This is a genomic window from Thalassoroseus sp., from assembly GCF_984380535.1.
This window is the reverse complement of record NZ_CFHRBF010000018.1, coordinates 57,672-173,014: the sequence shown is the minus strand read 5'-3', so window position 1 is coordinate 173,014 and position 115,343 is coordinate 57,672. Positions and strand designations below refer to the sequence as shown.

93 protein-coding genes (2 of these 93 cut by a window edge) are annotated in these 115,343 nt (G+C 54.3%); 34 read left to right on the top strand and 59 right to left on the bottom strand.

The features are described from left to right. The 6 genes from AC5DDB_RS23395 to AC5DDB_RS23370 form a co-directional block, all read left to right on the top strand. Nucleotides 1-865, top strand: the 3' portion of a protein-coding gene (locus tag AC5DDB_RS23395) for a YifB family Mg chelatase-like AAA ATPase (RefSeq protein ID WP_491742180.1). Its footprint begins 761 nt before the window's first position; the window shows 865 of its 1,626 coding nt (coding positions 762-1,626); its start codon lies beyond the left edge, outside the window; it ends in the stop codon at nucleotides 863-865. 106 nt (nucleotides 866-971) lie between these two features. Then, complete coding sequence (locus AC5DDB_RS23390) at nucleotides 972-1,757, top strand: endonuclease/exonuclease/phosphatase family protein (protein WP_491742179.1); 786 nt, start codon at nucleotides 972-974, stop codon at nucleotides 1,755-1,757. Nucleotides 1,758-1,926: 169 nt separating this feature from the next. Next, entirely contained in the window at nucleotides 1,927-2,670 is a 744-nt protein-coding gene (locus AC5DDB_RS23385) for a 23S rRNA (guanosine(2251)-2'-O)-methyltransferase RlmB (protein WP_491742178.1), read from the top strand. A 77-nt stretch (nucleotides 2,671-2,747) separates the two neighbouring features. Further along, the gene (locus AC5DDB_RS23380) at nucleotides 2,748-4,058 is read left to right on the top strand and encodes an outer membrane protein assembly factor BamB family protein (RefSeq protein ID WP_491742177.1); all 1,311 of its coding nucleotides are present in this window, start codon (nucleotides 2,748-2,750) and stop codon (nucleotides 4,056-4,058) included. A gap of 68 nt (nucleotides 4,059-4,126) precedes the next feature. Next, nucleotides 4,127-4,432, top strand: a complete 306-nt coding sequence (locus AC5DDB_RS23375; protein ID WP_491742176.1) for a MazG nucleotide pyrophosphohydrolase domain-containing protein — start codon at nucleotides 4,127-4,129, stop codon at nucleotides 4,430-4,432. A gap of 166 nt (nucleotides 4,433-4,598) precedes the next feature. Continuing rightward, nucleotides 4,599-5,693, top strand: a complete 1,095-nt coding sequence (locus AC5DDB_RS23370; RefSeq protein ID WP_491742175.1) for an XdhC family protein — start codon at nucleotides 4,599-4,601, stop codon at nucleotides 5,691-5,693. A gap of 31 nt (nucleotides 5,694-5,724) precedes the next feature. On the opposite strand, the gene AC5DDB_RS23365 is transcribed toward AC5DDB_RS23370, so the two are convergent. Further along, a complete protein-coding gene (locus tag AC5DDB_RS23365; protein WP_491742174.1) occupies nucleotides 5,725-6,216 on the bottom strand; it encodes a hypothetical protein in 492 nt (163 codons plus the stop codon). Between the two features lie 89 nt (nucleotides 6,217-6,305). Between AC5DDB_RS23365 and AC5DDB_RS23360 the strand changes: the two genes are divergently transcribed. After that, on the top strand, nucleotides 6,306-6,803 hold the full coding sequence (locus tag AC5DDB_RS23360; protein ID WP_491742173.1) for a peptide chain release factor family protein: 498 nt from the start codon (nucleotides 6,306-6,308) through the stop codon (nucleotides 6,801-6,803). A gap of 9 nt (nucleotides 6,804-6,812) precedes the next feature. Here AC5DDB_RS23360 and AC5DDB_RS23355 read toward each other — a convergent pair whose 3' ends face one another. Both AC5DDB_RS23355 and dnaE read right to left on the bottom strand, forming a co-directional pair. Beyond that, the gene (locus tag AC5DDB_RS23355) at nucleotides 6,813-7,388 is read right to left on the bottom strand and encodes a hypothetical protein (RefSeq protein WP_491742172.1); all 576 of its coding nucleotides are present in this window, start codon (nucleotides 7,386-7,388) and stop codon (nucleotides 6,813-6,815) included. Nucleotides 7,389-7,422: 34 nt separating this feature from the next. Then, nucleotides 7,423-10,938 (bottom strand): DNA polymerase III subunit alpha, encoded by a 3,516-nt coding sequence (gene dnaE, locus AC5DDB_RS23350; RefSeq protein WP_491742171.1) that lies wholly within the window; start codon nucleotides 10,936-10,938, stop codon nucleotides 7,423-7,425. A gap of 262 nt (nucleotides 10,939-11,200) precedes the next feature. Here dnaE and AC5DDB_RS23345 point away from each other — a divergent pair, with 262 nt between their 5' ends. Continuing rightward, entirely contained in the window at nucleotides 11,201-11,434 is a 234-nt protein-coding gene (locus AC5DDB_RS23345) for a hypothetical protein (RefSeq protein ID WP_491742170.1), read from the top strand. Nucleotides 11,435-11,530: 96 nt separating this feature from the next. Here AC5DDB_RS23345 and AC5DDB_RS23340 read toward each other — a convergent pair whose 3' ends face one another. The 4 genes from AC5DDB_RS23340 to hemE are packed head-to-tail and all read right to left on the bottom strand — an operon-like array spanning nucleotide 11,531 to nucleotide 18,232. Continuing rightward, nucleotides 11,531-14,968, bottom strand: coding sequence for a PVC-type heme-binding CxxCH protein (locus AC5DDB_RS23340; RefSeq protein WP_491742169.1), 3,438 nt, complete (start codon nucleotides 14,966-14,968; stop codon nucleotides 11,531-11,533). Between the two features lie 58 nt (nucleotides 14,969-15,026). Then, entirely contained in the window at nucleotides 15,027-15,716 is a 690-nt protein-coding gene (locus AC5DDB_RS23335) for an HAD-IA family hydrolase (RefSeq protein ID WP_491742168.1), read from the bottom strand. Between the two features lie 8 nt (nucleotides 15,717-15,724). Continuing rightward, nucleotides 15,725-17,194: a protoporphyrinogen oxidase gene (hemG, locus tag AC5DDB_RS23330; protein WP_491742167.1), complete on the bottom strand. Its 1,470-nt coding sequence runs from the start codon at nucleotides 17,192-17,194 to the stop codon at nucleotides 15,725-15,727. Nucleotides 17,195-17,197: 3 nt separating this feature from the next. Beyond that, nucleotides 17,198-18,232 carry a uroporphyrinogen decarboxylase gene (hemE, locus tag AC5DDB_RS23325; protein WP_491742166.1) on the bottom strand — a complete coding sequence of 345 codons (1,035 nt, stop codon included), beginning with the start codon at nucleotides 18,230-18,232 and terminating at the stop codon, nucleotides 17,198-17,200. A gap of 264 nt (nucleotides 18,233-18,496) precedes the next feature. On the opposite strand from hemE, the gene AC5DDB_RS23320 reads away from it, so the two are divergent. Further along, a complete protein-coding gene (locus AC5DDB_RS23320; protein WP_491742165.1) occupies nucleotides 18,497-19,600 on the top strand; it encodes a glucose 1-dehydrogenase in 1,104 nt (367 codons plus the stop codon). A 3-nt stretch (nucleotides 19,601-19,603) separates the two neighbouring features. On the opposite strand, the gene AC5DDB_RS23315 is transcribed toward AC5DDB_RS23320, so the two are convergent. Both AC5DDB_RS23315 and AC5DDB_RS23310 read right to left on the bottom strand, forming a co-directional pair. Continuing rightward, nucleotides 19,604-20,857, bottom strand: a complete 1,254-nt coding sequence (locus AC5DDB_RS23315; protein ID WP_491742164.1) for an NAD(P)/FAD-dependent oxidoreductase — start codon at nucleotides 20,855-20,857, stop codon at nucleotides 19,604-19,606. Nucleotides 20,858-20,985: 128 nt separating this feature from the next. After that, entirely contained in the window at nucleotides 20,986-23,058 is a 2,073-nt protein-coding gene (locus AC5DDB_RS23310) for an alpha/beta hydrolase family protein (RefSeq protein WP_491742163.1), read from the bottom strand. A 192-nt stretch (nucleotides 23,059-23,250) separates the two neighbouring features. Between AC5DDB_RS23310 and AC5DDB_RS23305 the strand changes: the two genes are divergently transcribed. Further along, nucleotides 23,251-26,250, top strand: coding sequence for an AAA family ATPase (locus AC5DDB_RS23305; protein WP_491742162.1), 3,000 nt, complete (start codon nucleotides 23,251-23,253; stop codon nucleotides 26,248-26,250). On the opposite strand, the gene AC5DDB_RS23300 is transcribed toward AC5DDB_RS23305, so the two are convergent. Then, a complete protein-coding gene (locus AC5DDB_RS23300; protein ID WP_491742161.1) occupies nucleotides 26,247-27,167 on the bottom strand; it encodes a peptidylprolyl isomerase in 921 nt (306 codons plus the stop codon). The two genes, AC5DDB_RS23305 and AC5DDB_RS23300, sit on opposite strands and share 4 nt — an antisense overlap. A gap of 41 nt (nucleotides 27,168-27,208) precedes the next feature. Continuing rightward, on the bottom strand, nucleotides 27,209-28,279 hold the full coding sequence (locus AC5DDB_RS23295; protein ID WP_491742160.1) for a hypothetical protein: 1,071 nt from the start codon (nucleotides 28,277-28,279) through the stop codon (nucleotides 27,209-27,211). A gap of 188 nt (nucleotides 28,280-28,467) precedes the next feature. Here AC5DDB_RS23295 and AC5DDB_RS23290 point away from each other — a divergent pair, with 188 nt between their 5' ends. From AC5DDB_RS23290 to AC5DDB_RS23270, 5 genes are all read left to right on the top strand, one after another. Next, nucleotides 28,468-29,286, top strand: a complete 819-nt coding sequence (locus tag AC5DDB_RS23290) for an alpha/beta fold hydrolase (protein ID WP_491742159.1) — start codon at nucleotides 28,468-28,470, stop codon at nucleotides 29,284-29,286. Between the two features lie 26 nt (nucleotides 29,287-29,312). Beyond that, a complete protein-coding gene (locus AC5DDB_RS23285; protein WP_491742158.1) occupies nucleotides 29,313-29,684 on the top strand; it encodes a rhodanese-like domain-containing protein in 372 nt (123 codons plus the stop codon). A gap of 65 nt (nucleotides 29,685-29,749) precedes the next feature. Continuing rightward, nucleotides 29,750-30,478: a 3-keto-alpha-glucoside-1,2-lyase-like domain-containing protein gene (locus AC5DDB_RS23280; protein WP_491742157.1), complete on the top strand. Its 729-nt coding sequence runs from the start codon at nucleotides 29,750-29,752 to the stop codon at nucleotides 30,476-30,478. 181 nt (nucleotides 30,479-30,659) lie between these two features. Beyond that, nucleotides 30,660-31,553 (top strand): DUF72 domain-containing protein, encoded by an 894-nt coding sequence (locus AC5DDB_RS23275; protein ID WP_491742156.1) that lies wholly within the window; start codon nucleotides 30,660-30,662, stop codon nucleotides 31,551-31,553. A gap of 87 nt (nucleotides 31,554-31,640) precedes the next feature. Beyond that, on the top strand, nucleotides 31,641-32,894 hold the full coding sequence (locus AC5DDB_RS23270) for a YkgJ family cysteine cluster protein (RefSeq protein WP_491742155.1): 1,254 nt from the start codon (nucleotides 31,641-31,643) through the stop codon (nucleotides 32,892-32,894). 65 nt (nucleotides 32,895-32,959) lie between these two features. On the opposite strand, the gene AC5DDB_RS23265 is transcribed toward AC5DDB_RS23270, so the two are convergent. The 3 genes from AC5DDB_RS23265 to nadA form a co-directional block, all read right to left on the bottom strand. Continuing rightward, nucleotides 32,960-33,922, bottom strand: coding sequence for a hypothetical protein (locus tag AC5DDB_RS23265; protein WP_491742154.1), 963 nt, complete (start codon nucleotides 33,920-33,922; stop codon nucleotides 32,960-32,962). A 215-nt stretch (nucleotides 33,923-34,137) separates the two neighbouring features. Next, nucleotides 34,138-34,371 carry a hypothetical protein gene (locus AC5DDB_RS23260; RefSeq protein ID WP_491742153.1) on the bottom strand — a complete coding sequence of 78 codons (234 nt, stop codon included), beginning with the start codon at nucleotides 34,369-34,371 and terminating at the stop codon, nucleotides 34,138-34,140. A 19-nt stretch (nucleotides 34,372-34,390) separates the two neighbouring features. Continuing rightward, nucleotides 34,391-35,383 (bottom strand): quinolinate synthase NadA, encoded by a 993-nt coding sequence (nadA, locus tag AC5DDB_RS23255; protein ID WP_491742152.1) that lies wholly within the window; start codon nucleotides 35,381-35,383, stop codon nucleotides 34,391-34,393. 375 nt (nucleotides 35,384-35,758) lie between these two features. On the opposite strand from nadA, the gene AC5DDB_RS23250 reads away from it, so the two are divergent. Continuing rightward, nucleotides 35,759-36,760, top strand: a complete 1,002-nt coding sequence (locus AC5DDB_RS23250; RefSeq protein ID WP_491742151.1) for a DUF1559 domain-containing protein — start codon at nucleotides 35,759-35,761, stop codon at nucleotides 36,758-36,760. Next, complete coding sequence (locus tag AC5DDB_RS23245; protein WP_491742150.1) at nucleotides 36,757-37,191, top strand: hypothetical protein; 435 nt, start codon at nucleotides 36,757-36,759, stop codon at nucleotides 37,189-37,191. The genes AC5DDB_RS23250 and AC5DDB_RS23245 overlap by 4 nt, the downstream gene beginning before the upstream one ends. Before the next feature lie 154 nt (nucleotides 37,192-37,345). On the opposite strand, the gene AC5DDB_RS23240 is transcribed toward AC5DDB_RS23245, so the two are convergent. Together AC5DDB_RS23240 and AC5DDB_RS23235 are read right to left on the bottom strand one after the other, a co-directional pair. Beyond that, nucleotides 37,346-39,625 (bottom strand): S41 family peptidase, encoded by a 2,280-nt coding sequence (locus AC5DDB_RS23240; RefSeq protein ID WP_491742149.1) that lies wholly within the window; start codon nucleotides 39,623-39,625, stop codon nucleotides 37,346-37,348. Nucleotides 39,626-39,850: 225 nt separating this feature from the next. Continuing rightward, the gene (locus AC5DDB_RS23235) at nucleotides 39,851-40,102 is read right to left on the bottom strand and encodes a carbon storage regulator (protein WP_491742148.1); all 252 of its coding nucleotides are present in this window, start codon (nucleotides 40,100-40,102) and stop codon (nucleotides 39,851-39,853) included. 520 nt (nucleotides 40,103-40,622) lie between these two features. Here AC5DDB_RS23235 and AC5DDB_RS23230 point away from each other — a divergent pair. Continuing rightward, complete coding sequence (locus tag AC5DDB_RS23230; RefSeq protein WP_491742147.1) at nucleotides 40,623-41,153, top strand: hypothetical protein; 531 nt, start codon at nucleotides 40,623-40,625, stop codon at nucleotides 41,151-41,153. Between the two features lie 109 nt (nucleotides 41,154-41,262). On the opposite strand, the gene AC5DDB_RS23225 is transcribed toward AC5DDB_RS23230, so the two are convergent. The 5 genes from AC5DDB_RS23225 to AC5DDB_RS23205 form a co-directional block, all read right to left on the bottom strand. Beyond that, nucleotides 41,263-42,267: a sodium:calcium antiporter gene (locus AC5DDB_RS23225; protein ID WP_491742146.1), complete on the bottom strand. Its 1,005-nt coding sequence runs from the start codon at nucleotides 42,265-42,267 to the stop codon at nucleotides 41,263-41,265. Nucleotides 42,268-42,345: 78 nt separating this feature from the next. Continuing rightward, nucleotides 42,346-42,576, bottom strand: coding sequence for a hypothetical protein (locus AC5DDB_RS23220; RefSeq protein ID WP_491742145.1), 231 nt, complete (start codon nucleotides 42,574-42,576; stop codon nucleotides 42,346-42,348). A gap of 3 nt (nucleotides 42,577-42,579) precedes the next feature. Next, complete coding sequence (locus tag AC5DDB_RS23215; RefSeq protein WP_491742144.1) at nucleotides 42,580-43,587, bottom strand: FAD binding domain-containing protein; 1,008 nt, start codon at nucleotides 43,585-43,587, stop codon at nucleotides 42,580-42,582. 58 nt (nucleotides 43,588-43,645) lie between these two features. After that, complete coding sequence (locus tag AC5DDB_RS23210; RefSeq protein WP_491742143.1) at nucleotides 43,646-45,784, bottom strand: xanthine dehydrogenase family protein molybdopterin-binding subunit; 2,139 nt, start codon at nucleotides 45,782-45,784, stop codon at nucleotides 43,646-43,648. Next, entirely contained in the window at nucleotides 45,784-46,425 is a 642-nt protein-coding gene (locus AC5DDB_RS23205) for a (2Fe-2S)-binding protein (protein WP_491742142.1), read from the bottom strand. The genes AC5DDB_RS23210 and AC5DDB_RS23205 overlap by 1 nt, the downstream gene beginning before the upstream one ends. Before the next feature lie 331 nt (nucleotides 46,426-46,756). Here AC5DDB_RS23205 and AC5DDB_RS23200 point away from each other — a divergent pair, with 331 nt between their 5' ends. After that, nucleotides 46,757-47,563: a methyltransferase family protein gene (locus AC5DDB_RS23200; protein WP_491742141.1), complete on the top strand. Its 807-nt coding sequence runs from the start codon at nucleotides 46,757-46,759 to the stop codon at nucleotides 47,561-47,563. Between the two features lie 100 nt (nucleotides 47,564-47,663). On the opposite strand, the gene AC5DDB_RS23195 is transcribed toward AC5DDB_RS23200, so the two are convergent. Beyond that, nucleotides 47,664-47,921: a PLDc N-terminal domain-containing protein gene (locus AC5DDB_RS23195; RefSeq protein WP_491742140.1), complete on the bottom strand. Its 258-nt coding sequence runs from the start codon at nucleotides 47,919-47,921 to the stop codon at nucleotides 47,664-47,666. A 365-nt stretch (nucleotides 47,922-48,286) separates the two neighbouring features. Here AC5DDB_RS23195 and AC5DDB_RS23190 point away from each other — a divergent pair, with 365 nt between their 5' ends. Continuing rightward, nucleotides 48,287-49,462: an NAD(P)-dependent malic enzyme gene (locus AC5DDB_RS23190; RefSeq protein ID WP_491742139.1), complete on the top strand. Its 1,176-nt coding sequence runs from the start codon at nucleotides 48,287-48,289 to the stop codon at nucleotides 49,460-49,462. Nucleotides 49,463-49,465: 3 nt separating this feature from the next. Here the strand turns inward: AC5DDB_RS23190 and AC5DDB_RS23185 are convergent, their stop codons facing one another. Then, nucleotides 49,466-49,807, bottom strand: coding sequence for a translation initiation factor (locus AC5DDB_RS23185; RefSeq protein WP_491742138.1), 342 nt, complete (start codon nucleotides 49,805-49,807; stop codon nucleotides 49,466-49,468). A gap of 110 nt (nucleotides 49,808-49,917) precedes the next feature. Between AC5DDB_RS23185 and AC5DDB_RS23180 the strand changes: the two genes are divergently transcribed. Both AC5DDB_RS23180 and AC5DDB_RS23175 read left to right on the top strand, forming a co-directional pair. Continuing rightward, nucleotides 49,918-51,249, top strand: coding sequence for a formylmethanofuran dehydrogenase subunit B (locus tag AC5DDB_RS23180; protein WP_491742137.1), 1,332 nt, complete (start codon nucleotides 49,918-49,920; stop codon nucleotides 51,247-51,249). Nucleotides 51,250-51,300: 51 nt separating this feature from the next. Then, complete coding sequence (locus AC5DDB_RS23175) at nucleotides 51,301-52,086, top strand: ATP-grasp domain-containing protein (RefSeq protein WP_491742136.1); 786 nt, start codon at nucleotides 51,301-51,303, stop codon at nucleotides 52,084-52,086. Nucleotides 52,087-52,126: 40 nt separating this feature from the next. Here AC5DDB_RS23175 and AC5DDB_RS23170 read toward each other — a convergent pair whose 3' ends face one another. The 5 genes from AC5DDB_RS23170 to metX form a co-directional block, all read right to left on the bottom strand. Further along, on the bottom strand, nucleotides 52,127-54,370 hold the full coding sequence (locus AC5DDB_RS23170) for an ATP-binding protein (RefSeq protein ID WP_491742135.1): 2,244 nt from the start codon (nucleotides 54,368-54,370) through the stop codon (nucleotides 52,127-52,129). 262 nt (nucleotides 54,371-54,632) lie between these two features. Next, complete coding sequence (locus AC5DDB_RS23165; protein ID WP_491742134.1) at nucleotides 54,633-55,892, bottom strand: ABC transporter substrate-binding protein; 1,260 nt, start codon at nucleotides 55,890-55,892, stop codon at nucleotides 54,633-54,635. Between the two features lie 421 nt (nucleotides 55,893-56,313). Beyond that, on the bottom strand, nucleotides 56,314-57,465 hold the full coding sequence (hpnH, locus tag AC5DDB_RS23160) for an adenosyl-hopene transferase HpnH (protein WP_491742133.1): 1,152 nt from the start codon (nucleotides 57,463-57,465) through the stop codon (nucleotides 56,314-56,316). A 301-nt stretch (nucleotides 57,466-57,766) separates the two neighbouring features. Continuing rightward, nucleotides 57,767-58,393, bottom strand: coding sequence for a methionine biosynthesis protein MetW (metW, locus tag AC5DDB_RS23155; protein WP_491742132.1), 627 nt, complete (start codon nucleotides 58,391-58,393; stop codon nucleotides 57,767-57,769). 6 nt (nucleotides 58,394-58,399) lie between these two features. Continuing rightward, nucleotides 58,400-59,608, bottom strand: coding sequence for a homoserine O-acetyltransferase MetX (gene metX, locus AC5DDB_RS23150; protein ID WP_491742131.1), 1,209 nt, complete (start codon nucleotides 59,606-59,608; stop codon nucleotides 58,400-58,402). Nucleotides 59,609-59,729: 121 nt separating this feature from the next. On the opposite strand from metX, the gene AC5DDB_RS23145 reads away from it, so the two are divergent. After that, nucleotides 59,730-60,146: a hypothetical protein gene (locus AC5DDB_RS23145; protein WP_491742130.1), complete on the top strand. Its 417-nt coding sequence runs from the start codon at nucleotides 59,730-59,732 to the stop codon at nucleotides 60,144-60,146. On the opposite strand, the gene rlmN is transcribed toward AC5DDB_RS23145, so the two are convergent. The 3 genes from rlmN to AC5DDB_RS23130 are packed head-to-tail and all read right to left on the bottom strand — an operon-like array spanning nucleotide 60,143 to nucleotide 63,195. Further along, on the bottom strand, nucleotides 60,143-61,201 hold the full coding sequence (gene rlmN / locus AC5DDB_RS23140; protein ID WP_491742129.1) for a dual-specificity RNA methyltransferase RlmN: 1,059 nt from the start codon (nucleotides 61,199-61,201) through the stop codon (nucleotides 60,143-60,145). The two genes, AC5DDB_RS23145 and rlmN, sit on opposite strands and share 4 nt — an antisense overlap. Nucleotides 61,202-61,255: 54 nt before the next feature. Beyond that, nucleotides 61,256-62,176, bottom strand: coding sequence for a DUF1559 domain-containing protein (locus AC5DDB_RS23135; protein ID WP_491742128.1), 921 nt, complete (start codon nucleotides 62,174-62,176; stop codon nucleotides 61,256-61,258). Beyond that, complete coding sequence (locus AC5DDB_RS23130; RefSeq protein WP_491742127.1) at nucleotides 62,173-63,195, bottom strand: hypothetical protein; 1,023 nt, start codon at nucleotides 63,193-63,195, stop codon at nucleotides 62,173-62,175. The genes AC5DDB_RS23135 and AC5DDB_RS23130 overlap by 4 nt, the downstream gene beginning before the upstream one ends. 236 nt (nucleotides 63,196-63,431) lie before the next feature. Between AC5DDB_RS23130 and AC5DDB_RS23125 the strand changes: the two genes are divergently transcribed. Further along, nucleotides 63,432-65,258 (top strand): protein kinase domain-containing protein, encoded by a 1,827-nt coding sequence (locus AC5DDB_RS23125; RefSeq protein ID WP_491742126.1) that lies wholly within the window; start codon nucleotides 63,432-63,434, stop codon nucleotides 65,256-65,258. Nucleotides 65,259-65,367: 109 nt separating this feature from the next. Here the strand turns inward: AC5DDB_RS23125 and AC5DDB_RS23120 are convergent, their stop codons facing one another. The 14 genes from AC5DDB_RS23120 to AC5DDB_RS23055 all read right to left on the bottom strand — a co-directional run bounded on the left by AC5DDB_RS23120 (nucleotide 65,368) and on the right by AC5DDB_RS23055 (nucleotide 85,191). Further along, the gene (locus AC5DDB_RS23120) at nucleotides 65,368-66,201 is read right to left on the bottom strand and encodes a leucine-rich repeat domain-containing protein (RefSeq protein WP_491742125.1); all 834 of its coding nucleotides are present in this window, start codon (nucleotides 66,199-66,201) and stop codon (nucleotides 65,368-65,370) included. Nucleotides 66,202-66,266: 65 nt separating this feature from the next. After that, a complete protein-coding gene (locus tag AC5DDB_RS23115) occupies nucleotides 66,267-69,560 on the bottom strand; it encodes an ATP-binding protein (RefSeq protein WP_491742124.1) in 3,294 nt (1,097 codons plus the stop codon). A gap of 109 nt (nucleotides 69,561-69,669) precedes the next feature. After that, nucleotides 69,670-70,380 (bottom strand): tRNA (adenosine(37)-N6)-threonylcarbamoyltransferase complex dimerization subunit type 1 TsaB, encoded by a 711-nt coding sequence (gene tsaB, locus AC5DDB_RS23110; RefSeq protein ID WP_491742123.1) that lies wholly within the window; start codon nucleotides 70,378-70,380, stop codon nucleotides 69,670-69,672. 181 nt (nucleotides 70,381-70,561) lie between these two features. Next, a complete protein-coding gene (gene sixA / locus AC5DDB_RS23105) occupies nucleotides 70,562-71,059 on the bottom strand; it encodes a phosphohistidine phosphatase SixA (RefSeq protein ID WP_491742122.1) in 498 nt (165 codons plus the stop codon). A 20-nt stretch (nucleotides 71,060-71,079) separates the two neighbouring features. After that, entirely contained in the window at nucleotides 71,080-72,846 is a 1,767-nt protein-coding gene (locus tag AC5DDB_RS23100) for a putative Ig domain-containing protein (protein ID WP_491742121.1), read from the bottom strand. Nucleotides 72,847-72,916: 70 nt separating this feature from the next. Beyond that, on the bottom strand, nucleotides 72,917-74,371 hold the full coding sequence (locus AC5DDB_RS23095) for a hypothetical protein (RefSeq protein ID WP_491742120.1): 1,455 nt from the start codon (nucleotides 74,369-74,371) through the stop codon (nucleotides 72,917-72,919). A gap of 51 nt (nucleotides 74,372-74,422) precedes the next feature. Next, the gene (locus AC5DDB_RS23090) at nucleotides 74,423-76,096 is read right to left on the bottom strand and encodes a hypothetical protein (RefSeq protein WP_491742119.1); all 1,674 of its coding nucleotides are present in this window, start codon (nucleotides 76,094-76,096) and stop codon (nucleotides 74,423-74,425) included. Then, nucleotides 76,096-76,905 (bottom strand): prepilin-type N-terminal cleavage/methylation domain-containing protein, encoded by an 810-nt coding sequence (locus tag AC5DDB_RS23085; RefSeq protein WP_491742118.1) that lies wholly within the window; start codon nucleotides 76,903-76,905, stop codon nucleotides 76,096-76,098. The genes AC5DDB_RS23090 and AC5DDB_RS23085 overlap by 1 nt, the downstream gene beginning before the upstream one ends. 10 nt (nucleotides 76,906-76,915) lie before the next feature. After that, nucleotides 76,916-77,383, bottom strand: a complete 468-nt coding sequence (locus AC5DDB_RS23080) for a type IV pilus modification PilV family protein (protein WP_491742117.1) — start codon at nucleotides 77,381-77,383, stop codon at nucleotides 76,916-76,918. A 98-nt stretch (nucleotides 77,384-77,481) separates the two neighbouring features. Continuing rightward, nucleotides 77,482-78,108, bottom strand: coding sequence for a prepilin-type N-terminal cleavage/methylation domain-containing protein (locus AC5DDB_RS23075; protein WP_491742116.1), 627 nt, complete (start codon nucleotides 78,106-78,108; stop codon nucleotides 77,482-77,484). Nucleotides 78,109-78,116: 8 nt separating this feature from the next. Next, complete coding sequence (locus tag AC5DDB_RS23070; RefSeq protein ID WP_491742115.1) at nucleotides 78,117-78,554, bottom strand: type II secretion system protein GspG; 438 nt, start codon at nucleotides 78,552-78,554, stop codon at nucleotides 78,117-78,119. 182 nt (nucleotides 78,555-78,736) lie between these two features. After that, nucleotides 78,737-79,936, bottom strand: a complete 1,200-nt coding sequence (locus tag AC5DDB_RS23065; protein WP_491742114.1) for a type II secretion system F family protein — start codon at nucleotides 79,934-79,936, stop codon at nucleotides 78,737-78,739. A gap of 259 nt (nucleotides 79,937-80,195) precedes the next feature. Further along, nucleotides 80,196-81,881 (bottom strand): GspE/PulE family protein, encoded by a 1,686-nt coding sequence (locus AC5DDB_RS23060; protein ID WP_491742113.1) that lies wholly within the window; start codon nucleotides 81,879-81,881, stop codon nucleotides 80,196-80,198. Between the two features lie 112 nt (nucleotides 81,882-81,993). After that, entirely contained in the window at nucleotides 81,994-85,191 is a 3,198-nt protein-coding gene (locus AC5DDB_RS23055) for a secretin N-terminal domain-containing protein (RefSeq protein WP_491742112.1), read from the bottom strand. Nucleotides 85,192-85,574: 383 nt separating this feature from the next. On the opposite strand from AC5DDB_RS23055, the gene AC5DDB_RS23050 reads away from it, so the two are divergent. Next, nucleotides 85,575-86,636 carry an EF-hand domain-containing protein gene (locus tag AC5DDB_RS23050; protein ID WP_491742111.1) on the top strand — a complete coding sequence of 354 codons (1,062 nt, stop codon included), beginning with the start codon at nucleotides 85,575-85,577 and terminating at the stop codon, nucleotides 86,634-86,636. A 13-nt stretch (nucleotides 86,637-86,649) separates the two neighbouring features. Here AC5DDB_RS23050 and AC5DDB_RS23045 read toward each other — a convergent pair whose 3' ends face one another. From AC5DDB_RS23045 to AC5DDB_RS23030, 4 genes are all read right to left on the bottom strand, one after another. Continuing rightward, nucleotides 86,650-88,236 (bottom strand): hypothetical protein, encoded by a 1,587-nt coding sequence (locus AC5DDB_RS23045; RefSeq protein WP_491742110.1) that lies wholly within the window; start codon nucleotides 88,234-88,236, stop codon nucleotides 86,650-86,652. Next, nucleotides 88,218-89,597, bottom strand: coding sequence for an anaerobic sulfatase maturase (locus tag AC5DDB_RS23040; RefSeq protein ID WP_491742109.1), 1,380 nt, complete (start codon nucleotides 89,595-89,597; stop codon nucleotides 88,218-88,220). Before AC5DDB_RS23040 ends, AC5DDB_RS23045 begins: the two co-directional genes overlap by 19 nt. 60 nt (nucleotides 89,598-89,657) lie before the next feature. Continuing rightward, complete coding sequence (locus tag AC5DDB_RS23035) at nucleotides 89,658-90,086, bottom strand: ribose-5-phosphate isomerase (RefSeq protein ID WP_491742108.1); 429 nt, start codon at nucleotides 90,084-90,086, stop codon at nucleotides 89,658-89,660. A gap of 78 nt (nucleotides 90,087-90,164) precedes the next feature. Then, nucleotides 90,165-92,216: a HEAT repeat domain-containing protein gene (locus AC5DDB_RS23030; protein ID WP_491742107.1), complete on the bottom strand. Its 2,052-nt coding sequence runs from the start codon at nucleotides 92,214-92,216 to the stop codon at nucleotides 90,165-90,167. Between the two features lie 316 nt (nucleotides 92,217-92,532). Here AC5DDB_RS23030 and AC5DDB_RS23025 point away from each other — a divergent pair, with 316 nt between their 5' ends. From AC5DDB_RS23025 to serA, 5 genes are all read left to right on the top strand, one after another. Next, nucleotides 92,533-93,198 (top strand): hypothetical protein, encoded by a 666-nt coding sequence (locus tag AC5DDB_RS23025; protein WP_491742106.1) that lies wholly within the window; start codon nucleotides 92,533-92,535, stop codon nucleotides 93,196-93,198. Between the two features lie 57 nt (nucleotides 93,199-93,255). Then, complete coding sequence (locus AC5DDB_RS23020) at nucleotides 93,256-94,077, top strand: formylmethanofuran dehydrogenase subunit C (RefSeq protein WP_491742105.1); 822 nt, start codon at nucleotides 93,256-93,258, stop codon at nucleotides 94,075-94,077. A 129-nt stretch (nucleotides 94,078-94,206) separates the two neighbouring features. After that, entirely contained in the window at nucleotides 94,207-95,928 is a 1,722-nt protein-coding gene (locus AC5DDB_RS23015; RefSeq protein ID WP_491742104.1) for a fatty acid CoA ligase family protein, read from the top strand. After that, a complete protein-coding gene (locus tag AC5DDB_RS23010; RefSeq protein ID WP_491742103.1) occupies nucleotides 95,925-96,935 on the top strand; it encodes an NAD-dependent epimerase/dehydratase family protein in 1,011 nt (336 codons plus the stop codon). Before AC5DDB_RS23015 ends, AC5DDB_RS23010 begins: the two co-directional genes overlap by 4 nt. 121 nt (nucleotides 96,936-97,056) lie before the next feature. Continuing rightward, a complete protein-coding gene (serA, locus tag AC5DDB_RS23005) occupies nucleotides 97,057-98,709 on the top strand; it encodes a phosphoglycerate dehydrogenase (RefSeq protein WP_491742102.1) in 1,653 nt (550 codons plus the stop codon). Nucleotides 98,710-98,779: 70 nt separating this feature from the next. On the opposite strand, the gene AC5DDB_RS23000 is transcribed toward serA, so the two are convergent. The 4 genes from AC5DDB_RS23000 to AC5DDB_RS22985 form a co-directional block, all read right to left on the bottom strand. Beyond that, nucleotides 98,780-100,126 (bottom strand): hypothetical protein, encoded by a 1,347-nt coding sequence (locus AC5DDB_RS23000; RefSeq protein WP_491742101.1) that lies wholly within the window; start codon nucleotides 100,124-100,126, stop codon nucleotides 98,780-98,782. 188 nt (nucleotides 100,127-100,314) lie between these two features. After that, nucleotides 100,315-100,740: a hypothetical protein gene (locus AC5DDB_RS22995; RefSeq protein ID WP_491742100.1), complete on the bottom strand. Its 426-nt coding sequence runs from the start codon at nucleotides 100,738-100,740 to the stop codon at nucleotides 100,315-100,317. Between the two features lie 70 nt (nucleotides 100,741-100,810). Then, entirely contained in the window at nucleotides 100,811-101,746 is a 936-nt protein-coding gene (locus tag AC5DDB_RS22990) for a DUF1559 domain-containing protein (RefSeq protein ID WP_491742099.1), read from the bottom strand. A 462-nt stretch (nucleotides 101,747-102,208) separates the two neighbouring features. Then, nucleotides 102,209-103,975 (bottom strand): hypothetical protein, encoded by a 1,767-nt coding sequence (locus tag AC5DDB_RS22985; protein ID WP_491742098.1) that lies wholly within the window; start codon nucleotides 103,973-103,975, stop codon nucleotides 102,209-102,211. A gap of 89 nt (nucleotides 103,976-104,064) precedes the next feature. Here AC5DDB_RS22985 and recD2 point away from each other — a divergent pair, with 89 nt between their 5' ends. Further along, nucleotides 104,065-106,230 (top strand): SF1B family DNA helicase RecD2, encoded by a 2,166-nt coding sequence (gene recD2 / locus AC5DDB_RS22980; RefSeq protein WP_491742097.1) that lies wholly within the window; start codon nucleotides 104,065-104,067, stop codon nucleotides 106,228-106,230. A 90-nt stretch (nucleotides 106,231-106,320) separates the two neighbouring features. After that, complete coding sequence (locus tag AC5DDB_RS22975) at nucleotides 106,321-106,830, top strand: hypothetical protein (protein ID WP_491742096.1); 510 nt, start codon at nucleotides 106,321-106,323, stop codon at nucleotides 106,828-106,830. A 104-nt stretch (nucleotides 106,831-106,934) separates the two neighbouring features. Here the strand turns inward: AC5DDB_RS22975 and AC5DDB_RS22970 are convergent, their stop codons facing one another. The 3 genes from AC5DDB_RS22970 to AC5DDB_RS22960 all read right to left on the bottom strand — a co-directional run bounded on the left by AC5DDB_RS22970 (nucleotide 106,935) and on the right by AC5DDB_RS22960 (nucleotide 108,977). Beyond that, nucleotides 106,935-107,321 (bottom strand): hypothetical protein, encoded by a 387-nt coding sequence (locus tag AC5DDB_RS22970; protein WP_491742095.1) that lies wholly within the window; start codon nucleotides 107,319-107,321, stop codon nucleotides 106,935-106,937. 102 nt (nucleotides 107,322-107,423) lie between these two features. After that, nucleotides 107,424-107,801, bottom strand: coding sequence for a hypothetical protein (locus tag AC5DDB_RS22965; protein ID WP_491742094.1), 378 nt, complete (start codon nucleotides 107,799-107,801; stop codon nucleotides 107,424-107,426). 150 nt (nucleotides 107,802-107,951) lie between these two features. Beyond that, nucleotides 107,952-108,977, bottom strand: a complete 1,026-nt coding sequence (locus AC5DDB_RS22960; protein WP_491742093.1) for a type I restriction endonuclease — start codon at nucleotides 108,975-108,977, stop codon at nucleotides 107,952-107,954. Between the two features lie 177 nt (nucleotides 108,978-109,154). Here AC5DDB_RS22960 and xylA point away from each other — a divergent pair, with 177 nt between their 5' ends. After that, nucleotides 109,155-110,465, top strand: a complete 1,311-nt coding sequence (xylA, locus tag AC5DDB_RS22955) for a xylose isomerase (protein ID WP_491742092.1) — start codon at nucleotides 109,155-109,157, stop codon at nucleotides 110,463-110,465. Between the two features lie 6 nt (nucleotides 110,466-110,471). Here xylA and waaF read toward each other — a convergent pair whose 3' ends face one another. The 3 genes from waaF to AC5DDB_RS22940 form a co-directional block, all read right to left on the bottom strand. Then, nucleotides 110,472-111,560: a lipopolysaccharide heptosyltransferase II gene (waaF, locus tag AC5DDB_RS22950; protein ID WP_491742091.1), complete on the bottom strand. Its 1,089-nt coding sequence runs from the start codon at nucleotides 111,558-111,560 to the stop codon at nucleotides 110,472-110,474. A gap of 121 nt (nucleotides 111,561-111,681) precedes the next feature. After that, nucleotides 111,682-112,332 carry an alpha/beta fold hydrolase gene (locus tag AC5DDB_RS22945; RefSeq protein ID WP_491742090.1) on the bottom strand — a complete coding sequence of 217 codons (651 nt, stop codon included), beginning with the start codon at nucleotides 112,330-112,332 and terminating at the stop codon, nucleotides 111,682-111,684. A gap of 62 nt (nucleotides 112,333-112,394) precedes the next feature. Next, entirely contained in the window at nucleotides 112,395-113,597 is a 1,203-nt protein-coding gene (locus AC5DDB_RS22940; RefSeq protein WP_491742089.1) for an HD domain-containing phosphohydrolase, read from the bottom strand. 306 nt (nucleotides 113,598-113,903) lie between these two features. Between AC5DDB_RS22940 and ffh the strand changes: the two genes are divergently transcribed. After that, nucleotides 113,904-115,343: the 5' portion of a signal recognition particle protein gene (gene ffh / locus AC5DDB_RS22935; protein WP_491742088.1), read on the top strand. Its footprint extends 78 nt past the window's final position; the window shows 1,440 of its 1,518 coding nt (coding positions 1-1,440); its start codon is at nucleotides 113,904-113,906; its stop codon lies beyond the right edge, outside the window.

Sequence of the window (115,343 nt, the reverse complement as noted above, 5' to 3'; positions counted from 1 at the left end):
TGGTGAGGGAAAGTCACTGATTGCGAGTGCAATACCGGGCATTCTACCTCGACTGAGGGATCACGAGAAAGTTGAGCTTACCCGGATTTATTCTGCATGTGGTGAACTCGAGCATGATGCGTTGGCCGTCACTCGTCGATCAATGAGAACCATTCACCACACGGCTTCGAAAGTAGCACTCGTGGGAGGTGGTAGCAAAGTGCCGCAGCCAGGTGAAATCACGCTGGCACACCTAGGCGTACTCTTTCTCGACGAATTAGCTGAGTTTTCTAGACCCTCGCTTGAAGCCTTGCGTCAACCGATCGAACAAGGATGGATTACCATATCCCGTTCGGATGCGACCCTGAAATTTCCAAGTCAATTCACTCTCGTTGCGGCAATGAATCCTTGCCCTTGCGGATATTTTGGAACGGACCGGTGTGTTTGCCGTCCAACTGACGTAGAGAAGTACCAAAGCAAAATAAGCGGACCATTGCTAGATCGCATCGACTTACAAGTTGATATCAAACCCCTAACGACAGAAGAGCGTTTTGCAGAAACTGAGGAAGGAGTTTCCCCTCGACTTCGTCGAAAGGTCGAGCAGGCGAGGGATCGTCAAGCGAAACGATTTGACGGGACTGACATTCCCTTCAATGCTGCAATTCCAGGTGGTCACGTCCGAGAATACTGCAATTTTTCTGACGACGGTTTCGATGCTTTCAAGAACGCAATCGAGACGAATACACTATCGACAAGGTCAATGGATCGACTAGCAAAGGTAGGCCGGACAATCGCAGACTTGGAAGACTCTGATTTACTACTACCTCAACATATCAAAAAGGCTGCAAACTATGTGATTGGTGGTTCACTTCGATCACAATTCTAGACGTGACTTCGATAATCTTGTAGGTCAGGCCACATCGGACGTGATAATGGCCGTGGGCAGACAAGAATGTCCCCTAATTTTCGGACCGAATTTTCAAAGTCGAACCATGAAACGACTCACGGTTCTTGTTCTCGTAAGCATGTTCATCACTTCCGATGCTCATGCAGAAACCTTTCGCATCGCCACTTACAACCTCAATTGGGGCAATCAGCGTGGCGATCAAGTTCTGGATGCAATCGCCACCGCCAAGCCCGATGTGATCTGTTTTCAAGAAACGACTCCCCAGTCGGAAGGCTTTCTGCAAAGGCAATTGCGGGGAACCTATCCCTACTTTTATGCCTCGGGGCACCAAGGGCAATTCGCGGCCGAACGGTTGGCGTTTGCGTCTAAGACGGAACTGACGAATCTCAAATTCCATCCGCCGGTCGAGGGTTTGTTCGGTTTTTATTCGGCACGATTGCAGATCGCTGAGAGGGACGTGCATCTGGTGAATGTCCATCTCGATCCGTTTCGCGTCACTCGGAACATTGGGTTTCGCGACGCCATGGTGATGCTGTCAAAAACCGAAAAGACGCACGAACGCGAGATTGCCCGTATTCTCAAAACGATCGACCCCCGAAAGCCGACGATCGTCATTGGTGACTTCAACAGTCTCTCCAAATTCACCGCTCCGACGCAGCTTCGAGAACTTGGGATGATTGACGCATTTGCCGCCGTGCACGACGACGCGGACAACCATCCGACATGGACTTGGCCGACCCGACCGCTGCCTTTGACTTTGCGAATTGACTACATCTTTCATACCGACCACTTTCAGACAACCGCTGCAAAAATTGTTCGTCGCGAGGGTTCGGACCATTCACTGCTAGTTGCATCGCTGAAATTAAAGTGAGTCGCAGAGACCTCCAAAGTCCCACGGCTTGCCACATCGTCCGCATGAGGAAAACCGACCGCAAGTTGGATTCCGTCGATCGAAGCGGTTGTGTTTGAGTCGTTCGCGTTCTTAGAATCTCAAGGTTTTCCCTGTACTCGCGTGTCGTCCAAAACTGATTGGGACCAAGGTGGCTATCGAACTTCGCAACCCGCATAGTGTGATGTCGGCATTGGAACAGCGGCCGAACGCTGTGATGGAAATTCGTCTGCACTCTCGGCAGCCAGGGACCGCTTGGGAGGCTGTTGCAGAGGCGGCGTCCGCTGCTCGTGTTCCCGTTCGACGCGGGCAACGTCCCGAGCAAGCCGGCCGACGAAATCCGAAGGGCGACCAATCGGAGCGAATCGGCGCCGGCACCGCGACGGTCAAAGAACTTGATCCAATCGAACTAGACAATATGTTCGAAAACGGTGGCCAACGGGCGAACGGTCGAGGGATCTGGTTGGCCTTGGATCAAGTGCAAGACCCGCGAAATCTTGGTGCGATTTTTCGATCGGCGGCGTTCTTCGGGTTGGAAGGATTAATTTTCACCCGTCATAAGTCGGCTCCGCTGACGGGCGTCGCTTACGATGCCGCTTCGGGGGGAATCGAATATGTACCGTACGCCAACCCGCCAAGTCTGACGCGAACGTTGCAACTGGCCCGCGACAACGGCCTATGGATTCTGGGCGCATCGGAACACGCCGAGCAAGACGTTTCGGAGGTCGATCGCGAGCGTCCGTGGCTATTGATCGTGGGCAACGAGCAACAAGGCTTACGTCGTCTGACCAAGGAAAACTGCGACGAAATGTGTCGGCTTTCGCCTCGCGGCCCCGTGCAGTCGTTGAATGTTTCCGTCGCGACGGCGGTGTTGCTGGCCGGCCTCACGCGTTGATTGACGCGCGATAGCCCCTATGCCACACTGTGAAAACTGTCATACTGCCTTCCCCATATTCCGCCGAGGTGTAGCCGATGGTTTGTCACCGCCGACACGTAATTCCCGCACTCGCCGCGTTCGTTTTTGCACTGGTTATCGCGTCCCAAGCAACTGCCGAAAACTGGCCGTCATGGCGTGGACCATCACATAACGGGATCTCCGCCGAGACCAATCTTCCTGTCGAATTCAGCCCGGACAAGAACGTGGCTTGGAAACTTCCGTTACCGGGCCAAGCGGGAGCCACCCCATGCATTTGGGGCGAAAACATTTTCGTGACGTCCGTCGATGACAATGATTTCCTGCTGCTGTGCATCGGCACGGATGGCAAAGAGAAATGGCGGCGGATGATCGGCAATGGCAACCAAACCGTTCGTGGCGACGAAGGGAACTACGCATCACCGTCGCCTTCGACCGATGGCAAACATGTCTGGGTCATGTTCGGCCAAGGGGACTTGGCATGCTATGACTTCGAAGGCAACGAAGCGTGGGCCTTCAACCTCCAAGATCGCTACGGCAAATTCCGCATTCAGTTCGGCATGGCATCGACGCCGGTTCTCCACAAAGGTCGGCTGTACTTGCAACTGATCCACGGCGAAGGCCAACCGAACACGCAGGAAGCCCGTGTCGTCGCGCTCGATGCTGCAACCGGCGAGGAGATTTGGCAGACTGGTCGTGTGACAGGGGCATCGCAGGAAAACGAACATTCCTACGCATCGCCCACCCTCTACGATGACGGAAAAACCACGTACCTCGTCACACATGGCGGCGATTATGCCATCGCGTACAATTTGGAAGATGGCAAGGAACGTTGGCGGCTCGCTGGTTTGAATCCGCAAGACGATCCGAACCGTCGGTATCATCCCACGTTGCGATTTGTCGCGTCTCCAGTTGCCAACGAGGGCATGGTTGTTGTGCCGACTGCGAAGAATGGTCCCGTCGTCGCCATCAAGGGTTCCGCCAGCGGTTTGGTCGATGCGGACTCTGCCGACCATTTGTGGACACGACCGCAAAACACGCCAGACGTACCATCACCGCTCATCAAAGATGGCTTGGTCTATCTCTGTCGTGAGAATGGAAACTTGCTCGTGCTCAACGCCAAGACCGGCAAAGAAATTGAAGAAAACCGCACGACTCGCGATCGTCACCGAGCATCGCCCGTAGCCGCGGATGGCAAGATTTACCTCACCGCTCGTGGCGGAGTGATTACCGTTCTCAAAGAAGGTGCGAAGTTTGAGATACTCGCCCAGAATGATCTCGGTGAGGAAATCTCCGCATCGCCCGCCATCTCCAACGGCACGATTTACCTGCGGACCTTCAATTCCCTGTGGGCCATCCGTCAAAAGTAGGGCTACCCGCTAGATCGTGTGCCACGGCTCTGTGAATCGTGGCACACAACTCAACTTGTGAACAAGCTATGACAGAACCGATGACGTTGCGGCAGTTACAGGATCTCATCGAGACGATGTATTCCGCGAAGGATGTGGAACGTGGCACGGCGGGCACGTTCATGTGGTTGATGGAGGAAATCGGCGAACTTGCGGCGGCTCTCCGAGAGGGCACGCCCGAGGAATTGGCTCGGGAATTTGCCGATGTTCTGGCATGGTTGGCCACCATTGCCAATGTTGCCGATATCGATCTGACGAAAGCCGTGCAGGACAAGTACGGCGGCGGATGTCCCGGCTGCGGTGAAATGGTCTGCAACTGTAACGTCAAACCATAAGTACTGAGATCAATCAAAACCATTTGGTGCCATTGGCTTCGCCTGTGCAGCGGGTGCGGTCGTCGGCGACGAAAAACACTGGCATAGCCAATGGCATCGAACTGGAACTTTCAACTCGAATGCTTTCAATGACCTTCTTTGGGTCCAGGCAGATTTGGGATTGAAGATGGAAACGTTGCTACAGACGCTCGTTGATTCCGTTCGTGGGGGTTCCCCTTGCGCTTACACGGCTCTCGTGGAAACTCGGGGTTCAACGCCGCAAAAAGCGGGAGCCACTATGCTCGTGTTTCCCGACGGTTCGCAAACCGGAACACTTGGCGGCGGGTGCGTGGAAGCCGAGGTCAAACAACGTGCACTCCGGTTGCTCGATCATGGCGAGCGGGAAATTCTCACCTTCAATCTCGACAGCGATTACGGTTGGGACGACGGCCTGATTTGCGGCGGTCGCATGCGGATGCTCGTCGATCCCATTCGCCCTGGTGACGACCTAAGTTATTTCGATCGACAATTGGAACTTCTAAGGGACGGTCGAGGTTCGACGGAAGTGATCGTCTTTCAGACGGACTCCGCCGATGCGGCCGGTGATCGGTACTTGCTCGATGCAAATGGTGAGATTGTGGCCAGTCGCAGCATCAACGAGTTGCCGACGGAAGCGAAAGAAAATCTGCGGTCATTAGCCGACCGACCGCGACCGTACGTGGCGAAGGGCGTGTGCTATTTGCCTCGCTTGGATCGGTGTCGGCTGTTGATCGTCGGAGCAGGGCATGTCGGGCAGGAAGTCGCCAAGTTGGCGGCAGCGGCGGACTTCGATGTCTGGGTGGTCGACGACCGCGAACAATACTGTAATCCCGAACGCTTCCCACAAGCAAAGCGGTTGATCGTTGCAGACATCGACACCGCATTGTCGGGTTTGGATGTCGATCCCGACACCTATGCGATTATCGTCACCCGTGGCCACAACCACGACGAAGAAGCGTTGTACCATTTGGCGGAAACATCGGCTCGGTACGTGGGGCTGATTGGTTCCCATCGCAAGATCAAACTGATCTTCGAAGACCTGCTCGCCGAGAACATTTCCGCGGATGCACTCGAACGAGTTCATGCACCGTTAGGGTTGGATATTGGTTCGCAGACGGTGCCGGAAATTGCCGTTAGCATTGTGGCCGAACTCATCGCCCATCGAAACCTTGGCGGCATTCCCGAGAAATACCAACGGGCCAGCCTGCTGCATGAGATCAAAGGACGATCGCCGAAGTCGTAACACATCGTCCGCCCCTGGCTGCTCGACCGACTCACCGAATCACTTGGCAACCGGGCACTTTGTTCTGAAGTTCCTCGACCGCTTTCTTCGACACTTTCGTATTGTGCAGCGTGAGCTTTTCCAAGCTTGTCAGTGCCGCTAACTTTGTGAGCGCGGTATCGGTAATGTTGGTGGCCGACAGTTCGAGTTCCTTCAGATTTTCTATTTCCACCAAGGCATCGATTCCCGCATCGGTAATGGGCGCCCCGTGCAACCCGAGGAATTGAAGATCGCTGAGGACCGATAGGTTCTTCAAATCGTCGTCGGTGAGTTTTTGCCCATTGAGATTGATCCGCTGAATTTCGACAGCGCCTTCAGGAAGGTCCGTGAGCGATTTGATCTCTAGTGATTTCCCCGCAACCGTGACGCTTCCGCCATGTGCGACAACCCACCCGATCACCGCCGCTGATTGGGATGACGACGAACCGCATCCGGACAACACCCCCAGCGATAGCAAAGCAACCACGACTCCTACAGATTTCATTGACTGCACTTTCCGGTTTCGAGAGTTTGGCCGATCGAACACAATAAAGTACCGTACCCAACCACACGCGGCAAACCGGAACTTGATTTATGTGGCGACATCCTGCGGAAATTCCACTCGACCGATTGCAATCGGAATGTGAAGTCAAACGTCTCCGACGTGGCGGTCCTGGCGGACAACATCGTAACAAAGTCGAGACAGCGATCGTGTTGCATCACCGACCCACCGGCATTTCGGCCGAAGCGAACGAACGCCGTTCGCAAGGTGAAAACCTGCAGATCGCGTTGTTTCGTCTTCGTATCGCATTTGCACTTCAAGTTCGCAAGGACTGGATGGAACCAAGCCAGTTATGGACGTCGCGGGTCCGCTCGCAGAAGATCCAAGTTCGCAGTTCGCACGATGATTTCCCGGCATTACTCGCGGAAGTTCTCGATGCACTTGAGAGCGGCGAGTGGAACGTGGCGGATGTGGCGAACTCGATGGGGACGACAACCTCACAACTTGTGAAGTTCCTGAAACTTGAACCGGTGGCCCTTGCTCAGTTGAACGAACATCGGCAAGCCAAGGGACTCAAGGCATTGAAGTAATATTGGCAACTACGTTTTCTTTTTGTCCTTCAAACGCTTCCAAACTTTGTTTGTTTTCTTGCGTTTATCGTCGAAGAAGATCGCCTGATCCTTGGTGACCTTGATAATTTTCTGATCGCGAACGGTCCCTTTGATCTTTGTGACTAAATCAAAAGCGGCTTTCGGCTGACCGCGAATCGAGGTGAACACACACCGTCCATCTTTGACTTTCCACGTGATGTCGATCAGCAGTTCGTCATCCACGAGAAGTGAGTAAACCGTGGAAAACTCCACGTACATCGTGCCTTTGCCTTCAGGTTTCAGCGTGAGCGTGATCTTGCCATAGGACTCCGAACTTTGCCAACGCCCAATGAGGGCTTTGATATATTCCTCATCGGACGTTTTCTGCTTGGATCCAGACAGCGGATTGCTTGCGGATTGCAATTGCACCGCGGTCTCTGAAGGCGAATCGTCTTGGCCCACACCACTCAAAAGCACGCCGCCGACAGTCAGCGGAATCACCACGAGCAAGGCGATCGTCCAACGGAACCCACGAGAATGTTCGGAGGCTGCGAGTTTTGTTTCTGGCGTCCTGATCTCGTTCATGAATCCCGTCTCCTGCAAGAATCCACTGCGTTGGCTATCGTCCAACACCTTGGCTTTGTCCCGCCTTGCGAATTGGTTGGGCGTGGAACTTGAAGTGCATTTCGCCGATAGCCTCCACAAGTTCATTCTTCAATTCCGTCGTGCAACCGACCCGAAACGAATCCGGCGTTTGCAACACATAGCGGATTTTTTGACCAGGGTTGGTCTCGTCGGGCATCTCGGCCAATAATACCACTTCCGATGTGCCGGGATGTCGGCTAATCACGTCCCGCACGCGAATCATATCCTGTTCGTCGTGCAAACCATGTTGAAATTTGACCGCTAACTTGTCGGTAAAGGTTCGCTCGACTTCTTCCATTGTCAGCATCTGGTCGACGATGACGTTCGGCTCTCGACTGCGTTGATCCACACGGCCTTTGACGAAACGAATGGCATCGGGTTCGACGAGGTGCCCCATGCGGGCAAACTCCTCCGGCCACATGATACACCGGACGACACCGCCGGCGTCTTCGAAATCGAAATTCACATACCGTTGATTCCCGTTGCGGCTGGGCTTTTTCGTTTGCGCCTTCTTAATTGCTGAGACCATGCCCGCCAACAGCACTTCTGCTTTCTCGGGCAGATCTTTCAGTTCGGCGGCGGTGTGGGTGGCGAAGCGACTGAGTTGCTCCGCGTGTTCGGTGAGTGGGTGTGACGTGAGATAAAAGCCCAGAACTTCGCGTTCGTACGCAAGTTTCTGACTGTTCGTCCAATCGGCCGCCTCGGGCAAATGGACTTCGGTTTCCTCAGGTTCCTCGTCATCGCCCCCGAACAAACTCTTCTGGCCACGGGCTTTGTCGCGTTGCTTCGCCGACGCCGCTTGCACCGCCCGATCGACCGCCTGCATGTGTTGCTCACGGTTCGGTCCGAAACTGTCGAGCGCACCGGCTTTGATCAAGATTTCCAAGGCCGACTTGGTCAGTGCTTTTGGATCGACACGTTCCGTGAGATCGTAGATATTGAGGAACGGTCCGTTCGCCTCGCGTTCGGCGACCAACTGTTGCACCGCTGCTTCGCCCACACCTTTGATCGCCCCGAGACCGAATCCGATCTTTCCATCGACGACAGCAAACTCGACATCCGACGTGTTCACGTCTGGCGCGAGCACCTCGATCTTCATCCGGCGACAATCATCGGTTTGCTCGGCGATCCGGGTGGAGTCTTCCATCCCGCACGACAAGAGTGCCGCCATGAATTCCGTCGGGTAGTGAGCTTTCAAGTACGCCGTTTGATATGCAACCGCCCCGTAGGCCGTACTGTGCGATTTGTTGAACCCGTAACCAGCGAACTTCTCGATGAGTTCAAACAACTCGATAGCAGTTGCTTCGGGGATGCCGTTGTCGCGGGCACCTTGAACGTACTGCTCGCGGAAGTCGGCGATGATTTTCAGCTTCTTCTTGCTGATCGCCTTAATACAGCGGTACGACGCAGGCAGTTCGATGTTCCCCACGCGGTTGAGAATCCGCATGACTTGCTCTTGGTAGACCATCACGCCGTTGGTCTCGGCGAGCACTTCGTCCACGACGGGGTGAATCTTCCGCGGTTCTTGCCGACCGTGCTTGACGTTCACGTACTCCATGACCATCCCGCCTTCGAGCGGACCGGGACGGTACAACGCACTGGTGGCGATAATGTCTTCGAAGCGGTCGGGCCGCATCTTCGTCAGCAAGTCCCGCATCCCGCCGGACTCCAACTGAAAGATACCTTTCGTCTCACCACGTTGGAGCAGAGCGAAAGTCTTCGGGTCGTCCAACGGCAGTTTGAGTGGATCGATTTTGATTCCCTGATACCGCTCCACGTTTTTGACGGCTTTGTCGAGAATCGTCAGGTTCCGCAGCCCGAGGAAGTCCATCTTGAGCAGCCCGGCCATTTCCACGGTCGGACCGTCCCACTGCGTGATGATGTCTTCTTTGCCGGTGATGCGTTGCAGCGGAATGAAGTTCGAAATCGGTTCATCGGCGACCACCACACCGGCTGCGTGCGTCCCGGCACTTCTTGCCAAACCCTCCAGCCGATACGCAATGTCGATGAGTTCCTTGACCTGCGGATCGCTGTTATATGCGTCCTGCAAGTCTTGCGACTCTTCGACGGCGGTCTTCAGCTTGATGTTCAGCGTATCAGGAACCATCTTGGCGATTTCATTGACCCGAGGCAGCGGCACCCCGAGCGCTCGCCCTACGTCCCGCACCACCATCTTCGCCTTGAGTGTGCCGAACGTGCCGATTTGGGCAACGTTGTTGATGCCGTACTTCTCTTTGGTGTAGTCGATCACGAGTTGCCGACGATCACGACAGAAGTCGATATCGATATCCGGCGGTTCGCTCCGGGAGGGATCGAGAAACCGCTCGAACAGCAAGTCGTACTTGAGCGGGCAGACGTGCGAAAAACCGAGGACATACGCCACGATCGCCCCACACGCCGAACCCCGCGCCTGACAAGGGATACCTTGTTCGACGGCAAAGCGGGCAAAATCCCATACAATCAGGAAATAACTCGAATACCCCATCTGGTCGATGACGCCAAGTTCGTAGTCCAACCGTTCACGATGGGCGTCGGTAATGCCATCTTCACCGTACCGCCAGACCATTCCTTCTTCGCAGAGTTCACGGAGATAATCTTTGTCGGTCTTTTGCTCTGGTGGGCGGAACACCGGGTAGTGTTTCTCGCTGAGATCCAGCTGCAAGTCGATCCGGTCGGCAATTTCCTGTGACCGACCAACGGCGTCCTCCAACCCTGCAAATGCCTGATACATTTGCTCGGGCGAGCGGACGAAGAATTGATCGTTGTCCATCCGCATCCGTTTGGCATCGCTGCGGACGGCTCGCGTGTTGACGCACAATAGAATATCGTGAGCTTTGGCATCATCCTGGCAGAGGTAGTGCGAATCGTTCGTCGCGACCAACGGAATCCCGACTTGCTTCGCGAGATCGACGGTACCGTCTTGGCAAATCTTCTGAATTTCCAGACCCGCATTCTGGATTTCAAGATAGAAGCGGTCGCCGAAGACTTTGTCGAACCAGTGAATCAAACTTTTCGCTTTGTCGACTTCTTCCGCCAAAATGTAGCGGGACAGTTCACTCGATGCGCAACCCGACAGACAGATAATTCCCTCGTTGTGGGCTTCGAGCAGTTCCTTGTCGATCCGCGGCTTGTAGTAGAAACCCTCAGTATACGCCACTGACGCCATGCGGATGAGATTCCGGAAGCCGGTTTTGTTCATAGCCAACAACGTAAGGTGATGGCTCGCTTCCTTCATTCGTGAGGCGCTACGATCGGACCGGTGTCCTGGGGCGACATACGCTTCATACCCCACAATGGGGTTCACATCATTCGCACGACAAGTGGTATAGAACTCCATCGCACCATACAAGTTGCCGTGGTCCGTGATTGCACAGGCATTCATCCCCATGTCTTTCGTGGCTTGCACGAGATCGGGGATTTTATTGGCACCGTCGAGCAAACTGTAATGCGTATGACAGTGAAGATGGGCAAACGGGCGAGTTTCAGACATCAACAGTCCTGGGTCTGAGAGGAGCGAATCACCAGTATTCTACCATTCGGCAAGGTGAGTCGAAACGGTCGAGGGAATCCGGACGGCCTGGGCTCCGTCGGTGAATTCTGAATAAAATTTCCGGAATTTCAAAAACTTCGGAATTCGCGGGAATAAAAGTTTGGGAGATGACTCTTACAGATGCACAGGCCCACCGAACGGGGCCAGCATGGCCATGTGGGTCGTGCGGAAAATCTGTGGAATTCTCTTGAGGGAACTCGCAATGAAGAATTTGGCTGCTTGGATGTTGATGCTCTCGCTGACCGTTTTCACCGTCGGCTGCGGCGACAGCGAAAAACCTGCTGAAACCCCAGAAACACCAGAAACCCCAGCATCAGCTGAAGGCGAACACACCGAAGCTCCTGCTGAAGGCGAAGCTGGCGATAAGCCTGGCACCGACGCTGAAGACCCAGATAACGTCGAAGGCGATACCCCAGCCGATGGCGACAGCAAGTAAAGTCCAATCACCTCAGATTGGCACCATGAATATCGAAAACGCCGCCGAGAGTTTCCCTCTTGGCGGCGTTTTCTTGCTTTGGATTTGTCGCAAGATTCACTTGCCGGTCACGAATTTGGCTTGAACTTTCGAACCGGTCGCAGGTTGCAGTTCCACCCGAACTGGGGCTTCGCGTTCGTCGGTCAGTACGGCGAAGGTGAGTCGGTGAGTGCCGGTAGTGAGAGGCACTGTGATCGCATTTGCTGGTTCGAGGGGTTTGGAATCCAGCCATACTCGCAAGCCGTCTGGTGAGTTCAACCGCAAAACCGCCTCCCCGGGTGTGGTCACCTCGACTTCGGTGCGAGCGAAGGCCACGATCGGTTCGCCAGAGCGGGGACCGCGGAGTTGGTTCATCACCGGAAGATCCTCGATCGGCAAATCGCCATTCACCCGGCTATAGGCAGGCTTCCAGGCGAACGCATCAGGATTGTTCGCGGCCGCATCGTAACTGGTGCGACGCAACTGATACTTAGCATCGTCCGTCGCCTGCATAACTTCCCAACTACGTGCGACGGGTGTTTGGGTCACGCTGCCACTGCCAGCTTTGCCGAGTCCGGAGAGGAAGGCCACCAAATCGATGAACTCTGCCTGCGTCAGCTTCTCCGTCAAACCCGCCGGCATCAGCGACTTGCCGATTTTCTGATCGAGGATGGATGCGAGCGGAATGGAAATCAATTGGTCTTTCGCGTCTCGCAGCAACAATTCCTCATCGGTTTGTCGAACTTTGACACCCGTAAGCACTTGCCCTTCATCGGTCGCAACTACGATCGAATGGTAATTTTCCTTGACCTTCGCATTGGGATCGAGCAGCGACTCGACAATATAATCCGGTTGAGCACTTGCCCCGAGGCTGATCAAGTCCGGCCCAACTTTCCCACCGGCACCGGCGATTGCGTGACACGTCATGCAAGCCAAACCCTCCCGGCGAAATACTGATTCGCCACGGTGGCCATCACCTTGATCGGCAACCTGAGTGAGCAACGTTTCCATTTCCTCGGGGGAGAGTTGTTTCGGACCGCTGGTAATATTGCCGGCTTTCGCCAACCGCTCGGTCAACTTGACATGGGGAGTTGCAGTCGAGTCGATCGCTCGCAATCCGATCCGAGCCACATCCGCTGGCAACGTTTTGCCATCCAGAGCCGCTTCAAGTGCCGCCGGTCCGTTTTTGCGTTCGAGGAATGCCACGAAAATCGGAGCGGTTTCTTCCGGCGTCGGTGCCGACTGCAACAACACGACCGCTGCCGATGCCGCCGCTTTGGGTGCGGTTTTCGTCAAGGCGATCACACCTTGCTGACGCACCGTCCACGGTCGCTCGGATTCCACCAACTTCATCAGCACATCATTCGCATTCCCCAGAGACGTCAATGCGTTCAAGCTCAATGTTCGCAGGACGGCATCGGTGTCGTCCGCTAACGCCAACCGATTCAGCTCCTCGCGAGCAGCTGGCAACTTCCAGGCCTCCAAACAATTGACGACTGCCAATTGGGTAGCGACGTTATCGTGACTCAACCAATTGACAATCTCGGACAGATCGCCCGTTGGTCGAACTTTCCGTTCTCGTGCGGCCCGAGCCAACAAGCCGAGCAGTTCTTGCCGACGCGGCTCGGTCGTTGTTTTCTGTCGAACAGCCTCCCAGACAACGTTCAAATCGTTCGGCTGCCCAAGTTCCGCGAGGACATTAAGAACGGTGTCACGCTGAGAATCGGAGACGTTCCCCTGATTCAGCAACCGTGTGAGGGACGAAACAGCAGCCGGATTCCGAATCGCACGCAAGGCGAAGGCCAGGGCATCGGCATCTCCATCGAAGTTGAATTTCCCCGCTTGCAATTTCGGCAGCCAGCCGTCGGCGGTTTCTCGGCATGTCAGCCACAGGGCATAATCGAGCCAACGGTCCATCGAATCCGAACGGGCCGCGAGAGCAAATTGCACTGCCTGCGTTTGGTTCGACCACTCCGCCAATGCTCGCACCGCTTCCAAACGAACGCGAGCGTTGGAATCCTTCGCCAGTTTGGCCAATTGCTTTGGAATCTGCTCGTCGAGTTCGATCCAAGTCCCCGCAATTCGAGCCGCCGCCGCTCGCACGCCGGGCGTATCCGCTTGCATCAAAGACACCAGCAGCGGCACATCAATCACACCACACGTTTGCCCCGCCCAAATCGCTTCCAGCCGATGTTGGTCGTACCCGGCATCGTTTGAATCGAGACTTGCGACGAAGGTTTTCAGGTTTTCCGAGATATCGACATCACGCTGCCGAAGCGATAATTTTGCATGACGACGATGCCACGGTTGATCGGATTTCAGATAGTTCAACACCTCATCCACAGAGAGTTTCGCGAAGTCGGGCCGTTCGGTCGTGGGACGACCTTTGTATGTGATTCGCCAAATCCGTCCGTGCGTTTGGTCGCGACGGGGGTCACGGAAGTCGACTTCGCCGTGCTGAATGATTGGGTTGTACCAATCAGCAATATAGATCGCACCATCCGGACCAAGACGCACATCCACGGGCCGAAACGCAGGGTGGGAACTGCGAATAAGGTCGGGCATCTGCTGCGAGGCGAAGCCGGAACCATCTTCGGTCACTTTGAAACGGCAAACCCGATGCCCACGGAAATCATGTGTGATTAAATCGCCTTGCCAATCTTCGGGCAAATGCGAACCGCCAACAATTTCCAACCCGCAGTATTTCGGACTTCCCGGATTCAACCCCGGCAGAATTCGAGGCACACCAACAGCGGTCGCGTAGGCGGCTCCGGGCACGACGTAATTGATGCCTTGGCCACCCGCACCGTCCGTGGCGAACGAATTCCCCAGCGAATCAAATTGATGCCCCCAGGTGTTGATCCACCCGCGAGCGAACACATCGAGTTCCATGGTCTCCGGGCGGAACTTCCAAATGCCGCCGCCGTTGAGCCGTTTGACACCGTACGGTGTTTCGATGTGGCTGTGGATGTAGATCGATTGATTGATGTAAAGACATCCTTCCGGCCCCCATCGAAACGTGTGCAGAATGTGGTGCGTGTCTTCGGTGCCAAACCCGGAGAGCACCACCTTGCGTTCGTCCGCTTTGTCGTCGCCATCGGTGTCTCGCAGGTGCATGAGTTCCGTGCTGTTGGCAACGAAGACGCCATCATCGCTAGGAGCCACGCCGGTGGGAATCAGCAGACCGTCGGCAAAGATCGTGGTCTGGTCACTCACGCCGTCGCCGTCTTTATCTTCGAGAATCAGAATCTTATCGTTGGCTTTCTGACCAGGTTTGATATGCGGATAGATTTCCGATGTCGCCAACCATAGCCGACCGCGATTGTCGAAGTTCATCTGAATCGGTTTGGCGATCGCCGGGTCGGCAGCGAAGAGATTGATCTCAAACCCCTCCGGCAACACGAACGATTTCCGCTCGATTTCTGGATCGGTTGGGGGGATGACTTTCAAATCCCGTTGGGCGAAAACAGCCGCTGAGTGGCAACACAAGACGAACGCAAGAATAACGCAACGCATGGGGGGAACAAATCCAGTTCGAAGCGGAAACGGAGTCGATTTCGGTGATCGAAGTTCTTTAGGCGTCTATCGTGCCTGACGGAAGCAAATCCGTCAAACGTTGCAGCCGATCTGATGTGGTCTCGGTTGCTTCGCGATCGATCAACTTCGCCTGCAAACCGGCTTTCCGAGCCGCAACGACGTCGGTTTCCCAAGTATCGCCAATCATGAGAATTTCGGACGGTGCCGAATCACACGCCGACGCCAACGCCACATAAAACTCCGGGCTGGGTTTCTTCCATCCCACGATCGAGGAAACCACCCGTACCGAAATCGGCTGCAATTCCGGTATCTGATCGCACAGTGTCAGCAACCGATGATCGAAATTCGAAGCCACCGCCAACTTGATGCCGCGTTCATTGAGTTCGACAAGTGTCGATGCAACATCATCGTACACCCGCCAAAATCGTGCATCCGCAAAGATGTCGTAAAGCTCGCGGTAGCAATCGGTTGGCGATTCCACATCGTCGAGCACTTCCCGCATGACACGTTGCCAATAGGCGTACTCGCGGTCTTCGTTCGTGTGCAGTTCATCATCATGAGACGGCTGAGAAAACGCGTGTCGAAAGCGTTCGCGAAGTTCTGCGATCGAGTACCGCGATGCGTACCGATTCCCAACTTGCCAATAGATATCGGCCACAGACGGCATCGGTGTAATCAACGTACCGACTGCATCAAACGCAATACACTGGGGGAGATGATCGTTCATGCCGAATTCTAGTCACCTCGTACGGATTCGGCATGGGTTGGCACATTCATTCGCCAAATCGCCTCGGCCGAAGTTTCGCCTCGGTGAATCACATCGGGCACGCCGACCCCGTGAAATGCATTTCCTGCCAGAGCCAATCCCGGATGTCTACTGACAAGTTCCTCGATCCGCCGCACTCGTTCCAAATGCCCAAGATGATACTGCGGCATTGCACGGTTCCATCGTGCGACATGAACGAAATCCGGTTCCCCACCGACGCCGAAAATGTGGGCCAATTCCTCACGAACATTGCCGATGATTTCGTCGTCGGTTGCGTTCAGTTCCTCGGGTTGCATCGCACCGCCGACAAAGGTCCGTAGTTGAATACAGCCGTCCGGTGCACGACCGGGAAACTTGCGACTTGTCATCGACACCGCCAAGATTCGCCGCTTCTCGATCGCGGGCACAACCAGACCGAACGCATCCATCGGGTGTCGAATGTCGCTCAGACGATGCCCACTAACCACGATCGCCGTCGATGCATATTCGATTTCCGCCAGCAACTTTGCCAACTCGACATCGGTCTCACCTAGCAAGCTCGCTGTCTTCCAAGCGGGCAGGGCGATGATGACCGCATCGAACTCAATCTCCTCACCCGCGGAAAATCGTAATCGCCATTTGGACTCCTCGGACCGCGTGACCCGTTCAACGGGCTGACCAAGCCGGCAGTCGGCGACTGACCGCACACGATCAGCGAGCACATCGACCAGCACGGAAATTCCGTTGTCCGGCGTAGCGAATAATCCGTACCGAGCACCGCTTGAGCGTTCTGACGTGTTGCTGCGTTGTTGTTTCCGTGAAGCGAGAATCAAACTTCGGTGTTCGCGTTCCATGTCGAGAAACCGCGAGAGTGTCGCTCGCAAACTGAGCTTTTCCGGGTCGGACGTGTAAATGCCCCCGACGAGCGGTTGCACTAACCGGTCAAGCGCTTCGCGACCGAACCGCCGACGCACAAAGTTGGCTAGGCTTTCGTCATCGTCTGGTCCATTCACGTGGCGACGCGGTAGAACCGTTTCCAACCCCATGCGAAGTTTGCCAACCCAGGAAAACAACGGGCTGCGGAGCACCGGCCAAATTCTCGCGGGCGTCATCAGCATGAACCCGTCTGGCACGGGAACCGGGCGTCCGCGATGCAGCACCAACGATCGCCGATAAGTTTCGTCGGTGGGGATCAACCGATCGGCAATCCCCAATCGCTCGCAAAGTCGGACCGCCCACGGTTTGTTCGTGATAAACGAGTCCGCCCCCGTCTCCACCCGATACCCGGCGATTTCTCGTGTTCCCAAGACGCCGCCGAAATGGTCGCTGGCTTCGAACAGAGTAATCTCACAGGGAGAGTCACTTTCATCACGCAATTCGCCAAGCCGATTGGCCGCAGCCAATCCGCTGAAACCGCCTCCGATCACGGCGATGCGTCGCGGGTGTTCGTTCGCACTCACCGCTCAGCGTGCTCCCATCTCGTGCACCATTTTAACCAGGGCTTTAACGTGGTCCGGGTTCATGTCCGGCATCACACCGTGACCGAGATTAAAAATATGCCCCGGTCGGCCATCCGTCGCATCCAACACGGCTTTCGCTCGCGTTTGGATGGTGTCTAAATCGGCGAACAGCACAACGGGATCGAGGTTGCCTTGCACTGCAACATCATGCCCGACGGTTGCCCAACCGTCTCGCAAGTCGACCCGCCAATCCAAGCCAATCACGTCTCCGCCGGCTTCACGCAGCATCGGCAGCAACGCCGGATTGCCCGTCAGAAAGTTGATCACGTACGCGTCATCTGGCAACGCCTCAATGACCGATCGCGTGTGCGGTAGCACATATTCCCGGTAATCATGCGGCGACAAACAGCCGGCCCAACTATCAAACAATTGCACCAACTGACAACCGGTTTCCAACTGCTTGATCAGATGTTTCACCACACTTCGCGACAACCGCCCCAAAAACTCGTGCCACGCACCCGGGTCGCGATACATCAAAGACTTCGTGTGGATGTAATTTTTCGAACCAGCCCCTTCGATCGCATAAGATGCCAACGTAAATGGAGAACCGCAAAACCCAATCAGCGGAATATCGGCCGGCAAATCCTTCCGCACGAGTTTGACCGTCTCGAACACGTAACTCATGGTGTCGATGTCTTCGACTTCGTGGATCCGTTCCAGATCCTTGCCAGTTCGCAGAGGATTGCCAATTTGCGGACCGGGTTGATAATCGAGTTCGAACCCCATCGGTTCCAAAATCGTCGGCAAGTCGGCGAACAGGATCGCAGCGTCGACCCCTAAAATCCGTTGGGCATCCAACGTCACTTGGGCGGACAAATCCGGGCGTTTGCAGAATTCGAGAAAGGTATGCCCGCTGCGGACCGCTTGATACTCCGGCAAATATCGCCCCGCTTGCCGCATGATCCAAATCGGCGTGGTGTCGGTCGGTTCCCGTCGGACCGTTTTCATGAAGCGGCTGTTCTGCAATTCGGGCGTCATCACCGGGTCACTTCTCCGCAAATTCGCGTTCATTTGTCATCTGTGGCCCGTCATGATAGCAAGCGACCGCAAGAACTCCTACGATGACGGAAGATTGCACCGACTCTCTGGATCGCAATTCCCTATTCGATTCGATATAAAGCGCCCGATAATTCCCCAAACCACGTGGTCCAAATTTTCAGCATTCCCGGAAGTTTCCGGGAAAGGCAGAGTTATTCGTGTTGGAACCACTGGTGTTGCACATTTTTAGCCAAAGAGTTTGAAATGAAGGCGGTTGCCGTTCGCCCTGGACAGCCCGATAGCGTCCACCTTGCCGAACTTCCCAAGCCGAAAGTTGACGACGTCCCCAACGGGCGTGGGGTCTTAGTCCGCGTGCTCAAGGTTGGTGTCGATGCGACCGACCGGGAAATCAACGAAGCACTCTATGGAACTGCCCCTCCCGGCAGCGACTTTTTGGTCCTCGGTCACGAGTGTTTCGGGGTGGTCGAGGAAGTCGGCCCGGCGGTGAAACACGTTAAGCCAGGTGATTACGTTGCGTGCACGGTTCGGCGACCTGGTAGTTCGATCTATGACAAAATCGGGCGTTCCGACATCACGAGTGAAGCCACCTATTACGAACGCGGCATCTGTCTGCTGCATGGCTTCCTCACTGAGTATTTCGTCGACGACATGGAATTTATCGTCCGAATGCCGGTGGGTTTGAAACATCTGCATGTTCTTGCCGAGCCGATGAGCGTTGCGGCCAAAGCGATCGAACAAGCCTACGAAGCCCAAAAGCGTCTCCAAGTGTGGAGCCCGAAACGAGCTTTCGTGATTGGCGCCGGACAAATCGGCCTGTTAGCCACGTTGATTCTTCGCTTGCGAAACTTGGAAGTCTACACGCTCGCACGCACTCAACCGCCGACCCTGAAAGCTGATATCGCCAAACAGCTCGGTGCGGAATACATCAGCCTGCGTGACAAATCCCTCGCCGAACTCGCCAAAGAAGTTGGCAATGCTGACATCATCATCGAAGCGACCGGCAACTCGCAGGTGGCCTTCGAATCAATGAATGTCCTCGGTCAGAACGGCGTCCTCGTTTGGACCAGCATCACTGGCGGTCGTAAAAGCCACGAGATCCACTCTGATAAAATCAATCTCGATTGGGTTTTGGGGAATAAACTTCTCCTCGGGACCGTCAACGGCAATTATCGTCACTTTGAACTTGGTATCGCAGACCTCGCATTGGGCGAAGTCACGTATCCCGGCGTGATCGAGCAAATCCTCACCAATCCGGTTAACGGTCTCGACAACTACGCGGAAATGATGCGACTTCTCGTCGAAGATAAATCGGCGTTGAAGGTCTATGTGAATGTTGCCGACGGCTGATGTTTACTGTTGAGCATCAGCAGAGATCGCTTCGGCGGTCACGCGTCCGGATAACATCGCACCGTTGATGGAGCCGGTCTCGCAGTGATCGCCGGATAGATACACGCCGCTTTCCAACCGCCGAGTACGGTGGACCGCTGAAAGCGACGAAGGCGTTTGATCGGGTAATGCACGCGGAATCTCATAAGTCCACAGATGCCGCCATCGATCGACGACATCTCCGAACCATGTCTTCAATTGCTCGCGAACTTCCGTTTCCAACGACTCGCGGTTTGCCTCCACCACAGAAACCGAAATCAAATGCTGCCCGGCCGGTGCATAGTTCTCGGAGACGTTGCTCATCACAGCGACATTGTTGACGGGTCCTTGGGATTCGCCATTGAGAACAAGTATCGGCTCCTCGATAGGGGCTTCATCGGCAGCGAAATACAGACTCGTCACTCCTTGAAATGATCGAGGCTGAGACAGTTCGGCACACAGACGAGACGCGTTCACAGCATCCGTGGCCACCACAACAGCGCGTCCATGCAATTCTTCTCCGCCCTCAAGCATAACACTCGTCGAAGTGACAGTTCGCACCGCGGTATTGAGACGTATCGAATCCGCTGGCAAGCTTTCTGCAAGTTGGTTCGGAATAGCTTGCATGCCCAACGCTGGAACCGCTGTGTCTCCCTGACTAAACATGCGAAACACAAAATGTAACATTCGGCTCGATGTGATGAGTTCGCGATCAAGAAACACGCCCCCCAAAAACGGGCGAAAGAACCCGTCGATCATCTCGGACGAGAAGTGATATTTGCGACGGAGAGTTTCAACAGTTTCGTCGTTCTCACCTGATAATAAATCCTCAATCGTTCCGCGATTCGCCACCGCACGCAACTTCGCAACACGCAGCTTGTCAGCCAAACTGCCGATGCCAGAAAACGCCGTCTGTAGAATTTGCGTGGGCTTTCGCCAAGGGTCGACGAATTTGCGTAACCGACCTTGCCGATATATCAAAGCACCAGGTACGAAGGCTTGTAGGTCGAGTGCGTCATAGTCGAGATACCGCTGGGTTTCGGGATACGCAGTCAACAGTACCTGAAATCCACGGTCGAGCAAAAACCCGTCGACTTCGTCCGTGCGAACGCGTCCGCCAACCGCGTCGGATGCATCTAATAAGAGAAACGGTTGATTGCGGGCATGAAGTTCCTTAGCACAGGTTAAGCCTGCTAGTCCCGCTCCGACGATCAACACCGGTTCGATATTCGCGTCCATAACGACACGCCCCCCTCAAATAAACGCAGAATGCTTAGGAAACGAGCCGGTGCGTACACCAATCGACTATTGGAAACCCGTGATTGCGAAACTCAATTCGCAATCACGAGTCGCATAGTTAAACCAACTCAATGATCGTGATCGGTCACCAACCGGATCGGCTGCCAATTCATATTCTTGGAGAGTGTCGTTGGCCAGTCCCACTGACCATCTTTTGCGGTCTCAATCACAATCGAAGTATTCTCTGCAACCATGCCCACAACTTGCGGGATATCCAGAACCCTGAGGACATTGAGCAAGTCCGGGCCGTCCTGATGACTAGGAGGAAGTTCAGCCAGTGTCAGCTGCGATACTTTAGATGTATATAGACTCGCATAAAGGGCAACGACAGCGGCATTGCCGTTGCCTTCGATTTGCAACTTCGCATCAGACAACCCCGCCAAAGACCGCACTGCCTCGATAGCACGAACAGAATCCCAGATTTGCATTCCCGTCACGGTTTGTCCGAGTAACGCAAACCGTCTGCGAATGTGCGTGCGTTTAACTTTGTCGCGTTTCCAAGCCGTCGGCCCAACCCCACGCGGCGAAAAGTAAACGAGTGCAGTGTTAGGTTTCGGAATCTCTTTCAAACTCGATCGACGAGTGAACGCTTCATAGTCCGCCTCTCCACGAATCACGAAATTGATCTCTTCAATATCCTCATGCTTTGTATCGGTAGACGTATATAACAAGAACGGCAAGCGAACATTGTTCTGACTCGTGAAGTGGTACTCTTCCACATTCACGGTCTCAATCGCCTCATTTGTCAGTTGATACGACTTAACCTTTTTAACCTCTAAGTTATCACCGTTTTGATACTCTTCTTGAGGCCAACCGCGAAAGACTTTTTCTTTCAAGCCTTTCATCCAACGGTCTTTGAGGTTTTGCCATTGATCTGCGTTCTTAGGAACTTCGGGAACTGCTGCCTGTGGTACGAAACTCTCATGGATTGTCGTCACACGTTCGTCTTTTGGCAGTTCATTCTTAGGGAAGACTTTCAGTTCTTCCGGTTCGAAAAACTTAGTCGCGGTTTTGTCGATCAGTGGATCTTCGCCCTTGAGATACTTGTTGAACCAATGAAAGGCATGAATGCGAAGTTCTTGTGTGTCTTGATGCGGGCCTTCCGTAATTTGCAAGCCGATCTTTTGTTCCGCATCGAGAAGTCGATAGATCCGCCGTGTCTTGTTATAAACATCCACAACACCATCGAGCGGAAAGATCGGGTCCTTATCAGTGTTGGAAATGAGTAACGCTCTTGGCGCAACTAAAGCAGAAACGAGTGGAAAATCCCAACGATAAGTGTTGACCATAAACATGCAATCGCAATGGCCTTCAATACAACCCTCCGGTCGACCGGCACCACCTATGATGTGATTCTGAAGACTGGTAATCCCGGCCACCGGAACCGCAGCTTTCACACGTTCATCTAGTGCCGCCACCCACCAAGAATATGCACCACCCCCGGACCGACCGGTGACGCCAATGCGACTCGCATCGACTTCGGGACGACTTACCAAATAGTCGATCGACCGGATCCCATTCCAAGCTTCCACGCCTGCGGGTGTATAACCTCGGGAATGCCACCACCACATGCCTTCGCGGTAAGTCCCGTGATGCAAGCCTTCAATCTCACCGAGTTGAATGGTGTCAATCGTCAAACACAAATACCCGTTTCGTGCAAACCATGCTCCATGATGTTGATAGTGCGTTTTGTTGCCATAACTAACCCCATTCTTTTTGACACCGCCGTGTCCGCAAACATACAGAATCGCTGGAAGTTTCGAGTCGTCTTTCGCATCTTTCGGTAGATACAAATTCCCTGTCACGTACAAACCGGGTAACGATTGAAAATGCAAGTTCTCGACTCGGAACTCATCCTCTTCGACACGGCCGGTAATTTTAACTTCCAAAGGCGTCCGTTGGGGCCAAGGATCGAGTCCTAACATTTCGCGGAGTTGTCGGTGATACTCCGGCCGTTTCTTTTCCCAGTCGGCTTTCGAATGGACATCAGCGAGTGTTCGCTCTGCTAACTTGGTGGTTTCGGCCTGAAAGTATTCCCGGACCATGTGGTCGCCGTCGGTGGTGTCGGGTTCGGCGGACAGCAAAACCACCCCCGAACAACAAACCAGTGAAATCGTGAGCAGGATGCGAAATCGATTCATCTCAAAGTGACCCTATTGCAAAAATGAAAACATCAGCAGATTGCGATCGATTGCCATTGTGCGACGTGACTTGGTGATTTGCAAAGCAGACCGCGCGAGCCCGTAGTACCAAAGACGTGTCCACGCAGACAGCATAGCTTCGTTTTGCTAGATTATGACGACACTCGTTCCCCTCAAAATCACAAGCCGACTATGGAATTCGACCCTGATCTGATCGATGCCCTCGCGGAGTTTGGCACCGTTCTGTCGCCACGGTTTCGAGACCGCTCGACGCCATTCGCTTTCCAACGCGATGGAGTTCTCGAATCGCTGCAGCAACACCTCGACCAAACGCAGCACAATTCGTTTGTCGTAGTCGGTCCATCGGGCTGCGGTAAAACGGCGGTGTTGCACGAGCTGTTTCGGCGACTCGCTCAACGAACGGACCAACCCTGGCTTGTCCTTGAAACCTCCACATCGCAGCTGATGGCGGGCACGTCTTACATCGGCGAATGGCAGACGCGGGTCGATGGCCTAATTCGGGCTGCGAGACGCTCGCAGAATGTGTTGGTCTACATGACGGACATTCATTTGTTGCCCCATGCCGGGCGGCACTCCAAGTCCGACGAGAACATGGGCGGCTTCATCACACAGGCATTGGAGCAGGGCACGCTGACCGTCGTCGGGGAAGCCACACCCGAGAATTTTCGTCAGGGTGCGGAACAACTCCCGTCGTTTCACAAGTTGTTCGGCGTGTTCCGACTGGAAGAAGCAGACGCGTCCGAAGCGACCGAGATTCTCAAAGCGTACGCGAACGCTCGACGTGATGAATTCGCCGACGACTCCGGCGTGACTCTTGCCTTCCCAGAGCAAACACTGATAACCGTGCAGGAATTCGGTCGATTGTACTTCCCCGGATTCGCCAGCCCCGGCGGAGCCATCAAACTTCTCGACCAACTCATCAGCCAGAAAACGCAGTCCAACAATGCAACAAGCGACGCAAACGCGGACTATGCATCAAGCAAGTTGGCCACAGAGAAAACCGAGTTCCAACCCGAAGATGTTGTGCGGACGTTGGAATCGAGCACGGGAATTCCCAGCCGTCTTCTCGACGATACACAACCGCTACGCGTCTCGGAAACCCGCAAGTTCTTCGAGTCTCGCGTGATCGGGCAGTCTGCCGCTGTGGATGCGGTGATCGATCTCATCACGCTGATCAAAGCCGGACTGACGAACCCGTCCAAACCCCTCGGCGTGTTGTTCTTTGTCGGTCCGACCGGCGTGGGCAAAACAGAATTGGCGAAAGCACTCGCCGAGTTTATCTTCGGGTCGGCCGATCGTTTGTTGCGATTCGACATGAGCGAATTCAAGGACTACCACTCATTCGAAAAGCTCATCGGTAACTCCAATGCGCGTGGCGATTCGGTGTTGCAGCAGGGCAATCTTTTGTCACGGGTTCGACAGCAACCGTTCTCCGTGATTCTGCTCGATGAACTCGAGAAAGCCCACGCGAATATCTTTGATGTGTTGCTGCAAGTGTTCGATGCTGGTCGCCTGACCGATTCACTGGGACGCACAACGAACTTCACGCAAACGATCGTCATCATGACCAGCAATCTCGGCAGCGATCTGCACGAGACGACGTTCGGCTTTCAAGCGGAAACGGAACGCGTGCCGCAATCGGCACCGCCGACCGCGATGGAAGAGTTCTTCCGCCCAGAGTTCATCAACCGCATCGATCGCATCGTTACGTTCAAGCCGCTCGAACGGGAACACGCCCGCATTTTGGCTCAACGCGAACTCGGACAGGTTCTGCTTCGCAGCGGGATCACACGGCGGGAACTGCGGGTGGATGTCGATCCGGGTGTAATCGATATTCTCGTCCGCGAGGGTTTCAGCCCCATCTTTGGGGCGCGTCCGCTCAAGCGGGCGGTCGAGACATTTGCCTTGTTACCCATCGCTCGGCAAATTGTGCAGATGACGGGCGATCATCGCCAAGCGCTGCTGCGATTGATTCCCCAAGGACGAGGCATCACCGCGCGAGTTGTTGAAGACCGCCAAACGCGTCGTCAAGAAACACTCGTGCGTGGCGTGCCGGTTGTGAATCCGATCGATGGTTCAAAAACCAAGCTCAAGCCGAAGCAAATTGCTGAGCGAATCTCACAACTCACGGAAGCTGTCTCGGCTCTCGAACAGCAATGCCAAGACAAGAAACTCGAAGAACAGAAAACCGAACTCCTGCACCGCACAACGCAGAAGGATTTCTGGGATGTGCCGTCGACCGCTCGTGAAACTCTGGGAGAGATTTATCGAATCGAGCGTTTGCTCGAAGCCGTTGCGCGGGTGCGGACACGCATGGAATCACTGCAAACACGATACGAAACTGCACGCAAGAAGCAGGATGCCGACGCACTCACCGCCGTCGCCGAGCGGGCCGTCGAAATCCAACTTCATGCCGACTTGGTAAAATACAGCCTGGAATGTCGGGGAAAACTCGACCGTGGCGATGCCTTCGTGCAAATCTCTGCCGTCGCTGAGGATGCACCGCAGGATCTCGCTCAGCAACTTTGCGAAATGTACGCGGGGTGGGCGAAACTCAAAGGATTGAGCGTAAAAACCGTGCACGAGGAATTGACGAACACCGGCTCAACGGCCGATGTTGTGTTGCTGATTGAAGGCGTGGCGGCGTACGGGATCCTTCGCGGCGAAGACGGCATGCATGAGTTTGTGTTCGGTCGCACGTCGGAAGAGGCGAAGCAATCGTTCTTCGTGCGGGTACGAGTGTTGCCCGTTATCGACTCCAACGACGACCGTGTACCAAGTGGTGAAATCAGCGTGAATTCCCAGCGAAGTCGTGGGGCGGGAATTCGGTGTGATCGTTTTCGATCGCGAACTCGGGTCAAGCACCAGGCATCCGCCTTGACGGTCACACTCCATAACGATTTACAGCCCGAAGAGGCACAACCGCTGGCGGAGGACTGGTTGCAATCGGAACTCTATCGACGACGGACACACGCGAGCGATGCAGGGACACAACAGACGGAAGCGGCCGTCCGCAAATACACGATTCGGCCGCAACCGCACGCCCGCGACAATCGCACGGGCATCACGTCCCACAGTTTGGCAGCCGTTTGGAAGGGCGAAATCGACGAACTCCTGTACGCCGCCTTGGTGAATCGCAAGGAATCATCCCGCTCGACCGGCGACAATTAATTCGATGGTTTCACGAATTCGATTTCGGCCTTCTGACGCTCTTTGTCGACCAATTCCCGCCACAATTCCTGGGACAACGTATTCAAGACCACCGGGCGTGCATCTTCTAGACTGATGTCGCCGGGCTTACGCTCGGTGACTTGAAGCAGATGCCAACCGAACGGGCTGCGAATGGGTTCGCTAATGTCGTCCCCCTTCAATTGAAACGCCGCTTCCGAAACACTCGCCGGCAAACCACCACGCCATCCGAACCAACCGACATCGCCACCGTTGTCTTTCGAAATGGCATCGGAATGTTGCCCGACGGCATCGGCAAACGAGAGGGTCCCGTTTTCGATCCGTTGCTTGATCTCCACCAATTCTTGCTTGGTGTTCGCAACATCTTCGTCGGTCGCAGAGCGGGGCACTTTGCGGAAGATTTGTCGGGCACGGAGTTTCGTGCCATCAAATTGTGACTTGTGGTCCTGGAAGTATTTTCGCAATCGCTCGGGACTGACGATCATGCCGAGATACTCCTGCCACATCAGTGGCAACGCCAACTCGTTTCGCAGCCGCTCTTCGCTCATGCCGATGCGATTGAGAACGGCGTTTGGGTCTTCGCCGCTCTCTTGGAGCGACTGCTTCAGCCGCGCGATTCGAGAATCCAGATCCTTCGCATCGATTTCGACACCACGAGACTTTAACAGCGTTCGCATGAGTTGGCGTTCGATCAAGATTTCGAGCAATTGATCGCGGACCGCATCCCGCCGTTCCTGTGGTATCCGACGGGAAACCGCCAGGAAATCCCAATCGGATTGTGTAATCGTCTCACCATTGACACGAACCAGCACATCCTCCGCGGACACAATGGACGTCACCATCCCTGTTGCGACAAATACTAACAACGCGAGCCAACTTCTTGCGGTGTTCCTCACCATCAATCCTTTTCGATGAAGTCTCAAAACCAAATCCGTAAAAGTTATTCTTCCCGACGGAGGTAAATGTCGCCCATGATCTCGCCGGCAATAGAATCATAGTGTTCGTAGTATTTCGAGTCAGGGAGATAGCCCAAGATTTGTCGGAACGCTTCCAGCGGATCGTCCTGCTCGGCGATCTTCGAAATCACGGAGGGCATCGGCCGTTCCCTGCCGGTTTCTTCGTCCCAGAAGGCCTCTTCCGCCAACTCAATCAAAGTGTCGGACGTCGTCAATTCGTGAACAATCACCAAGCGATCTTCGATGCGTTCATACTCTAATGCGGAGACATTGGACTGTTTGAGGTATTCCTTTCGCAGGAAATCCTCAACTTGGGCCCCACGCATCATACGTCGCGACTCCATCGTGGCCTTCAACAGCTCGTTTTCGTCTTTCGCTTCCGTCAGCGGAGAATTCATCACCCGCCGAACTTCCTCGGTCGTGTCGCCACGTTTCGCCCGCCAGAGCGTTTCCTTCCGGTAAGCCGCCTCAAACCGTTCGCGGAAATTGACGGGGTCGTAAGGCTGCACTGCCTGCCCTGCGATTTCATCCAGCAACCGAGCATACGCAAGGTTGGGGTCGGTTCCCGCATCGAGCCGTACCAAACGTGACCAAGGCGGAGAATCCACGAGTGCAAATTGATTATCTGTCACCGTAATCGATTCTTCGCCAACGAATCTGGCGGTCATATCGTAAAAAACTCCGACCGGATGAATCGCGTAGACAACCGCAGCCGCACCCGATTCGGGATGAGTAAGTGCCCGAAGCCAAACTTGTGTCGGACGCATGCGAAAATCACCGACCGACTCAAAACCGAGTGACTCAACGTCTGCCGTCCAAGCGTCGATGAGAGCCTGATGTTCCTCGGGAGCCAGTTCTTGCGTGCGATCCAACTCGACTTCCAACGGCTCTAACTCGGCACCCATTGCCGCAAACTGATCACCGAATTTCTTAAATTCTTCGCCAAGTTCTCCGACCCAGCGTTTAACCCGCCAACGCAGGTACGCAATGGCAAGAACGATTGCTAGCATCAGCCCGAACACAACCGCCGCGACTAGCTTTAGAAAATCCAACATTGATGAGCAAACCTCTGACAGGAAAGTGCGACAGATTGACAGCATAGCCAACTATGTCTCACTTTTCACTCATGCTAACTCATTACCCATTGCACAACTGTTGCGGTCGGTTGCCGCTTTCCGACAGTGCGTGATGCAGATACGATGTAACGAGTGAAGAACCCCGAATCTTTGAATCGAGTCGATCGATGCCAAAAGTCCAATTGGAAGATGCAGAACTCAATGTTCTCGACCAAGGTCGTGGGCCCGTTGTGCTCTTGGTCCACGGTTTCCCAATCGACCACCGCATGTGGCGTGAACAGATTGATACACTTTCAAAAACTCACCGCGTGATTGCACCTGATCTGCGGGGGTTCGGGAAATCTGCAGCGACCAGCGGCGTAAACTCGATGCCGCAATTTGCCGACGATCTCGCCGATTTGCTCGAACGAATGGACGTGACTGAAACCGTCGTTTTCTGCGGATTGTCGATGGGCGGATATATTGCCTGGCAATTCGCACACCACTACCCAGAGAAACTCCGAGGACTGATTCTCTGCGATACCAAAGCGACCGCCGATGCGGAAGCCGCCGTCGAAACCCGCCATCAAGTGGCAGAAAAGGTTCTTGCAGAAGGTTCCGAGTTTCTGACCAAGTCGATGCCTTCAAAAATCTTCTCTGCGCACACACGCGAGCACCAACCGGAACTTGTTGACTTCGTCAAGCAAATGATTAGTGATGCGTCGCCGCAAGGAATCGCGGGGGCATCTCGGGGAATGGCACTTCGTCCCGATATGACGGCCTTGCTTCCGACTCTCGCTGTGCCCGCACTCGTCATTGTCGGTGAAGATGATGAACTCACCAAGCCACAAGAAATGCAAGCCATCGCTGAGGAAATCCCTCAGAGTGAATTCGTCAGCGTTGCGAATGCAGGGCACATGGCTCCGCTCGAGCAACCGGCAATAGTCAATGAGGCAATTATTCGATACTTAGACTCGCTACCAAAAGCGGGTCAAGTCGAAGATTGAAGAAACGTATACTGAAGGAACATAGTATGGGCAAAAAACATTCACCGCTCTTTCTTAACATTGTGAACGACGCCAAATCTCGCGTTCAAGAATGCAACGTCGACGATGTCAAAAAACGACTCGACGCTAATGAATCGTTTTATCTCGTCGATGTTCGCGAAGAGAGCGAATATGCCAAAGGTCATCTGCCGGGTGCAATCCATCTTGGCAAAGGTGTTATTGAACGTGACATTGAAAAAACGATTCCCGATACCGACTCGCAAGTTATTTTATACTGTGGGGGCGGATTTCGTTCGGCTTTAGCAGCCGATGCATTGCAGAAGATGGGCTATCGAAATGTGATCAGCATGGATGGCGGTTGGAGTGGTTGGAACGCAGCCGGGTATCCAACGGAGTAAGTACTAGCCGTCCTCGAAACCCTGTTGACCACTTCGATTCCATCGTTTCCTAGAAAGCGTCTACAATGTCCCGACCAACAATCACAGCAATCTGCTTAGTATTCGGACTACAGTACTGTCTATCAACTCACGTGAGTGCCGTTCCCCCGAAAGGCACATACCTACTTCAGGATGATTTTGATCGCGAAGAGAAAGATGACAGTCAAGAACAAGTCGGCAACGATTGGGGTACCAATAGCAAGAGTCGGGCTCAAGGCGTAAAACAGGTCGACTTAGTCGATGGTACACTACACATCACGCGGGCAGATGTTGCAGACCATGGAGTCTCACTTACTCATGAAGCCGCCTTCCAAGATGCCGTTATTAACATGCGATTTAAACTCGGCCCGAAGGATGACCTCGGCATTAATATCGCGGACATGAAAGAGAAATCGGTCCACGCTGGTCATATCTGCATGGCAAAAATCCATCCGAAACGTGTGGAACTCGTCGACCTGAAAACCGGGCGTATGAACCTGGAAACTAGAACTCGTCGACTAGCAGACCAAGCCACTCCCGAAGACAAACAAAGGATCAAAAACACAGTCAAGTACTTCCCACACGAGACATCCGAAAATGAATGGCATCATCTTCAAGTCCAAGTTATGGGTGATACCCTTACCATGCTGATTGACGGCAAAAAAGTTGGTTCGTTTCAATCCCCTGGTATTGGTCATCCAACAAAAAGTCGACTTCGAATTGCGGTCAATCGGGAAGCGTGGATTGATGACGTTGAAGTTATCAAATTGAAATAGTCCGGTTCCTTTCGAGCAATTGATGAGTCATCATTTATCGACTGACAAACCTGGCAACTAAAACACGAGAACGCCCCGAAAATCCACTGTTTCACGATCACAGAATTCGTTAGTCACTAGATCGTCGTCCCCAAGTAACGACACATAGTCACCCAGATACCGACTAGTCTTGAGGCCTAGTGTGCAACAGTCTCAACTTCCCTATCATATTGGCTGTCCGGTTTGGGCGAATGCACGTTGGTGTGGAACATTGTACTCAAGCTCGGCTTCTAGAAATGACTATTTGCCACAGTACACAAGCGTATTCAACACAGTTGAAGTCAATAGTACCTTTTATGGTTTACCAACTCTCGCAACTGCCGAACGGTGGGCGGATTCAGTCGCAGCGGGATTTCGATTTGCCGCAAAGTTCCCGCGTGAAATTACTCACGACAAGCGATTGCAGAACAGTGAATCCGAGAAAGCGACTTTCCTAGAATTCCTGGAAGTTCTTAAAGAGCGTGATTGTCTAGGCCCGTCCTTCTTGCAACTTCCTCCGACGTTCTCAGGTCGCGAGTTTTTCAAGCTTCAACAGTTTGTCGAACGCTGGCCATCGAGTTTCCCGATCGCTGTCGAGGTACGACATCGAGACTATTTCGACGATGGTCGCACGGAAGTTCAGTTCGAGAACTTGCTGCGTGAGCGGAACATTGATCGTGTATTACTGGATAGTCGGCCTTTATATTCCGCACCCGCCACGGACGAGAGCGAATCGCGTTCTCAAACTCGAAAACCGGATGTACCTCATCGGACGAGCGTCACCGGTTCCAACCCATTTGTGCGATTGATCGGCCGGAACGACTTGGATCGCGTGCAACCATGGATCGATGAATGGGTCCCCATCGTCGCGGACTGGATTGATTGCGGGCTGACGCCATTTGTGTTTCTGCATACTCCCGACGATTACTTTGCCCCGGAACTGGCTCGCCGGTTTCACTCGGAACTGTCTCGCCACGTACCTAATCTACCTGACCTTCCGGTTTGGCCCGGTGAGATCCCGACCGAAGCCGACTTCAAGCAGAAGCGATTGTTTTGACGACCCACTTCAGATGGTTGGGTCGCGAAGGTCGACTGCGTATAATTCTTTGCCTTTCGTCCGCCTCCTCCAAACTTATGTTGAATTATGGCTCGGCCCAATTTGCGTTTACCGGTTATCCAAAACTGGAGTTGTCACAACTGCAGCGGTTGCTGTCGACAACACCTGATCGAAATCACCGATGAAGAACGACTGCGGATCGAGAAGCAAAATTGGCAGGTGAGCGACGGGATTCCCGCGGGCCGGCCGGTCGTCGTTAAACATGGAGCAGGTTGGCGGCTGAATCATCAGGACGATGGCGGCTGTATTTTTCTGAACGAGGAGGGCTTGTGTCGCATTCATGCAAAGTTCGGCGAACCCGCGAAACCGTTGGCTTGCCAAGTCTATCCGTATGCGTTGCATCCCTCGGGAAAAGATGTGACTGTCAGCTTGCGGTTTAGTTGTCCCTCGGTTGTGGAAAACAAAGGCACGCCACTGGCGGAACAAACTAAGGAACTCAACCGGATTGCGAAAGCCGTTACTGAAGGCAAGAAACTCGATACGCCGCCTCCGAGTATTTCACCAGGCCAAACACTCGAATGGCCCGACGTCTTACAACTGACGGAAGCGCTTGACCGGACTTTCGCCGATCCTTCAGCTCCGTTTGATGTGCAACTTCATCGGGCGTTGTTCTGGGTCAATCTGGTTGGCGAAATGTCGTTCGACGTGGTTCGAGGTGAACAACTGAAAGAGTTGCTAGACATCATTTGTGAAGAGGCTGCCATTCAAATTCCGTCATCCCCGGAACCGCAGTCACCGAGCCGTAGTGGCCGAATGTTGTTTCGTATGCTTGTCGCTCAGTACGCGCGTCGCGACACAGCCAGTGATTTGAATTCTGGTTGGAAAGGGCGATACCGTTTGCTGCGGGCGGCTATTCGGTATGCACGCGGCCGAGGCACGGTTCCGGTTCTGCACGAAAAGTTTTCCGACGTGCCCTTCGCTGCGATCGAAGAAGAGTTTGGCCCGCCTCCCGAGGAGACCAACGAATTATTCACGCGGTATTTTCGCGTGAAGATTCAGGGGCTGCATTTTTGCGGATCGGCCTATTATCGCGTGCCGTTCGTGGAGGGTTTTTACAGTCTGGCGTTGATGGTGCCGGTGGTACTATGGCTGGCCAGAGCACTGGCGATTGGGGCAGGGCGGACGGAACTTCAACGCGAGGACATCGTCACCGCTCTTACGATTGCAGACCATCATCACGGCTATTCGCCGGCATTGGGTAGTCGTGCCGCTCGCAGTCGTACACGATCACTCGCGAAGTCCGGCGACATTCCTCGACTGATTAGTTGGTACCGGCGGTAAACGACGAAAGCCCGCCGTTGAATTGGCGGGCTTTGTCATTGGATCATTACTCATTCGCGATCGAATCAGTGAGGCCGAACAACATAACCGGCTTGCTGCACTTGTTGTGCTTGTCGAGCCTGCATTTGCAAGGCTTGCTGACGTTGCTGAGCAGCCAACCGTTGTTGGGCTTGCATCTGAACCATTTGATTGTAGTTCTGCTGATACGTGTTGGTCTGCCGAGCCGGGACCGACGTCCAAGGTTGGTTGTTCGACGAAGCAGGCGGTGCCAAGTTCTGCGGATCAGGAACCAAGTTTGGACCTTGGGGATAGTATCCGCCGCCGGTCAACGGTGCGATTTCCCGTGGCACATAAGTTGGCGGAGCAACGGGCGTGGCCGTCATGGGAGTAGGAATCGCTGCGTCGGTCAGACCGGGCACGGCACAGTTAGGCGCGACTGGTGTCGCACAAGTCGGAGCGACTGGAGTCGCACAAACTGGTTGAGGAGGACACTGCGGAGCTGGACACATTTCCGGTCCGGTTGACGTGCAAGTTGTCACGTCCATGGTTGTCTTCGTTGTTTTCGTGACAGGAATGTAGCAGACGTACTGTTCCGGCACGACTTGTTCGCAAACGCGTGGCACGGTTTCTGTGTACTGGTAAGGCACCGTACGCTGTTTCACTTCCTGACGGTAATTCGTTTGCGCATATTGCCGAGTGACAGGCTTCGGCACCCAAACCATTTGGTAGTGTCCCTCGTCGCGAGTGACGTTGTACACTTTGGTTTCTGGAACCGTTTCGCAGTACTGCTCGACTCGCGATCCCACTTTGGTCACTTGGTGATGGCTGACCACCTGCTCCTTGCGATACCGGGTTTTCACCACAGGATGCAGCGTGGTTTGGGTGCAGGTTCCGCCATCGACTTTTTGCGTTTGGCACTGGGTACCGCATGGAGGGGGCACTTGTGCCTGAACCGCGACACCGCCCAAAGCGGAGAGACTCCAAGCAACGGCAACACTCAACGCTCCACGACGCAATTGATACGACATCGAGCAACTCCTTCCTGGGATGGTCGGCGGGGCGGCCAACACATCGGGGGCTTCCGGGGGATACTGAGATCATGACTTGAAGGTCTGCCTTGGATTGGACGAACCTACAAAGATCTCGCACTATCGGTATCGGAAGAGTTGCTCCAACCGCTTGAATCGATTCGACCGGAAAACTCAATTTTTTCGGAAATGTGACAGCAAATTACCCAGAACCCCTAATCGACGTCTTCGAAAGAAAGACTCCGACGAGCTGCTTGGAGCAATTCCTCGTAATTGCTCAGCCAGGGTTCGAGCAATTTCTTTTCCAGCAAACACTGAAGATTCCACAACGATTGCTCCTCCGCAGGATGCTGAATCGTTAGTGTCTCTTGGGTTTGGAACCGCGTCAGAAACTCGAACAAAACGAGTGCTTCGTCAGACGTAAGTTCAACGCGGACTAGGTTTTCCATCAAATTGAACTCAAGAACCTCACAACAGGCTTCGTGTTAGCACTTCCTTGGCTTTCTCGAAATATGGTTGCCAGGTGATTTCCGGCTGGCCGTATTTGAGACAGTCGCGGACTTTCGCAAGCGTGTTGAGGGCCATGTGCGGGCAGCGGTTGCAAGCACATGTCTCACCGGTGGAAGCCATAATCCCGGGTACCGGAACGAATTCGTGTTGTGGAGCGGCTAACTGCAACGGATGAATCATGTTAGCTTCGGTCGCGACGAGGAACGTCGTCGGCTTTTCGATGCTGGCCACGTATTTCCGCATCTTCTCCGTGCCGCCGATAAAATCGCTGACTTCCAAGATCGAATGTGGACACTCGGGATGGGAGATCACGATGGATTCGGGATTGTTCCGTTTGGCTCGTAGCAAATCCTGCACGCTGAAAATCTCGTGAACCATGCAGGCGCCGGGCCACAGAATCATCTTCCGCCCACTGACTTCTTCCAAATACCGCCCCAGGTGCTGATCGGGTACGAACAGGATTTCCTTGTCTTCCGGTAACTTGTCGATGACTTCCCGGGCATTGCCACTGGTGACGATCCAATCCGTCAGCGATTTCACCGCTGCCGACGTATTAATGTAAGCAACGGTGAGAAAATCCCGACCTTCGCTTCGCAGTTTCTCTTGGAACGCGGCCAATTTGTCCGCCGGGCAACTCTCCGCAAGTGAGCACCCCGCCATGAGATCCGGCACGAGCACCCGTTTCTCAGGATTCAGAATCTTTGCTGACTCACCCATAAAATGAACGCCCGCAAAGACAATCGTCGACGTTGTCACGTTCGTCGCATCGCGTGCGAGTTGCAAACTGTCGCCGTTGAAATCCGCGATGTCCTGAATCTCACCATCCACGTAGTAGTGGGCGAGAATCGACGCATCTTTCTCCTTTTTGAGCTGATCGATCTCGTCCATCAAGTCGAGCGGATCTTCATAAGGAGCATCGATTTCGGAAATGGTGGGGAGTTGGGAAGACATGATTGTTCGACTCAAATTTGTTGAACTCAAGCTGCAATGTTGTTTTTTCATTCTACGCGTTCGGCAGCTCATCGAAAACGGTCGAACCGAGAACCTCGGTGAATCAGGGGTTGAAATCTGATTGATTTCACAGGGATTCTCTGTTTTCAACGCGTGTTCAACAACCTTGGCTCACAAGTTTTCGGGAAACTTACGGGATCAATCGAAATCGCGAGACTGACAAAACCGGAAGACAAGCTTGCATCGGGACTCCACGCTAGGTTGTGAGTGTCTGTGAAAATTTTTCAAGATCTTGAAAAATTTTTTGCACCGTGCGACCTAGTTGAGTGTTTCATTCCTGTCCTACCTTCTTTTCCCACCTTGCTGGAGTCGCTCATGTCACGATTCGCTCGTCGACGGTCTGCCGGTTTTACACTGATCGAACTTTTGGTTGTGATCGCGATTATCGCGATCTTGATCGCCTTACTGCTTCCGGCTGTGCAGCAAGCTCGCGAAGCGGCTCGCCGGACGGAATGCAAGAACAAGATGAAGCAACTTGGGCTCGCATTGCACAACTACCACGATACCCACAATGCATTGCCGGCGGGTGGTTTTATCTTTACCGGCCCTACAAACACACTTACGCAGAGCTGTACCGCGAGCGGCCGTCGTGCTCCGTGGACCGTGCTCATTCTGCCATTCTTGGACGAAGTTAACCGCTACGAGAACTTCGACATGACCGCGGAATTCGTTTCCAGCAACGCCGAAACTCCCGCCGTGGGCAGCGGACTACCCAACCGCATCGAGTTCGATCGCCCGAACGCAAAATATCAGTGCCCCTCGGATCCCAATTCCCAGTCATCGCGGAACAATACGAACTACTTCGGCATTCAAGGTGGTGGAGTGACGTCCTCCCGGCAGTGTCAATCTAGCGATGTCGGTCGTGCATTCTGGACGAACGGGATCCTGTTCTTGAATTCGAGTACGAGACTCGGTGACATCACCGACGGCACAACGTCGACATTCATGGTTGGTGAAACTCGTTATCAGTTGTTGTCCGGTGGACGAACAGATGCGCACTGGCTCGGCTGGGCATCGGCCTATCGTGGCGGTGGTTCATCGGTCACAGGCACAACGGCTGCGACAACCGAAATCCCGATCAATGGCTGCAACTGTCACGGAAACTCACACGACACCACATTCGGCTCCTCCGGGACGATTCCCCCGCAAGGTCAAGGCCTGAGCATGCGAGCGTTCGGCAGTTTTCACCAAGGTGGTTGTCACTTCCTGCTGGCTGATGCTTCGACTCAATTCGTCAGCGAAAACATTGACATCAATGTTTATATGCAACTCGGCATTCGGAACGATGGTCTTCCCATTGGAGGATTTCCTCAATGATGAACTTGATTCCAAAGATTCCTGCCTTGCGATATGCAGTGGTCGGGCTATTGGGGATTGTCGCAAGTGGCTGTGGAGGAGGTACCAACGATGCCCCAGAGCGATTTCCGATTTCCGGTAAGGTCAATTACGATGGCAAACCGGTGCCGAAGGGTAACATCACGTTCATTCCAGATAGCACCAAAGGCAACAGCGGTCCTAGTACAACGGTTGCAATCGTTGAAGGGATGTATCAATCGAAAGAAGGGACCATCGGCGGTCCGCACATCGCTCAAATAGCCGGTTATGACGGCATCCCAATTCCCAGTGGCGAAGGCGGTGAAAACCCAACCGGCAAAGAATTGTTCAACGGTTGGAAGAAGAACCTCGACTTGCCGAAAGAATCCACGACGGAGGACTTTGAGGTCCCAAAGTCCCAAGGCCGAACGTAAGTCGTTCACCAACGAACGATGCGGCCAACGGCAAACATCGACAGGTTTCGCCAAACGATAAGATTCGAACGTTCTGACAAAAAAGACCTCCAACCGTGCGGGCGGTTGGAGGTCTTTTCGTTTGCGATGGTTACTGGGTCGGACTCGATCGCGACTAGCGGTTGAGTTGGTAGTTCACCGGAACCGTTTGTTGTTGGCGATCCTTCGCGGAGGCCAACTCTTGCACGTCCCGACCGGCGGCGACTTGGAGAGCTGTTTCCAACTCTCGGTCGTAGTTGCTAGCGAGATTATCATTCCGATATCCGGTCTTTTGGACTTTGATATCGGGGGTTACTCCCGCTCCCGCCATTTCTCGCCCGCTGGGGGAGTAGAACTTTGCGGTGGTCAGTTTCAGGTTGCCAGCAACACTTTGCAGAGGGAAGTGCGTTTGCACGGTGCCTTTGCCATAGCTTTGCTGACCGACGATCAAGCCTCGTTTGTTGTCCTGAATAGCGGCAGCGAAGATTTCACTGGCCGAAGCCGAGTCACCATCAACCAGCACCACCAACGGGACTTTCCAAGTTTGAGCGTACTTCGCGGATTCTTGCATTTGATCCTGTTGTGTCCGGCCACGCGTCGAGACAATCGTACCGCTCGGCAGGAATTTGTCACTAATTTCGATCGCCGTCGTCAACAGACCACCAGGGTTGCCTCGCAAGTCGAAGATCAGGCTTTGCATTCCCTGACGGTGCAGTTGCCACAGGGCTTCATCAACTTCTTGGCTCGACGATTGGGCGAACTTATCGAGTTTGATGTAACCAGTTTTATTCTCCTTCATTTCCACTTCGCTCACACTGTAGACCCGCACGTTTTGACGAGTCACGGTGATCGGTGAAAGTTGTTGTCCGTTGCGAACAATCGTCATGCTGAGCGAACTTCCGAGCGGTCCACCGATCATGTCGACAGCGTAGTTCATGTTCTGACCAGCCAACCGACGACCGTTGATCGCCACCACAATGTCACCCTTTTGAATCCCAGCTCGTTGAGCCGGTCCACCTCGCAGGGGTCGCACAATTTCAATCCCGTCAGCATGAGGCTTCACTTCGATTCCGATGCCGACGATGTTGTCTTCCAGACCTGTTGCAGCAGTTTTGCGATTTTGGAACTCATCCGGCAGGCTCGCAGAGCGGGGGTCTTCCGGAAGGAAAGTCGAGTATTTGTCCAACGATTCCGTTGAGCCGTACACGAATTCCAGGATCGTCGTGGTCGACGGGATGCCGACTTGTTGTTGAGCCATGCTCGCGACTTGCCAAACCACTTGGCTGGCGGAGTTACGATCGTTGACGGCTCGGCCGTTGATGTACTGGTTCATGCTGGCTTGGAAACTTTGGATTTGATTCGAAGACGGTTGCAACCGGTTAGCAGTTGTGAAACTTTGGTTGCGAAGTCCTTCCATCAAGTTGCTGGCACCGCGTTGCAGTCGAACTTGGTACGAAACGGGTTCACGGTGACGAGTATCAATCAAGTTAGACGCTTCTTGGAACAAGCTCATCGCTTGTTGCGGGCTGACCGCTTGCACAAATCGTTGAACAACTGGGTCACCATACCGAGCCGTCAGTTTGAGCTGAATCTTTTCGCTTTCGGAAAGTTGATCTTCCGGGTGTACGATCGGTTGAGTAGGGCCGTAGGTTGGTCCTTCGTTCCGCGAAGGAATCGGCGACCAATCCTGTGGCAAACGGTCTTCAAAACGGTTCGGTTCTTGTCGGCCGAGGTAGTCATCGTAGCGGTTGTTGTCACGATTTCGTTCGGGAGCCCGATCATCGTTACGTCGTTCCCGACGGTTCGGCATCCGATTGTCGAGTCGTGGACCTTGCTCGTTACGGTTCCGGCTGAAGTTGTCTTCATAGCGACGGTCATTTTCATAGCGACGATTGTCATCATACCGGCGTCCATCCAAACGCAAGTTCCAGTCAGAATCGTCGATGATCGAGGAGCCCAAATCTCGACGGTTCATCTCTTCATGGCTGAGGTCATACCGATCGTTGGGAATCCGTCGCGTTTGGTACTCGCGTGAATTCGAACGATAGTCGTCATACCGCGGGGTTTCGTCCCGACCGATCAAGTCTTGCAATCGTCGGTTGAGTTCATCGTAATTCGGGGTGCTGGACGTGTTGCTAATGAATGTCGTGTCGCTCTGCGGCGGATAAACCGTGCGGTAAGGCGACGGCGATTCGTAGCTTGTCGGGCGATATCGATTGTCGTTGTTGTAGGTATCGTTGTACTGATTGTTGTATGTCGGTGTCTTGCAGAAACCGTTTGCATTGTTGGCGAAGTCATCGCCGAAGACGTTGGTTGTTGTGAGTGTCGCCACGATCATTGCCAAGCCCAGCCCCAGCCGAGCCATCCCGAATCGCACGCCACTTGCCCCGCAAGATTGTTTGGTGAATTGAGCCATCGAACAAAGTCCTTTCGCGAAGACGACGAGAAACCCAAGCCGGCTGCCTCTCCCTGCAGCGTGGTGGCCCGTTCCTCGGGTCCGCGAATGAAGCCATCCTGTCAGTCTCGCGATCCTGCGAGCTTCGCCTGTTTGTTCTCAGTCAGGCGGATGGCAAATATGGAAAATTGAAAAAGGTTAGAGTTCAAAAATTCAAAGCGACTGACCAACTCCGACGCGAGCGTCTTATGCCACGTGCGGGTATTGATCCGAGCAAACCGACATCGAAGCCGAGTTAATTTCGCGTGTTGCGACAGCGGCGGCGTTCGGCGTGGTGACAGGTTCGGCTTCGTCACAGAGTTCCGCTCGCAGGACGCGAACGTTCGACGGAGCTTCAATTCCAATTTTGACGGTGCTTTTTCCGGTGCGAATCACTTTGATGACAATATCGTCGCCAACCTGAATCATTTCGGACGTCTTGCGAGTTAAAACGAGCATTGGGATTCCCTTCACTTGCTGATTGATTGTTGAAAAGTGATTTCCAGGAGATTCGAAGGGGCCAACATTGTGAGTTTGTTATTTTGTTGTTGGCCGTTCGACTCAGGATGATTGGCACTAATGCAGGCGGTGTGCCAAAGCGATTTTTGCAGGTCAATAGGAGTTCGATATTTCACGTAAGTCATTGATATACCTAGAGAAGAAAATTCTAGTCGCTTTTGGGGTTGACGAAAAAGATTGCAAACGATCGCAGAAGCTACAAGGAATTCTCTGCAATCCTGCAATGCTTCGCGCCGCAATTGATGCGGTTCCGATACCCCTATATGGCGACGAGTCTTCTTGATCTGACAACGCCCGACAGCGAACCCGAGGAAATCGACTTTTTTTCAAGAGACTGTCGGTAAAGTCCTCCAGCCTGGTCATATTCCTGCCGAAGGGAATGCAACATTGACATTCCTTCGCATCCCAAGTCGATTTCGATCGACCATCCCCTGCAAAAGACGCTAAGAGGAACTCAGCAATGAATGGAACTTTCAAACTTGCCGCTTTCGTCGCGACCGGTGTTTTCGGTACGGGTGCGTCAGCATTCGCAGCAGACCGGTATGAGAACCGACAAACGGCCTACGGGTATCAACCGCCGGTTTACCGAGCCGCGAATTATTGCCCACCCACTTCGGTGAACTATCACGTGAGTTACCAACAGCCGGCACCATGTGCCCCTGTGGTATGTCCGCCGCGACCATGCCCACCACAACCGTGTGCACCGGTTGCTCCGTGTGCCCATCCGCAGCCCTGCACGCAATGCGGGTACTACGGGGGAGTGAGCCAATATCCGGCTTACAACTATGGACCAGTCAATACGGCTCCCGTGAACTACGTAGCCCCCACGCCGTACCAACCAAACCCGTATCCTTATGCTCCCTACGGGCAGAACGAGAATCGAGAGAACAATTCGAAGTTGCGTGGCATCGCGGAGCGAACCGATTTCGATAGCCGAAACCCGATCACTTCAACGCGGTCAGAACAGACGAACAACCCTTTTTTCCGCTAAGCGAGATCGGGGTTCGAATTGAACGCATCTGATTGCAACACCGCTCGAAGCGACCTTGATGAGAGGTCGCTTCTTTTTTTGTTTCTCAGAGTTGGAGGGAGAGTCGCAATCAGTGCAACATGCCAATCAAGATTAAACTACCGAGCGAAAGCAACGCGATCAGGGCTGCATCGTACTCGAGAAGCCACAACCGTCGTTCTGCCTGAAAGAGCAGGCCCAATAACGCAATAGAAGTAATAATGATAATCGCAGCACACGTGATAACGTGATAGCTTCCAATCGAGGCAAACAAAGGAGCATGAAAGAAGCCATCGACGAACACGAGAATCAAAATGTTGAACGAGTTGCTGCCGAAGATATTACCAACCGCGAGATCGAACGCGCCAATCCGCAGTGCAGCCCGAGTGGTTGTAATTTCCGGAAGCGATGTCACCGCCGCCAACAACACCGTACCGACAACACTAGAACCCATTCCGGTTTGTTTGACGAGTTCATCAGCGGTATGCGTCAAATACCAAGCCGCCACAAATACAATAGCCGTGCACACCAAATATCCCGCTAAAGCCGGAATCAATTTCATCTCCGGTGGTGGGCTGGCGAGGGGGTCATCTGGGTGAGCGGGTTTCGCATGAGCGATTTGATAACGTTGATCATAAAAGATCATCCGCGCACACCCCAGGTATGCTAACCCAAGGATAACCGAGCCGAGACCGACTGGCCCCAACTCGATTGATTCGGGCAACTGAATGAACAGCAAAACGATGCCGGTCAGCAAGATCACACTCGCTGCCGACAACCCGTGAGCAGCCGCCTCGTTCGAGAACAATTTGCCCCCCGAGCGGTACATCAAATCTAGTACCGCCAGCAGAAACAAATTGAACACACAACTCCCGAGCAAATCGCCGACGGCCAGATCAGGGGCGTCGATCATCGCCGCACTACAACCGACGACAAGCTCCGGCAGACTGGTCGCGATGCCCATCAACAACATACCGGCCAACGTACGCCCAAGTCCCATACGATCACCGAGCGCATCAGCGAACTTTGCCAGGAACGTCCCAGCAACAATGATCGTTAGTGATTGCAGGAGGAAGTGACCAATTAGCACAGACATATTCGAAGGAGAAACCGCTGGGGGGAAGAAAAAAATGCCGCCGATAAGGAACCGGCGGCGGCGTGTGGACTGTTGCGTCTAGACTTCTTCGTAGCAACTCCGGGTGGCGTCGCAACATTCTTCCAGATCACAGATTCCGCGATCCGGGCCGAACATCGTTTGCGTATGAGCACACCAGAAGTAACCGTCGCCGGCCGCTTCCTCACCCGGCGGCAAACCGTGGTTGATATACATGCCCTTCGAGAGCAAATGCCGACAGCGAGTGCCGGATTGAATCACAGGCAAATTTGGATCGTTTGGTGTCGCCATCGGTTAGACCTCCCCTCGGTTTTGAGTCCGTGCGGATTCGGCGGCTGCAAGAATTGCACGTTTGACTGCCGTGCGAGCAATGCGAACTTTATACCGGTTCTCACTGAGTGGAGTTGCCGAAGCAACAGCCGCTTCTCCGGCGGATTCGGCGGTGGCTTCCGTCACGGGGCGACCGAGAATTGACACGACGGCACTCGTTGCGTCCCACGGCGTCGGAGCGACATGCCCCATCACCACGCGAGCATTCCTCACCACTCCGTTGACGATATTGAGCATCGCCGACGCCGCAGCCAACGGCCAGTCCAGTCCTTCGAGTTCAAGGACTTCGTAACTGGCACTCAACAACCTGCTCGGACTCGGCAATTGAATATGCGTCAACAGTTGACCTGGTTTTAAGACCGTCACGCCTTGCCGATCTGTCTTCGGAGTTCGATAGAACGACTCCAAATCGATCCACTGTTCTTGGTGAGGCTTTGGTCCGATGACTCGCACTTTCGCCCCCCACGTGATGAGAGCCGGTGCGAAACGCGACGCGGAGACAAACTTGGCCGGTCCCCGGTTGCCGAAAATCGCGTGGTAGCGATTGTCTCCGGCAGCGACGACGGACTTGCCGTTTTCGAGCCCAAGCAAACCGCTCCCGTTGCGGAAGTACCAGCAGTTCGGCATGTGACATAGGTCGCCACCGATCGTGCCCATTTGCCGAATTTGAATCGACCGCACGCCGCGAATGACGTCCTGCAACGAGTGGTATCCCGCCAACAACGGCTCCGACTGCATTTCGTCGAGCGTGACCAGCGAACCGATTTGCACACCGTCACCATCGGCAGTCACGGAGTGCAAACTCTCGATGTGTTTGATGTCGACGACTCGCTGCGGGGCGAGCAAGTCGGCTTTCATCAGGTTCAGCAAATCGGTACCACCGGCGAGGACGGCGGTGTTGCCGTCGTGTTCGCCGAGGAGTTCGATGGCTTCCGCTTCGGTTTCAGGCCGAGCATATTCGAAGTTTCTCATGCGGCACCTCCCTTCTGTGATGAGGTGATGAGGTCTAATGTGATGAGGTGACGATTCATCATGCGTTCGCTCCTTCCAACGCATCGAGGACGCGTTTCGGAGTCATCGGCAACACCGGCACACGCACACCGATGGCATTGGCGACGGCATTCGAGATGGCGGCTCCTGGTGAAATCACCGGCGGTTCGCCGAGGCCAATCACACCGCGATTGTAGATGTCGTCAGGTTGGTAGATGTCGACGATCAGTTCGCCGATATCACCTAAACGCGGCAGCTTGTAGTTTTCGAAATCGGCATTGATGAACCGACCAGACTTCGGATCCATGATCCGCTCTTCCGTCAGAGCATAGGCAATGCCCATGATCATCCCGCCTTCGATCTGGCTACGAGCGGCTTTCTCGTTGATGATCAGCCCGCAATCCTGAACGGCGACGAACTTCTCGACTTTGACTATGCCGGTCTCGGTGTCGACGGAAACTTCCGCCATCTGCACCCCACCGACGCCATCGTCCGTCAGTTCTTTCACCGGACCAGTCCCCGTGACTTCTAACCCCATCGGGCCGGTGAGTCGGGCGGCGTCCTTCCAGGAACAAACGGTCTTGCCACCGGAGACGATCTTGCCATCGACGGCTTCCAATGAATCGGCTTTGACATCGTACTTGGCAGCGACCTTGTCGAAGATCTGCCAGAGCGCTTCGAGAGCCGCTTTCCGATTCGGACCGGAGACACCACCAATTGTCGTGCTCCCACCGGACGGACCGGACCGTGGGTACTTACTCGAACCGATGTTGACCTTCACCATTTCGAGCGGAATGCCAAAGGTTTCGGCTAACACGATGGCGATCGCAGTCCGGGTTCCGGTACCGATATCTTGCGAACCGGCGGTGGATTCCACGGTGCCGTCGGGATTGACCTTCACCAAACAACTGGCTGCATGGGGTCGTCCGCCCCATTGGTGAATCGCGACGCCCAAACCGCGTTTGACGCCGTTCTTCGATTCACCTTTGCCGTGCGGATGCCACTTGTCTTTCCAGTCCATCAACTCAGCCGCTTTATCGAGTTCGGCTTTGTAGACTTCCGGACGTGGCGTCTTGTCGAGATTCTTGAGAATGACATCGAGCGTATCCATACCGAGTTTGGCGGCAAGGTCGTCGATGGCGGTGCAAGTCATCGCACAGAGTTGCGGATGGTTCGGGGCTCGCCAAGCTCGCGTGGGTCCGGTGTTCGTTTTCAGGCCAACCGCTTTCCGATTACGGTTGTCGAAGTCGAACACGTAGGGCATTTGGTTGACGTCGACGGTGCCGCCACGCATCCCATCGGTGCCCCAATGCTCGCTGTCCCATGCGACAATCCGGCCCTCAGCATCGGCCGCGATTTTCACTTTGCCAAAACAACTTGGCCGAGTGCCGGCGATCTTGAGTTCTGTCGCCCGATCGAGCATCAACCGCACAGGGCGACCGGCTTCCTTCGCCATTTGTGCACAAGCCACACCCCATTCATCGGCCTGGAACTTCGAACCGAAACCACCGCCAATGTAATCGCAAATGATCTCGACGCTCGAAGCATCGATCCCTAACGGACCGGCAAATTGGCCCGCCGTACCGGAGACGTTTTGAGTGGAGAGGTGCACCGTGAGGCCGTTGCCGTTCGGGTCCCATTCACAATGTGAACCGTGAGGTTCCATGCAACTGTGCGTGATCGTGCTCACGCCGTAATAACCTTCATGGACGACCTTCGCATCTTTGAACGCCGCCTCGACATCGCCCTTGGTCGACTCTCGTGGTCTGTTGAGACGATCGAGTTCTTCGGCTTGCTCGAAGTTGTCTTCATCCACGAAGTGATCGAGCACTTCGTACTCGACTTTAATCGCGCGAATCGCATCGGCCGCCAATTCCGGACGTTCCGCAGCAACGGCCGCTACGAGGGCACCGTCCCATTGGAGTTCATCGCCTTCTTTGACGAATTGATGAACCGCATGCACCCCGGGACTATTCTTCGCGGGTGCGGTATCGAGTTTGACGATCTTCGCGTGCCCGTGTGTGCACGTCAGGACTTTCGCAAAGAGTGTGTCCTTGGTGTTGATGTCGGCGGAGTATTTCGCGGTTCCGCTGGCTTTAGGTTGGCCATCGAGACGAGCGATTTCGGTGCCGATGAGTTTGTTCTTTTCGCGTTTTTTCCAACTGACCTCGCGTGGCATTAGGCACCTCCTGTCAGTTCGAGAGCACACTTCATGATGCCGTCATAAGTTCCACAACGGCAGATGTTCCCGCCGAGACCTTCGCGGATTTCCGCGGCACTCGCTTTCGGGTTTTTGTCGACGAAAGCACGCATTGCCATCACGAATCCCGGTGTGCAGAAGCCACACTGTTGGGCGTCGTGTTTGACGAAGCCAGCAACAACCGGATCGATATTCCCGTCGGCAACGAGCGATTCGACGGTGCGTATTTTTTGGCCTTCGCACTCGATCGCCAAGCGACTGCCGGCGAGTACAGCTTTGCCGTCAATGATGACGGTATCGGCACCGGCGGCGTCTCGTTCGTCGACGTCTTTACAACCGGTGAGGTTTAAATCGTTGCGAAGAGCATCGAGCAAGGTGACTCGCGGCTCGATCTCGAGTGTGTGGTCTTTGCCGTTGACGTTGAGCGTCACTTTCTGCGGCTTTGCCGAGCGAACCTTCGACTTGGCGTCTTGTGCGTTCGCGGTTTCGGTGGTGGTTGCCAACGCAGTAGCGGCGGCTGCGGCACCGGAACCTTTCAGAAAGTCTCGCCGGTTGAAACCCGTACGGGTTGGGGAACCGTCCGGTGGTCCGGAGCGTGTGCGGTCTTCACGTTTTCGCATCAACTCTGTCCTCCCTTTTAGGTAGGACCGCAATGCGGTCTTCTGTGCCCGCGGTGGCAGTGAAGAGTCCGAAGTAGACTGACTCCCGCGAGACAGAACCCGCCACGGTCAACTAGGAACCACTCTTCCGAACGAGACCCGACACCACTCTCGAAGCGACGCAGCCCCCTCGGAAATCGTATTCACGCCAGATCCTACCCGCGACTTCAGATAACAGCAATCAACTCCGAAAGAATCCCCGCGATGAATCCATCTTTCCTCGTTTGCCGAACTCGATTAGTCTCCCCTCGCGGAACCGTCATTTCATTGCCGCATCTCGGGAGTAGAGGACATGAATGTCGCCAGCAATACCGCGGCTTCCCCAGTCAATGGACAAGCTCTAACCGAAACAACGTACCCATCACCCGCCATGCGGTTATGGAATGCAACGCCGGACTGGTTGTTTCGTGTTCTTGGCGGTGTATTCTTCCTGGGATGTGTGACGTACCGACTGCCCGCGTACTTCCGCGACTTTTGGAGTATGGGGCCGTTCTATGTGTTTCCTGATGGCAGCCGATTGCAGTTGCCTTGGACGCAAGTGCTCATCGACAGTACGCTGCTCTTACTCGGTTTCTCTTATTGCTTCCGCTTGCCGGCAAAATCGCAGGTCAATCGATTCCGTGACGTAGCGATCGCGTTAATTGGTGGATTCTGGCCGATGATGCCGTTCGCCATTGGAGCCGTGCTCACGGTATTCCAACCGGCTTGGGCTTATCAATTTCAATTGGCGCTTTGGCCAAGTGTGGTCTCGTTGGAATCGGTGATACTCGGCGCGGGTCTGATCATCATCGGGAATGCAATCGACGTGAGTAGCTATTGGTATCTATTCCGGTCATTCAGCATCGTGCCGGAAGCACGTGAGTTGATCACCCAGGGGCCGTATCGGTTCTTGCGACATCCGGTGTACTTCGGGCAATTGATCGCACAGGCGGGAGTTTGGCTCGTTTTCGCGAAACTGAGTCCGATGACACTCGGGTTCTATTTGGCGTTCGTCGGAATTCAGATCTACCGCGCGAAGCTAGAAGATCGAGTTCTGCAAAACGTATTCGGCGAGAACTATTCGACTTGGAAGAACAGTACGTTCTGGTTCACAAAATAAAAGCCTGCCGGCTGAAACCGACAGGCTTGATTTTGCCTTCGTCTGTGACTCGCCATGGTCAACGGTCGACCACCATGGTCGTGTTCGCCCCATACACCAGCTAGGTCAGAGACGCCGAGGACGAAGAGCCAGAACGTCCGACCGCAAAATAGATAATCGCTCCGACGATTTGCGTTGCTACGATGACAATCACCCAGAGCAACCGCGAACTATCGTCCAAACGGGGATTCTTGATCGCGTCCACCAATGCCCAAATCCAAACGACAACGGATGCAATGATCAATCCGACCCAGAACAAGAATAGCCCGCCAGCGACGAGCACGCCTTCACCTTCTGCAAACAACAGGAATGGGTTCATAGGAAACGCCTCCTCAATGTGATTTCAATGATTGAGTCGGACCTTCAACATTGCACTTCGCATGCCAAACCTGCGACATCGCACTGATTGTGACAACGTCGCCGACTTGGGATCACCGCGAATTCAGTCTCGCGAAAACTGGACGGTGATGCTCGAACAGTCGATATCATCACACGAAGCGGTGGGTGTCGTCGCTGTGTCAAAGCCAGTAACGAGATCTTCCCATCCACGATCACCTCGAACGACCATCAGCCAAGCCATTCAAACTGGAATCGGAAACTACGCTGGCGATCACGTGTTTGAAGTGGTTTAATTCTGAACACGACACACCTCGGGATCTCTCCTGCTAAAGGACAGCGAATACCATGACGGATTTCTTCGAACGCAGCCTGATTGTCCATGAGCAACTTCGGGGTAAACTCCGCGTGATGGGAACGATGCCGGTCGAAAGTCGGGATGACCTTTCCCTGGCGTACACGCCGGGAGTGGCCCGCCCATGTGAGGAAATCGCGAAGAATCCCGCTCGTGCAAGTGACCTCACCATCAAGCACAATTCAGTCGCGGTCGTCAGTGATGGTTCCGCGGTGTTGGGTTTGGGGAACATCGGCCCGTACGCAGCCATTCCGGTGATGGAAGGCAAGGCGTTGCTGTTCCGTGAGTTTGCCAGCGTGGATGCCTGGCCGATTTGTCTCGACACCCAAGACCCGGACGAAATCATTGCTACGGTTCGGCGAATCGCACCGGTGTTCGGCGGCATCAATCTGGAAGACATCTCGGCTCCCCGATGTTTCTACATCGAAGACGCGTTACAGGATCTCGGAATCCCGGTGTTCCATGACGACCAACACGGCACCGCGATTGTCCTTTTGGCCGCCTTGATCAATGCCGCTCGGGTGCTCGATCGCGACTTCACCAAGTTACGCGTTGTCATCAACGGTGCGGGAGCTGCGGGGACGGCGATCGCTCGCCTGTTGCGGTGTGTAGGGCAAAGCGACGATGTGTGCACAGGCGTGGAAGACGTCATCATTTGCGATTCCAAAGGTGCGATTCACCGCGATCGCACCGATTTGGCCGACTACAAACGCAGTTTGCTGGCCTACACGAACCGTTCGAATCGACAAGGGGACCTGCGAAGCGTGCTCGAAAATGCCGATGTATTCATCGGCGTGAGCAAGGGCGGTTTACTCACAAGCGAAGATATCGCACGCATGGCAAACGAGCCGATCGTGCTAGCAATGGCGAACCCGATCCCGGAAATCATGCCGGACGAAGCCCACCGCGGAGGAGCGGCCGTCGTGGGGACCGGACGCAGCGATTTTCCGAATCAGATCAACAACGTGCTGGTCTTTCCGGGTATCTTCCGCGGCGCGTTGGATGCCGGAGCGGCTGTGATTTCGGATAAGATGAAAACCGCCGCCGCCGAAGCGCTCGCCGCTGCGACACTCGACCCGTCTCGCGACCGCGTGTTGCCCGATCCACTTGATAAAAGCGTGGCTCCGCAAATTGCCGCCGCCGTTGCCCGCGCTGCGAACGCTGACTGACGTTCAACCTTTGACCTTGAAGCCGATCTTCTGCAGTTCCGCCCGGACGTTGTCGAGATGCCGTCCCTGAATTTCGAGGACATCGTCTTTCAACGTTCCGCCCGCTCCGCAGACGGATTTCAACCGCGTGAGCAGGGCGGGAAGATCGTTGCCTTCGCCGGGCAGTCCCGACACAACCGTCACGACTTTTCCCTTTTTGCGTTTCTCGACCGCGAGCCGTGTGGTTTGCTTCTCGGGGGGGATCACCAACGGCGGAGGCGGCGGACACGTACATTCTTCCTCCAATTCGTCACATTTCTCGCAACGTGGAGGTCGATCGAACGGAGTGCCTTCAAAAAGTCGCATAGGATTCCAATCGTTCGCAGAACTTCCCGTTTCCGAACGGGATGGATGTTTGGTAGGATCAACCGTTATTGATTGCAGCCGATATTCGTCAGTCACGAAAATAGATCGCCATGAGCACAGCCGCAACCGAGACCGCTACGCAACCGGAACTCAAAATCGTCGAAGACGCGACGTGCACGTTCTGCGGATGCGTCTGCGACGATATGGTATTGACGGTCGAAGACAACAAAATCACCAAGGCCAAAAACGCTTGCGTGCTGGGGAAGGCGTGGTTCTTCAATCACCACATTGAAGACCGTCCCGAAGCGACGATCGAAGGCCAACCGGCCAGCTATGAAGACGCGTTCGACCGTGCCGCTGAGATTCTATTAAACGCGAATTACCCCGTCACCTACGGGCTATCAGACACCACTTGTGAAGCCCAACGGGTCGCTGTCGCGATATCCGACTGGATCGGCGGTTGCGTCGACACTACCACGTCGGTTTGTCATGGTCCCTCGGGAATGGCGTTTCAGGGTGTTGGCGAGGTCACGTGTTCACTCGGTGAGATCAAGCATCGGGCGGACTTTCTAATCTTCTGGGGTGGCAACCCGGCGGAAAGTCATCCCCGTCACTTCACCCGTTACAGTTTGATGCCGAAGGGGGACTTCGTTCCAAACGGTCGCAAAGACCGGACGGCTGTCCTGATCGACGTCCGCAAAACCAAGAGCGCCAAAGCCGCCGATATCTTCCTGCAAATCAAACCGCGTTCCGATTTCGAGCTTGCGTGGGCCATGCGGGGGTTGGCGAAGGGTGTGCCGATCGATCCGTCCGTTGAGAAGAAGACTGGCGTCTCACTCGAGCAACTCTCCGAAGTCGTCGAGAAGATGAAAGAGGCCAACTTCGGCGCGATTCTGTTCGGCATGGGTGTGACCATGACCCGCGGCAAACACATCAATAGTGAAGCGGTGTTGGCCCTGGCACGGGACATGAATCAGTACGGTCATCGCTGGGTCGCTAAACCGATGCGCGGTCATGGCAACGTGACTGGGGCGGACAATGTGGTCTCCTGGTCAACGGGTTATCCATTTGGTGTGAACTTGGGACGCGGATTTCCACGATTCAATCCCGGCGAGTTCACCACCAGTGATTTGCTCGCGCGTGGCGAAGCGGATGCGGCTCTCATCATCGCCTCCGATCCGATGTCGAATTTCAGCCAACCGGCCCGCAATCACCTGGCGAGCATTCCCAGCGTTGTGCTCGATCCCAAACTCAGTGAAACCGCCAAAGTCGCCACCGTCGCCTTCACGACAGCAACCTACGGGATCAACACACCGGGTACCGTCTATCGTATGGATGACATTCCAATTCCGCTCCGCCCAGCGTTCGAGTCCCCGTATAAAAGCGACTTCGAAGTGCTCAAAGCCATCGAGAAACGCATCCGCGCGAAGCAACTTCAGTAGTCATCGAACGAAACACGAACACTGCAATCTGGATTAAATCAGGACGATTGCATGAACGCTGCGCCAGCATGCCTGATCGGGCTTGATGAGCCCGAGATTGCAGCCATTCAGAATCGCGTGAAAGAACCGTTAATTGTTCACCCAACGCTTCCAAAAATTCTCATAAAAGATGGCGAACTGTTCGTCGAGGCAACGAGTGGCTTCAACATGCGACACGTTTCGAAAGTCGTCTTTCATGGCATTTTCGAGAATGATCTCGATACGCTCGCGGGGTTGGCGTTATGGGGCGGTCCATGCTTGCCCAATGCGCAAGCAATGATGGATTGCCGGCTCAAACTTCCCTGTTTAGTGCGGGCGTTGAAACACACAAACTTTGGAAGACCACATCGTGGGTTTGCCGCAAGTGGCGTGGACTACCCAACGGATATTGAACGCGTCGCCAAATGGGGCAACTGGCATTGCGGCGAGAACAAGGCACGCTTTGAGAAACATTGGCTGGCCAATGAACCAACCATCATTGAACCATACTTAGATGGCAACGCGGTTCGCGTGGTTGTCATTGGCAACCAGCATTGGCAGATCAATTTGGATGGTGATGCGTGGTTAAAGTCCATACACCATCCAAACGCATGTTTGACCGAACCCGACCACGGACTTGTCGAAGATACACGATCGGTCGCCAACGGCTTCGGACTCGAAATCGCCGCTAACGATTATATCATCACGCGAGATGGCGAACCTCATCTCCTTGAGGTTAACCATATTCCCAATGTCACTCGCTTTCCCGAGATTTGGGCTGCCTATGAATCGTATGTCGTGGAGTGGTTGGCGTCTTAGTGGAGATCGTCTCTCCGTTAATACCTGTTCTTACACAATACTAACCATGCACCACAGATGATGGTGTCGCCATTGCCGCATCGTAAATCGCTTGAATCAATTTCTTGCGGTTGACGGGTTTGGTGATGTATTGGTCACATCCAGCATCCAGACAGAGTTCTTTGTCGCCGACCATCGCGTGAGCGGTGAGGGCGAAAATGGGTCCGGAATAGCCCTCGCTTCTGACAGCTCGGGTTGCGTCGTAGCCACTCATGATAGGCATTTGCATGTCCATCAGGACGCAATCAAAGTCGGTATCTTGCTTCCAAGAGTCTAAGATGGCGTCACGAGCCGCTTGACCGTTGTCGACGACTTCAACGACCGCTCCGGCTCTCTCGAGAATAAAGGTCAGCAGGCGTTGATTGTCGAGTCCATCTTCCGCAAGCAAGACCTTGCGACCGTCGAGCCGTGTTTCATGATGTGCACGCGAAGGCATGGTTTGCTGGTCCTTAATGGGTTCGACATCCTTCACGATCGAAGGTGTCAGTGTAAATCGAAAATGGGTTCCATGACCAATTTGCGTTCTGACAACCTCGAGTTCTCCTCCGAGCATCTCAGCGAAATGCTTGCTCAAAGTCAGTCCTAAACCCGTGCCGCCATAACGCCGTGTGGTCGATGTATCAGCTTGAGAAAACGGACGGAACAATCGCCTGACTTGGTCGTCGCTCATCCCGATGCCAGTATCGATGACATCAAAGATCAACACGGGTTTGTCTCGATGACCGTCAAATGTCGTGATCAGCGTCACGCTACCAGACTCGGTAAACTTGACGGCGTTCCCGAGCAAGTTGATCAGAATTTGCCGGAGACGCGTCGGGTCCGTACGAATCAGTTTCGGAATCTGCCCTTTGAACTGAGAATTCAATCCGACGACCGATTCTTTATTCCGAGTATCGATGAGAGTGATCGCTTCATTGATGACCTCGGAGGGATTGCAAACCACTAACTCAATATCCATCTTCCCAGACTCAATTTTGGACAAATCGAGAATGTCGTTGATGACCGACAACAAATGCCGACCATTCCGCATGATCGTCTCAATAACAGTCACATCCTGATCGTTAGAAACTTGCTCCGAGAGCCGTTCGGAAATCGTTTCGGTGAACCCGAGGATCGCAGTCATCGGGGTCCGAATTTCATGACTCATATTTGCTAGAAACTCGCTCTTGGCCGTCGTCGCGGCTTGGGCTTCGGAGGCCATTGCCTCAGCTCGAAGTTTCTCGATTGACAGTTGCGTATTGACCAAGTCGAGTTCTTTGCGAGACGCTTCAGCGTTCTTCAAGAACATCTGTGTTTCGGCAGCCTGATTTTTAAAAGCCTCGGCTGCAATCGCTAACCGTCCAAGTTCATCCTTGCGTCCCGTGCCGGGAATGGTCCCGACAGATTCGCCTTTCGTGAGCTTGTCGAATGTGGTCGCAATCGCGTTGAGCGGTGGTGCAATACTCCGACCGATCACCCATGCTGCAATCATGCCAAGCACGATCGTCAATGCCGAGAAGACACTACTCCAAAACTGGTAGCTTTGGGTATCGCTGATCAATTCCTCTGTGATCGCGTTCAACTGAGTCGATTGTCGTTCGCGAATTTCCGTTGCGAGGCGTCGAAACTCCAACAACTCTCCGGCCAGAACAACATTCACCAAATGCAAATAGCCCCGTGTCGATTGCACCATTTGAATCGTTGTTGCCTCGTAGCCCCGCACAATCGATTTCAGGGTTTCGAACGGCGTGTGGAGGGTTTGATCATCTTGCAGTTGGTAGGCATCGATCAAGCTGACGGCACGACCGAGTTCCGCCTTTGCATTGCGATAGTGGCTGGAGTCGGGCGTCACAATGAACCGCATGTTGGCCAATTCGGCTTCCCGAAAGGCGGCCTCGATCTCCGAGAGTTGTTGTGAGATGGCTTGGGTGGAGTCCTTAGCAGACGCAGAGATCGCACTGATCGTGGCGGCGAACTTGTCCTCGTGCGATCGTAGCTCTTCATTCACAATTTTCCGACGCTGAGCCCGATCGACAATCACCGCATTAAAAATCTCTTCGTGCGACGCAAGGTGAGCGTGCATTCGAGCGAGTGACTCGCTGCCGATTTCGTCGTCGATCACTTTCGCCTGCTCAAGCAATCGTTCGAGTTCTTCCTGAATCTGGCGAACGCGAACTTCAGGTCCTTCGTATCCCGTAAAGGCAAACAACAGAACATTCCGCTGCAGGGCAGTCACGTTGCGATCAATTTGATCGAACTGATCCACGTCCAGTCGAAGACGATAGGATTTCTCAAGCGCTAACTTCGCTGAGTTCAATCCTTGATGACACAGCACCGCAATCGAAATGTGAAGTAGAAGAACAACCCAAAAGCCGATTGAGATCCTTGTCTTCACACTGAAACAAGACGGTAGGGATGGAAGCCAGCGAACCATGGGAATTGCCTACGACAAACGAGATAGCTTCCTGTCCGATCCTCAAACGACCTGAAACTTTGGGATAATCAATCACCTGTGACGACTCGATGCGTCAGATTGTTAGTAACTCGTACCAGCGAACGAGACTATATTCATAGGAATCCATGACGGTATTCCAGACTGCCACATTGCCAAAGCGTTCCTGATACGAACCACCGCTGCGGACATGTCCTCTTTTGACGGCCACATTGCCGTCCGCGCCCGGTAGATTCGTTCTCGCGGGTTTGCCTTCGTACCAGTAGTCCCACTCGGCTGATGTCAGGAATTTGCGTGCCTGTTCGGGAACCGAAATGTAATAACCTTGGCGAGCCATATACGCACCCGCCCAACCTTCGAGCCACCAGTTCATATAGGCATAGGCGGCATCCAGGGCGGGTCCTTCCGTTTTGGATGACAAGCACTGCACACCATGCCATCCGCGATATCCCTCTTTCGGGGCGGCGTAATTCACGGGAATGCCGAGACCGTTGAGTGTGGAGACAGCCGGTGAGAACATGCTTTCAATCGTCACACGACCGCTCTTCATGAAGTCGACCGACTGAGGAACGCTACTCCACAGGCCGTTGAAATGGCCGCGATGTTTCAAATCCAACAAGATGTGAAATAAGTCGTCCATTTCATCGCGTGAGAGATTGCCAATGTCTTGGAATGTCGCGAGACCTTTGGCCTGAGCGGCGAGCGCCGCATCAAAGATGCCAATCGCCGGTTCGTTGACAAGTCCGACTTTGCCACGATGTTTTTCGTCGAGCAGCCAGCCCCAAGATTCCGTTTCATAGGGAACGCCGGGGGGAATCATCTGCGTGTTGTAGCCGAACGAGTCAACATTATGCACATAGGGCAGAAAGCTGATTTGCTTCGTCGGATTCGCGCCGAGAGTACCATCCGACTGCACGTAGAGAATTTTGTGAGGAGCATCGCCGGCTCCAATTTTCATTCCGTCGAATAGCTGCCCGGTTTTCGCCAGTGAGTTGATTTCGTCCCAACGATGAATGCGGGTGATGTCGATGGGTTGAATCGCATTGGCTTGCCAAAGCACGTTGATGCTGTTCGACCACTGCTCGTAGACATCGAAGCTTTCCGGCCGCGTCGAAGCCTTTTGCAGTACGCTCGCGCTGCCACATGGTTCAAACCGGATTGGAATCCGGAGTTCTTTCTCAGCCCGCCGCCGGATATCGTCCTGCAGGGTGACGCCGGTGCCCAACACCCGCAGCGGACGACCAGGTGTGCTTTGAGCCACTGCCTTCGGTGCCAGATAAATGGAAGCCGAGATCGCAGAGATGTTTTGGAGAAACTGACGTCGAGAAACGCTCATGAACTTACACAGACGCAATGCAGATTGCTCAGATATGACAATGGGTACACATCACCTAAAGGACTCATAGCCCTTGGATTGGTGTGCATCCGCTAAGCAATGCCGTCATGCATCAAAATGTTCGGGAATCGACGCGGTAGATTCCCAATTGCAGGGGTTCGACGTTATGTCTCGTTTTCGACGATTACGGATGTTGATCAGATTGCAGAAGGTGTCGGCTGGTTTCCGAGCGCGATCGATCCCATCCTCGCCGAATGTCCTTGCCATTTTCGAAAACGTGAGGGCAGTTCAAAGACCCCTCAAGCATGCAATTGATCTCGCGACAAAGTGACCTTATTGCTACCACATCTGCGAAGAAATTTGACTCCCGCAGTCGTCGCAAAAGCGTGACTTGTGTAGTCGTTGTGGAAGCGCTCCGACGTTAGTTATTCGTCACCGCTTCGGCCGCGGGAGCAGTATGAGGTTTTGGTGGTTGATAGGTTGTCTCGAGCGTGACGAGTTCTTGGGGTGATTGATTACTCACTTCGACGGGCTGCGGAGCGGGTGGATTTTTCTCCGGTTTGGCTCCGAAGACGGTGAGCTTGGCAGTGGTGAGGAAACCTTTGAGTGAATTAAAGGTCTCCGTAACGGCAGTCGGTTCGTAACCGCAATGAACCATGCAGTCTGTACAACTTGGATTGCCGCTCGATTTACCGTAGTTGTCCCATTCGGTTGTCTCTAACAGTTCTTGATAGCTGCTCGCGTAGCCTTCTTGCAGTAGGTAACACGGCTTCTGCCAACCGAAGAGATTATACGCGGGCATGCCCCACGGCGTGCATTCCAAGTCGTACCGTCCCTTGAGGAACTCCAAGAACAACGGCGAGAGATTAAACTTCCAACGTCGGTCGATCTTCGTGAACACACGACGAAACAATCCCACGGTCTCGGCTTGATGCAGAAAATGTTCTTGGTCGGGAGCTTTGTCGTACGGGTAACCGGGGGAGAGCATCATGCCCTCGACGCCGAGTTCCGTCAGAATGTCAAATGTTTCCCGCACTTTCTCTGGTTCTGCGGTGTTGAACAGCGTCGTGTTGGTCGTAACGCGGAACCCTTTCTCCAAAGCCGTTTTGATGGCCTTGATCGCAACTTCGTACACACCATCCCGACAGACGGCCGCATCGTGTTCTTCCTGGGGTCCATCGAGGTGCACCGAAAACGAAAGATATTTCGACGGTTTGAACCGATGAAGATGCTGCTCAAGGAGAATCGCGTTCGTGCACAGGTAGATGTACTTTTTGCGTTCGATCAATCCCTCGACGATCTTGTCGATGTCCGGGTGAAGCAATGGCTCGCCACCGGGAATCGAAACGATCGGAGCCCCGCATTCGTCGACCGCGTTCAGACAATCCTCGACGCTGAGGTTCTTCCGGAGAATATCGACGGGGTGTTGAATCTTCCCGCAACCCGCGCACGCCAAATTGCAGCGAAATAATGGCTCCAACATCAAAACGATCGGATACCGTTTGACGCCGCGAAACTTCTTGCCGAGCACGTATTTCGCTACGGTCCACATCTGGGAGACGGGAACGCCCATCGGTTTCTCCAAGTCAGTCAATCATTGAATAGTTGCGGAATATGCACCTCATACCCGCAACCTGGAGCTTTTAAGTTGGATCGAAGCGGTTTCTGTCTCGTCGGGCGGAAAAACCAAGGCTTTTCCGCATTCCTAACAGGCACAGACAACCGTTATACGGTCTATAACACACGTGCCTTCTGATGTCACCCCCAGGCGATGACACAGGGTCCCATGGGAAGATCGCTTTTCCGCTTCCCCTGCAGACAGTACAAGGCACATTCGCGGTGTGAGGCGTCGACGTGAAACAACCGATATCCGGTTACTCCATGCGTTCCAGCACATACAAAGCACTTTCCGCACGCCAGTTAGCAGCCCATGCATGCCGGACGGCTCGACGACGAATGATCGGAATTTCCTTGTCGATCCGAAATTTGAGCACGGTTGCCAAGTCGCGAAAGTCGGTCATTGACATCACATGCAAGTTCGGTGTGTTATACCACTCATAGGGCAACTCCGACGTCACTGGTGCTCGACCGCGTGACAGAGCTTGCCAACGAATCCGCCAGTGTGCGAAGTTCGGAACCACAACCAGTGACCAGCGGGCAATCCGATACATCTCTTCGAGCACGGCTTTCGGCTGCCGAACTTGCTGCAAGGTCTGACTGAGAACGGCAACGTCGAAACTTTGGTTGGGAATGTCTTCCAAGCGTTGATCGAGGTCGGCGTGAATGACTGCAACCCCACGACCGATCGCTTCCTCGATCGATTCCTGATCCAGTTCGACGCCTTGCACGCTGCAACCGTGTTCGTCTCGCAGCATGGCCAACAACCGACCGTCCCCACACCCCAAGTCGACTACGCGACTTCCTGGGCGGATTTGGTCGCGAATGAGTTCGTCAGTCAACCCGAGCATCGGGTCCGGCATGCAATAACGCTGTTTCGACATAATCAATTATCGATTGTTCCTCAATGACGACCGATGTGCCTGATCCAAGAACGGTTGGACCAATCGTTCGAGTGGTTCATTCTCGATCAGGAACGCGTCGTGTCCATAGGGGCTGCTCAACTCGACGAAACTGACATGCCGCCGGGCCTTGATCAACGCCGAGACCAACTCGCGACTTTGATCGGTTGGAAACAGCCAATCCGTCGTATAACTGACCACCAAAAACCGAGCATCCGTTTTGCCCATCGCGTTCTCAAGGGAGCCGTGTCGATCCGCGAGGTTGAAGTAATCCATCGCTTTCGTCAGGTACAAATAGCTGTTGGCATCGAACCGCTCGACGAATCGCTCTCCTTGATAGTGCAGATAGCTTTCGATTTGGAACTCGGTCTCTTTGCCGAGATCGTAGGCCAACTTGTCGCTGTGTTGCAGTCGCCGCCCGAATTTCATCTCGATGGAAGCTTCGGACAAATAGGTAATGTGGGCCAACATCCGCGCGACCGCCAAGCCGTACCGTGGACCTTCTTCCGGTGTGTACCGACCGCTGTGAAACTCAGGATCCGCGACAATCGCCCGTCGTCCGACCGTATTAAACGCGATTCCCTGAGCCGACAAATACGCCGCCGAAGCCAACACGATTGCTGCGTTCAAACGGTCCGGGTAGCGAGCCGCCCATTCGAGAACCTGCATTCCCCCCAGGCTGCCGCCAACGACCGCGAGTAACTTCTCGATCCCTAAATACGCGACCAACTCAGCGTGCACATCGACGATGTCTTCAACGGTAATGACAGGGAAATCGCTGGTATAGCGTTCACCGGTTTCCGGATTAATACAGTTTGGCCCAGTTGTGCCCCGACACCCTCCAAGAACATTCGCACAGATCACAAAATACTGATTAGTATCGAGCATCTTGCCCGGCCCGATGAATGCGTCCCACCAACCAGGTTTGTGATCGACTCCGGTGTGCCAACCGGCTGCATGGGCGTCACCGGTCAACGCATGGCAAACAAATACCGCGTTGTCTCGACCAGCGTTCAGTTCGCCGTAGGTCTCGTAGGCGACAGTGATCGGCCCCAACTCCCGACCGCTGGCCAGTCGGAGTTTCTTCGGCGGTTCGAACAATGTCACCGTTTGTGTTTCCACCAGACCAACAGAGTCCTCCGGTATCTCGAACACCGGTTCTTCATCTGTCGGCTTGGAAATTGATTCTGTTGACATAGCGGTCGAGTATAGACCTCCAAGCGGCATTTTTCGAGTGAACGCGTCTGGCAGGAATTTCCTGATTGGTTTAAAACACTCGCAAATTGTTCTGCTGTTCGGTCGAGATCAGGATGGTCACATGGCCAAGCATTTATGGGGTTGTACGTCGACAATTGGTTTCCTCGCAGCCGGTGCGATTGTACTGTCCGGGTGCGGGAATCCGCCGATCTTTAATTTCGGCGGACCAAGTGCAGAGGAGGTCGCTGCCCAGGTCGACGAGCACCGCACTCGTTTCCAAAGCGAAGGCAATGCCGACTCCCTGCGGTGGTTGTTTGCCAACCAACTCGCAACGGGAATGCCGCTCAAGGAAGTTAACGACGTACTGGGCAAGACCGGCGAACGCGTGTTTGGCGACACCCACATCAAAGCCAAGGTCAACGGGGTCCTTCGCACAGACGAGACTTACCGCTGGGGACCGGACGAGAAGGGCCAGGTGTACTATCTTTTCTTCCGCAACGAGAAACTCACTGCATTCGATCCGGAAGACTACCGTTAGACGGAATGCTGAGTCTGGTTATGTGCTAATCGCAGTTGCCCACAGGCGGCATCGATGTCGGCACCTTTGCGTTTGCGGACCGTCACGTTTACACCGCCGTTTTGAAGTAAGCTGACGAACTCATCGGTACGAGGTGCGGATGGGTCGCTGAAGGGAAGACCGTCGACGAGATTCATCGGAATCAAATTGACGTGAGCGTTTCGCATCTTCAGCAAATTGGCCAGTTCCCGGGCGTGGGCCGGGTGATCGTTCACGTTGCCGAGCAGCACGTATTCATAAGTCACACGTCGCCCGGTGCGTTCGAAGTATTCGTCTGCCGCCTCCAAGATCGCTTCGATGCCAATATTCGCATTGACGGGAACGATCTCCGTTCGCAAATCATCATTGGGAGCATGCAGCGAAACGGCCAGGTTGTAGGGTTTGCCGTGTCGTGCCAGTTCGCGAATTTTCTCGGGCAACCCTACGGTGGAAATTGTGATCCGTCGCGCTCCAAGCCCGAGACCGCCTTTGTCACTGAGAGTATCGACGGCGGGCAAAAGGTTGTTCAAATTATGCAGTGGTTCGCCGATCCCCATGACCACGACATTTGTGATCCGATCATTCTCAGGCAGCAAGCGATCGATTCGCAGAATCTGCTCCAAAATCTCGCCGACTGACAGGTTGCGTTTGAGCCCCGCCAGACCACTGGCACAGAACACGCACCCCATGGCACACCCGACTTGCGTGCTGATGCAGACAGTTCGCCGACGAGTCTCACGCATCAACACGCACTCGACGGTTTGTCCGTCCCGCAGTTCGAGCAACAGCTTTTCCGTGCGATCGGTCGCAACCTGATGATCGACAATTTTCGACGCGAAGAAGTCAAACTCTTGTTCCAACGCCAAACGCAACTTCGCCGGCACATCATGCATGGCTTCGAAATTGTCAACCCGTTTGCCGAAGAACCAGCGACGGATTTGGTCGGCCCGATATGCGGGTTGACCAAAGTCTTCACACCATTCCGCAAGCGCGGATCGAGAGAAATCGGTAACGAGAGGGCGAACCGTGGTAGTCATGAGGGCCATATTAACAGGAGGGCTAAGCGAGCGATACTTGCAAGACCGCGGGGATCACTCGGGCAGGTTGACGGGACGGCCATCGAAGCGGTTGGCCAATTTTTGATAGATACCCATCCGGCCACCTTGACCGGGTAGAGACTCGATTCCGTCCGCAAGAAACTTTACGGAACCGTCGGCGAACAAGAAGTTCGCCCCATCGGCATGCAGGCTCGAAAACGAACGTGGCCCCTTGTTCAATCGAGAAATGTGATGACAATCGGTGACTTGGTCGTTCTCGAATTCGTTCGCCGCGACACCCGGCCAGATTCCGGCTCCACTTGTTACACAGCGTTCGCCGACCATAAATGTGTTCGCTGTGCCGTCGGTAATGGATTCCAAACGAACGTCACTATTCCAGCAGAAGATGCCGTTTGATTCCTTCGGTGTCGGCATTTGACCAGGCCACGAGACAGTTCGCCGACCGGTGATCCAACGCGGCAACGCCGAGTCCCCGAAATTTCCGGAGTAGTTCGACGTGGCGTAGTCACCCCGCATGGGATTGAGATCCGTCGTCAAATCTGCCGGACAGCGGTAGACCGAAACGGGAGCTTGCAAGAGTCCCGATACTTTCGCTAGCGGAAATGGTGCTTCGAAATCGAGATTACTGAAGATTTCGTCGGGCTCGAGGAACGGCAACATTAAGCATTGCCAACCGAAGCCGCCACCCTGACTCGGCTGATTACTGGAGTGAATCCATCCGCTCGGCAGCGTCTCGTAAGCCGCATAGTAGTTATGTAATGCGACCCCGATTTTCTGGAGACGTTCCTCACATTGCATCCGCCGGGCAATCTCGCGACTTTGCTCAACCGCTGGGAGCGTCAGAACGCCGAACAAACCAACCACGATCAAACACGCGACCACTTCGCACAACGTCCATCCGCGTCGCGTCGTCTGCTGATTTCGGATTCGTAGGGTCAGAGAGGAGATTCTCACAATGATTCGTCTCGAGGAGTCAACAACGCCATGAATTCGGCCGGCCATTCATAGGCTCGCCAATCGTCGCCGATTCGTTCGAAGCGAAGCGTGACACGGACATCCGTCGGCTGCTGTTGTGATTGCTGAAACATGACGGAACGGACGGGCAGGGAATCATCGAAAAATCGCCAGCTGCCGTCAACCAACTGGAACCGGACTTTGCGACCATTATATTCAAATGTTGCGAGTCGACCATCCTCGGAAATTTCCGGCGTTTGTTTGGCGAGTGCTCGCAACTCGGTTTCCATCGCCGTAATCATGGCGGGATTGCGTTCTAAGAACTGCACCAGTTCCAAACCATCGGAACCGGCCGCGTACTCTCGAAAGTCGGATGGGGGAAACATTTTACTGATAAAAGCGGGCAGGGCACCGCCACTGAGGGCATCGGCCGCAAGCGTCAGGCATTCCACGAGATCATCCGAAAACCCTGGCGGCAGGGTGACATCTTCAGCGTCCGGATCAGACAAATTCCGCACACGACTCTGGGACGGTGCCGCATCCGGCAGTATGACCGTCAATTCCACCAAACCGGTGGTTGCATTCGGCAGCATCTCCAGTCGGCTCGCCAATTCGTAGATCTGCAGTAACCGAACCTGTGCTTCCGAATTGTCCCGCAATGCACTGACGACAGCATCGACCGTACCGTTTTCTCGCAGCCGTCGCAGTTCCTCAATCGGTGCATGTCCAAGCAAAAACCCATCAATGTTACGATTCCGCAACAACAACGCGGCATCTTCGAGAGACGCTCGCAGCAAAGACGTCGGGTTAGCCAATGTGGGTGTCTTTGGATCTGTTTTCTCTGCCGATTGACCATTGCTCGACGTTGAAGCGTCGGCGGGGTTAGTCGCTGTTGTTTTAGGATTCGGTGCGGGTTCGGATTTTTGAGGCGGATCAGCGTCACCACTGCATCCGACCAGCAAAATTAGCCAAGCCAACAACAGCGGATTCCGGGGGACCGAATTCTGAAGAAGTCGCATGGGAGCTTGTCAATTGATACGCAGAATCGTCACCGGCACGATCGCGATTGTATTCAATACGAAATTGGAACGCGAACCCGTAATCGTCGAAATCCCGTCGAACCGCAAAGAACTTGACCTTAAATCAACATTGATCCGCGAGGAGTTCAGGAAAATGGGAGTTGAGACTTTGGCGGATTTGCGAGACAATCGCACATACGTGTGTAGCAGTCTAGTCCCGCATTGAGCGAATTTACATGGTTCCTCCAAAGCCAGAGAAATTTTCGACCACATGGTCGCTCTCCGGTCTCCTGGTGCGACTGTACGCCGCGCTCTGCGAAGCGATGGCCACGCCCCCTGATTTAGTTGCGTTTCTGGAGGAACACGCTAACGTTCCCGATAGCCAAAAAATTGATGTCCTCTTTTTCGACCAGTACTATCATTGGCGATTTGGCAATGGTCGGCCGTGTGAATGGTACTTGAAACGGTTTCCCGAAATTCTTGGATCGCGGCAGTCTGCCGTCGAGTTTATCGTCGAAGAAATCGAGTATCGACAAGAAACTTCGACACCGCCTTCGCTCGCTGAATACGACCAACGCTTCGAAAACCTGAGTGATGAGATTCATGAATTGCTGGCAAAGCGTCATCCCAACGATCGATTTGCGATTGCTGCCGGTTGGATCCGACAAATGTTCCATGGCGGCGGGCTGACGCAAACCCGTTTCGAGGATACGTATGGCTCGATCAATCGCACATTGCCGTTTGATACAACTCAATGCGAGCCGTCACAATCGGCTGTCGGAACCATAAGTTGCCTGACTCAGGATTTTCTCGATCAAAGCGCAGTTAGCCCTTTTGGAAGTTTGTCACCCGACATCCTGCGTTTGATCGAAAACGACATGCATGAAGCCAAATTCGGTCCCGGTGAGTACCTCATGCGAGAGGGCGACGCCGGTGACTCGCTGATGGTGTTGATGGATGGCAAAGTCGAAGTTCGAATACCGACGGCACAAGCACAACCGCAGGTCATCGCTGAAGTGGAAGGTCGGCAAATTTTTGGCGAGATGTCATTGTTGACGCAGGAACCGCGAAAGGCCGACGTTCTTGCTTGCACGCCATCGCGTGTCATGGTGCTACCGGCGATTGCATTTCACAACCTCGCGAAAGATCACCCGGCAATCAGCAACCTCATGACCGCATTGATTGCACAACGACTCGGGCGTGATGGCCAAGCAGACGTCTTGTGGGGGCGAACTCTTGGCGAGCACTATCGAATCACCGGTCGACTTGGACGCGGCGGAATGGCAGTCGTTTACGATGCCATCGACCAACGCGACGGTACGCGAGTCGCGTTAAAGATGATGAGTCACCGGTTAGTCTACGACGAAGCCGCTCGCGACCAATTCCAAAAAGAAGCGGACATCATCGAGAGTTTCGACCACCCGCATATTTCCCGCATGCTGGGTCGCTTTCAGGAATTCCACACCTTTTTCACGGTGATGGAATTTTGCGATGGTTGGACACTTGCGGAGGTTTTGAATCGTATTAATCGGTTCGATGAAGACACGTCGCGAAGAATTGTCGGCCAAGTTGCGTCCGCTCTCAAGTACGCCCACAAGCGAGGCATCATTCATCGCGACATCAAACCCGGTAACATCATGGTTCGTCGAGATGGCACGGTGCTTTTAATGGACTTTGGTTTGGCGAAAGACGTAGCCGACACGCACCCCTCACTCGCGGAGACGCTTGTTGGCACGCCACGTTACATGGCCCCTGAACAACTCATTGGCAATCCCGTTGCGGAAACTGCCGATATCTTTTCGTTGGGTTTGGTCTTCTGGGAACTCTTGACCGGCAAACCGATGTTGCCCGCTTTGGATTGGATCGGTTTGCTACGGATTCATACGAAGTGGAATGTCGATCAACTCGACAACCTTCGCCGTCGAACCGATCTCACCACTTATCAGTTTCTCCGCACCGCCTTGTCTGCCGAAGCAGAACAACGCAATGTCGATCTCGAGGAACTCATCAGTTGGTCCGCGCCGCTTGACATTTCGAAACTCAAGAAGCTGTTCGAAAGTTAGAACAGCTTCCGTTTTCCGTCACGGGCAGTGTCTCGTGGAAATGTATCAAGTCTTAGATTTGACACAGTCGCCGCGGACTCAATCGACCGGAGTCGGGTTTTGGTCGAACTCACTTATACTCTAAGTCAACTTTGACACCGATGCTTTTCAGGGTCTCGATTTGCTGTTTTGCCGCATCGCCGAGCGGATTGCCACCGAGATACAACCGCCAATACGGGGCGAATTCTTTGGCGCCTTCGGCGTCTTTCTTCGCCATCTCCACGAGCGGGGACAAATTTTTGATCTGATTGTTATGCAACAACGTCAGCGAAAGTTCCTTCAAACCTGCCAACGCTCCGACATCTTCGATCTTGTTGTTCCCCAAGTCTAACGTTCGCACCCAACTAAACTCTGCAACCGGTGCGATATCGACCAGCCCGTTTCCCGCAGCGTCGAGTGAAGAGAGTTTCTTTAGGCCAGTCAATGGAGACAAATCTTGAATCTTGTTGTCAGCAATGTACAGCGATGCCATCGCTTTTAGGTCTTTCAAGGCGTCGATCTTTTCGATCTGGTTGCCTTGTAGTTCCAAGTGCTGCAATTTCACGAGACCGGCCAGCGGACCAATGTCTGTGAGTTGGTTGTTCGCCAAATACAACGACTGCAGATTCTTGAGTTCCGAAATCGGTTTGAGGTCTGAGATACTGTTGTCGGAAAACTTGGCTTCGGCGAGATTGACACATTTCTCTAATCCAGCCAAGTCGGCAATTTCACGACCATTGGCGTGCAGAATGTAAACGTCTTTGAGGTCGTCCGCTTTGAGCTCGTCTTTTTCACCTTTTTTGAGTGTCTCGCGAATGACTTTCGTCAGATTGGCATCTTGAAACAGGTCTTCCGCAACCGTAGTACTTGCAAGCCCACAAACAATGGCCCAAAGACATGCCAGACGAAAAACAGGAGGGAACATAGTTGACTCTCCGCCAATCAATCAGAGTAAGTGAATAATGCTAGTGGTGTTTCCGTTACGGTACATCAAACCGAATCGGACGAGCAACCGCTCGACGCCAGACTCATCACTTCTTGAATGGTTTCTTCCAAACCGTCGAGGCTTACCGGCTTCGTGAGATGTCGTTCGAACCCGGCCTCCCGACTCTTGCGAATGTCGTCCTCCATCCCGAAACCACTGAGTGCAATCCCACGGATTTCCCGGTTGGCCGGTTGCTGACGAAGGTGTCGAATCACGTCCAAACCACTGCCATCGGGAAGCCCGATATCGCTGATCACCAGATCGAAGCGAGCTGTGTCCGAAATGCGGCGGACTTCTTCCACACTCGAAGCCGCCTTCACATCGTATCCGAACATTTTTAGCAATTTCGACATCATCCGCAACGTATCTTCGTGGTCTTCGACGAGCAGAACCTGCAGGTCGGCTCGTTCTTTCTTCTTCGGCGAACGCGGCTTCTGCGATTCGTGGACTCTGTCCGCACCAATGACAGGAAATGAAACGCTAAATGTGGCTCCTTTGCCCACGCCCTCACTGTTGGCCGACAGCGTTGCCCCCTTATGCATTTTCATCAGAGCACGCGAAATCGCCAGTCCGAGCCCTAAACCGCCGAACTGCCGAGTAACGGTCCGCTCTCCCTGCTCGAAAGCGCTGAAAATCCGCGGCAAGACATCCGGTGCGATTCCGACACCGCTGTCCGCAATTTCGACAACCAATCGCCCGGTCGCGTCATTGCTGCCCTCCATCCGCGTACGCAATGAAATGCGTCCGCCCTTGGGAGTGAATTTGACAGCATTATTGATCAAGTTCCAGAACACTTGCTGCACACGAGCCGGGTCCGCCCAGATGAAGGAATTTTCCGCGCGGAGTGCCTGTGAAACTTCCAGCCGACGTGCGTCGATATCGGCCTGACAGATCTCCAAAGCCCGTCGCAAAGTCGCATGGGCATCGACGGCCTCGAAGTGCAGCTCAATTTTTCCGCGATTGATTCGGGTGAGATCGAGCAAGTCGTCGATGAGTCGTGCTTCCATTTCGACATTGCGACGAATCATCGTCATCTCTTCCCGGAACTCGGCGGGAAGATTGTCGCGAGTCGACATATAGTTCACGGTGGCCAACACGGGTGTCAGCGGCGTCCGAAGTTCATGGCTTAAAATCGCCAGGAACCGGTCCTTGGCCTTGTTTGCCCCTTCCGCCAACTCCTTGGCTTCCCGAAGCTCTTTCTCCGCTTTCTTTGGAGCCGTAATGTCTCGCGAAATTCCCATCACGCCACTGATTTTCCCGCTTTCGTCACGGTGGGGAATCTTGGTGATGTGAAAGAGATGTTTCTGACCGTTGATGATACGTTCCTGTTCCCAGGTGTAAGGTTCCCCGGTCGCGATCACTGATTGATCGATTTCGCGGATCGTTCGGACAATATCCGGCGTGAAGAATTTGTCGTCGGTTTGTCCGAGGATTTTGTCTTTCTCGCGATTCATGTTCCGCGCCCCGGCGGAGTTGATCATCAAGTAACGGCCTTTGATGTCCTTGACGAACACGGCATCGCCGATGCCTTCGGTCACGGCGTGCAAAAGGGAATAGGCTTTCCGCAACGATGCTTGACTGCGACGGTGTTCCGTGATGAGCCGCCGGACTTTCGCTCGCAGTTCCTCAGCGGAGAACGGTTTATTGAGGAAACTCATCACGCCTTCGTCGAGCAATTTGACGTGCAGATTGTTATCGGCCCGTGCCGTTAGGAGTACGATCGGCACGCCCTCCATTTCCGGCCGACAACGCACTTCTCGGACGAACTCTTCGCCGCTCATTCGCGGCATCATCATGTCAGTCAGAATCAAATCAGGTCGCAGTTGCAACGCTTTTTGAAGTCCCTCGTGCCCGTCAAAAGCCGTCGCCACCCGATACTCCTCGGAGATCGTCTCTGCGAGGAAGCTGTTCATATCCGGGTTGTCTTCGATGACCAGAATCAACGGGGCATCCGCCTGACAAACCGGCAACCGACGCGAACGCGGACGACGATAAGTCCGCAGTTCTTCAATGGTCGTCTCTCCAAGCCCCGAGGCTTGCATCGCTTGCACGTTCGCGGGCGTCACCTTTACATCTTTGGGAGCAAGCAGCGGGACTTCGACATAGAACAACGCTCCGCCGCCGGGTGCCTCATCGACTCGGACTTTCCCCCGGTGTAAGGTGATGAACTCCTTGACGATCGATAACCCCAACCCGGTTCCGCCCACATTACGGTTCACGCCACAATCGACTTGTCGAAACCGCTCGAAGATTTGCGTCCGTTGCTGCGGGGAAATCCCGATGCCGGAATCTTGAACCGCGAAAACTGCCCCTTCGGGAGATTCATGCAGCGAAAACACAATCGTCCCGCCATCCGGCGTGAACTTGAAGGCGTTGGACAACAGGTTCAACAGAACCCGTTGCATCTTTTCCGAGTCGAACTGAGCGGGCAGTTTTTCGGGAGTCTCGATGACGAAATCAATGTCCCGTTCTTCCGCCAGACCTTCAAAATGTGAAGCGACGAACCGCGCCATACAGGCGAGATCGCCCTCTTGGTACTGCAAGACCATTGCATCGGCTTCGAGCTTCGATAGGTCGAGCAGATTGTTCACACGTTTCAGCAGCAGACCGGCATTTCGCTCGACGATTTGCAATTCCCGTCGTTGCTTTTCGGACAGCGTCCCTTTATCGAGCCATTTGCGAACCGGGCCAAGAATCAACGTAAGTGGCGTCCGCAACTCGTGACTGACGTTGGCGAAAAACTGAGTCTTGAGCTGATCGAACTCCTTGAGTTGCTCGTACAAAACACGACGTTCTTCGGTCTTCCGTTCGACTTCCCGTTCGATTTGTTTCCGTTCGGTAATGTCGCGGGCTTCGAACAACAACCGGATGACTTGGCCATCGGCATCACGTAACGGTTTGATGGTCACATCGAGTGTGAGTTGACCATCCGCGGTAGCCGGATCACAGACATCAGCTTCGTAGCGAACCTGTCGCCCGCCCGATGCTTCACGGATCGCCCGCCGGAGTTTCTTGTGCGTGTCCCGACAGACTTGCCACCAGCGGAGTTCCCAAAACCGATGCCCTTGAATTTGCTCGCGTTCCAATCGGCAACTTCGGAGCAATGATTGATTCGCTTCGAGAATCACTCCTTCAGGATTGAGCAACGCGACGTGCTCGGAAAGCTGATCGAGCAACTGGCCCATCCACGGAGAATCCCAGGAGTGGGAGAACATCGTATCGATATGGGAATGCGAGTCCCAATTTGACGATGAACCGGTGGGCTTGTGATTCTCGGAACGAGAACTTCGTGACTCCATGTTTGCTCTTCCTTGCGACTTCCGCTATCCGCGAAGATGGTTGTATTCGCGAGCGATCTGTTCCATCAGAACCCGGTTGGGGACTAGTTTAACGCTTTGGTTTGGCTTCTCAAGTGTTTTGACCTGGAATCGCCTTCGAACTTGTACGGGCGTTCCAACGGTCTTCGGCCGAACTCCGACGAAGATACAACGGTTCCAGTGCCCAGGGATCGGCGGAACTTCCTTCAACCGTTTGCTTTGCCCCAAGAGCCGCCACGACCTGCGCTTGCGGATCGAAACCTGACTCGGGCAACACCTGACACACGGAACTCAAAGATTCCGACCACTTTTTCACACCGGGACCACTGACCAAGTCCGACTCGCGTCGAGCAGCACACCACTTTGCCGCCGGGTGAATTTCGATTTCCCCCTGCAACGCAAAATTTCCATCGACGCGACAAAAACGACCAACAAACAAATCCTGACGTTGGGCATCCGCAATGACGAACAACTCCGAAACATGGCTCGGCGCGTTTTCGGCAATCGCCTGGAAGGTATTGATGGCAGCCAATTGACAACCACTGGCGTAAGCAAACGTCTTGGCACACACAATCCCGACACGCAACCCGGTGAAACTTCCAGGACCGACACTGACGGCGATGGTACCAATGTCTGTGGCGGAAAGCTCGTATTCACGCAACATGGCGTCAATTTCTGCGAGCAATGTTTGCGCGTGGCGTCGTCCGGTTCGATCTAGCGAACGCTCCACGACGAACTCTGCATCCCGCAGCAATGCCACACTCCCGGAACGCCCGGAGGTTTCGATTCCCAGTGTCCACATGAATTAATACCACTCGTCTTCACGAATCGCGATACTTGAAACGTCTATTTCTCAATTCGCCCGTTTGCCGGTCTTCTTTGTCTTGAGTGGATGCGAAAATGCATGGTTGTTTCACTTCCGCGAGACGGTAGCCGCCAATATCGTCCTGTCGACTCACGATTGTTGAGAAGACCAAGGTGCGTCAGTGAGCATCCGAAAAAAACTGCGGACTGAGCATCCATTCTAGCCGTCCGCGATCGACTTTGATTTTTCCTAAGAAACGAATGCAGGCGATAGTTCCTGGCTCGAAAACATACGAGCCCCCGCCAGCAAGACGACCGGCCGTTGTGCTGATAACCGGCTGATGACTCACAACCAACAAGGACGGTTCCACGGTCGGAGAACCTCCGGCTTGCTCTGTCGCCCGCTGTAACAGGGCCTTCTCATCGAGCCCCGGTCCGAGCCAATTTTGCTGTGCATCATCAGTGAGAGGAACTCCTAAGCCTTCGGCAAGTTGCTCCGCAGTTTGGCGAGCGCGGAGTAGGGGGCTGTGCAGGATCACATCCGGCCCAATCCCCACACGAGCCATCCATTGACCGGTCCGCAGCGACCGCAATGCGCCAGCCATTGTCAGCGGGCGTTCGGCATCGGAAGGTGCGGAGTACGCTGCTTCGCCATGCCGCATTAGCATCAACCGCATTGCAGCCTACCTTATCACGTTTATTCCGTGTCTCTCGGCGGGTCCTCGGCACGAGCCGGTTCATCGACGGGCACGGTTTTTGGTGGTGTTTCCAGGGGGTTCATCTCTCGCAAGAATTGCCCCAGTCTTAGGCGGTGAAGTGTACCATTCACCTCCAGGTCCAACCACCCTTCGCCGATTTCTTTGACGGTCAGATTCAGTTCGGATGCGGAAAATTCTTCATCCACTTTGACGATGAATTCCTTGTCGTTCCATTGATCATAGAACCACGCCTCCGCTCCCTGATTATCACCGACAGCCCCGATGAAACGAGTGTTGCCGGCGGCGTCTCCCTGAACGTTGACCGGAATGACCACATCACTCGACAGCGGTGGATCGCCGGAGTCGCTCACTTGCACCGTAATGTTGTATTCCGCAGCGGGTACCGATGCATCCGGAGTCCACACAACCGTGCCTGATTTAGGATCGACCTCCACCCCCGCGGGTGCCCCTTCTTTGAGAGTGAACGTCAGTTGGTCCCGACCGCCATCGTCGTCAATTTGCGGCACCACCAAAAGCGTTCGCCCATGAAATACCGTTTGCGGCTCGATCGGTCCCGCTTGGGGCGGAGAATTCTTCTCCTTCAAAACGATATCGACGGGTAACTCCGCGATGGGTTCCCCCTCGGCAGAATACTTTGCGACAAAATGGATCGGGTATGTCTTTGCCGGTGTTTCTTCGCTAGTCTCCCAGAACACTTCCCCGGTAGCCGGATCGAACTTCAACCCGTCTGGGAGTTCTCCTTCGATCGCCAATTTCGGTGGGCCGGGTGTGGGATCGAAATCACGTGCTGCCACCGTGAACTTCACCGGTGCCCCACGCGTGACAACCAACGAACGTGGTGCCGACAGTTGCGGTCGGTATTCGCGATCGGGGAGGGGTTTCGAAAAGAGATTCGCCAGCTCTTTCGGCTGAAATGCGGGATCGCCGGCGTATTGTTCACTCAACGGGTTCCGCAAACCGAGATCGACTGGACCGTCCTTGGCATGGGCGACGGCGGTGCTGCCAAACGCTCCTCGACGAACCGTCCACTGAGGACCAGACGTTTTCTGTACCGTCATCCATTCTTCGCCGATTCGAATGCGAAAGCCACCACCTTCCGGGAAACCAGTAACGTCATCCACAACAACCGTCTCGGCATCGGCCGTCAGCGGTTCGGCAAGTCGCGTTTCGGGAAACAAGCGACTACGAGTAAGTGCATCCTGAAGCACCAAACCTTCCGCGACCAACCGCATTTTGAGCGGTGGATTCCCCATCTCGGCTTGACCTTCCACACGAAGTTCTTGCACGTGATGCAAGAGTTCTGTGCCTTCGAACTTCGCGAGGAATGCCGTCAGGTCTGGAAACCGCGTAGTTGCTTCAAGGATCACTTGCACCGAAAGATAAATGTCGCGGGATGGACGAATCGGTCCGGGTGTGACCTGCACGTTTTCCATGCCGCTTTGTGTAGCCAAGTCGGTCAGCCAGTCGTGATACAAACGCTGAGCCGTCAACGCGGTGGGTCGCTCATCGTTACCAACGACATCGGGTGGCAAACTTTGCCGACGCCAACCGGAGAGCTGCTCCATCGCAGCGAAGATCTGGTCGCGTTTGCCGTCGAGTTTCTCGAACTCAGACTCCAAACTCATCAATCGATTTTGACGTTCATCGAGCGGCCCCATGACCCAACTGCCGACAAAACTCCATGCGACATACAGCCCGAGCACCCCGCCAAGGATCAGAGCCAATCGCTTTTCCCGAGTTTGCATGATGACCTACCCGCTGTTGTTTCAATTTCAAAGTTCAAATCGTGGAAGAAGACACCGAAGAAAGCCGCAACTATTCGGCGACTGGCTGATCCAATGCCCGCTCCATATCGAGCGGTCTTTGCTTGGAATAAGTGGGGTCTTCAGAGTCTTCCTCGCGTGTTGCGTGAACGTCGTAACCCAGGGCCGCCAGTTCTGCTAATAGTGCGCGATGGTCTTCCGGTTCTTTGGCGAGTGCGAGACCGGAAATTCGAGCACGAGCACCACGCGGTTCGGCCGTCGCTTGCCATGTCCGCACGACAATTCGATCACGGCCCGGCGAAGCCGACTCGAATTCTGCAAACCGTTCTACCGGGTTCACGCTCTTGGCGAGCCAAGCTTGCACATCGGCAGTCGAAACGAGCAAATCTTCGCGTTCGTCCACGAAGTCTTCAGCTTCTCCGATCTGTGCGTTAAGGTCCTTGATTTCGTTGTCCAACCGAGAGATGGCATTCGATCGCAAGAAGTACCCAATGCCGAACGCCACCACCAAACCGGCAGCAATCGCCAACATTCGTGTGCGTTTGGGGTCTCGTCGCTTTCGTGCTTGTCGGGGATGTAAAAAATCTAAGGTGTCGGCCAGACAGCGGTTCTTCTGCAATAGCAGACCGAGTGAACTCAGCATGTCAGCCGCGAAGTCATCTTCGACACTTGCATCCAACGACACCGAAGGAACGCGGGCCGGTTCCAATCGCAGAACTTCCGTGCCCACCGCTTTCTCTAAGGCCGCTTGTAGCTCTTCGTGTGCAGCGTCGGCGTTTAACCATGTCCGTTCGACTTGCAGCGTCGGCCAATGACTTCGCAAAGTGACCAATGCTCGCCGGACTTCCGGCACGATCACGGTAGCCTTGCTCGCGCTGCCAGACAGCCGAAACGCATGCGTGAGTACCAAATGTCCGCGGTAAAGAACGGCTGCCTCACCTCCGCGTTCATGCACGGAAACGGCGAGAACAACCGTTTCCGGTGCCTTTGACTCAACTTGGGCATGGGCCACCATCTCAGAGAGTCCCACCACGCCAGGGACGATGCTGGCAATTGGCGTTTCGCTTGCGGCGAATACGCGTGTGATGGCATCCAGGCGTCCGCGGGGAATCGTGAACAGCATCACGTTGCGACTGGTTTGATCGCCAATTTTTGCAATCGGCAGAAAGTCGAGTCGCAGTTGATCCAGCGGCGTTGCCGTTTTCGCAGTGGCCTGAAAACGCACTAAGTTCGGCAATTCCTCATCCGGCGCATCCGGAACTTCCAGCCGACGTGTCACATAATCGGAACGTTGCAAACCGACCACAACGGACTGGCCGGCGAGACCGAGTTTCTCAAGTGATTCCTTCAGCCAACGACCGGCTTCCTCAGGGCGTTCTAGCGGTTTGACATCGCTGGGCCATTCGAGTTCGAAGGTCCGTCGCACGACGACGCCTTGCTTGGTCGATTCGGCATCGAGACCGATCAAGCGTTGTTCGCCCCATCCAATTGCTAAAATGTCTGCCATCGATCGGCTTTCTTTTCGCGACTACGTTGCGATCTATTGATTCAGCTAAGTTTAGGGAGTCATCCCCATCGATAATTCCGCCTGCGAGTACGCCCGCCCGAGGTCCGTGAGATCCACTACTCGTCGAATCTTCGGTGGCATGGTCGAGGCATCAATGAGAGCCTCGATCCGCACATGCGGTCCGCCTTCATCAAAGTGACCGACCGACTGAGCCCGAAAGACATCGCCCCGCGCGGTCACGTATTGATCGAGTGCTCGCATTTCACTCAAGCTGAGTAAGCCATCCATCACCAGCCATCCCGTTGTCGCTTTGCGAGCGATCAGGTCAGCTGACGGGGCACCAGTGGAATCGAACGGCTGCGACGAGACGATCATGTTTGCCAAGTTCGAATCCATCCCCGGCAAACCAATCAGACTTTCGTACCGGGCTTCGTTAATATTCACTCGCCCCGGAATCGTCGTTTCATCCGACAGCGAAAACACGTCCATTAACTCTGGGAGGTATTGCTGCATCTCGGCAGGTGCGTCTGACCAAGGGCTGTCTAAAGTCGTCGGGCTGCCTTCGATCTCGACATCCACCCGCGTACCGATCAAGTCGTACAGCGAGACGATCTTCTGACTCGCACCTTTGGACAAGTCCATACCGCCCCGAGTCACGGCTCCCTCAATACCGCCGCCCATCGAAGCGGACTTCGCAATGCCACTGGCCAGTCGAGTCAGAAAACTTCCGGAACCCTCCGCATTCGCATCGCTTGTTCCAGAGAGGACGTCTCCGCCGACGTCTTCGACGGGACCATTCATTCGATATGCCACGATGAATTTCGCCACGTCTTCATCGAATTCGTTGGCAATCTCGTCGTAAAGCTCTGTGAGCAAACTCTGGTTGACATTGATCCGCGGCGAACCGTCGAAACGCAAGTTCGATTCCCGACTGTCGACCGTGAGAAAAGCATCCCACCCCAATCGCAACACACCGTCGCCGTCAGTGTCTTCACCAGCATCTAATCGGCCGTTGCGGTTGACATCCTCACCGTACAAGTCAATCCGCGTCACTTCCGGTAACGCCAGTAATTCATCGAGGGATGTCAACGGGGCGTTCTTATTGACGTCATCTTCACGGCCATACATCCGTGGCATTGCGGGAGATTCCGAGTCAATAAAATCGAGAATCGCGTCCGCTTGTGAGGTGGTCATGATGAGTTCTTCCGGGCCACCGGTCAGCATCATACGAATCTCGGTTTCGGGATCGGGCGGAACATCGGAGGACTCGTCAAGATAAGACACCATCGAATCATTCGAAGCCTCGTCGATCGAGATCGACGCAATAAAATTGACGTTGAGCTTTGCCGACTCGTTCCGCAATCCGAAACGCAAACCCATCGAACCGGTCTGCAACTCCACAGGTGAAACAATGCTGAATCGCCCTTGTCCACGCGGCAATTCGGAGGGCAACAAAATCTGTTGGAACCGGGTTGGGTTGTGATAAAAATTCTCGACGCCCACCGCTTCACGGACAGTGAGCATGCTAGCGGCGTATTCAATGCCTGACAGGGCGAACGATCGACTTTGCACGTCCCGCGCGTAAAGTACGGTGGCTTCTTTCTCCGCGAGCATTTGTTCGTTGAAGGTGTATGCCCCCAATGAGACCACCACGATGACCACCAAAATCATCGGCAACACGATGCCTCGGCGTTGTGCCGGTCGGAAACGACGTTTCGTGTTCATTACAACGCCTCCGGTAAGGACGCTGCGGGAAGGTCGATCGTGAAGTGTACGAACTCCGTCGTCGGACTCGTCCGGGATGTCGCCAAGATTTCCGAATCGGCAGACGACGCGGGAGCGAATTGCATCGAAACGCGAATCGCCCGAGGCAGTCCGGCGTACTCGATGCTATGCCAATCGTCCATCCAAGTGTTTGTATTCCCATCGAGATATTGAAACTGCATGCTGATGACTTCCGGAGCCAATAACTCAACGGGGACTTCCGTCATTGCCACGCCTTGCAGTTCCGCCCATTCGGCCTCTTGCTGATCGACATTGGAATACGAAACCCCACCGGTTTCCATCGCCGACCCACCGCCGAACGAATATGTGATCCGCCGAAGATCGCTTTGGCTATCTTGCAGAGCCACATCCGCCGCTGTCGCGGTCATGACTCGATTGCGAGTTGGCCGAACTGCCACAAGTGTGAGCGATGTCGAAGTCCCGACTAGTCGAGCCGTGACGGTCAGTGTGGAGTCGGCGGCGTCTGTAGTGACGGTCACAGTCCCATCTTCCGACTCTTCGTCTTCGGCGGGGACCTCCTCTTCTTCCGGTTGGTCGACAATCGAACGAATATCGATCGCCATGCGTCTGACCAAACTTCGTGCTAACTGCATTCTTTCGGCATCGATCCGGCCCACGCTCGACAATCGCCAGTAATGCGACAACGACGCGTACACCGCCACCATCAAAATGCCGCTGAGCCCTAAGGCCAGCAGCAATTCAAGGAGCGTGTAACCGCGAGCATGATGTGTTGACGGAACGTTTCGCACGGCTGAATTCTTATATTTCGGACAACGCCGCTTCCTGCTCGGCTTGGAGGTCAGCAATGGCTTGCGGGTCGCGAACCAATCGCCGAAGCGTAAAGACCGCAGCAGGTGTGCCATTGGGAGTATCGTACTGTGTTGTAATCTCGAGATTGAGCATTGTCGCATCGACTTCCCACGGGGAAACGGTCAGGCTCCATGTCCAACTACCCTCGATCGCGGTTGCAGCGTCTTCCTCGAACGGGGTCGCACCGGTCGTCTGCATGAGGTCGGCATTTGCGATGACTTCCGACATCTTCGATTCCGCCCGCACAATCGCTTGCGTTTGCAATCGTGAATCGATCGTGTTGCGATAGCCAATCGAAAGCAATTGATAAATCGCCGCCATCGACATCGTGAAAATCGACACAGACAAGACGACTTCCAACAACGACAAACCACGCCGATTGCTCAACGAACAGTTGGCATGCTTAAAGCTTTGCATGGACATGATTCGACGTTCAAACCTCTCGGACCCATGCCCACCCCGAACTGTGGGCATGCCACCCAATCTCGTTGCAGTCTGAACATTTTGAACGGTTCTCATAGGGCGTCCTCCGCACGTTTCGAGACGATGGACACCGCACCGGTCAGGTCGCGGATCGAGACCCGCATGATTTCGCCGTCTTCGTGGTGCACCTCAAATTGTGCCGCCATTGCCGAACCGTTCGGGTAGAACAAAATTGGTTGCGACCAACCGACCGTGTCCCATTCCATCCCCAACGTCAAACCGGCCATCTGCCATTCGGCGGGCGGGGGAAACTGCTCACTGAGGGTGAATGCCACATCCGATTGAATCTCGAAGCGGAACGCATCGTCCATTTCACCGGCAATTCGTTTGAGTCCGTCGTTTCCCGTCGCGGGGGCCTCAGGATCGGTACCGAGGGGTGGTTCGTGAGGCAGCACCAAGTACTTTTGGCCGCTCGGTTCGTAGCGAAACTCGTAAACAAGTTCGTCGTCGATCGCTTCGAGTCGGCAACGAATCAGATCGGACCGCAGCGTTTCCGTCACACTTTGCATTGCATTGCGAGCGAACATGCGATCCAGCGATGGCCATGCCAGACCTAACAACACGCTCAACACGACCAACACCAACAAGACTTCCACAAGTGTGAAGCCATGTTGGTATTGCAAGTTTTGCGAGGTTGATCTTGAGGAACGCGGAGCCATTTCACGCACTACAGGTTTTGATCTTGTTCGTCGGTATTGGAAATGTCGTCGCCGCCGCCGTCTTGCTTGTTCGGTCCCCACGACCAAACGCGAGGTTTCAGTTCGCCAGACTGATACTCGTACTGAATCGGGCTTCCCCAAGCATCGACGGGTGTCTTTTCCAAGTACGGCTCACGTTGTTTACCGTTGACCACTTCCGGTTCGACAAGCACGCTGATGCTTTCCGGCCAAGCGGCATCATGATCGGCCCGGTACGTCTTGGCAGCTTGTTCGACACCGTTGATGCTTTGCCGCGTGACTTTGATATACGACTCTTCCTGTCGACCAAGGATGTTTGGCACGACCATCGCCGCAATCACACCAAGAATCGCCAGTACCAACAACACTTCGATCAATGTGAACGCGTGCCGTTGACGACGTTGTTGTTGTCTCCGTTGAACCTTCATCGTTTCTCCTCAAATCCCGATAGTCAGGTGCGTCGCGACGCACCGATCAAACTGTGTTCAAAATTGCGGTACGTCGCGACGTACCCTACGTATTTGCCTGGCACTAAAACGAGTTCTGTCTCGCGAAAGTGCGTCATCAATAAGATTTCATCTCCACCACGGACACAAAAGACCGCTGTGCGTTAGAAGATGCCGGAGCTTTGCAAGATGGGCAGCATCAGCCCGGCAACGACAAACAGCACCAGTCCCGCCATCAGCAACAGCATCAATGGTTCGAGCAAACGCACGAACATTTCCAACTTTCGATTGGTATGCCGTTCCATCGTCTCGGCAATATCAATCAAGACTTGTTCCAAGTTATTCGCTTCTTCGCCGACGGCAATCATCTCGACGATTTCTGTCGAGAACTCACCACTTGCCCGCAAGGGAACGGCTAACGATTTCCCTGCGGAGATGTTTTCAGCCGCGTCTCCGATCGCCTGACTGAGCACCTTGTTTCCCGCTGCATCTTTGGCGATTCGCAGAGATTGCAAGATCGGCACACCATTGCGAAGCAGAGTCCCCAAAATTCGGCAGAACCGTGCCACCGCCAAACTCCGCACGATGGCTCCCATGCCCGGTGCCGTCAATCGGAAGCGGTCGACCTTCATGCGACCATCGGGTGTCTCCGCCCATTTCATCAAGCCGTAGGCTGCCCCCGCAAGAGCGAGCAACATCAACAACCCGTATGACTGCACCGCGGCACTGGTGTCGAGCAGGGCAGTCGTGGCCCAGGGCAATCCACCTCGATCAGACATGCGTTCAAAAATCGGAGCGAATTTCGGCACGAAGAACGTCAACATCGCCGCGACAATTCCACCGCCAAGCACGAGTAGAAACAGCGGGTAGACCATCGCCCCGACGACTCGGCTTTTGAGCTCTTCCTGGTGTTCAGTGAAAGACGCAATTCGCTTAAGTACGTCTTCCATGAACCCGCCTTCTTCGCCCGCCGTCACCATACTGACGGCCAAATCGCCGAAAGTTTTTGGGTGTTTTCGCATGGCATCGGCAAGCCGTGTCCCCTCAGCGACTTGCTCTCGGATGTCGATGAGCACCCGCTTGAAATTTGCTTTGGATGTTTGCCGTTCCAACAGTTCCAACGACCGCAACAACGGCACGCCCGAGTGGAGTAAATCTGCAAGTTGCGTGAAAAACGCGGCCAATGTGCGAGCGCCAACCCGACCGCCGATCCCCACCATCTGCTGTTTTTTGGCTTGGACATCGACCGGGAACAGGCTCATTGATGCCAACATTCCCAGAGCTTCTTGTTCGTTGCCCGCGCTCAATACGCCGGTAACCTGCTTGCCGGAAAGTTCGCGAGCGGTGTATTGAAAATCAGGCATGATTGGCGACGTGGAAAAAAACGTTAAACGGTAGAAACAACAATAAGGCTGGGGCAGTTGGGGAGGGAAAAACTTGCATGTCACATGCAATTCTGATTTTGTTCGTCTTGTGTTCTCCGTGATGATTCGCGGGTTTCACCGGCAACTCTTTTGCTGGTGACTTTCATGTTCAAAGAGTCGAGCAATCACTGACAACGCCTTGCCAGCGGTACTCGTCGTCATGAATGACAACCTTGAAAAATCAATTTGAGGGATTCGATCAAGACGACAAATAATCGCCTTTGGTGATTCGGAGGACTTCATCAATACTCGTGACACCCGACAAGACTTGCTCCCAGCCACTTTGCCGGAGAGTCGTCAAACCGTTTCGCAGGCCGTAATCCCGGATTTGGCCGGCACTGGCGTGTTCAATACATAGTTTTTGGACTGCGGGGTCAGTTTTCAAGAGTTCAAAGATCCCCGTCCGTCCCGAGTAGCCAGTTTCCCGACATTCTCGGCAACCTTTCGGGCGATACACTTCGGTGTGCGGATCGACTGGCCAGTCCGGCGGCAGTTCCGTCTTGTCAGGCGTGTAACGTTCTTTGCACTTCGGGCATAAACGCCGCAACAATCGCTGAGCCAACACACCTTCGACAGTACTCGCCACCAAATACGGTTCGACACCCATGTCGATCAGTCGTGTAAACGCCCCCGGTGCATCGTTCGTGTGAAGCGTGCTGAACACCAAGTGCCCGGTGAGGGCAGCTTGAATCGCACTCTGTGCGGTTTCGCCGTCGCGAATTTCCCCGATCAGTACAACGTCCGGGTCGTGACGAAGAATACTTCGCAACCCCGCTGCGAACGTCAACCCGATTTTCGAATGCACCTGGATCTGACTGATGCCATGCGTGTGATATTCGACCGGGTCTTCAACGGTGATAATTTTCGTATCCGGACTTTTAATCGCGTTGAGGGCACTATACAGCGTCGATGTTTTCCCGCTCCCGGTTGGTCCGGTAACGAGAACGATCCCGTGTGGCGCTTCGATCAGTTCTTTGAATGTTTCCAAGACTTTCGGCGGCATTCCGACGGAATCGATATTGAAGTTCATTCGCTCTTTATCGAGCAAACGCATCACGACGCCTTCGCCATAAAGCATCGGAATGATCGAAACACGGACATCGATTTCCCGTCCGCGAGCCCGCATGTTAATACGGCCGTCTTGCGGGAGGCGTTTTTCGGCGATGTTCAATCGGCTCATGATTTTGAGTCGCGTGACGATGGCCGAATAGAAGTGATTGATCTCTGGGGGAACGGGTTGCACGCGTAACAAACCGTCGACACGATACCGAACCGTGAGTCCTTTCTCGTAAGGCTCGATGTGAATGTCACTCGCCTTCTGATCGACGGCTTCGACCAGCAACTCGTTCACCAGCCGAATGACGGAAGCTTCCTGTGCGGCTTCCGCGAGTTCCCCCGCATTCTCGGGGAGTTCTTCGAGAAACTCGACTTCATCGGCCCGGCGGGCAACCAGTTCGTTAATCGTATCGCCACCGACGCCCAAGTTCGATTTGATCAATTCTTGAACGTCGTCATGTCGAGCGAGAACAGGTTCCAACCGGAAACCGCTAGCGGCACTTAGTTCGTCAAGCGCTTCCAAATCGAACGGGTCGCTGGTTGCAACTGTGACCGTTCCATTCTCCCGCGAAAGCGGCAACAAGCCATGCCGGAACACCACGGACGTTGGAAACTGAGAGAGCAACTCCGGATCGATTTCCACATCTTTAAGTTCGACATACCGCATGCCGAACTCTTCAGCCAGAATTTGCAGCATGCGATCTTCAGGCACGAGTTGCATCGCGACAGCAGCTTGATCGACTCTCCGACCGTTGGCTTCGGTCCGAGCTAAGTCCAACTGCTGTCGGTCGAGCAACCCGCGAGAAATGAGAAGATCGCCAATATCCATGTCTGTCTTACTTGGTCAAATTTCAAAAAACGTTCTATCGGCCAACCATAGATGACCCGCAACAGCCGCTTATTTGTGTGAATCAAATATGTGACTCTCGTTCAGGTCCCAATTATCGCCCGCGACGCGAGGATCCGCCACCAAAACTTCCTCCTCCGAATCCACTGCGACGACTGCTTCCACCGCGGTCGCTGCCGCCACGGTCGCCTCCGCCACCACCGAAGAAACTCGGCCGACCACCACTGGACGAACCACCTCGGCTCTGTTCGGCGGCACGTTCTCGCATGCGTTGTTCGAAGAACTGACGCACGTTGTCATCGCGGCTGGTATCGCCACTAGAGCTATTGTTGCTGCTACTCGATGCCGTTGTCGAGGGTTTCGCATTTGTCGTGCTGACCTTCACACTCGGAATCAGAGACGTCAAGGCGGCTTGCACGATGGCTGCGTCCGCCTCACCTACCGGAACGACACGAATCGTCTCATGGGCTTCAAAGGCTGAATTGTCGAGTTCTTCGACCAATGCCTCGACCTGTCGAAACAGGGTATCGTTGGCTGACACGACCAGCGTACTTGTCCGGGCATCGACGCCGATCGTCATACGGATTCCCGGACCAGTACTGCTACTGCCGCGACCGCCGCCACCCATCATCATCGCGAGCGGATTTCCTCGATTGTTTTGAGCCGCCCGTGCGTTCGGGTCTTCGAGATAGTCTTTGTAGACTTCTTTCAGAATCTCGGCAACTTCCGTCACACTGGCGTGATCGACGGGAATCATACGGGGAAGCCGTTCGCGAAGACTTTCAGGAACTTCGTCGGAATCGAGAATCTTGAGCATTTGCTCGACATCGCGAACTTGCCCAGCGGGACCAGTGACGAACAGCGAATTCGAACGCAAGTCCGGAATGATCCGCAGCGTTTGCGACACGCCACTCAAACCGCTGAGTCCGGCCATGTCCATCAAACCACCGCCAAGCGTGGATAAACCACCCGTCAGCGATCCCATCAACGATTCCTCGCCGGGGATGGCAGCGGTTCCCACACTACTGCTCGGAAAGAGTTGTTCGAGCATCGCAGCAGTTGTCGTCGCGTCGGCCACGCGAAGATAGAACACCGTCCAAGTAATCTCCGGCGGCACAGCCTGGGCTAAATCGCCGATCAATTCTTCCATTTGGTCAAGGGCGTCTTCGTTATCTGACAACAACACCAGTTGGTCGTCACGCACAATAATTGTGACATCATCCTTCGGGTTGCCAGCCGTCTCAGGTTTTGGACTCTCATCAGCGTTTTTAGCTGGCGGGTTCTCGGAAGAAATGCTGGCGGTATCTGTGGTATTGGTCTCAGGTTTTGGGGGTGTGGTTTTCTCCGAGCGAAGATTGATTTCGCTGCCCGCTTCCTGAGCCGTTGCGAACACGGCCGATAGTGCCGGAGCCGGAGCTTTTGGATCGACTGTCACTTGCACATTCGCATTGCCGGATTGCGACTTCCAGTTAATCAACAGTTCCTTGAGTTCATCAATCGCTGAAACCGTTTTTCCATTGAAGGCCAACATGCCATCTGCATAAACCACAACAGTTGCGGGTCCCGTGGGCGCTTTCGTTGACTTCGCTTCAGCCGCAGCAGGTTCCCCCTCGAAATTCACCGGCAGCAAATCGTCACGTTCCGGACGCGGTCGTGATGGAGCTGACTCACGACGACGAGACTGAATATCGTCCAGCGAATTCTCATTGGAACGCATCGTCGATTGCCCGGGGACCAAACGATCGCCGACCGGACTCGATCGCGATGGAACCACAATCCGCACCGGACTCGTTTTCGAGCGTGACCATTCGCGTTCCAAAAGATCGACGAACCGCTGTGCATTGCGACCACCAAGTGGAATATTACGGACAGTCCCACCACGAGCCGTCCCGGTCGATTGCCCGGTTCCGTCTTCTCCCAACTGAGCCAAAAGTGTTTTGACCTGAGTGACTTGATCGAAAGTTCCACGAACCATCAAACGCATGCCATACGTGTCGGCTTCAATAATCGGGGCGGCATCGCCATCGGAAGCGAACAGAGAACGCAAAGTCGCTGCAGCCCCGAGCGGGTCCAAGTCCGCCAGGGGAATCACCGCAACTTGCTGAGTCCCGCCAGCCCCACCGTCGAGTTGGCGGATAATTTCCTCAATCTCTTTGTGTTCGGATTCGGTGGCTTTGATATGCAGGCGACGGGCTCGACCATCTTCATTGATAACAACACCTGGCCGCACCGCATCCAATGTTTTTGCGACTTCGCGGGCATCGGCACTTTCGAGCGAGTACACCTTCAAATACGGTTTGCCCCGACCCGCCGACAAGATTTGCCCATCGGCATTCTCTCCGACATCGATACTGCTAATCATCTCCTCAACCAACCCGAGTGTCTCGGTGGTTGCGGTGACAAGCAGGGAATTCGTGCGAAGGTCCGGTGTGACTTGCGTTCCAGGCGTAGCCGTCTGAGACGACCGCGAACTACTACTAGGCGGACCACCACGATAACGGGGATCACGAGAGTATTCCTGAGCCGCACTCACATTCGTCACGCCAGTACCGATACCGAGTTGGCTTTGCACTAAATAAGCGGCGTCTTCGGCATTGATATGCTTCAGCGGAAACGACTTGAACTTCAGATCCTCTTCACCAGCTGCGATGTTTTCGACTAACCGACGGACGCGGACCAACGTGGCGGAGGTATCGGTTACGACGATTGCGTTCGAAGTCGGCAATGGAACCACTTTGCCTTGCGGACCGAGCAGGGCTTCGACTTCTTTAGAAACATCTTCCGCTTCCGCATTCTGCAACGGCAACACGACGTTCACCAATTCGTTGCTCCCTCGCTTTTCCAAATCTTCAGCGGGAACATTCGGAATCAGGTTGGGCGGAATCGGTCGTTTGTCGACGTTCAACACGACCAAAAATCGGTCGCGTTTCACCATCACGTACCCCTCTTGCAGAAGATACCCATGCAGGATATCCAGGGCTTCGTCGGGGGTGTAAGTCTTGCGGTCGGAATATGTCAGCGTCCCGGGCGGGATATCGAGCATCTGCAACGTATAGCCGGCTTTGCGACCGAACTCTCGCAGCACAAACTCCCACGGAGCATTCTGGAGTTGAAAAGAAATCGCCGGTTCATTCCCTTTCGGATTCGAGCCGTTGGCAGCGTCGAAGGAAATGACCTGTTCCTGGGAGCCGTCTTGTTGGGCGAAACCGATCGACGAGAGCCCGCCGAGCATCGCACACAAACAGACGAAACCTCGCAGAGAATGTTTGCGGCTGAAATTAGCGTTTGACATAACAACCCGCTGAGTGACAATAAACAAACGAATAGTAAAACTCTCGTTCACTAGGACATCCGAGCCGAGTCGCTCGATCCTAATTGTGAAACACGAATGCTTTGCATTTCTCAATGAAACCCCGAGAACGCTCCGTTTGACTCGAGTTTTTCCGTGAATCTGCCCGGATGGACGGAACAGGGCGACCGAAGTTGTTCGTGTTCTTTTGGCAACACGCCCAGAGATGCCCCGGAATACTTCTGCTTCCTTAAAACACCGGAAATCGTTTCCGAAAAATCGCTCTGAACAGATAAAAAATGCGATTTCACCGACCGTTTCCATGCCATAAGGTGTTAAACCCCATAGAAAGTTGATCCGACCGCAGAAAATAGGGATCTCAGACAATGTTGAGAAATTTCTTGGCTTTGGAATTTCTAGTCGTTACGGCGATTTTGTTCGCAAGTTCTTCGCCCGCCAACGCGCAAGGTCCATCAGGCAGCTGGTTGGCAGACCGGATGGACGGCAATGGCGACGGAGAAATTGACGCGAACGAGGCCGGTCGACTTCGGGAAGCGATGGAACGACAAGGAGTGCGATTCCCGATCAGTAAAGAGGGATTCTCCGAAGCCGCTCCGAGGGTTTTCGAGGAAATGCGTCGCAGCGGCAGCTTCGGACGACCACCTGGGGGTCCTCCCGGTGGATTCGGTCGTGGCGGCGATGATCGTGATCGCGGTGGATTTGGACGAGGAGGCGACGATCGTGACCGCGGCGGCTATGGTCGTGGCGGAGACGACCGCGATCGTGGGAGCTACGGACGCGGCGGTGACGATCGGGGCGGGGATGATCGCGGCGGATATAGTCGAGGCGGTTGGGGAAGTTCCGGTCGCGGTGGCTGGGGAGACCGTGGCGGATACGATCGCGGTCGAGATTCCGGGCGACGAGGTGACTCTTCGAAGGAAGAGAAAGAACGCCCCCGCGTGACGGTCGATCTCACCGACGCCTATGCGGAGGCTGACAGCGATGGTGACGGTCAAATTGGGCTGTACGAATGGCGTCAGTGGAAGCCGACCGAACTCAATAAATTCTTCCTCGCCGACGCAAACCGCGATTCGTTTCTCACACCGCGTGAATTAGCGATCTTCGAGAAGTTCCCGGTCGCGGAAGCCGACACATCCACAACGGCGTCGAACTATCCGGCTGCTGCCACTGCAACACCCACCGCTCCGGCTGGTCGCACGAATGTTGACCCGCAGGACAAACCGAGCGCCAAGGAAGCCCAGTACGTTTTTAAGGTGCTCGACCGTGACCATGATGGCAAGATCACCGAAGAGGAATGGCAACGCAGCAAAGGTGCCCGAGGCGGATTTGAAGATGCTGGCATCAAAGTGCCATTACCCGCGACAATTGAGTCGTTCCTCGCAGTCTACCCTTACGAGCGACTGTTCCCACAGATGACCATTCGTTAAACGAGTTCATCGCCTAGCGTGAAGCATCGATCGGCTCCGTTTCCAGCGAAACGGGGCCGATCTTGCATTCGTCAAAGGTGAGATCGTCCAATGCCAACGGGGTTTGGCGAATTTCCCAGGTATTCTCGCCCGACTGAATAATGCCATCCGGAATCGACACGCGAATTTCACTGCCCGGCTTTCGTCGAGAAAGAGATTCATTCAGCACTGCAATGCGTCGATTGTTGATCCATAGTTCCGTGGTCATATGCCCGTCCCGCAATGCACGCAAATATGGACTCGCTAGAAACGTTGCAGGCCCGGCGGGCTCCAAGCCAGACTCGACGATTCGAAAAAAGTGATTGTCGCCTGAGTCGTCGATCTGAACCCGAAAAGCCCCTCGCCATTTCGTTCGACTTCGTCCAAGCAAAAGTGGTCGCGATAGCACAACCGTCCGGGTTCCTGCGAAGATGGGCGTGACGGTCGCCACTTGATCCCTCGGGCATGCAAACGTACCGAGAAACGGATGATCCATCTCATATCGACCATCGTCGAGACTAAGAATTGCGAGTTCCAATTCGTCGGCTTTCTCAGTTGCAGGGACACCTATCCAACTGCGAAACCGAACTCTCGCTATGCGTCCGGAAATTGACGTCTGCGGAGACGACGGATCGCTTCGCGAACTCCACTGGATTTCGCGGATGTCCGACCAGTTGCTAACAATCTTCTGGCTCCCAAACTTCCAAACCACATTTCGTTCATCGATTTGCAACATTTCGCCGTAAAGTCGATTGCCATCGAAAAATATGAGGGAATCCCGGTCTTGAGTCATCGTTGTTGTGTCGTCCGTAACAACGTCATCCGGCCATCGGGTTTGGAGCAATAGGTCGTCGAAGGCAATCGCGGAATTTGCGTCGAGGTCCATTTCGATTTTTGTCAATGCACCGCAGTTGGTGTCGCCACTTGCGACCACCACATCATCCGCGAGAACTTGCACACGATTTTTCTCGAAGAAAACCGTCCAACGTGCCGGAGTCTTACAGGGTGCGATGGGGTACTTGCCAATGCGAAGGTTTTCCGCAGACACGTTCGGATTACCCGACTTCGAATATCGCAGCGAAAGTGATTGCGGGACGGAGTCCGTGTGAAAGAATAATTGGACGCTCCCCGCCGTCGTGCCATTTTGGTTCGGCAACACGGTCCAACTCAACCGCCCCGATGTTAGTGGTTGGGCAGGTTCGAACTGCCAACGAGCCGGTTGCTCCCCCGCGACCCACACGTGTGACGGAGCGGCCCCCATCTGGGCAAGTTGCAACTTGGGATCGAACGGTGTGCGGCGGCGAGTTCCGGGCTCGAAATCTTCAAAAAGCACGTCCCGCCAACCCGGTTGCTGAGAGATGGAGGACACAAACACGTTCGGTGTTTCGACAATCGATCCGCCACGCAATCGCAATTTGACACGATGTTCGTCGGCGTCAAGAATCTCTGCCGAAACTTGTTCGCCGTTGACAAAGATGACTAATCGCAAAGGACTTGACGAAGTCATCGGCAGCGGGGTCGATCCGGCGGTCAGCAGCGAACCGAGGACCCCGAATATCGGCATCAACGAGCCCAACAACATTTCTTGTACTTTCGTCCGGAACCACACGGACACGGGTCATTTCGGCCCAATGTCGTCACTGGGCCGTTGGGCACGCCGGAACGAGATGGCGTTTGTTTCACGGGCGTTTTCGCACGCATTTCATGCATCACGTTCACGGGCGAACGTCCATCACGAAGTTCTTCCGCCATTCGCTCCATCACCGGACGAATGTGGTTAAAAAACTTGCGATAGCCGACACACAAGTAATTCAATCCCGCCTCGCCATCCGGCGTTTCGATGAAACGATTCTTCGGGCACTCCCCATTACACATGAACCGCACTTCACAGTTGCGACAGTATTGCGGGAGTGTCGTTTCTTTCGCTTTGCCAAACTCCTGTTGTGTTTCGGATGAGGCCAAATCGAGAATTGGCAATTCGTGAATATTCCCGAGACGAAACTCGGGTTCGACGAAGTGATCGCAACTAAAAAGATCACCATTATGTTCCATCGCCAACGCACCGCCGCATTGCCGACGAAACACACATAGACTCGGCTCATGCCCCGACCAAGCCGCTAATGCCTGATCGAAGATTTGCACAAAGACTTTGCCGACGTCTCGACGGATCCACTCATCGAAAACCGCGATGAGAAAGTCGCCGAACTGTTCGGGAGAAACACTCCGGCTACTAACACGGTCTTGCCAAGGATTCGTGGAGTTCCCCGCATCCGCCGACAAGTCCGCCTCTGCATGAACACCAACACCCCGACGTTCCACAATGGGAATGAACTGCAAGAACCGAACGCCGTTGTCTCGGAGGTAAGTGTAAACCTTCCGTCCATGATCGCCGTTGATGCGATTTACGACGACCAAGACGTTGTACTCGACCTTGTGATGTTGCAGCAGCTTCAAAGCGGCGAGCACGGCAGCGAACGAGCCTTCGCCTTTCTTATCGTATCGATAACGGTCATGCAGTTCCGCAGGCCCATCGATCGATAACCCAATCAGAAAATTGTGTTCGCGAAAAAATCGGCACCAGTCATCGTCGAGCAGCACTCCGTTGGTCTGCAACGTATTGACAACTCGCATACCAGGCCGTGCGAATTCCTGTTGATACGCAACGACTCGCTGAAAGAACTCTAAACCTAGCAGAGTTGGTTCGCCGCCTTGCCACGCAAAAGTGACTTCGGAAGCAGTTGCCGGTTGAGCATGAATATATTGCGCAACATACTCGCGAAGCGTTGGATCGGTCATCCGCCAACGTTCGCCGGAAGGGTACAGCTCTTCCTTGTGAAGATAGTAGCAGTACTCGCAATCGAGATTGCAAATCGGCCCGATTGGTTTGGTCATGACGTGAACGCCATTCGGCAAACGGGCCGTCTTGACGTCGGTTGATGTCATGCCTGAAATTCGCTCCTGCACTTCACGGTTACAACGGACAGAACCGTCTTTCGTGGCCCGTTACAAATCGAGTTTATCAATCCGTCTTTGGTGACGCCCCCCTTCGAAGGGAGTTTCCAGCCACGCATGGATGATTTGCTCGACAACTTCCCACGACAACATACGCTGGCCGATGGAAATGCAGTTCGCGTTGTTGTGTTGACGACCCAGTTTCGCGGTTTCGACATTCCAACACAACGCGCATCGCACGCCTTTGACCCGATTCGCAGCGATGGCTTCACCATTGCCGGAACCGCCTAAAACAATGCCGCGATCACACTCGCCCGCTGCAATGGCTCGTGCAGCCGGGATCACGAAGTCAGGGTAGTCGACCGATTCATTCGAATCGGTTCCAAAGTCTTGAACTTCATGCCCCGCTTGGGTGAGTAGTTCAGAGATTTGCTGTTTGTACTCGAAACCCGCATGGTCCGAGGCCAAGGCGATTTTCATTGAAGGTCGATCAATCGAGGGGGCCAAACAAAAAACCGACCCAGTTGGTACGTGAGTCAACTGGGTCGGCACATCGAATTAGAGTTCTTTCAACGCGGCTTTGACAGCTTCACGGACTTCTTCGTCGTCATCATTGAGCAGTTTTGTCAAAGCTTCTTTGACATCGACATTGCCTTTGCCGATTCGTCCGAGGGTGGTGGCGACTTCAATCCGTGCCCGAGGATTCGGCCGTTTCAAAGCCTCGATCAGCAGCGGAATCGCCGTTTCAATCACCTTAGGATCAGGCGCGATTTGCAGTAACGCCCACAGAGCGACTGTTTTCTCGAATTCGTCGCCTTCCAGAACAGTTTTTTGCAAAGCTGGCACGGCTTCTTTGCCTGCATCCTTCATCCGTCCGAGAAGGTAAGCCGAGGTAGCGACGACCGTGGGTTCGGAATCTTCGAGCAAGTCGACAGCAACTTTTAAGGCCTCTTTCGAAGTCGCCCCAATTTCCACCATTGCGGCCAAGGCTTCTGTTCGCACGGATGGGTCAGCGTCTTTTGCCGCTAGAATCAATTCAGGAATCGCAATTTTCGCGGGTGCACCAATTCGGCCCAAGGCCATTGCAGACTCCCGACGCACGAGTGCTTCTTCCCGTGACAAACCACCGATCAGTCGCGGCACGGCCAATTCGATGAATTCGGGATTCTTGGCATCCAACAAAACAAGCGCGAACGCACTGGCTCCACGAACTCGCTCGTTCTCGTCTTCCACGGTTTTCTTCAAGACCGGAATCGCCTCATTCGCAGCGATTTTCCCAAGTGCATAGGCAGCACCAGGGCGTCCTGGGTTGTCTTCGGACTTGAGAAGTTTAATGAGGGCTTCGGTCGCATCCGACGCTTTAGGACCCATTGCAGCTAAAGCAACGAGTGTCTCACGTTGAACGGCGGGGTTTTCCGAGTCGAGCAATTTCACCAACGCGGGAACCGCATCGACGCCATCTTCCCCAAGACTCGCAATCACTGTGACGGCCAACAATTGATAGTCCGGGTCGTCGAGTTTTTTGATCAAGACATCGAGCCCAGGACCACCGATTTTGCCTAAAGCATCGGCGGCACTGATCGTCACGACTCCCGAGTCATCGGCTAACGCTTTTTCTAAACTCGGCACTGCTGATTTAGCCGCGGGACCAATTTCGCCCAGAGAACGGGCTGCCAACAATCGTACAGTGGCTTGGTCGTCACTCAATCGTTTTGCAATGGCATCCACAGCCGGAGCCGCATCTTCGCCAAATGCACCTAGTGCAAGCAGCGTATTCGAGCGGACCGCGATGGACTCGGAATCCAATTGGTTCACGAGAGCGGGCACAACGGTATCGGCTTTCGCACCGATCATTCCCAGAGCTCGGGCTGCATGCCATTGAACACGCGGGTCCTGATTTTCCAGCTTGCTGACCAACGAATCGACGGCGACTTTCGCCGGTTCGCCGATGGCTGCCAACGCGTCGCAGGCAGTCACAGTTGCTTCGACATTATCGCCGTTGAGCAACTGAGTCACCCGTTTCACTGCGGGCTTTCCAACGAGTGCCAACGCACGGATAGCATCGGTCCGGACGGTTTCGTCTTCCGCTTTCAAGCCGTCGATCAGAACACGAAGCACTTTTTGAGGAGCCGGTTCTTCGCCTTGCTTAATTGCGACGATCGCTCGCGCGGCCGAGACCCGAATCAACGGCATGTCGGTTCCGACCAGCTTTGTCAGGGCGTCCTCAGCCTTAGCAGCTTGCGGGCCAATATGGCGAAGTGTCTCAATAGCTGCGTATTTTAAAATCACCGAATCAGATTCGAGTTGTTTAATCAGTTCCGGTGTCGCTGCCGCTGCCTGCGGACCAACGCGGCCAAGTGTCAGAATAATTTCGTGACGTAGAATGAGATCGTCGCTAGTCGCCAATGTCTCGATCAAGGTCGGTACAGCTTCGACGGCCAACGGACCGAGCTTGGAAAGTTCCGCGACAGCTTTTCGCTTGGCGGCTAAATTTCCGTCGGTCAATTTTTTCTCGATCGCGGTGAGCGATTCGTCCGCAGCCTGCACGCAATCGAACGACGTCAAACACACCATGCAGGCTAACATGGTGGACCAAACAAGTCGCGTCATGAAATATCTCCGAAGTAGATTCATTGTGTGGGTGAAGTTCATTGAACCCCATGTTGTACCGCCAGGGTACCTCACAACAGGCCCAATGTGATGATTCCGTCAGCTTTGAACAGGGATGCGCTTGATCCAGACAAGTCACACTTTCATAATCGTAAATGAGGCAGTGAGGTGCCGCAACAATTTCAGTGGACTTCGGGATCGATTATAAACGGAATTGGGATGCCGATTCTACCATCTTTCCTGACGTCTTTCCTAAACGATAACTCCCTCGGCTCGCCATCACGGACGGCGGAAGTCGAATTTGAGGAACCACACCATGAAGATTCGATTAACAACGCTGTTAGGGCTGCTCCTCGCTGGACTGACAGTGTCACCCGCTCAGGCTCAAATTTTCCGTCCCGGTTTCTATGGCGGATTCGTTAATCCCTACAACTACAACGGCCCCGCCGGTTACACACCGGGTATGTATCAGCAATTTGGTCAAGCAGACATCATTCGTGCCCAAGGTGAAGCGTACAAAGACGCTGCAGCCGGCGCCATCGATTACGAAGACGCCCGCACGAAATACATCGACAATCAACTTCACTACACAAACATGTACATCCAACAGCAGAAAGCGTTGGATCAGTACCGTGAAGAGGAAAACGAAAAACGCAAAGCCGAACGCATGCAATGGATGCGAAATCGCAAACCGCGTGAACCCGAAACACTGTCGCCCAGCCAACTCGACCCCTCGCAAGGATCGATCAAATGGCCCGAACCTTTGATGGATCCGGCCTATGCGATGCTGCGGGCGAAAATCGAGGACGAGTTCAAGCAACGTGCGTTGACATCGGCTCCGAATACAACAGAGATCCTTGATCTCACCGACCAAATGCTGGAACGACTTCAAACGCATGTCAAAGATATGCGGCCCAACGCCTACATCGCTGCCCGGAAATTCATCGAAGGACTTGCGAACGAAGTGCGTGGCGATTATTGATGGGACGGATAAGCCGAATCGCGGCTGACGTTCTGTTCCTCCTCAACCGAATTCGCCATGCCGCTCGTCTTTGAACTCAAAGAGTCCAGTTCGATCCCCCTCGAAGTGGACTCGATTTCTTTTCCGTCCGTCCAAAATCGTTCCACCGACGAAATCCTGCGTACGCCCATTCAACGGGGCAACAAGGAAGTGGAACTCGGCGAGTTCTTCAACGTCACCGGAACAGCCGACGATGACCACGAAATGCGTTGGCAGGGCGATCTGGCGAAAGTCAAGCTGATCGCGAACAAGCTGGCGAGCGGTCGCGTTGTCGTCGAAGGCAACGTGGGCATGCACCTCGGGGCAGAAATGACCGGCGGTGAAATCGTCGTACATGGCAATACGGCAGATTGGCTCGGCGCGGAGATGCACGGCGGACGCATTCGCGTGCACGGCAATGCAGGACACCTCATCGGAGCGGCTTACCGGGGCGGTCGTCGCGGTATGACCGGCGGAGAGATCCTGATCGATGGCAATGCCGGTAATGAAGTCGGCCACACCATGCGACGCGGTTTAATTGCCGTGGGTGGAAATGTCGGAGACGCCACCGCCTTTAACATGATTGCCGGCACTGTGTTCGTCTTCGGCGAAACCGGTATTCGCCCAGGCGCGGGTATGCGTCGCGGCACGATTGGCCTACTCGGTGCCAACTCCGCCACCGACTTGCTTCCCACCTTCCAATACGCGTGCACGTTCCGCCCACAATTCCTCACGGTCTACCTTCGCCACTTGCGTTCCCTGAATTTTCCGCTGCCGGACGATTGTTTCGACATCGACTATCGACGATATTCAGGCGACTTCCTGGAACTCGGCAAGGGCGAAGTCTTGTTGCGAGCGTAATTGTCTCAGCTTTTCCGGGAACTCATGTTTGCCACGGCTCTGTGAGCCGTCCTGAGCAACGCTCCGAAATACACGGCTCATAGAGTCGTGGCACACGATTCGATCAGACAGCTACGGTTCGACACACTCATGTCACTCAATATCGCCGATCGTTTGCGTCAGTCCGCCGAGTCTTGGCCGGATCAACGGGCGGTTGTGTTTCCGCAGGGAACCGATCGTCTTGGGCGGACCGCTTGGACGCACCTCACGTTTCGCCAGTTGGATAACGAAAGCGAACAGCTCGCGCGGGGCTTGGTGCAACTCGGCGTGAAAAAGGGCGATCGCATTGTGTTGATGGTGCGACCGAGCTTGGAATTCATCGCCCTCACATTCGCATTGTTCAAAGCCGGCGCGGTGATCGTGCTCATCGATCCCGGCATGGGGCCACGCAATGTGTTTCGCTGCTTGAAAGAGGTAAATCCGCGTGGGTTCGTAGCAATTCGTCCTGTGCAAATTATTCGGGCGTTGCGTCGCGGACTCTTTCCGGAAGCAAAACTCAACGTTACCGTCGGTGGAAAACTTCCTTGGGGTGGTCCCACTTACGAAAGTTTACTCGTGGCGGACACGTCGGATGTCTCGTTGCCAGTGACAGAACCGAACGACCCGGCCGCGATCATCTTCACCAGCGGCAGCACCGGACCGGCCAAAGGCGTGTTGTATGCCCACCGAATGTTCGACGCTCAGGTCGATTTGCTCCGCGAATTCTACGGCATTGAACCCGGTGAAATCGATCTGCCTGGGTTTCCGCTATTCGCGTTGTTCAACTCCGCAATGGGCGTGACCACAATCGTGCCCGACATGGACCCGACACACCCGGCCAATGTCGATCCTCAAAAGATCATCGCGGCGATTCAATCCCAAGGCGTGACGCAAGCCTTTGGATCCCCGGCAATGTGGAACCGCATCGGGCGTTACTTGGAAGAGCACCAAATCAAACTGCCGTCGATTCGCCGGATTCTCTCCGCCGGTGCGCCGGTTCCGCCACACGTGCTGAAACGCATGAAGTCGGCCCTTAACGCCAACGCCGACATCCACACGCCATACGGAGCGACCGAATCGTTGCCGATCGCGTCGACATCCGGGAGCGAGGTGCTGCATGAAACCGCCGATCAAACTCAACGTGGAGCCGGAACGTGTGTGGGTAAACTCTTCCCCGGCGTGACCGTGAAGATCATTGAGATCACATCGGAAGCCATTGCGACTCTCGACGACGCTCAGGAATTGCCTGCTGGTGAGATCGGCGAAATCATCGTGCAAGCACCGTCGACGACCCGCGAATATGTCGACCGCCCCGACGCCACCGCAAAAGCAAAAATTCTCGACTCCGATGGCAACGGTTTTTGGCATCGGATGGGCGATGTTGGGTATCTCGACGACACCGGTCGACTTTGGTTCTGCGGGCGGAAGGCTCACATCGTGGAAACCGAAGCTGGGCGATTGTTCTCCGTCCGTTGTGAAGCGATTTTCAACGAACACCCGCGTGTCTACCGCAGCGCTCTCGTTGGAATTCAGATACCCGGCGACAGGGCTCAGATTCCAGTGATCGTCATCGAACCAGAAGACGGAGCATTCCCCGAATCTCCCGACGAGGAAAAAAAATTCGAATCCGAACTACTAGAGCTAGGCCAGGAAAACGAATTGACAGACACGATCAGCTTGATTGCATTCCATCGCTCCTTCCCAGTTGATGTGCGACATAACATCAAAATCAATCGGGAAGCACTCGCGAAGTGGGTGGACAACAATATGTATGGCGAACCGGAACTCGATGCAGCGAAACAGTTGGTCCAATCAAAATCGGTAGCCAAATGAAAGCGTTGGTCACGGGCGGCGGCGGATTTCTTGGATTGTACATCGTCGAGCAGCTGAAGGAACGCGGCGACGAAGTGCGGGTCTTCTCGCGTGGCGAATACCCCCGACTTACAGAACTTGGTGTCGAATGCGTTCGCGGAGACATTCGCAATGCCGATGTCGTCGCCAACGCGGTGCAAGGGAGTGATATCGTCTTTCATGTCGCCGCAGTGCCGGGAATCTGGGGGTCGTGGGAACAGTATCACGAAATCAACACCCTCGGCACCGAACACGTCATCAATGCCTGTCGGAAACATGGTGTGCCGAAACTCGTTTACACCAGCTCGCCCAGCGTCATCTACGACGGGAACGATCACGAAAACGCGGACGAATCGCTGCCATACCCGGAACCGGAACAGTTTCTAGCCCACTACCCGCATTCGAAAATGCTCGCCGAGAAATCGGTGCTCGCCGCCAACGACGGCCGATCGCTCGCCACATGTGCATTGCGACCACACTTGATTTGGGGTCCCCGCGACAACCACCTCATTCCCCGCCTAATCCGCCGTGCGAAATCTGGTCGACTCCGACGCATCGGCGACGGTACCAATTTGATTTCCATGTCATACGTGGAAAATGTCGCGACCGCACATCTCCAAGCAGCGGATGCCCTCGATTTCGATTCTCCGGTGGCAGGTGAGGCGTACTTCATCAACGAACCAGAACCGGTCAATCTTTGGGGTTGGATTGACGAACTCCTGACGCGTGCCGGTTTGCCACCGCTCAAGAAGAAGATTTCCGCGAAAAAAGCGTATCGCATCGGCCAGATTTGCGAACACGTCTACCGGTTCCTGCGTCTTCCCGGCGAGCCACCGATGACGCGTTTTCTTGCCTCGCAGCTGAGTGGATCACATTATTACAGTATTGCGAAGGCTCAACGAGACTTCGGATACGCCCCGCGAATCACCGTCGAGCAAGGAATGGCGAACCTGGAACCGGAACTTCGGGCTCTCGCGGCAGAATCCTGACGAGATTTCCGCCTCGACAATCGGCATTGGTTCCCAAGCCACCAGGGATCGGCTAATATCGCAACCGTTTCGGGACAACGTCCCGTGTTTATTGGCTTGCCCACCAACCCAATTTTCTCCCATGACGACTTACCGCGTACTCGTTTCCGATAGTCTTTCTCCGGCTGGACTGGAAATCCTTCAGCAGTCCCCGGGCATCGAGGTCATCAACAAGCCGGACTTGCACAAATCGCCGGATGACCTGCGGGAGGAGTTGAAATCGGTTGATGCCGTGCTCATCCGCAGCGGCAGTAAACTGACGCCAGAGATTTTGGAAGGACAGGAACGGCTCAAATTGGTCGTTCGAGCGGGCGTTGGTGTTGATAACGTCAATCTTCCGGCCGCTACCAAAGCCGGTGTGATTGTCATGAACACACCCGCGGGCAATACCACAAGTACCGCCGAACATGCCGTTGCATTGATGATGGCACTCGCACGGAACATCGGACCTGCCGCCGCTACGATGAAAGCCGGTGGTTGGGACCGCAAGAAATTCACCGGACGCCAGCTGGCCGGCAAGACGCTGGGGATCGTCGGACTCGGACGAATCGGGCAATGTGTGGCCCGACGTGCTCGTGCACTGGAAATGAAATTACTCGCGTTCGATCCCGTACTCTCTGCCGAACGTGCGGCCGATTTAGGCGTGGAATTGGTTCGCGATCTCGACGAATTGTTGCCACAAGTCGATTTTCTCACGCTTCATGTCCCCGGCGGAGCCAGCACACAGGGCCTGATTGGGGCCGATCAATTGGCGAAAATGAAGCAGGGTGCGTGCCTCATCAACTGCGCTCGTGGCGGGATCATTGATGAAGACGCACTCGCTGCGGCGATCGAATCCGGCCACATCGGCGGAGCAGCGATCGACGTATTCGTCAAAGAACCACCTGGCGAAACGGCTCTTACGAAACTCGAAAACGTCTTGTGCACACCGCACCTGGGTGCATCGACCGAAGAAGCCCAGGAAGCTGTCGCTCTGGAAGCCGCCGAGTTGGTGAAGGCTTATCTGATATCCGGCGAGATTCGAAACCCGGTCAACACCGCGCCTTTGTTGGCATCGGAACTCGCTCAACTGAGAACCGGTTTCGGACTTGCTTTCCGACTCGGTCGATTGGCCAGCGGGATCATGAAACAACGCTGTTTGACCGGCGTAAAATCGGTGAAGCTGACGTTCCGCGGCGAGGAACTCGAACACAAAATCGAACCGCTGACGAATTACTTCCTGGCGGCTTTGCTCGACGGCTTGCTCGATGAACCGTTGAACTACGTCAACGCTCGCAACGTCGCTGAACAACGTGGGTTGGAAGTCGAAGGCAGTCGCGATCGCAGTGGCGGCGGCGACTTCACGACGTTGTTGTCTGCAGAAATCGTAACCGACCAATGCAGCTTGACCGTTGCTGGTAGTGTTTTGGGGACGAAGTTCCTGCGACTCGTTCGCCTCGACGACTTGCCGCTCGATGCGTACCTCGACGGCGTGCTATTGATCTACCGTCACCAAGACAAACCGGGTTTGATCGGTGTTGTCGGGACGATACTCGGCAAGCACAACGTCAATATCGCGGATATGTCGTTGGGACGTGGACAACGCGGTGGGGAATCGGTGGCTGTTCTCAATCTCGATGACGAACCACCCGCTGCGGCCGTCGAAGAAATTCGTGCTCATGGCGGCGTGACGGCTGTGGAACTCGTCCGGTTACCGCCCGCCGACGAGCCACTCCCGTGGCTTCCCAGCGTGTAGACAAACGATGGGGGAGGTTCATCACGTTGATGAGCCATCCCCACGACACTATGCATTCAACGCCCAGCGATCACTCCGCGACCACAAGACCGATCGCATCGATCATAGTTCCTCGTCGTCCGTGAATTCCAATGACGGTTTGACCGTCGCTGGTGATCGTCTTTCCAGGCGTTTCCGGAGCTTCGCCGATCCACTCGCTGAGATAACTGTCGGATGAATCCAATCCACCGTCGTCCGTTTGTCGCATGAAAATCACGCGGATGGCGGTGATATATTTCGATGACACAACCTCGAATCCCCCGACGGCATAACCGTCGCGACGAAAGACGGTCTTTTTCGGATCGACTTGCCCCGAATCGTACACGGGCGTCAAATACATGACAGCCTGCGTTCCGAACCATTGTCCAAGTTGGTACCGCATCCCCAACATGGGTTGATTCTTCGCACTGACTCGACGAAACGGACTCCCAGTCCGTTCGCCGACCAGTTCCAAATCTCGGCCGTTTTTCGCCGGTGCGACAGGTGTCGATTTTGGTTTCGTTGTCGACTGCGAGACAGTGGGCTTCGTCGCGGTTACCGAATTGGTTTTCTTCGGCTCTGCGTTTGGTCGTGGCTGGGGTTGAGGTTGAAACGCCGGGGGCTTGGGCGCTGCTGGCGGAACACGTGGGTCCGCTGCCGGTTCAGCCTGAGTGTTTGTCGGCTGGGCTTCTTGCTGACCTTTCATCTCCGCGATTCGATTCGCTTCGATTTGACGAACGATAATCTGACCAGTCACACCGACCAAGCACACCGTCATTAACAACCCGACCGTCACCAACTTCCACTTCCCGAATTTCTTGGCATAGGGTGCCGGAATTTCGCGGCCACTTCTGACATGCACGCCTTTCGACTTCAGAAACTCCGCCAGTGGTTTGAGTTCCACTCCCGGCGGAATTCCGATGACGTCGACCGTCTTTTTCTCACCGGCAATCACCCACTGTTGCTCACTCTCGATTGCGAGCAGCGAGAACGTTTCACCGATCGCCCGACCGGGAATGATCTCGCAATCGAGGATGTCTTCGTACGCCCATTGACGCCGTTCGAGCGAAAACCAGAACCAGTGAATGTACCAGCGATGTCGATTGATCGTGGCTTCCCGAACATAGATTTTCCCGGATTTTTGCCCCCGAGAGAACCACGTGAATCCGACAGCCAGCACACCCCAAATGATTAACGCCTTGCCCGCTTCTTCCCAGATGTTCAACGTCTTCGGGTTATCCAAGTATTGGCCCGCCGTGACGCACGCAATGATTGCCAATAAAGCCAGCCAAAAGAACAACCGTCGAGACTTGTCCCGCCGCAACTTGAGGCGAAACGTGAATGGCTCCTGCCACGTGAAACGGACTTTTTTTGGTCCATCTGCTTCGAACATTCCCATGATGGCGACGATACTCCCAGAGCGGCTTGGAGAGAACGCATCGATGCTCGCGGTGACCAACCTGGACACATGGATGCTGAAAACGCGCTATCATTGCAAACTGACCCGGAAACCAAAAGAGAAACGCGAAACTGTACCGAAGTACGGTTTCGCGTTTTGTGTTTGCAAAGGATTTCAAACAGCCAGAATCACTCCAACGGGAAATCGATTGTGTTCTCGCCGTCAGTGACAGTGGCGGTGAGTCCGGAAGTGGTATCACGACCATATTTGTCGGGAATCAGGGCTTTAGGTTCGGCCGCCGTGTCTTCTGGTAGGCCGCTGCCCATGTCGAGGGCGATGATCGTCACCTTGTGCTCACCCAAAACCGCGCCGTCACCTTCTTCGTAGGTTTTCAACTCGTAGGTTCCGTCAGGCTGGATTTGCCCGGTCGCCGGTGGTCCGCCACCCGTGGGTGTGAACATGACCGTTCCGGTCGTGACCGGCTTGCCGTCGTAAGTCACGGTTCCTTTCACACTCGACGTCGCCATCTGATCGCTCGAAGAACCGCAACCAGCGACTCCCAACACCAGGCAAGCAAACGTCAATCGACGAAGAAACAACAATGCATGCTGCATACATTCACTCATCAGAAAAATAGAAAGCTACACGGAATTTCCAAGGCAGATTCGGCACGTTGTTGCCAAATTACTGCTGCAAGACTTCGCCGTTGTCGCGGGTGGCCATTGCCTTGAGGACGTTCAAGTCCATTGTTTCGCTGAGGAACGTCGAGCTGCCATCGCAATACAGGAACTGAGCGCCGCCAGGATGATAGCTGGTAAACGGTGTGTTGTTGGTCGCGAAAGACCCCTTGTAGTTGATCGGAAACTGGATGTATTTGTTGTCGAGTTGAAGATACCCGGAACCGCTGTAGTAGTAGTATCCCCAGGTCCAAGGTTGAATCCCGCCCCAGCCGGCTTTTTGGCCTGCTGTCCAGCCATCCGAACTCGATGATTCACCGATCAACAGGGTGTTCGTGGTTCCGTCTTTGACGTCGCCAATTCGCACGCGGCTGGTCGGGTAGATCACACCGGAGGTACTGTAATTTCGACCCGATGACGAACCTGCGATGATCCCGACATCCGACGAACCACCGTTGGCTCGGTAGTGCAGGGCACCTTGTTCCTTGATCCACGGCAACGTGGAATTGTTGATATCCGGACTTTTCTCTCCAAGGGCGGAGGACGGACATGCGAAGCTCGGAATTGCGCTTGTGAAGACTTCGTGGGCCCCGTTGTGGGGAGCGGTGTCAAATCGCCAAGGCATGATATTCATCATGGCATCGGCAGCGAATGCATCCATGGCGTCAACTCGGTTTCCCTGTTCCAAGAACGGAAACACCCGACCAGGCCAACCAATGCGATAGCCACTGTGTTCGAAACCACCGGGCGGAAACGTGAGGTTTGTGTCGTGATAATTGTGAAAGGCCAACCCGAGTTGTTTCAGATTGTTCTTACATTGGGTTCGACGTGCCGCCTCCCGCGCCTGTTGAACGGCAGGTAGCAGCAGAGCGATCAAAATCGCGATTATCGCAATCACCACCAAAAGTTCAATGAGTGTAAACCCGGTCCGTCGAGATCGCATTGTGTGTCTCACTAGTAGAAACCCCCAAAACCATTGACAAAAAAACGAATGACTTCGAAACGAAGCTTCAAAAACCGGCCCGCATGCCCATGACTTAGGCACACGTGACTATCAAACTGACAGATGTCGACACCAAACTAACAATGAATTCACTTCGACGCCAATCTGAAAGTCGGCCAAATCCCAAGAATCACGTGAAAAATCTGTAAAACGTGAGATTTCTCAGTTGATCGATGTTCCCGCCGGATTCCTGAAGCACATTCCATGCCGATCCAGGCCAATCAATCTGAACACACTAATTGTCGTTTGCGGGGCCGAATTCCCCTGATAAATCAGAAAAAACCGCGAAAAGATTTCGCTCGTCACGATTTCAGCGACAATGCCGCAATCGGGCGTCCCAAAAATACGGCAAGGGGAGCAGACGGAAACAATTGAACATAAACTGATATGTCAGTACACCTACTATGGTGTTGACCAGTCGAGTTCGGGGAGAGCATGCTGAAGAGAACCGTGTAGGTCGGGAAGTTCCTCTGCGAGCGTCACAACTGCCGACAATGCTTCACGCATCTCCGGCCGGCGAACAGAACGCAAGGCGACAGCTAACACGGGCAGCAAAGAATCGGCGTGCGTGGGTTTCTTCCGGATTGCCGCCGATAATTGGTGAATCGCTTTCAGCTTCTGACGTCCACCACGATGAATACCAAGCAAAACGCTGGTCCACAGGGATTCCAAGGCGTCACTCGACGGACGAGCTGACGCGAGTTTCTGCCGAGACTCCAAGGCATCGATGACTCGCAATCGCACGTCATCAAAAGGAGTCTCCAAGAGACGCACCCACAGAACCGGATCACTCAGGGCTTGCTCACGCGAGACATTTGTCTGATCCAGCAACCAATCCCAAGCCGCATTGCGGACGGTTTGATTCAGCGAGTCAAAGAACCGGAGCACAAAGTCTCGGTTGTAATTCTCGTTCTTACCCAGGATCGGTAACGCCCAAGCTGTGAGTTCTTTGCTGATGGCGTGACACCGTAAATCGGCCGCTTGAGCCAACTGCTCGCGGTCTTCAGCGGTGCGAAAGGCCCGTTGTTGTAGATAGCCGAACCCCAACCGGGCAACAGGCGTCGGTTCCGTCATCGTCAACCGGAGACAATCCGCAAGCGTCAGTCGTTCCGGTCGCACGTGTTCGGCCATCGTCTCGCAAATGACCGATAAAGCCAGGGGATTTTTGAGTTCCAGCAGCGACAACCAGGTTTCCAACGACAACGAATCTAAACCACGAGCACGCCGAAATAACTCGGCAGCAAATTGTTGAAGTTCGTTGTCATCGTGTTCGAACAATTCTAGAAGATCATTCAGAGAGACCTTGGCTAATCGTGATTGGTGTTCGGCTCGCAAAAGTTCCATCGCCCAAACGCGGATCGGTCGTGACTGAGCGTTCTTCAAGAGGAACCAAAGCACCTCGAAGGCATCATCGGTCTGCCATAACTTCGGGAAGTAGGGTGCGGGTTTTAATTGGGCCAACGAGCGGTTTTCCGCCACATTCACCAAAGACTCCGTGCGGTCCAACACATCGCTATGATGAAAACAGGCGTGAATCAGTCCCCAGCAATCCAACAAGTTCTCGCCACTTGCCAGATCGTCGTCGGTGTAGAGCACCAATGCCTGAGAGATTGCAACAAGATAATCTGCCGGTCTGCGGAAACCCATCCAACGGAAATATCGCCAAACGCGACGTCGAAGGTAATACCGCGTATGGTAAGAGAACAGAACACCATTCTTCGGCTGCGATGTTGCGAAACTCCGCACCCAACCCGTACGCGGGTTTCGGACGCTCTTCTGAGCAGGTGGTTTGAACAGCACATTACGGGGGTTGACCAGGCCCCATTCTTCCCAACCGGATTGAGCGACCCAATCGTATTTCCATCGTCGCGTCGGTTTGCGACGCACGAGCCGATCGACAGCGACCAAACAGACGGCCATCAATTCATCGTCTTGTTTCGCTTCTGCCGCCTTCAGCAAATGCTTGATCAGCGGTTCATGTCCGGGCACATTCCAAGGGGAATTGAAATACCGGATTTGTTGGTCTCGTGCCCACTCCCGCGAATCTGCAGCCCACTCATCCGCGAACGCCGCCAATTCCGGCATGGGATGCGTTTGACGCAATTCGTTCAAAAACCGCGAATCGGCATCGCGAAAATACTGTTGATAGGTCGGAAGTCCAGCGGCCATCACACACACGCTCCTACGAAGTTGGTTGCGATTATCAACCGCCGAACCGGTAACGTCAACGCGACAACGTTTCGCTACAATCAATGTCTATGACGGAAAACATTGTCGGTACCATCGAACGTGTCACCTTTCACAATCCCGAAAACGGATTCGTGGTGCTACGGGTTCGCGCAGACGGTTTTTCAGAACCGGTCGTTGTGGTCGGAAACGTCACGTTGGCATCGGCTGGCGAGCAACTCGAAGCGACCGGGAGTTGGGTGACCGATCGCGATCATGGGCGACAGTTCAAAGCTCGCGAACTGAAAACGGTCGCGCCGACAACGATGGAAGGCATCGAAAAGTTTCTCGGGTCAGGAGCGGTACGGGGAGTCGGCCCGAAGTTGGCGTCTCGGATTGTATCACTCTATCAAGACCGCACACTCGACATCCTAGACAACTACCCAGAGATGCTGGCACATCTGCGGGGCATCGGTCCCGAGCGTGCCCGTCGAATCCGCGAGAGTTGGCAGGAGTCGCGACAGGTCCGCAGAATTCTGTTGTTCCTACATGCACACGGTATCGGAGCCGCTCGCGCTACCCGGATTTATCGCACTTATGGCGAAGATGCCATCGAGTTGATTCGCGAAAACCCGTATCGATTGGCGGACGACATCCACGGCATCGGCTTCAAAACAGCCGACGAACTTGCTGACCGATTGGGGCTCGAACGGACATCGCCGCACCGCTTCCGCGCAGCTGTCCGGTATGTGCTTTCGCAGTTCGCCACGCAAGGTCATGTCGGTAGTCCGGAAAGCGAAGTAACGGAAGCGACCGAGCAACTTGTCTCCGTTGGCCATCATGCCATTCAAGATGCGATTCAATTCGAGATCGGAGCCGATCGTCTTGTCCGCGAAAGTCATGAGGGAGAACCGTGGTTGTTTCTCACGCCGTTGTACCATGCGGAAGTCGGACTTGCGGAGTCGGTTCGTCGATTGCTCGACTGTCCAATTCCCATCACGCGGACGGTTGCGGAAGTCGATGTCCAACTGTCGCAGGTGGAGCAATCTCTCGGAATTGAACTGGCGGACGCGCAACGCGAGGCGATTCATCTCGCGGTTCGGAACCGGTTGACCGTTATCACCGGCGGGCCAGGGGTGGGAAAGACAACGCTCGTGCGGAGCTTGCTCGAAATCGCCGAACAGAACGAACAGGAATGTGTGCTGGCCGCTCCCACTGGTCGAGCTGCTCGTAGATTGACCGAAACCACCGGGCGATCGGCTAGCACGGTTCATCGCTTGATTGGTTACGACCCGGCACGCGGAGCAACGCATCATCGGAGCAATCCGCTCGAAGGCGATTTGTTTGTTCTGGATGAAGTTTCCATGGTCGATGTCGTCCTCGGCAACCGCTTTTTGGCAGCGATCCCGGATGAAGCTTCTGTGGTGTTGGTTGGCGACGTCGATCAACTCCCGTCCGTCGGCCCGGGGGCGGTGCTGGGGAATTTGATTCAGTCCGGCATTGTGCCGACCGTCCGACTGACAAAGATCTTCCGCCAAGCGGAGACGAGTCAAATCGTCACTGCCGCCTACGCAGTCCATGAAGGACGACTACCGCCGCTTGAGACTCCGAAGACAACACTCAGCGATTTCTATTTCACGCCCTGCGATGACCCCCACTCGATCCGGCAAATGATCGTGCGGTTGATCACTGACCGTATCCCCCAGCGGTTTGGACTCGATCCGCTACGGGACGTGCAAATTTTGACGCCGATGAACCGCACACCGCTGGGGGCTGGAGCGCTCAATGAGTTACTGCAAACCACTTTGAATCCTCCAGCCAAAACGAAAGCCGAAGTCGAGCGATTCGGGCAAGTCTTCCGCATCGGGGATCGCGTGCTACAGACCGTCAACAACTACAATCGCGGCGTCTTCAATGGTGACTTAGGGACGATCGTTTTGATTGATTCCGTCGAGCAGGAAATCATAATCGAATTTGACGAAGCGGAAATCGCTTACGATTTTAGTTCGCTTGATGAGATCCAATTAGCCTATGCACTCACGATCCACAAAAGCCAGGGGAGTGAGTATCCGGCAGTCATTATTCCGGTCCATACACAGCATTTTGTGATGCTGCAACGGAACTTACTTTACACGGGCATCACGCGAGGCAAACAACTTGTCGTGTTAGTGGGATTACAACAGGCATTAGAAATCGCCATCGGTCGTCATGAGACGATTCAGCGACACACGGCCCTCCAATCACGACTCACACGGTAACACGTTTTTTCCGAAAACGCTGATCTCGGGAACGGTTTATCGCGTAGTCATTATGTGCGGTTCGACTTCCTTCTTTGCGAGACTCCGTCGATGGCTTCCACACTTCCTGCATCAGAATCACGAATTCCAACGGAACCGTCTAAGAACTCAACCGAATCAGCTCCCGCACCGACTGAGGATTCCAAGCGTGTTGTCAGCTGGGATCCTGATGCCTACGCGGATGCTCAGAAATGGCACGCGATTGCTCAGGCGTGGTTTCGCTATTTGGAGTGGATCACACTGGCGGCCATCGTGCAAGTTGCGTTCGTGCACGCCCAAGAACCGGTGACCCGAGGCGTGTTGCTGCTGATCGCCATGGCCACGTTATTCATCGGTTACCAGGTGATCCAATCCCACATTGTCGCGGTCCGGTTTGAGCGGTTTCCGTTCGCGAATCAGCCAAAGATTCGGGGGTTCTTGGCGTTTGTGGTTCTCGCTCTCGCGTTGGCCGCTTCACGCATTATCTACATGGAAGCAATTCGTGGACTCCGTCCGCCAGAGACGAGTCAAAGTTTCCACCAACGACTTTCGGAAACACCGTCGGAATTCCCAAGCGCATGACTTGGTAACCTGTTTCGTCTCATCAAACACCGAAACCCCCGCCGTACGACAGTACGACGAGGGCTAAGTTCGATCAACGAATCAGTTTTGCGAATCGACTCGGACTACTTCTCACAGCAGGCCAAGTTGAGTTCACAACACGGTCCGCCGGTTTCGCAGCAGGTCTGATCGTCGCAACATGGCAACTCAAGCACGCAGCATTCCGCGGAACCGTCTGGGGCACAGCAAGAGTTTGCAGACGCCACAACTGTCTCTGTCAGCGGAGTCGAATCCGCACAGCAAGCGGCCTGTTCAAGACAACAACCTTCGCCAGTTTCGCAACAGACTTGATCATCGCAGCAGGGTAACTCCAGCAGGCAGCATTCAGAGGTCCCATCCGGTTTGCAACAATCGTTGGCAGACGACGTCGCAATCGTTTGATTATCGGTCGCAAACCCAGTCATCGCCAAGCCAGCAGCCACGATCGAGGTGGCAACAAATTTCAATAACATAATTTTCTCCAGTGAATGTTTCGGTGGGCAGTGTCATCGGAAATGTGATGACAGCCAAGAGTTTGAAGATCAGGAACAAACAGCGAGTTGTTCGTGATCGGCTCAACAGAGCCACACACACTGAAGCACGTGCGACCGCGGCCCGCACTGATAGGAATCGTCAACCGGCGATACGAGAGACTTAGGGCCTAGCCGAAGGTCACTCCAAGTCGGTGAGTCGGTGATGACATCCACCGGCGACCCAACTTGTTCGGCGGCTGCGGGTGGCATTGTCGCGAAGTGGACACAGCAACATTCCGCATCGGGAGCAATCGGCCGATCATTTGTCGGCGGTTGAGGCAGTCGATGTTGGCAACATGTCGACGCCCGCTCCAACCCCGGCAAATTCTCGACCACCGTCGACCCACAACACCACCCCACCGGCAATCCCACCAGGATTGCCAAGAAGACGGTCGTAATGTGGCTTGCGAGGTTTCCCATACTTCTATTTTACGATTGCCCACCGGAAAGTGTTGGATGAGATTTCTGATTTCCCAGATTCTGGTAGCCGATTATTCGGCAATCCACGACGGCAAATCATTGGGGGTCAGATCATTTGGGGTCGTAGGCGGCAACCGTTTCCTTTAGCTTTTATGAATATTTGTATATATCATTGATACTATCGATTGCGTGACGAGTCTCGTTTTTTTCCGAATCAAACAGGCCGAGATACTTTTGCGAGAAATTGAAGCGTAACCGACAGATGGGCTTGCGGTTATTGTCATCTAGCAAAATTCCGCAGTAGCTTTTCGTGTCTCGGATAAATACTCGCTTTGGATCAACGATTTGGCAGACAATGGATTTGACGACGTAGAACCCTTCCAACTCAGCTTCGGTCGTGATGATTTCATCCTGTTCGCCGCTTGTTTGGACAACAGTTTCATCGGCTTCATTGACGGCACTCTCTTGGGCAAGTGCAGATTGTAGACGCTCATTGATCCGATCATTCACAAATTCGTGGAAGGCCTTTCGAGTGATCTCGGTGAACTGATCACGCACTGCTTGGGTCATTCTGCCTTCGTACACGCGAGTCGTGAAGACTCTGACAAATTCTTCGCTAGGATTCGTCCACTCTTCTCGCAAACTCCGCTTGATCGCTTTCGTATATTTTAAGTCGCTTGCGGTCTCGAGGATATTCGCAAGATTGTAACTCTCCTTCGTGAACTTCTTGAGCTGTTCCACAACTCGTTCCGTCAACTTCGACATGCTGAACTCAAAGAACGGACGAGTGTCCATTTTGTTCGGTTCTTCTAGGTCGGAGAAGAACTTGTAATCAACGCCGTTCGTCAAGATGCTGAAGCGAGCCGAAGTCACGGAAAAGTAACGGTAGAGTTGCGTGGGAGTCTCAAGCTCCAAGTTTCTCGTAATTCCTTTGCACTCAAAGAGCATGACGGCTTCGCCACCGCTCATGATTGCGTAATCAACTTTCTCCCCCTTCTTTACACCGACGTCTGCAACGAACTCTGGTACAACTTCCGAAGGGTCAAAAACGTTATATCCCAATGCATTGATGAACGGCATCACCAATGCATTTTTTGTTGCTTCCTCGGTTTGCAATTGGCCCCGAACCGTTTCAATGCGTGCTGCAATTTCACGAAGCTTGTCAATCAGCTCCATGCAATGCCCCTATGTGAACAAAATTTCGCGTACGAGATTCTGCCAATTGAAAGAGGGGAATGTCAAGTTGTTCAGGTCGAAGCCATGTGACTCTCACAAAATTGCAGTTTGCCATGTTCTTCGTTAGCATGTCGCAACCCACACATATTCGGATTGCTGCTCTGAGGATGCACCACGATGGCTTACTTTCCTGACATTGAAACCATTCCGTTCGAAGGCCCGGGCACGAAGAATCGGTTGGCGTTTCGGCATTATGATCCATCGGCGACGCTCGAAGGGCATTCGATGAAGGATTTGATGCGGTTCAGCGTGGCGTATTGGCATACGTTTCGCGGCACGGGGAGTGATCCGTTCGGGGCGGGCACCTTGCAACGCCCGTGGGATGACGGATCGGATTCCGTCGAGAATGCGTTAAAGCGAGTCGATGTGGCATTCGAGTTTATGCAGAAACTCGGTGCTCCGTATTACTGCTTCCATGATCGCGACGTCTCGCCGGAAGGGGCAACGTTGGCGGAGTCTCACAAGAACTTCGATGCGATCGCGAAGCGTCTCAAAGAACAACAAGACGCGACTGGCATCAAACTGCTGTGGGGCACGGCGAATTTGTTCTCCCACCCGCGTTACATGCATGGAGCAGCCACCAGTTGCAACGCGGATGTGTTCGCCTACGCTGCCGCCGAAGTCAAAAAAGCGATCGAAATCACTCATGAACTTGGCGGGGAAAATTACGTGTTTTGGGGCGGTCGAGAGGGGTACATGAACCTCTACAACACCGACATGAAACGCGAACTCGATCACCTCGCACGCTTCATGCACATGGCGGTCGATCACGCGAAATCCATCGGCTTTACGGGGCAGTTTCTCTTTGAACCAAAGCCGAAAGAACCGACCAAACACCAATACGACTTCGACGCCGCTGCGTGTCTGAACTTCTTGCGTGCCAACGACTTGACCGACCACGTCAAGCTGAACATTGAGACCAACCACGCGACGCTAGCCGGTCATACGATGATGCACGAGCTGGAATACGCTCGCATTCAAAATGCCCTCGGCAGCATCGATGCCAACACCGGCGACTTGCTGCTCGGGTGGGATACCGATCAATTCCCGACTGATATCTACCTGACCACGCAGTGTATGTTGGTCATCTTGGAGCAGGGCGGTTTGGCTCCCGGTGGGATCAACTTCGATGCGAAAGTTCGCCGGGAAAGTTTCGATCCGGTTGATCTGTTCCACGCTCACATCGGTGGGATGGACGCCTTCGCTCGCGGTGCCAAAATCGCGGCGGCCATTCGTGCGGACGGTGCCCTCAAAGACATCGTGAAGAATCGCTATCGCAGTTACGACGATGGCATCGGCGCCAAAATCGAAGCCGGGACCGCATCGTTCGCGGATCTCGAAAAATATATGCTCGAGAAAGGCGAGGCCGACGCCAACGAATCCGGTCGTCAGGAAATGATCGAAAACCTGATCAACGATTATTTGTAAGAGTTATTACGCGGCTTCCGACTGCGTCAATTCGCGTTCAACGACCATTTGTAGAGCTTGCCAAACGCGTGGGGTTTCCAACTCGTTGAGGCAAGCCAAATGGTCGGAACCGCTGTGCGGACATTGCTTGCGATAACTCCCCGCACATGAGACACGCGTTTGAACTAAGGCGTGTTCCGTTCCGGGGGGGCCAGACTGCACCGGATCGGTACAGGTAAACGCAGCGACCACAGGCGTACCCATCGCAGCGGCCAGATGCATCGGGCCAGAGTCGTTTGTCAGCGCAACCGTAGCCGACTCCAACACAGCCGCCAACTGTCGGAGGGACGTTCTTCCGGCCAAATTCACCGTACGCGTCTCGGGCAAAAATCGTTTCAAGCTGGTTTCGACTTGCTCGGCGAGTTCGACTTCGTCAGGGCTGCCGACGATAACGACATTCACTCCCCATTGCCGCACCGCATTTGCGGCAAGATGGGCAAATCGTTCCGGTGGCCATCGTTTCGTGACCCACTTCGCACCGGGCGCAATCACGATTCGTGCGGCTGACATCGTAGCCAATTCGGTGTCGACCCAAGCCCGATCGTCAGCCGTGATTGCGACTTTCGTCGTCAAATCTTCGGGAGCACACCCGAATGCCTGAGCGACAATCTGATAACGAGTATGAGCCGGCACATCACGCGTTGTGCCGGGAATCGTTAAATGACACGCACGGTCGGCTCCCTCGCGGGCTGTTTCCATGCCGACCCGAAGCGGAGCCCGACTTGCCCAGGACATAATTCCGGTGCGAATCAACCCTTGCAGATCGATCATCAAGTCGAAGTTCTGCCGGCGGATTTGCTTCAACATCCCGAGTTGAGCTCGCCATCGGCCGCGTCGGTGGAAGGAAATCACCGAATCCAAATCTGGGTGCCCTTCCAACAGATTTCGCAAGCCGTGGGCAATCACCCAGGAGATGGTGGCCTTCGGAAACCGTTGACGCAACGCGGGCAAGATCGGCAATGTCTGCACGACATCACCGAGTGCGCTCGGCTTGATGATACCGATTCGCTGGGCGTCAATCTGAGGAAGATCAGCAAGAGAGATCCGTTTTGCCATACGAGAGCCTAATTCCGTGGCTACGATTCGAGCGGGACTATAGTTTGGACCGGTTTCGTTCGACAAGAGCAGAGTGAAGGGTTGCAAGTTGTATTCCGAAGTTGCTTTCCTCGTTCACACTTCAGAACACTTGCATTTCTCCATCGACTTCCGCGACGAACTGCACGATTTGCCGGAGTGCCCGCTTGGTGTTCTGCTCCACGGTGCGGTCAGAACCACGTCCCGGTTGGAAGCTGTGGTCACCGTCGGGCAGCCAATGGATTTGCACTGTGTCGGCCAAGGAATAACCCGCAACTTCGTTCTGGTCGCCAAACTTATCCCGCGTGCCTTGGACGATCAGCGTCGGGGTCTGAATCGACTGCAAATGCTCAATCCGTAATTTGTTCGGTTTGCCACTCGGGTGGAACGGGTAACCGAGACACACAACGCCGGCGACTTCAAGTTCATCGGCGACCAGCGTGGCGATGCGTCCGCCCATGGACTTTCCGCCGATGATCAAATGTTCGGAGCCGAGTGCCTCAACAACGTTTTTCCACGTTTCCCGCAGGACCGGTTCGCGATCGGGTGGTCGCTTGCGACCGGTTCGACCACGGTCGGCCATGTAGGGGAACTCAAAACGGACGACACGAAAACCTTCGTCCGCAAGCCCTTCTGCGAAGGAATCCATAAAGCGATTGGACATGCTCGCCCCCGCGCCATGGGCTAGGGCGATCGTCCATTTTGCTTTCTTGGGGCCGTTTTTCAGGAACACCGGTGCCGACTGTTCAGGCATTTCGAATCCGTAGAAGTGACAGAGTTGACGGAAGTCTGGATTCGATTATGTCGGCTCGCAGCTTATCGGTCCATCAATTGGTCCTGAACTTTGTAGACGTCTTCCAATCGGCGGAAGAACGCGTCCAAGATCGTACCGTCGAAGTGCGTATCCCGTCCTTCTTCGAGGATTCTCAAGCATTTTTCCCGCGAGAAGGCTTTCTTGTAAGGACGTTCACTACTCAAGGCGTCGAAGACATCGGCCACAGCGGTCATGCGACCTTCGATCGGGATATCTTCGCCGGCCAACCCGTGTGGGTATCCGGTCCCGTCCCAACGTTCGTGATGCGTTTGAGCAATAATCGACGCCATCCGCAGAATCGACGATCGAGGTGCATCAGTGGACTTCATCTCGCACGTACCGACAGGCAATTTGCTCTCGTCGTCGGCCGGTTCGATGATATATTGACCGAACTGGGTGTGCTCCTGCATTTTTCGGAATTCATCCGGTTCCAACTTGCCAGGCTTGAGCAGGATGGAATCCGTAATGCCGATTTTGCCGACATCGTGAAGTTGAGCCGCCAACTCGATTTGCTCGATGTACGCCGGTGAAAACCCCAATTCACTCGCAATGATGCCCACGTATTTTCCCACTCGAATCACGTGCTGGCCGGTGTCGTCGTCCCGGTATTCCGCCGCGCGAGCCAGTGCAGCGATCACGTCTCTGCGGGAAGCTTCCAATTGAGCGGTCTTTTTGCGGACTTCGCATTCCAGTTCGATGGAATAACGTTCGAGTTGGTCGCGGTGGGCTTTGGCCGCCAACACATTGCGAATCCGCGGGACCAATTCGGCCGGCTCAATCGGTTTCGAAGTGAAATCCGCCGCCCCCAGTTGCAGGGCATGCGCTTTGACGCTGGAGTCGCTGGATGCTGTTAGAATAATGACAGGAGTCTTGCGGAGATGGTCGTCCGAGGAAATTTTCTCGAGGATTTCCAACCCACTGACTTCCGGCATCATGATGTCGAGCAATAACACGTCTGGCTGCGATCGACAGAACATATCGAACGCTTGAACGGATTTGCTCGTGGTGACGAACTCTTGATATCCCTCGGCGAGCAACAATTTCCGCACGACCAGAATATTGTACGGCTCGTCATCGACAATCATGATTTTTGAGCGTTTGATCACCTCATCCTGCGGACTCGCAAACCCCGGATGCTTGTCCGCCGTCGTTGATTTTGAACTCGATGAGCTGATCGCGGTATGAATCAATTGCGAAATTTCCATCGGCAGCACCTTACGCATCTGAACGGATGCAAATTGAGTCGAGCTGAAAGTTCAACTCGCTGTTGTCACGGTACGATTCGGGGAACATCGCCGTACAACCCTAGTTCGGAAGTGAATTTGCTATGGAAATAAATCGGCTTATCGACGACCGACTTTGTACGCAAACGATGAAAAGTCCTATTAAACGCTTTACAGCGGTCGGACATATGCCTCCTCAGACGGGTGACGACTGTTGTCACTGAATTGGCGTCCCTCTAAGATGAGGATTCACGACGGTGAATTATCTGCAGACGCACGAGGTTCGAGATGTTTGATGGAATTTCGAAGGGCATTCGCGGGGCGTTGTCCTTCATGGATCGCGGTCGGCTGACCGAGGCGAACATCCAAGAGGGCATGAAGCAAGTTCGCCAGGCCTTGCTGGAAGCTGACGTCAATTACGACGTTGCTAACGATTTTGTCGATCGGGTCACGCAGCAGGCCATCGGTGCACAAAGCGTGAAAACCGTCAAACCGAGCCAGTATGTCGTCAAGATCGTGTACGACGAACTGACCCGGCTCATGGGCGGTGAACCCGAAGCCGAGGAAATCGAGCCCAAAACCGTCGCCAGCCAACTCGGTCTGAAACGCGATGGTGTGACCGTCATCATGATGTGCGGGTTACAGGGGTCCGGGAAAACGACCACCTGTGGTAAACTGGCCCGGTTGCTCAAAGAGGGCGGTTATAACCCGATGCTCGTCGCGGCGGACTTGCAACGTCCGGCGGCCATCGAGCAGCTGAAAGTCATCGGCGGGCAGCTTGGTGTGCCGGTGTATTCGGAAGAACCGTCAAAAAGCACACCCGTCAAAGTCTGCAACAACGGTCTGAAGGAAGCCAAGAAGGCCGGCAATATTCGTGTGTTGATCCTCGACACCGCCGGCCGATTGCACGTCGACGATGCGCTCATGAAAGAGCTGCAACAAATCGACAACAACTGTAACCCCGATCAAGCACTCCTCGTCTGTGATGCGATGACCGGGCAAGACGCGGTCAACTCGGCTAAGTCATTCAACGACGCCTTGGTGCTCGATGGAGTCGTGCTCACGAAGTTGGATGGTGATACCCGCGGTGGGGCAGCACTGTCGATTAAAGAAGTCGCGGATGTGCCGATCAAGTTTATCGGCGTCGGCGAGCAACTCGACAAGCTTGAACACTTCCACCCTGATCGGATGGCCCAACGCATCCTCGGCATGGGCGATGTCCTCACGCTGATCGAAGACGCCCAGGAAAAACTCGATCAGGAGGAGATGCTCAAAGCCCAGGAGGAAATGGAGAAGGGCAAGTTCACGCTCGAAACCTTCCAGAAAACCATGCACCAAATCAAACGCATGGGGCCGATGAAGCAGATCATGAAAATGATCCCCGGCATGGGCGACATGATGGGGGCCATGGACGACATGAACCCCGAAGAAGACCTCAAACGTATCGACGGCATCATCAACTCGATGACGCCGGAAGAACGCAAAAACCCCGAAGCCATCGATCGAAGTCGCCGTGCCCGGATCGCGATGGGTAGTGGTGTCGATCCCGCTGACGTCAACAAGATGCTCAAGGACTTCAAAGGCATGTCCGGCATGATGTCGGCCGTGGCCGGAGAGAGGAACCCACTGAAGCGATTCAAACGCGTACAAGACTTGGCGAAGGGCGGCATGCTGGACCCGAACGCCCAGATGAAAAAAGAAAAACAACGCAGCAAACGCGGCCCCCAA

Bases quoted from the DNA above. Each gene is read 5' to 3' on its own strand.
- AC5DDB_RS23305 (WP_491742162.1), top strand. From the start codon at position 23,251: ATGGAATTCGACCCTGATCTGATCGATGCCCTCGCGGAGTTTGGCACC.
- AC5DDB_RS22945 (WP_491742090.1), bottom strand. From the start codon at position 112,332: ATGCCTGAACAGTCGGCACCGGTGTTCCTGAAAAACGGCCCCAAGAAA.
- AC5DDB_RS23035 (WP_491742108.1), bottom strand. From the start codon at position 90,086: ATGAAAATCGCCTTGGCCTCGGACCATGCGGGTTTCGAGTACAAACAG.
- nadA (WP_491742152.1), bottom strand. From the start codon at position 35,383: ATGTCTTCCCAACTCCCCACCATTTCCGAAATCGATGCTCCTTATGAA.
- AC5DDB_RS23115 (WP_491742124.1), bottom strand. From the start codon at position 69,560: ATGGAGTCACGAAGTTCTCGTTCCGAGAATCACAAGCCCACCGGTTCA.
- xylA (WP_491742092.1), top strand. From the start codon at position 109,155: ATGGCTTACTTTCCTGACATTGAAACCATTCCGTTCGAAGGCCCGGGC.
- metW (WP_491742132.1), bottom strand. From the start codon at position 58,393: ATGTCGAAACAGCGTTATTGCATGCCGGACCCGATGCTCGGGTTGACT.
- AC5DDB_RS23230 (WP_491742147.1), top strand. From the start codon at position 40,623: ATGAATGGAACTTTCAAACTTGCCGCTTTCGTCGCGACCGGTGTTTTC.
- AC5DDB_RS23285 (WP_491742158.1), top strand. From the start codon at position 29,313: ATGGGCAAAAAACATTCACCGCTCTTTCTTAACATTGTGAACGACGCC.
- AC5DDB_RS22975 (WP_491742096.1), top strand. From the start codon at position 106,321: ATGGCTTCCACACTTCCTGCATCAGAATCACGAATTCCAACGGAACCG.
- AC5DDB_RS23195 (WP_491742140.1), bottom strand. From the start codon at position 47,921: ATGAACCCATTCCTGTTGTTTGCAGAAGGTGAAGGCGTGCTCGTCGCT.
- AC5DDB_RS23025 (WP_491742106.1), top strand. From the start codon at position 92,533: ATGAAGATTCGATTAACAACGCTGTTAGGGCTGCTCCTCGCTGGACTG.
- AC5DDB_RS23225 (WP_491742146.1), bottom strand. From the start codon at position 42,267: ATGTCTGTGCTAATTGGTCACTTCCTCCTGCAATCACTAACGATCATT.
- AC5DDB_RS23060 (WP_491742113.1), bottom strand. From the start codon at position 81,881: ATGGATATTGGCGATCTTCTCATTTCTCGCGGGTTGCTCGACCGACAG.
- AC5DDB_RS23365 (WP_491742174.1), bottom strand. From the start codon at position 6,216: ATGAAATCTGTAGGAGTCGTGGTTGCTTTGCTATCGCTGGGGGTGTTG.
- AC5DDB_RS23375 (WP_491742176.1), top strand. From the start codon at position 4,127: ATGACAGAACCGATGACGTTGCGGCAGTTACAGGATCTCATCGAGACG.
- AC5DDB_RS23095 (WP_491742120.1), bottom strand. From the start codon at position 74,371: ATGGCAGACATTTTAGCAATTGGATGGGGCGAACAACGCTTGATCGGT.
- AC5DDB_RS23210 (WP_491742143.1), bottom strand. From the start codon at position 45,784: ATGCCACGCGAGGTCAGTTGGAAAAAACGCGAAAAGAACAAACTCATC.
- AC5DDB_RS23260 (WP_491742153.1), bottom strand. From the start codon at position 34,371: ATGGAAAACCTAGTCCGCGTTGAACTTACGTCTGACGAAGCACTCGTT.
- AC5DDB_RS23380 (WP_491742177.1), top strand. From the start codon at position 2,748: ATGGTTTGTCACCGCCGACACGTAATTCCCGCACTCGCCGCGTTCGTT.
- AC5DDB_RS22985 (WP_491742098.1), bottom strand. From the start codon at position 103,975: ATGGCCGCTGGACTTCCGACCTATCAACAGTATTTTCGCGATGCCGAT.
- AC5DDB_RS23145 (WP_491742130.1), top strand. From the start codon at position 59,730: ATGGCCAAGCATTTATGGGGTTGTACGTCGACAATTGGTTTCCTCGCA.
- AC5DDB_RS23100 (WP_491742121.1), bottom strand. From the start codon at position 72,846: ATGCAAACTCGGGAAAAGCGATTGGCTCTGATCCTTGGCGGGGTGCTC.
- AC5DDB_RS23390 (WP_491742179.1), top strand. From the start codon at position 972: ATGAAACGACTCACGGTTCTTGTTCTCGTAAGCATGTTCATCACTTCC.
- rlmN (WP_491742129.1), bottom strand. From the start codon at position 61,201: ATGACTACCACGGTTCGCCCTCTCGTTACCGATTTCTCTCGATCCGCG.
- AC5DDB_RS23070 (WP_491742115.1), bottom strand. From the start codon at position 78,554: ATGAAGGTTCAACGGAGACAACAACAACGTCGTCAACGGCACGCGTTC.
- AC5DDB_RS23370 (WP_491742175.1), top strand. From the start codon at position 4,599: ATGGAAACGTTGCTACAGACGCTCGTTGATTCCGTTCGTGGGGGTTCC.
- serA (WP_491742102.1), top strand. From the start codon at position 97,057: ATGACGACTTACCGCGTACTCGTTTCCGATAGTCTTTCTCCGGCTGGA.
- AC5DDB_RS23065 (WP_491742114.1), bottom strand. From the start codon at position 79,936: ATGCCTGATTTTCAATACACCGCTCGCGAACTTTCCGGCAAGCAGGTT.
- AC5DDB_RS23200 (WP_491742141.1), top strand. From the start codon at position 46,757: ATGAATGTCGCCAGCAATACCGCGGCTTCCCCAGTCAATGGACAAGCT.
- AC5DDB_RS23335 (WP_491742168.1), bottom strand. From the start codon at position 15,716: ATGAACGATCATCTCCCCCAGTGTATTGCGTTTGATGCAGTCGGTACG.
- AC5DDB_RS22965 (WP_491742094.1), bottom strand. From the start codon at position 107,801: ATGGGAAACCTCGCAAGCCACATTACGACCGTCTTCTTGGCAATCCTG.
- AC5DDB_RS23055 (WP_491742112.1), bottom strand. From the start codon at position 85,191: ATGTCAAACGCTAATTTCAGCCGCAAACATTCTCTGCGAGGTTTCGTC.
- AC5DDB_RS23280 (WP_491742157.1), top strand. From the start codon at position 29,750: ATGTCCCGACCAACAATCACAGCAATCTGCTTAGTATTCGGACTACAG.
- AC5DDB_RS23205 (WP_491742142.1), bottom strand. From the start codon at position 46,425: ATGCGAAAACGTGAAGACCGCACACGCTCCGGACCACCGGACGGTTCC.
- AC5DDB_RS22940 (WP_491742089.1), bottom strand. From the start codon at position 113,597: ATGGAAATTTCGCAATTGATTCATACCGCGATCAGCTCATCGAGTTCA.
- AC5DDB_RS23235 (WP_491742148.1), bottom strand. From the start codon at position 40,102: ATGCTCGTTTTAACTCGCAAGACGTCCGAAATGATTCAGGTTGGCGAC.
- AC5DDB_RS23015 (WP_491742104.1), top strand. From the start codon at position 94,207: ATGTCACTCAATATCGCCGATCGTTTGCGTCAGTCCGCCGAGTCTTGG.
- AC5DDB_RS23050 (WP_491742111.1), top strand. From the start codon at position 85,575: ATGTTGAGAAATTTCTTGGCTTTGGAATTTCTAGTCGTTACGGCGATT.
- AC5DDB_RS23000 (WP_491742101.1), bottom strand. From the start codon at position 100,126: ATGGGAATGTTCGAAGCAGATGGACCAAAAAAAGTCCGTTTCACGTGG.
- AC5DDB_RS23130 (WP_491742127.1), bottom strand. From the start codon at position 63,195: ATGCGACTTCTTCAGAATTCGGTCCCCCGGAATCCGCTGTTGTTGGCT.
- AC5DDB_RS23295 (WP_491742160.1), bottom strand. From the start codon at position 28,279: ATGTTGGATTTTCTAAAGCTAGTCGCGGCGGTTGTGTTCGGGCTGATG.
- AC5DDB_RS23075 (WP_491742116.1), bottom strand. From the start codon at position 78,108: ATGGCTCCGCGTTCCTCAAGATCAACCTCGCAAAACTTGCAATACCAA.
- AC5DDB_RS23010 (WP_491742103.1), top strand. From the start codon at position 95,925: ATGAAAGCGTTGGTCACGGGCGGCGGCGGATTTCTTGGATTGTACATC.
- AC5DDB_RS23250 (WP_491742151.1), top strand. From the start codon at position 35,759: ATGTCACGATTCGCTCGTCGACGGTCTGCCGGTTTTACACTGATCGAA.
- AC5DDB_RS23020 (WP_491742105.1), top strand. From the start codon at position 93,256: ATGCCGCTCGTCTTTGAACTCAAAGAGTCCAGTTCGATCCCCCTCGAA.
- AC5DDB_RS23355 (WP_491742172.1), bottom strand. From the start codon at position 7,388: ATGAACGAGATCAGGACGCCAGAAACAAAACTCGCAGCCTCCGAACAT.
- hemE (WP_491742166.1), bottom strand. From the start codon at position 18,232: ATGACGCCCGAATTGCAGAACAGCCGCTTCATGAAAACGGTCCGACGG.
- AC5DDB_RS23215 (WP_491742144.1), bottom strand. From the start codon at position 43,587: ATGAGAAACTTCGAATATGCTCGGCCTGAAACCGAAGCGGAAGCCATC.
- AC5DDB_RS22970 (WP_491742095.1), bottom strand. From the start codon at position 107,321: ATGTTATTGAAATTTGTTGCCACCTCGATCGTGGCTGCTGGCTTGGCG.
- AC5DDB_RS23090 (WP_491742119.1), bottom strand. From the start codon at position 76,096: ATGAACACGAAACGTCGTTTCCGACCGGCACAACGCCGAGGCATCGTG.
- AC5DDB_RS23360 (WP_491742173.1), top strand. From the start codon at position 6,306: ATGTGGCGACATCCTGCGGAAATTCCACTCGACCGATTGCAATCGGAA.
- AC5DDB_RS23315 (WP_491742164.1), bottom strand. From the start codon at position 20,857: ATGGACGCGAATATCGAACCGGTGTTGATCGTCGGAGCGGGACTAGCA.
- waaF (WP_491742091.1), bottom strand. From the start codon at position 111,560: ATGGCAAAACGGATCTCTCTTGCTGATCTTCCTCAGATTGACGCCCAG.
- AC5DDB_RS23040 (WP_491742109.1), bottom strand. From the start codon at position 89,597: ATGACATCAACCGACGTCAAGACGGCCCGTTTGCCGAATGGCGTTCAC.
- AC5DDB_RS22960 (WP_491742093.1), bottom strand. From the start codon at position 108,977: ATGGAGCTGATTGACAAGCTTCGTGAAATTGCAGCACGCATTGAAACG.
- AC5DDB_RS23120 (WP_491742125.1), bottom strand. From the start codon at position 66,201: ATGTTCCCTCCTGTTTTTCGTCTGGCATGTCTTTGGGCCATTGTTTGT.
- hpnH (WP_491742133.1), bottom strand. From the start codon at position 57,465: ATGGGCGTTCCCGTCTCCCAGATGTGGACCGTAGCGAAATACGTGCTC.
- AC5DDB_RS23080 (WP_491742117.1), bottom strand. From the start codon at position 77,383: ATGCAAAGCTTTAAGCATGCCAACTGTTCGTTGAGCAATCGGCGTGGT.
- AC5DDB_RS23165 (WP_491742134.1), bottom strand. From the start codon at position 55,892: ATGAGCGTTTCTCGACGTCAGTTTCTCCAAAACATCTCTGCGATCTCG.
- AC5DDB_RS23340 (WP_491742169.1), bottom strand. From the start codon at position 14,968: ATGCGTTGCGTTATTCTTGCGTTCGTCTTGTGTTGCCACTCAGCGGCT.
- sixA (WP_491742122.1), bottom strand. From the start codon at position 71,059: ATGCGGTTGATGCTAATGCGGCATGGCGAAGCAGCGTACTCCGCACCT.
- AC5DDB_RS22990 (WP_491742099.1), bottom strand. From the start codon at position 101,746: ATGCGATCTCGACGGACCGGGTTTACACTCATTGAACTTTTGGTGGTG.
- AC5DDB_RS23220 (WP_491742145.1), bottom strand. From the start codon at position 42,576: ATGGCGACACCAAACGATCCAAATTTGCCTGTGATTCAATCCGGCACT.
- metX (WP_491742131.1), bottom strand. From the start codon at position 59,608: ATGTCAACAGAATCAATTTCCAAGCCGACAGATGAAGAACCGGTGTTC.
- AC5DDB_RS22995 (WP_491742100.1), bottom strand. From the start codon at position 100,740: ATGCAGCATGCATTGTTGTTTCTTCGTCGATTGACGTTTGCTTGCCTG.
- AC5DDB_RS23270 (WP_491742155.1), top strand. From the start codon at position 31,641: ATGGCTCGGCCCAATTTGCGTTTACCGGTTATCCAAAACTGGAGTTGT.
- AC5DDB_RS23180 (WP_491742137.1), top strand. From the start codon at position 49,918: ATGAGCACAGCCGCAACCGAGACCGCTACGCAACCGGAACTCAAAATC.
- AC5DDB_RS23310 (WP_491742163.1), bottom strand. From the start codon at position 23,058: ATGAATCGATTTCGCATCCTGCTCACGATTTCACTGGTTTGTTGTTCG.
- AC5DDB_RS23300 (WP_491742161.1), bottom strand. From the start codon at position 27,167: ATGGTGAGGAACACCGCAAGAAGTTGGCTCGCGTTGTTAGTATTTGTC.
- AC5DDB_RS23245 (WP_491742150.1), top strand. From the start codon at position 36,757: ATGATGAACTTGATTCCAAAGATTCCTGCCTTGCGATATGCAGTGGTC.
- AC5DDB_RS23125 (WP_491742126.1), top strand. From the start codon at position 63,432: ATGGTTCCTCCAAAGCCAGAGAAATTTTCGACCACATGGTCGCTCTCC.
- AC5DDB_RS23265 (WP_491742154.1), bottom strand. From the start codon at position 33,922: ATGTCGTATCAATTGCGTCGTGGAGCGTTGAGTGTTGCCGTTGCTTGG.
- AC5DDB_RS23345 (WP_491742170.1), top strand. From the start codon at position 11,201: ATGAAGAATTTGGCTGCTTGGATGTTGATGCTCTCGCTGACCGTTTTC.
- AC5DDB_RS23290 (WP_491742159.1), top strand. From the start codon at position 28,468: ATGCCAAAAGTCCAATTGGAAGATGCAGAACTCAATGTTCTCGACCAA.
- AC5DDB_RS23185 (WP_491742138.1), bottom strand. From the start codon at position 49,807: ATGCGACTTTTTGAAGGCACTCCGTTCGATCGACCTCCACGTTGCGAG.
- AC5DDB_RS23175 (WP_491742136.1), top strand. From the start codon at position 51,301: ATGAACGCTGCGCCAGCATGCCTGATCGGGCTTGATGAGCCCGAGATT.
- AC5DDB_RS23320 (WP_491742165.1), top strand. From the start codon at position 18,497: ATGAAGGCGGTTGCCGTTCGCCCTGGACAGCCCGATAGCGTCCACCTT.
- dnaE (WP_491742171.1), bottom strand. From the start codon at position 10,938: ATGTCTGAAACTCGCCCGTTTGCCCATCTTCACTGTCATACGCATTAC.
- tsaB (WP_491742123.1), bottom strand. From the start codon at position 70,380: ATGTGGACACTGGGAATCGAAACCTCCGGGCGTTCCGGGAGTGTGGCA.
- AC5DDB_RS23045 (WP_491742110.1), bottom strand. From the start codon at position 88,236: ATGTTGTTGGGCTCGTTGATGCCGATATTCGGGGTCCTCGGTTCGCTG.
- AC5DDB_RS23030 (WP_491742107.1), bottom strand. From the start codon at position 92,216: ATGACGCGACTTGTTTGGTCCACCATGTTAGCCTGCATGGTGTGTTTG.
- recD2 (WP_491742097.1), top strand. From the start codon at position 104,065: ATGACGGAAAACATTGTCGGTACCATCGAACGTGTCACCTTTCACAAT.
- AC5DDB_RS23240 (WP_491742149.1), bottom strand. From the start codon at position 39,625: ATGGCTCAATTCACCAAACAATCTTGCGGGGCAAGTGGCGTGCGATTC.
- AC5DDB_RS23190 (WP_491742139.1), top strand. From the start codon at position 48,287: ATGACGGATTTCTTCGAACGCAGCCTGATTGTCCATGAGCAACTTCGG.